Raw genomic sequence first — 115343 nt, forward strand, 5'->3', positions numbered from 1 at the left:
TGGAACTGGACCCCCAGCGCCGATTGAATCACCGGCATGCTGATAATACTCTTCTCTTCCTCGGAGCGAACAACCTGCTCCTCTTCACCGTCTGCATTAATACGGGTTTCGATACGGGATTTGTTCTCTACAAACAGAATCGCCATCGGCCACTTAACATTTTTGGACGTGGCCGCATGCATCTTGGCACCACCATCTGAATCCAGATTGATGTGCACTGCCGGCCTACCATTTTCATCGAAGCCGGCACGAGCTCCTGTTACTGACTGGCCACCAATAATGGCACGACGCTCCAGTTTGGCAGTACGTGCGGGATTGTCTTTAAAAGAGAAAACTTCACCAGTCTCATCTTTGGACTTGAGACGAAACTCGAGGGTAGCTGTTTTGTCGATAATACGCTTGGCTTCGGCGGTGTCCTGCACCCCTGGAAGCTGTACCACGATACGGTCTTTACCTTGACGCTGAACAATAGGCTCGGACACACCCAGTTCATTTACACGATTTTTCAGAGAAGTGAGGTTTTGTTTAACTGCACTATCGATCAGTTCTTCTTTGGCAGCTTCACTCAGTTGCACAATCAGAGAAAACTCATCATCGCTCTGCTGTGCCGGAGGCAATTGCACAATAGACAAATCGCGAAACTCGGAACGAACCTTGGCTTTGGCCAAGTCCAGGTTTTCCTGATCACGGAAACGAATGGAGGCCTGCAGGTTTTCGTCAAAATCCACTAACCCTACATAACGGATTTTGTCCTCGCGGAGCTTGGTGCGCAGCGAGTCCAGACGAGTCTCCATCTCCTGTTTGATACGAGTGCCTGTGTCCACCTGCATCAGGAAGTGAATACCACCACTCAGGTCGAGGCCAAGCTTCATCGGGTTACCGCCCAAATCCGCCAACCAATCAGGAGTAGTGGAAGCCAGGTTTAGTGCCACCACATAGTCGCGACCCAGAGCCTGCTGAATCAGTGCTTTGGCGCGAAGCTGCTGCTCACGATCTTTCAATCTCAGCAGCGCATTCTTTTCGGTTACCTCACCACCAAAGTTGGCGACATCACCTTCATCCAGGGCCTTGCGAGCACGATCCAACACCGACTCATCCAGTACCATCGCACTGCTCGAGCCAGAAATCTGAATTGCCGGATCAGGTGCGTACAAATTGGGTGCGGCATAGATAAAGCTGAACGCCACAAGGGCCACGATCAGCAGGTATTTCCATAAAGGGTAACGGTTCATATCAGTCCCGTAGGGCTTTTCCGCCCTGTTTTTCATTTATGTTGTATTTAAAGGGTGCCCGAGTATAGCGGGATTTAGCTTAAGGTGCGGGCTCGTAGCCGGTTTTCAAGTAGAACTCGTCAACAAACTCGTCCAATCGCTGTTCGGCAATGGCATCTCTCAGCCCCTGCATCAGGTTCTGGTAGTAACGAATATTGTGGATAGTCGCCAGCTGCGGACCGAGAATCTCACCACATTTATCCAGGTGGTGCATGTAACTGCGGCTGAAGTTTTTGCAGGTGTAGCAATCGCATTCCGGATCGATTGGGCCGGTATCGGTCTTGTTTTTGGCATTGCGAATCTTCAATACACCAGCACTGGTAAAGTAGTGGCCATTGCGAGCATTGCGGGTAGGCATCACGCAGTCAAACATATCCACACCACGGCGAACCGCCTCGACGATGTCCTGCGGCTTGCCAACGCCCATCAGGTAGCGCGGCTTATCTTCCGGCATATGCTCAGTCAGGCCATTGAGCACCTTGAGCATCTCCTCTTTTGGCTCACCGACCGACAGACCGCCAATGGCATAGCCGTCAAAACCGATTTCGGTCAGGCCATCCAGTGACTCCTTACGCAGATCGGTGTACATGCCACCCTGAATAATACCGAACAGTGCCGAAGGGCTGTCACCGTGAGCATCTTTACTGCGTTTGGCCCAGCGCATCGACAACTCCATGGAGCTGCGGGCTTCCTGCTCAGTGGCCGGGTACGGCGTACACTCATCAAATATCATCACGATGTCGGAACCGAGATCGCGCTGCACTTCGATAGACTTCTCGGGGTCGAGGAACACTTTGTCACCATTTACAGGTGACTGGAACGATACTCCCTCTTCGGTAATCTTGCGCAACTTGCCCAGGCTGAACACCTGAAAACCACCAGAGTCAGTCAGAATCGGACCCTTCCACTGCATGAAGTCGTGCAGATCGCCGTGCTGCTTGATGATCTCTGTGCCCGGACGCAGCATCAGGTGAAAGGTGTTACCCAAAATAATGTGTGCCCCGCTTTCCTCGATATCCCGCGGCAACATGCCTTTCACAGTGCCGTAGGTGCCTACTGGCATAAAGGCCGGTGTTTCCACCGTACCGCGAGGAAACTTCAATCGTCCTCGGCGAGCCTGGCCATCGGTACCATCCAGTTCAAAATTCATAAAACATTCGCGGGTCATGCCAGAGATTCCTTGGGTGCTTGCGGGTTACGGGTAATGAACATTGCGTCCCCGTAACTGAAAAAACGGTATTTATTCGCCACCGCTTCGCGGTAGGCGTTCATGGTGTTTTGGTAGCCGGCAAAAGCGCTGACCAGCATGATCAGTGTGGATTCCGGCAAATGGAAATTAGTCAACAGCGCATCCACCACCCGGTATTCGTAGCCGGGGAAGATAAAGATATCGGTATCCCCGCTGTAGGTTTGGATTTCGCCACTGCGCGCGGCCGATTCCAAACAGCGGACGCTGGTGGTACCCACCGCGATCACTCGATTACCTCGCGCCTTGGCGTCTTGCACCTGTTGGCAGACCTCCGCACTCACCTCAATCACTTCGGCGTGCATCTGGTGATCCCGAATATTGTCCGCGCGGACCGGCTGAAAAGTCCCGGCACCAACGTGCAAGGTAACGAAGGCAACCTCAACCCCCTTGGCTTTCAGCTGATCCAGCAGCTCGTCATCAAAATGAAGACCAGCAGTAGGAGCTGCAACCGCACCTGGTGTTTGCGCGTAAACAGTTTGGTAGCGCTCGCGGTCGCTCTCCACATCCTCTCTATCTATATAAGGAGGCAGTGGCATATGACCGATGGTTTCGAGAATTTCCAGTGCGCCGCGCTCGCCCTCAAACTCAAGCTCGAACAACTCGCCCTGACGAGCCAGCATCACTGCACTCACATCTCCCTCAAACAGCAGCCGGGTACCTGGCTTGGGAGACTTGCTGGCACGCACATGAGCCAAAAGACGCTTGCCACTGGCTTCATGGGTCAACAGGCGTTCCACCAGAACCTCAATCTTGCCACCGCTCTCCTTCTGGCCAAACAAACGTGCGGGGATAACCCGTGTATTGTTGAACACCATCAGGTCGCCTGGCTGAATGCGATCGAGAATGTCGGGAAACTGGCAATGGCTCAGCTCACCACTTGGGCCATCAAGACATAAAAGACGACTGCCTCGCCGTTCGGCAGCGGGCTGACGAGCAATCAGCTCATCGGGAAGTTCGTAGAAAAACTGGTCACGACGCATGACGGGAATAGGCACCAACGAGTTCATTCAAAGGGCTGGCAAGGGTAGCGGAAAAACGCAGATTTTTCCATTGACGCATTCCCCGCCACTGCTATAATGCGCCCCCTGTGCCAGAGTGGTGAAATTGGTAGACACAGGGGATTCAAAATCCCCCGCCCTTAAAAGCGTGCCGGTTCGAGTCCGGCCTCTGGTACCAGTAATATCAAGGGGTTGCAGCGATGCAGCCCTTTTTATTGCCCGGTCAATTCGCTCTCAACGCCCCCACTTTGACCACCGAGAATAGACGCCAGCGGATTCTTGCTAATCGCAGCAGGGCTGCATTGTTGAAAATTCAACGAACTAGTCGGTTTAGCATGTACTCGTGTATGTATTTTATCAATAGGCTAAATAGTTCGGATTTTGGGAACGCTTGTTGGGCATTCACTCATGTTGCGACCCGTCGAATTTGTGGCCAGCCCTGCAAACAAGGGGCGTGATTAATGTTGAATGGCCTCCCGCCCCAACCCGGCGTAGCAGGCTCGGGTAATGCGAGCCGGAATCAATGCTTCCCGATCAACGCCTCCAATACAGCCACAGACACCTGAATGTCCTGGATAGCGACACCGGTCAGATCTGCAATGGTCAACTGATGTTCAGAGGTTCTCCCTGGCGCTTTTCCAGTAATGACGTCACCCAGTTCAACCGCTTTCGAACTGTCGATGACGCCATGGGTAACGGCTTTGAAAATCTCCCCTCTTGATTGGCACTGATCCAAGCTGTCGCCGACCAAAACCTCGGCCATTGCAAGCGCGTCTAAATCCAGCTCCTGCCTGTCCGGCGTGTCCGATCCCATGGCGGTGATGTGAGTCCCCATTCGAATTGTCTGCCCTCAAAGCGGACATTTATGCAAACCGATGAGAAAATAAATGGACCGGACACGCAAGCCAAAGGGGGAGAGAGGCGAGGCGCATCCGGTCCAACCAACTACTAACAACGGGAAACATAGTGTCGATATAGTATTGAGGCCTTAGTGGTCGCGGGTCTTCATCAACTGGCGAATGAAATATGACGTTATCATTGCCGAATTGAACGCCCTCCCTTCATCATTCACCGCCATAGCATGCCCTCCTTCTTTCGCCTCGTAGAAGAGCGTCGGATGACCGGAGGCCATCATCCTGGCGGCCATCTTTCTCGCATGCCCAGGATGTACATGATCGTCTTGAGTGGATGTCATGAAGAAAATTTCTGGATATTTTGTATCCACATCAATGTTCTGATAGGGCGAATATCCCAACAGCGCCTCTCTATCTGCATCAACTTCTGGATTTCCATATTCATCTATCCAGCTCGCTCCGGCCAGGAGCTTATGGAACCGCATCATGTCAAGCAGTGGCACAAGAGAAACAGACGCACCAAACAGGTCTGGCCTCTGTGTTGCCACCACGCCTGCAGTAAGCCCACCGTTAGACCCGCCGACAAAGCCAACTTTCCCTTTGGCGGTAAATCCTCGCTGAATCAAATCCTCGGTGACGGCGTAAATATCATCGTACACCGTTTGTCGCGTTTGCCGTTTGGCAACGCTGTACCATTTGGGACCATATTCCCCGCCACCCCGAGGGTTCACCGAAACAAAAATGCCACCCTGCTTGAGCCAAATGTCATGAAATGGCCCGATGTAACGAGGCTCATACGATGCCGGTACGCTTAATCCAAAACCACCATATCCATACATAACTACAGGCGAGCTACCGTCAAGTTTCAGCCTCTTCTTATGGACAACAAAATACGGGATTTTTGTGCCGTCCTTTGCCAAGGCGAACATCTGCGTTGTTTCGAATTCTTCATGCCCATCAAAGGGCGCTTGCTGAGCTCTAACTGTCGGGGCCGCGTTTTGCTCAATTGCGAGCAACTGCGGCGCTGTCAGGAAACTCTCATATGTCCACAGACTGACCGGGGAATTAACATCCGTGCCCCCAACAGGATTTACTGTGCCTTGTCCAGGCAACTGCACATCCTGAGTAACCCAGCTCCCCTTGTCATCAAGGGAGATGCTTTTAAGGCAGGAAATTACATCACAAAGTGCATTGACCAGCAGTGTGTCTTTTGAGACGACGACGCCGTCAATCATGCGAATTGCCTGGTTTTCTGCGCTTGAGAAAACTGTTTCAACAGCACCTGCGCTTTTGCCACCCTGAGCGATGATTTTTCGAAGATTGACTCCGACGACATCGCCGGCACGAAAGACCTGCCCGCCGACTGCCCAATCTGCTTGAAGCGACAGAAAAATCGTCTGGTCAATGCCATGCAGGCCGTACCAAGCAAAGTCCATGACTTCTTGAGGAAACTCCAGCTTCACGAGCCCTTTTTGGCCGTCTACTGCGTACACACTTCCTTCAGAAAAGTTCTTTGCATCCAGGATCAACGGTTTGCTGTAGCTCGCGGAACTCGCAATGGTTGGTGCGATCAGGACATGACTTCTTGAACCCTCGTAGACTGACTGGGCACTTTTCAAGTCTGTGCCGCGCTGCCAACGTCTAACTATCCTGGGGTATCCAGACTCTGTTGCTTCGTCCGAGGCAAGAACAATAGCAATCTGCAGCGTGTTCTCGTTTTCCCAAACAGCAAATTGACGAGCCACTGGCGTACTAAAGCCTCCTTTCACAAATTCCCTTTTGTGCAGGTCAAATTCTCGATAAGAAATCGCTTCCGACCCACCATCTGACAACCCTAGAAGCACACGGCTGCCATCTGGGGAAAAGCTGAGTCTAAAGAGCGGTATGTACCAATTCTTACCCTCCTCGTCAGCGATGGCGTCAATATCTACCAAAACCTCCCATAGAGCACTCGAACGACCATAGCTCTCAACGGAAACTCTTCTCAAAACACCGCGGGGGTGCTCCGTTGACTGCTCCAGCGCGTAAACCATGCCACGGTGCTGCCGAAGTTCACCACGTCCAGGAAGACGATCATCAGACTGATAGAGCGACAGAAACCGCGCCCTGAGCTGATCAAAGCCTGGCTCCGCGGTCAGTTGTTCTACAGTTTTTTTGTTCTGACTTTCCACCCATTCGATCACATCTGCCGACCCGGTGTTCTCTAGCCACTGATACGGGTCGCTGTCATCCGAAGCATGTACATTCAGGGAGAACATGAAGATTGCTGAGGCTGCCATGTTCAGGGTTCTAAGAAAATTTCTTCGCGAGGAAGTTGTTGTCACTGCTGTTCTCCTGTGGTCAAGCTGGACGACAGTTGTATTTTAGGCGTCCACGATCGGGAATATTGGATGCCGCTGGCTCGGCATGACACCGAGCCAGCAAGCAATCCTGATGGCTAAAAACTCATTGTCAGTGACAAACCCACTGTACGCGGTCGAGAAACAATGGCAGTCGAGAAGAATGGCGATACAGAATCGATTCCTCGCTCGTCGGTCAGATTTTTGACATAGGCGCGCAACACAAACCGATCATTGCTCAAGCTCGCATGTAAGTTATAGGTATCGTAAGACTCGAGCACCAATCGCTCAGCAGCGCCGAGGTCACCGAGGCGATCATCCACGTGCCGCCACGAACCGCCGATGCCGATGTTGTAACCATTGAATTCCGGAAAGTCGTAACTGATGGTTCCACCGTGAGTGAGATCGGGCGCATTGGGCAGCTTATCGCCGGCAACGGCGCCAACACCGGGCGCATCCTCTTCGAGTTTGGCATCCAGGGTGCCGAGGTTAAAACTGATGGACAAATTATCGGTTGGACGCGCTGTGACAGCGAGTTCGATCCCTTCGCTGCTTGCCTTGCCGCCATTTCCGGTGTACGCAAAACCGCCACTGATCTGGCGAATCTGGATATCGTCCCAGTCGATGTAGAACGCAGCCAGATCAATTGATACGCGATTGTCGGCCAGCAAGGTCTTGACGCCAATTTCGTAGTTGGTCAGCGAGTCCGAGTCGTACACTACCCCAGCGCCTGCAGCTATGGCAGAGGGAGAAAGTGAATTGGGCCCGCCTGGGCGGAATCCCTGAGCCGCACGGGCGTACAACATGGTCGAGTCTGAAATATGCCAGCGCGGTGTGATCAGAAACGTCGTTGCATCGTCGTCTGACTTTACGTGGGGGAAGACATTCTCATTGTTGGCGTCACAGGTCGACGGTACGCCGGCATCAAAGGTACTGCACTGCCACAGGCCGCCCAGTGTCTGGTCAAACTCTGTCTCGTTGCTGCTCCACCGAACACCGCCGGTGATGTCAAACGTATAACTCAGATGATAAGTGATTTCGCCAAAAATTCCGGTATGTTTAAACTCAGACTGCCAGCTGGATGAAAACATATTTTCTGCCGTACCCGTGGTGAAGCCACCTCCGCCCCAAGTCGGTTCATCTGTGCTCGGCGTTCCGTCAGCCAGGAGCCCTTGCTCCAAACTACGTAAGTAAGAGTCCTCGCCGGTCAGGTAAGCACCTACCGACCACTCCAGCACGTCATTTGCAGCGGACGAAAGCTTGATCTCTTGTGACCACTTCTCTGTTTTGGTGTTAAGTTTGTCGGGAAATGATACAACGCCAGGGAAACCCGAAAACTCGCCACCCTCAATGCGGGTCCAATCGGTTACACTGGAAACATCTATGACGTTGTAGGCCGTTGTCGATGTCAGTACAGCACCGCCAAAGTCATAGCGCACTGTCAGCGAGTATAGTTCGAGATCCTGATTCAATGGCTCTGGTGCCCAGCGTTCCTGCTTATAATCACCGAAAACTGGTTCGAGCGAGGGAATATCAATGCGAACTTCTGGGTTGCCATCGATATCGGTACTCTGCAACATGGCGGTTGCCTGAAGGGTCAGGTTCTCACCAGGCTTGGTGAGCAACGAAATCCGCCCGCCGCTGCTCTTGAGGTCATTGACATCCTTTTTGCCAGTTACGAGGTTGTCAATGTAGCCCGCTTCCTCTCGGCTGAAAGCGCTGACCCGGATAGCCGTGGTATCGCTGAGCGGGAAGTTGCCTGCGGCTTCTACGCCGTAGCCATTGCCGCCATGCGAGACAGCGTTAGCGTCAAGTCGAACATCGAAGGAAGTTTGCTCTGTGTCTGGTGATTTGGTCACGTATTTGAGCAGCCCGCCAAGCGAATTCGCACCATATCGCGTACCCTGCGGCCCACGCAGAACCTCGACCCGCTCAATATCAAAGGTATTTACGTCCGGCTTAAACCTGGAGCCGACGGCCAGGGCTGTCGATGAACCAACGGTTACATCGTCGATGTAGGTTGCCACGGTCGCACTCTGCTCAAACGTCGAGGTACTGATTCCCCTCAGGATGAGCATTCGATTAGAGGCGCCTCCGCCAGTGAAATTGATATTGGGTATCTGGCCAACAAAGTCGTCGAGGCTTGAGGCACTTAACTCCTGTAGTTGCTGGCTGCCAACAGCGGTCACTGACGACGCAACATCGCGCAGTCTCTCGTCACGGCGCGAAGCGGTAACGATGACCTCCTCAATCTGTGTAACACCGGGTTGTTGGGCGGCTACGCCACCGCTGGTAGAAGCCCCGAAGATTGAAGCAATTACTCCCAATAATGTGGTTCTTTTATTCATTACTTTCTCCCCTGCAACCGGCGCTTCCGCCAGAGCAATGTTGATATAGCCATCATTGCTGAACGTCGGCTTGAGCCCGGTCCCATCGAGGAGCAATCGAATTGCCTCGCGCGGGGGGTATAAACCAACTAACCGATTGGTCGTCTTGTCACGCGCGAGCTCGAACGTGAAAATCAAGGTGATATCGGCTTGTTCAGCAAACGTGATGAGCGATACGTCCGCTCGTTGCTGAGGAATGTCGAAATGTTTCGCTTCTTGTTTGTTTGAACCAGCCGCAACCGCCGCCGGTGACCCAAGGGACAACAGGCATACAGTAGCGAACAAGAGAGCGATGCCTCGGCAACCCTCAACTTGGCGCATAAAAAGCACCTGTTGTTTAGACAAAATTGAACGCATTTTCCCCCATCTTGGTCTTTGCTCCCTGGGCGAATCGATGGACTTCTTTGAGCATAGCATCGACAACCTGTGCCCTACTTCTGTGCGCTAAGGAGGATTCGATTGTCGCCCTGCCACTCGTAGACAATATTGAAGTGATTGCGCAAAGTGGCGAGCAGCCCCTCAACGTCACCTGCTTTGAAGAGGCCTGCGACTTGAACAGCTTTTGCATCTTCGTCAAGAAATATAAACTCAACCGCTGTATATCGTCCGACCTCGGTAACGGCCTCCTCCAATGACTCGCCGCGGAAGATCAGATTTCCCCCACGCCAGGACAGTTTTACAGCGATCTCGTCACTTTCAATGCGTTCAGCTTCAATGGACTCTGTGTCTTGGTCGTTGGCCGCAATCAGCGCCCCTTCGCCGGCGCTGATGATCGCGGATGATTGCGTGAGACGCAGGGGCGCATCCTGTGACAGCACATCTATTGGAGTCTCTACAACGCCAACCAGCACAACACCTTCGGTCACCACAAGCTCTATACTCTGGTCCTGCGTGATTTCCACATTGAATTCGGTACCAACCGCCTGCACCATCTTGTTGCCTACCATGACGCTCAAAGGTCTGCCGGGATCGTGGGCGACCTTAACGTGCACCTCGCCGCGATCAAGCATTAACAAGCGATCGGTTTCTGTGTAGTTGACTCGAACGCGACTGTTCGTATTCAGGGTAATGATCGAGCCATCTGACAGTTCGTAGGTTGCCTGCTCACCAATCGCAGTATCGTACGAGCGGGTGTCAGCAACTGACACAAATTCCTGGGTCACGGAGTCGCCGATGTCCTGCATTTGAACAATGGCGAAGAGTGAAATCGCCGCCACCACGCTTGCCGCCATGGCGAATAACGCCCGACTCGAAAGGTAGCGCCGCTCCGGCTGTGGTTCAGGGAATAGATCCGCCAGGCGGCCAAGTGCATCCATGTTGTCCCAGAGCTGCGCTAGCTCCATGAATAGCTTGCAATTGGTTCTACTGCGTGACAGCCAACTGCCCAGTTCCTGCTCTTCCTCCTCCGTGAGACCCCGTTCAATCGCGGCGATCCAATCGCCAGCCTCTTCAAGTCGACGCTCATTGCTGGAAGGAAACTCTCTGATATTACTCATGCCTGACCTCCGTACTGGTCGTCCAGAGCTGACAAATAGCTGCGACAGCGTATAAGGCCTTTTGAAATATGCTTTTCCACAGTTTTTTCGCTGATCTGTAATTTTTGGGCGATCTCGCTATAGGAGTGCCCGTAAACTCTCTTCAGTACAAATGCGCGACGACACTGAAGCGGAAGGCTTCTCACGGCATCGCAGAACAAAGCAAATTCTTCAATATTGCAAACCCGCTCGAAGGTGTCTCCGCTCGGGTCGAACCATGCCTGGACGCTTCCATCGCCTGCTGCTTCAAGGCTCTCTGTCAGCCGAGTCTCCGCCTTGTTGGTGTAGTTCAGCGCAATATTACGTGCTGTGCGATACATAAATGATCGAGGTGATCGGATTTCGCCTGCCGTGTGTGACTGGCATACGCGGACGTAAGTTTCCTGCACAATGTCTTCTACCTCGCTCGGAGGCACGATCCCGCGGACTGCCCGCGCAAGGCCACTCCTGATCGAGAGAAATACGCTCGCTATCTTGTCATTGCTATTCACTAAAGCTGATATCCCCCACACTCAAAGAAAATGGTCTCAACCTGTTATAGACAAATCAGAACGAATTTTCCCCCATGCCACCTTTGGGAAAAGAATACGACGTTTATCCCGAGATATTGATTGGTGAAGTTGAATGTCGTCGGATCCTGTAGCGCCCAGGCATCTTGTGGTTTTTGGCTGTATATATAAAAGACCCTGGCTCAACGGCCGGTGGGTCGACGTTTAGCGTTTCAGCGGATCAATAAGTCTCGGCAAAATAAGCGGGTCTTTTTTAGCTACAAAAATCCCACTAAAGCTGGTCAACATTCAACGCAACTCTACATTCTGACAACCATAGTGATCACAAAGATTGCAAAAACACAAATGGTCACTATAATTACCATTATTTGTAACTTTGGTAACTGCTATGTCCATAGAAAAACCGGAAAAGACTCGATCTGCTGTTGTTTTTCCCAAGAATCGGCGCCTGTTGGAACAACTTGGCGAGAACATCAAGCTCGCATGTAAACGCAGAGGCTATACCCAGGTTTTGATCTCCGAACGCACCGGCCTCAGTCGCCTGACCATCCGCAAAATTGAGAAGGGTGACCCCAGCGTTTCCATCGGCCATTATCTTGCCGTACTCAGCGTCCTCGGCCTGGCAGGTGATTTTGCCAAGGTCGCACAGGACGATGAACTGGGTCACAAGCTGCAGGACATCAAACTGATCGGCAAAAAATCAGGAACACAGCCTTGAGCGAGGGAGCAGCCATGAGCCTGAGAGAACGACCATGAGTACGGAGGTCTTTGTCTTTGCAGACTGGGAGGAGTTCGAAGAGCCAACGCTTGTTGGAACACTTCGCTCATCCGCCGCTCGCCAAAAAGAGCATTTTAGCTTCAGCTATGACACTGACTGGCTGCGGTCCCCCTATGCTCAGCAAATTGACCCAGAACTCAACCTCTATTCCGGCGAACAGCATGGTGAAGACGACAAGAATTTCCGCGTATTTTTAGATTCATGCCCGGATCGCTGGGGGCGTTTGTTAATGAAACGGCGCGAGGCAATTCAGGCCCGACAGGAAGCGCGTCGTCCACGAGTCCTGAATGAAATTGATTATCTCCTGGGCGTACACGATCTTCACCGGGCTGGCGCACTGCGATTCAAACGCAAACTGGACGGGCCTTTTCTGGACAACGATGAGCGCCTTGCCGCCCCACCACTCTCATCCTTGAGAGAACTGGAGCACGCAGCCAGGCAAGTGGAAGAAAATGCCGATAGCGATGATCCTGAGTACATAAAATGGTTATACATGCTCATGTCACCAGGCTCTTCGTTGGGTGGAGCCCGTCCCAAAGCCAGTGTGACCGATGAGGATGGGCACCTATGGATCGCCAAGTTCCCCAGCCAGCACGATGATTATGATATTGCCGCCTGGGAATATGTTGCCTATATGCTCGCTCTGGATGCTGGTGTCATCATGCCGGAGTGCCGGATTGAGAAGTTTGGCAGCCACCACCATACTTTTCTGACCAAGCGTTTCGATCGCACTGCAGAAAGCCGCCTCCATTTCACATCGGCGATGACCCAGCTCGGCTATTACGATGGTGATTATGCAGCCAGTTATCTGGAGCTCGCGCAATTCCTGACAGAGCACGGCGCAAACACCAAAGAAGACCTTGCGCAGTTATGGCGTCGCATTGTCTTTTACATAGCGATATCGAACACTGACGACCATCTCCGTAACCACGGATTCATATACAACAAGGGGGGCTGGCTGCTGTCTCCTGCGTACGATATTAACCCGGTCACACCGGCCAATGGATTGCACCTCAATATCACCGACAGCGATAACAGTCTGGACTATGAGCTGGCTATGGAGGTCATCGATTTCTTTCAGCTCGACCGCGGGCAAGCAACGAAAATTAAAGATGAAGTACTCGCCAGTATTGGCAGTTGGAGGGCTAAAGCAAGTGCCATCGGGATTGGCAGAAGTGAGCAGAACTTAATGGAACCAGCGTTTAACCTCTAACTCGCTTTTTTGGCCAATTTGGCCCGTGAAACCTGAGTGACCCCACATCAAGCGGAACGATATATCCTATTGGAAATCAGTAACCGGGGTGCTGGTTTGATTGCAAGTTTTCGGAGAAATTAGCTGTAACTTTTACGCATCCACTACGCACGCCCTAATGAACAACCAGTAACTATAAGACTGTTCGAGTCCGGCCTCTGGTACCATCTTTTAAAAACTCGCCTTTGGGCGAGTTTTTTTATGCCTTAAATAAATCAAAAGCAACACAGCTCTTAACCAATACACTCCTCAATTCATTCTCCGGGAAGACGGATTTTATTTGCAGGAGCCTCTTATTTATTCCCTTTTCTATTTCGATTAATCCGCCAGAACAGATCAACCGACTTACGTCGCCCGCTGTATAACTCCAGAAACAACGCTTCAGTAAGGTTATAGCGAGCAGTGATGGCGCCAATTTTTTCAAACAGGCTGTAACCATATTTCAAATAAAGGTTGGGACCGATATAGCCGCTCATCTGTGCTTCCTGGCCATTTTCTCCCGCACTTGCCCCCATGCTAAAGTCCCGTATCCCTACCCCCGAAGCCAACTCCTGGGCAATGGCATTACCAGACTGTAACCCCAAAGCTACAGCGGCTTGAGTCAAGGCGTTGCCACTGGCGCCATCCTCGCTGTCGGAAGCTCGTCCGGTGAGTAGATAACTCAGGCGGTTACTTTCTGACATAGCAGGATTGGAAAACAGCGACAACTCCGGATGCTTTACCGGCCCCTGAACCAACACACCCACTTCAACATCATCTTCGGTATAGGTGCGAACGGCACGTACCAAAACATCAGGGTTACTCAATGAGCCGGCAAAAATCATCTTGCCCTCTTTTACCGACAGGTCCTGCCCGTAAGCCTTATAACGGGCATCGGATAAACTCACCACGCCGTCGGCTCGAATGGGTTGCTCACCCCGCTGTCGAATACGCAGCGAACCATTTAATTTGCTGAACAGACCAACGCCCTGAAATTGGACATCTTTGCCCAAAGCAACTTTCAAGTCAGTGGTGATATTCAGTGGCGATTCAACCTGCTGTTGCTGGCCAACAATCACAGTATCATCGGAGACTCCAATCGCGGTTGTCGGAATTTTACGAATGCTCAATCGCGCATGGGGGACATTCACTTCACCACTTAACGCAATCTGCTCAGGTTTAATATTCAACGTCAGGTCAGTGGACAGGGTCACTCGATTATTAAACGCTGGCTCAACGGTCAGCTGATTAGCCTTGATATTGATCTTTGATTGCCACTGCTCGACATCTCGCCAATCGGCTGTCCCTGTTAAATTCAGCCCACCGCTATCGGTTCCTACTTCGCCATTGACTGTCGCTTGACGACCGCTGAAATTGGTAGTCAGGCTTACCGTTTGCACTCTAACCGGGGAATCGGTGATTTCGAGGCTGCTTGTCTGCATGGATGCCCCGCCATAAATCATCAATTCCTTGTTGTTTTCCAAACTGAATTGAATGTCGGTATTAACCTCACCTTCCAGTGTTTTTAATTGCGGCACAAACCACTGTACCGGTTGCAGCTGAATACCTTCGCTGATTATTTTTCCACTTAGCAACGATTCCGTCCGAGTCAGCTCGCCGCGCATTGCACCCAGTTGTTTGGAAATCAATTTCCAGTCACTGCTCAGCTTGCCATTTTCCAATGCCACATTAGCCGTGAGGTTTTGCAGATCAAAAGTCATTTTCCGCTGTGGATTCACCGACCATAACCACTGGCTTTGCTCGCTGAGTAATCCGGCATGAAATGTAGGTTGGGCCTGAAAATCCCAAGGCGCCATTTCAAGATTTAACGACCAATGACCTCTGACATCTACCCGCTGAGCCAGCGCATAATTAACCCATTCCAGCGGCAACCTTTCACCACTAAGGGAAACGGCAGACAAATTATCTGCACTCCAGCTTATCGGCTCTTGAATACCGAGTTTCTCAACAGGATTATCAACATTGCTCAATGTCCAGGCACTGAGCTTACCGGTACTGTCAGCAAAATTAATGTTTGCGGTTAACGGTGAGGACAAACCCCAAGTGGCTTGCAGCCCCTCTGTGGTATCGGGGAAAGAAAGCTGCATCTCTTCACAATCCAGTGCCAGCTTCTGCTGATCATCGCTAAGATTGAATTTACAGCCCAGCTTGTAAAACAGATCCGGGTCAGCATTCAGTGCTAATTTCAGGCTATTGCCATTGGTATCAAGAGCGACTGTATTCAGGACCAGGCCACTACCAAGCGTTAAAGACTTAAGGTTGAGACTCACAGAGTCTGGCAGCTTTTTACCTGAGTGACGCAGCAAACCCAGCTGGCCATCGGAAAGCTGGTACTCGCCCCACCTCACCCCTTTGGTATTGACGCTTACCTGCAATGTCGGATTCTGAAGGTTCCCGGAAATATATCCCTTGGCTGAAACTGCACCCTCCACTTCTGGCAGGTAGGCTGACACATTGGGCAACTGCACCTGCCAGTTCAGTTTGGACGGCATCTGGCCATTGGCTTCTATCAATGCATTACCGTGGGTTAATTTCAGCTCATCCACTGTTAGTGCCGATGGCACCCATACAATCGAGCCTTTGCCTTTCACCGGCTTGCCTTGCAGGGTTCCATCGAGGTCGGAAATATGAACCGTTGCTTTGGGCGTTTTTTCAAGAGAGGAGTTTTCATTTCCCTGGTATAAAACCGTTAACTGCCCGGATACGGTTCCAGTCAGATGCGGAATAAATAATGACGGCCGCAGGTTTTGAACAGTCACTGCCAGGTTTGCCGACAAGTCATTGTCGTAATCTACTAACCCGTCTGCCTTCAATAAGCCATCTGGCAGTTGCAGTACCAATTCATAAAGTTCCGCCTGCTGCCGGGATACCAGAGCCTTGGCAGACACCACATGTTCACCCGGCCATTGGCTGTGGGTAAACCTGGACTCAAGGTCAACATCCAATCCGTCCAGATTGCCAGATATCGAAGCACCCACAGCGGCAAAGTAAAAGTCTGTACTCTGAAAAGGGTAATCAAACGGTTGTTGGGTTTTCAGTGTTGCCGTCAACGGCAGTAATGGATCAAGGACATTTACTTGTCCCTGTGTGGCAAGTTCAAATTTGCCCCAAGACTCTATTTGCCATTTAAGTGTAGACAAATCCCCATTCAGCGTAACGGAAACCGGAGGCAAATCCGACGGCAAGGAAGATTGCACCTGAATATCGAGGGGGTAGTTTTCAGTCAGGTTCAGCTCACCGTTTACTTCACCAGTAAGACCTTCCAATACATACTGCAATGACTCAAAGCGAAGCTGACTTCCGGAAAAGTGCCAGTTATCTCCGGTCAGTTTTGCATTTTGGACAAGCGGCTGTTGCCGAATAATCTTGATGTCATTAAGCGCAAAGCGATTAATTGAGATTGTCCACGGCAGCTTTACTTCCGGTACTGCAATGATAGTTGAAGGCTCAGATTGCTCATCAGTTTCGGCCAAAGTAACAGTCACGCTGCCAATCTGAAAAAGCTCAATGGTGATATCGCGATCCAACAAATTGGAAAAATCCCAGCGCATTTGCAGTTGCCTGGCGTCCAGGGAAATTTGCGAATCCTGCCATTGCAGTGTATCAATATTAAGTCCACGCCAGAGCGTGCCAGATGTATTGCCAACCTTAAGCTGCGGCTGAGCTTTTTGTGCCAAATCAAGACCGGTACGAGCACCGGCTTCTGTACCCAGCAACCAGAAAATTGCCGCTACAACAATTACCAACAGCCCCGCCAATACCCACGCAAGAATTGTCAGTGCTTTTTTGACCAGTCCTGCACGTATTACTTCTGTCACAGTGCTGGCCCCATGTAGAAGTGCACCTGCAGCCCACTGAATTCGTCATCCCCTACAGGCACCGCCAGATCCAAGCCGACAGCGCCAACTGGAAGCAACCAGCGCAAACCGATACCGGCGCCAATATGAAACTCTTCAGTACTGTTATTAAAGGCTTTACCGCCATCGACAAAACCGGCTAGCTCCCACTGCTCAGTAAAGCGCCAGCGATGTTCCAGGCTGGCAGTAATCAGTTTATTACCCCCTATCAAGTCGCCGTCTTCGTTACGTGGAGAAATAGTTTCAAAGCCAAAACCGCGAATACTCTGGTCACCACCAGCAAAGAAACGTTTTGAAGACGGTACTTCATCAAAATTACCGGAAAATACCTCACCCACTTCAGCGCGCATTGCCCAGGCATGTCGCTGATTCCAGTGCAACAGGTATTTAAGGCCCGTTTCAACCCTAATAAAGTCAGTCTCCGATCCCAGGGCTGTAGTACTTGCTTGTGTGCTGAACCAGGCTTTATAGGTATCACGGCTGTTAGCTACTTTGCGGCTCAAAGTCCAGGATGCGTTGGGCAGAATATAGGTAGTAGACTGCTCTGGCTCTTCACCTTGTTGGTACTGTTCATGTTCGAGGTTAATCCCCAATGTACGATTCCAACCACTGCGATCCAGTTGCCAGTTGAAGCCGGTGGTTATCAATCTACTGTCTGTGTCCTCAACAAATTTATCCTGCCAGCCTGTTACCCATTCATAATAATCGTTCAACGGGTGCTTTCTCGGTATTCGGTAAGTGCTGCTGAGGCTGGTTAACGGAGACGAAAATTCACTGTCTACACTCAGGCTGTGACCAAGGCGATTCACAATCGGCTTTTCCCAATTCAACTGCAGTCGGGCACCGGTGTCTGTACTGGCACCAACTCCCAATAGGTAGCGATCCTTGGGTTCATCCTCAAGGCGAATATCTACATTCACCACCTGGCTATCAGCAACCAACTCCGGGTACACCACCACACCTGAAAAATAACCGCTGTCCAGCAGCGACTTATACTGACGCGAGACCAGCTCTCGGGAATACCACTGATCTGAATGAGCCACCAGCAGCTGCTCAATCACTCGATCGTTGATAACTGTGCCATGGTAGTTGACTGCACCAACTTTAAAACGCGGACCGGTCTGCAGAAATAAATTGGCTTTTGCATTACCGCTTTGCAAATCAATCAGCAACTGACTCTCAGTGAATTTCGCCTGTTGATACCCATTGCGAAGGCAGGCATCCAGCAGCTCTTCTTTGAATTGCTCATAAAGACTGTGATTGATCACCTGACCAATCACAAAGGGATGTTTTTTTTGTGCTGCCAGTAACTCCGGTAGCGATTCGCCCGGTCCTGAGACCTGAATTTGAGGGGCCGCCCACACTACCGGTCTTCCCGGTATCACATCAATGATAAGGCGATTATTTTCCAGTCGCCATTGGTGTTTGGCCTGATAGTACCCAAGTGCTTGCAAGCTGGCATTTAACTGTTGACTTAACGTGCGTTCAAAATAGGCACTGGAAGCCTCTTCGACGGTCAAACCTTTCAGCGTGGCAATTACATTTTGTTTCAGTGGGCCATCAATACCGTTCACCACCAGCGTTATGTCCTGCGCCGAACAGTGAACATAGAACAGCAGACAAATAGCCCCCAAAATATTTTTGAAGGATTTATTCAGCAAGCCAGTTAGATGACCGCTTGAGACTGTTGGTTTGATGACTCGACTCCTTGCCAAATTGCCACCGTGGATACTCTGTCAGACAGATTGTAACCGCCTGTGGTTTCGCAGTGTCAGTGAATTTACATGTGACTGAAAAGACAACGACAAACACATAATGGTAGGCTAGGTGTCCAAATGAGCCATTATGAGGAGTAACTGTGCACGAACAGGACCTGGACAAACTGGTGGGACGCAAGGGCAAGGTCTTCAGGGCACGATGGGAACGTGCTTTTGATCGCATCATGACCCCCTTTGAGGAATTTATTCATCGCCAAACCACCAGTGGTGTGCTGCTGATGATCTGTGCGGTGGTCGCACTGATTATTGCCAACAGCAGCCTGGCCCCCTACTACGAAGCCCTGTTAAGCAAATACGCCGGCATCACCTTTGGAGATGGCGGCCTGAAAATGTCGGTGCTGCACTGGGTTAATGACGGCCTGATGGCGTTTTTCTTCTTTCACGTTGGCCTTGAGCTGAAACGCGAGTTTATGGTCGGCGAACTCTCCGATTTCAAGCACGCCTCTCTTCCCATCCTTGCTGCCATCGGAGGTATGGTAGTTCCGGCTCTTATCTACTTTGCCATCAACCCCAATGGCGATGCACAGCATGGCTGGGGAATCCCTATGGCTACCGATATTGCCTTTGCCGTGGGCACATGCGCCCTGCTCGGCAAACGGGTACCACACAGCCTGATCGCTTTTCTGGTGGCACTGGCCATCGTCGATGACCTGGGCGCCATTGCCATTATTGCCCTGTTCTACACCAATGAAATCCACCAGCTTTCCCTACTGTGGGCCACTGGTCTGACTCTGTTTTTGTGGATATTGAATTGGTGGGGTGTCCGCAACCCCATTCCTTATCTGTTGGTTGGTGCAGGAATCTGGGTGCAATTACACCACGCCGGTATTCACGCCACGCTGGCCGGCGTAATCACCGCTTTCGCAGTGCCCGCAAAACCCAAGTACAACCCGGAAGCCTTCAGTGCCCAGGTCAAGAATCTGGTTCGACGCTTCGACGGCAGTTACCGCCCAGGTGAGAATGTGCTTCGCAATGAGCGAATGCGCGCCTATGTGAGAGCACTGGGAGATGGAAGTCGACTGGCGGAGGCACCGCTGCAACGTATTGAATCGGGACTGCACCTGCCGGTTACCTATATTGTGATTCCTATCTTTGCCCTGGCCAATGCCGGTATTTCGTTTGAAGTGTTTACAGCTGGCGATGGCGTTTTCAACAACATCACCATTGGTGTGGCCTTAGGCCTGGTAGTCGGCAAATTGATCGGTATTTCCGGTGCGACCTGGCTGGGCTGGAAACTCGGACTGGGCAAACTCCCCCACGGCTGCAACTTTATTCACATTATCGGGGTGGGCTTTCTGGGCGGAATCGGCTTTACCATGTCCATTTTCATCTCAGAGCTGGCCTTTTCGGGAAGCCCGAATCTGGTGCTGGCTAAAGGGGGAGTCTTGATAGCCTCTTTGATTGCCGGTATTTCCGGTTACATCTGTTTGCGCAAAGCCGCCGCCAAATCCAAGGAGGCCAAAGCCAAGCCTGAGGAGAATGTCGCGGAGTAGCTACAAAATCAGTTAAAAGCACCAAATGTAAACATTAGTAAAGTTGCGTTAACATAGGTAACATATTGTTTTTAAATGACTTTTTTCAAGTTGAGAAAATTGCGCTCAATCCAATGTAACGATAAAGTTAATCCCGCATCAGTTACCAAATTACGTGGCTAGCGTAAAACTGACGCAAGTAGGAGGGAAAGTGCAGCTGCCAGCCATTGTGCAGCTGCTATTGCAGAAGCTGATGCCCCCAACACATCTCTTTTGCAAACATCTTGAAACCTCGCCTTCGGGCGAGGTTTTTTTTGATCGAAAACCTTACAAAACCACTGCACCTATAGATACTGGTCGAGAACACGGTTTATTTCACTTTCGACTGTGCCGGTAAAAGCACCCATCAACATCCCCAATTTGACATCAACAACCACCTCAGATGGATTCAAATCGACTTGGGCGTTTACTCCTGACTGCTGGTAGACAAATCTATTGCCCTGCCATTGGCACTGTCCCCCAAGGCGGGAAACCAGCTTTTCGGCAAGTTTTTCACCCAAAGATCGCAGTTCTTGCTCATTGAGTGAATGTGGGCGGGTAATTTGAATTCTGGACACTGTGACTCCTGGGTAGCTGTTGGTTCTCAAATAAACGCATGTTGCCCAAGGCCGTCAGAGTTAGCAATAGCCGGCGTATTTTGTGTACCAGGTGGCAAACGTGACCACAACTGGACCTTAAATTCGCAACTGCTTTCTTTTTCCACTTTCTCTACTTAATTTATCTGTTATAACGATAAGTACTGTTAGCGATAGGTTAATGGGCGCATCCCTTCTACCAATCGCCTACACTTAGGGTGAGGTAAATTCCAATGCAGTACAAAAAGAAGTGTATTTGTAGCATTAACAATCCCTTGAGCCGGTGGCTACTGGCGGTGGGGGTCTATCTTATCGCCAGCTTTGCACCTTACGCTTCAGCTGATGACTTCTTTCTGCCAAATACTCTCCCCTACTCCAGCAACACCTCCCAACTCGAACACATCCGCGGACTTAGCAACGAAGAGCTTTTATTACAGGCCGACATGTTGCGCTCGACCGAAATGAGCGCTGAACATCGAGCCCTCAACCACCAGTGGCTCTCGGATCAATGTGGTGAAAGTGACCCTGTTCTTGGTGGAAAAGTGTTCTCCTTTATCGCCAAGAAAGCCCTCCGTGAATACTGGCGTAATGAACGCCATAAAATGGGCAGTAATCGCTTGCTTCCCGATGAGAATGGCGAGTTAAAAACCGAATTCAATGACATCGACTACGATGTACGAATCTCCAGTGACAGCTTGACCTTTGGGTTTCAATTCGAATTTAACTAGGGTCTATCAGCAGGCCCTTAAACTTGCCCGCAGCAAATAAGTTTCCTTCGAACCACTTCCTTATCCCAAATCGGCTAGAATGGCGCTTTTTGGAACGCCGGAGCCGCTGCTTTGAACCAAACCACTGAAAACCAGATAGATTTTTCCGCTCTACCAGCAGCAGGGCTGGGCCGTCGAATCGCTTCCATTGTGTACGATCTGCTACTACTGGCTGCAATCTCGCTGGGATATGCCCTTGTGATTTTTGTAATTCGTATGGTTACCGAAGGAGCACCAGAACAGGGTCAGATGATGGCGTCCCCTAACCCTTCAGTACAGTTCGTGATCATGGTTGGCTGGTGGTTCACATTAGCAAGCTACTTTAACTGGTGCTGGAAAAAACGCGGCCAGACTCTGGCAATGAAAACCTGGCGCCTCCGCCTTCAGCAGTCGGATGGCTCGCTGGCTACCGCCAAACAACGTTGGAACCGCTGCCTGATTGCCCCGGTATCCATTGTTTCTGTTGTGGGTTTGTTGTGGTGTCTGTTCGACAAAGAGGGACTCAGTCTTCATGACCGCATCAATGGCACCCGAGTGGTGCTGCTTCCAAAGAAAATAAACTAGCACTGATTGGCAGGCGTTGGGGTTAGTTGCTGTGTCCGTGACTCAGCAACTAACCCAATGCCAGGCACCAAACCTTGCTACCTGGCATACCCTGATCAATTACTTCTTGGCTTTAACTTCCCGCTCAAAGAAATCAAACAACATCTTCCAAAGATGCGCCCTGGTCTGCTCACCACGAATGCCATGCTTTTTGCCCGGGTAAGTCATCAGTTCAAAATTCACCTGTTTGCTCTGAAGCTGACTCATTAACTTGATGCTGTTATCAAAGAACACATTGTCGTCTGCCATTCCGTGAACCAACAGCAACTTGCCGGGATCTTCACTGGCCAGATAGTTATCGATATAGGGGAATACAGCAGCCTTGTCATAATCTGAAGGCTGCTTGGGAATCCCCATATAGCGCTCAGTGTAGTGAGTGTCGTACAACAACCAGTCCGTTACCGGGGCAACAGAGGCACCGGCAGCAAAAGTATCTGGCGCCTTAAACAGGCTCATCAGGGTCATATATCCACCGTAAGACCACCCCCACACGCCTATACGTTGCTGATCCACAAAGGGGAGTGACCTAAGGTAATCCACACCGGCCAACTGGTCAGCCACTTCAGCTTCTCCCAGCTTGCCCTTGATTACCGCCTCGAACTCGATACCACGATGGAATGTGCCACGGTTATCGATTGTGAATACCACATACCCCTGTTGCACCAGATACTGATTAAACCACTGGGTATTCCAGGCATTTTTAACCAACTGGCTATGTGGGCCACCATACAGATGCACTATTGCCGGATATTTTTTACCGGCTTTTATCTTTTTAGGCTTCATCACCTGATAGTGCAGGGTTTTGCCATCGTCAGCTTTTAGCTGGCCAAACTCCAGGGCGACATGAGCATCCAGATATGGGAAATAGGGATGACTCTCATCAAGCGGGTTCTCCACCATCCAGGTGATCAGTGAGCCATCCTCAGCACGCAACGCAACTTTGGGCGGGGTATCCTGCGCGGAAAACTGATCGACAAACAGTGCCTCAGTGCATTCATGACCCTCTTTGACACAGCCGTAACTGATTGAGTGCCATCCCGCTTCTTTGGTTAAACGGCGCATTTTTTCGGGTGCACCATGGAGAGGCGCTGTATACAGGTGTTGCTCCAACACACCGTCTGCATTGGCGGTAAAGTAAACCGCGCCTTCGGCCTCATCGAAGCCCACCAATTGCTCAACCGCCCATTCACCGGCGGTGATCGGTGCAACCACATTGCCTTTAAAGTCCATCAGATACAGATGTTTATAGCCACTGCGCTCGGAGGCCCAGATAAACATATCTTCACGAGCAAGAAAGCGCAGGTCATCGTTCAGGTTAACCCAGGCAGGAGATTGCTCTGTGAGTACAGTGTGAGACCGCCCGTTAGCAGCGTTGGCAAAGAACAGTGACAGTTCTGTTTGCGCGCGGTTTTGGCGCTGATAGGCGACAGTTCGACTATCCGGCAGCCAGTTAACACGAGCGATATAAATATCCTTCTCGCTGCCAAGATCCATCCACACCGGTTTTTTATCGGCATCCGTTACTGACACAACTCCCAGTTGAATCTGCACATTGTCAGTACCGGCAAAAGGGTAGCGCTGTGGAATTACCGTCACGGCTCCGTCGGCTTTTACCTCATAGCGATCAACGAGTTTTACACCGGACTCATCAATACGGGTAAAGGCAATGCGCTTTTCGTTGGGCGCCCACCAATAGCCGGTCATGCGATCCATCTCTTCCTGGGCGACAAATTCTGCCATAGCATTAGAAATCGCCCCGCCGCCGTCGACAGTCAGAGCCTGCTCATTACCGCTCTGCAAATCAATGACATAAAGGTTCTGGTCGCGAACGAAGGAAACGTAATTACCCTTTGGTGAAAAACGGATATCAGTTTCAAAGGCCTCGGTATTCGTTAAACGACGCACTTTACCCGACAGCGGTAAATAGTAGAGGTCGCCACCCAGTGGAAACAGCAGTGCTTTGCTATCTGGCGACCAGTAATACTCGACAATGCCCTGGCCGGTAATTCGCATCCGCTCACGACGGGCTTTTTCAACCTCGGATAACTCCTGCTCATCCACAACCAGCTGCTTAGAGTCCACCAGCAGAAAGTGTCGATTTTCCGCAATATCGTAGGCCCACAGATCCTGTTGACGGTGGTTATCTGCTTTGCCTTTCAAGTAAGTAGCCCGGCGTCCATCCGGGGATAGCTTCAAGCCGGAGATTGAGGCACCAGACAGTGATGGGCTGGCAACAATACGCTCAATTGTTAACTCCTTCGCCTGTGCGGCTATAGACAGCATCAACATGCAGCCGAAGGTGATTAATCGCTTCACAACTCTCTCCTTATTGATTTAGAGCTTTATTTAAGGCCGGGTAGCATCGCTGATGCTGCCGATGACTGCAACTGTGGCAAACAGATGCCATCAAAGCGGCGACTGTTTACCGCTACCCAGCGGGGCTGACATGTCAAAAGATAAACGGAAAATCATGTGCCACAGCTTTTGAAAGAAAAACCGTCATAAAGTCGTCAAGCGGAATAGCCATGGCGCTAGATTCAAAACCTGAAAACCCATACACCCCTTAATTGGCAAGGTGCTTCACAGCAGTGGCACAGGAATTGCTTGAACCTGGTCACAATTCACACATAAAGCTACTGCTATGAATAAGAATGCCGAGGTAACCAGGATTACGTCCAGCCGACACCGTGGCAACCTGAAGATCGCCAAACTCTCGGCGCCGAAACCGCCAGCCCTGACCGAGCGCGATTTATTGGGAGTGCATCAGCTGTGGCAGCGTAGTCTTGATCCCCATGAGTTGCTGAGTCGCTTGCAGGAAGAGGTGGCCAGATTTGTACCATTTGATAGCTTTTCCTATCAAAACAGCGAAGCCAACCTGAGCGTAATCTGTGGGAATGACCAGACCCACAGATGCTCCTATCAGTTGAATTTGGAGAAACAACCTCTGGGAGAACTAGCCATCACTCGCAGCAAGCGTTTTTCTGAAGATGAGATGTACACTCTGGAACGCCTGGTTGGCACCTGGATATACAGTTTTCGTAACAGCATTAATTATCAGAGTGCAATCCGCCACGCATACACTGACACCTTAACCGGACTACTCAACCGAAATGCCCTGGAAAACCTCTTTCCAAAAGAGATTCAAAGTGCCACTCGCGACCGGAATGAGCTCTCCGTGCTGCTGATAGATGTCGACAGCTTCAAACAAATCAATGATCGCTTTGGTCACGCCATTGGTGATCAGGTACTTCGTCATGTGGCCAATGTGATTGTGACTACCATTCGTCGTTCAGATATGGTGTTTCGCCAGGGCGGTGAAGAGTTTGCAATCCTTCTTCCCGGCACGGATCTGGAAGGTGCCGAGTGTGTCGGCGACAAAATTCGCCGCGCAACAGAATCCACCATTTTTGATCTTCAGGGTCTTCACATACCTATCACCATTAGTGTCGGCGCGACTGGCATGCAATCCGGGGATACTACGGCTGACCTGATTGATAAGGCAGACCGGGCGATGTACAGCGCCAAAGCCGCAGGCCGCAATTGCCTGAGAACGGCCTGAGGACGTATCTCTAATATTGAAACAACCTGAGCTCCATCAACAAAAAAGCCGGCATTGACGCCGGCTTTTTAGGTTAGTGCACAAATGGACATTAATTAACGTCCTGAACACCATTGCGATTTGCCCGTTTAGCTGCGTACATGCCGCTGTCGGCACGGACAAAGGCCGTCTCAGGTGTGTCGTCGTCGCGCACCTGGGTAACACCACAACAAATCGTTACTTTCACGGGTGAGCCACCGTTGTGAAATCCACACTGCTCTACAGCCTGACGTAATTTTTCCGCAGCGATTTTAGCCCCATCCAAATCGCTGTCTACCAGCAAAACGACAAATTCATCTCCGCCATAGCGAGCGATACAATCCGTTTTTCTGAGGTTGACCCTCATCAACTCGACAACCTTTTGCAAAACAAGGTCCCCGGCCTTATGACCATAGGTGTCATTGACGATCTTAAAGTTATCGACGTCCACCACCATCATTGATAGTGGCCGCCCGATACGGCGACTGCGGGCGAACTCTTCCACTACCCTCTCTTCATAGCCAAAACGATTCAGCGCACCAGTCAGGGAATCCCTTGAAGCGGCCAATTGGCGATCCTGCACTTTGGCCCGCAACTCCTGGCTTTCTACTTCTATCTCACGCATCTTGCGTGTCAGATCTTTAATTTGGCGCTCTTGCTGTTCACAACGTTGTCGCTCGGCAACCAGGTAGCCCTGCAGCAATTGATTGATACTGGTAGCCTTTTGAGCCAGTTGCCCCCTGATATTCTCTTTTGAATCAGTTTGCTCAAAAATCTGCTGGATACTATCAACATGCTCCGATATTTCGTTGTTCAGACATTCAACTCTTTCCAGCTGATTGGGATCCAGCGTATTTACCAGCCCCTGTTCAACATGCTGCAACTGCTCTCGCAAAGCACCTAAAAAGCTCTCGGTCTCTTTGCGCTCATCGTTGAGGTCAGTCGCAATGTTGGCCAGCATATCCAACACCTGCTCCAGAACCCGTTGCATATCACGTGGTTCTTTCACATTGGGCAGCAACGCCTTGATGATGACAAGTTGTTTGGAGGACTCGCCAAGTACCTCTATCTTGTCCAGAAGTCGATCCAGAAGGGGGCGCAGGGAGTCAAAAATTTCTTCGGCACTTAATTCATCGTGACTAAGCCAACTTAAACGCCGCAACCAACTTTTTTCACGGCTTTTTTCCGCTTTGTTGTTTGGAGGGTCATTGGGTATTGCGGGCTTTAGTGGGCTATCCACAAACTGGTTAATCTCTTTGAGCAAAGCCACACCTTGCTTAAGCACCGATACAACTTCTTCGATACTTGTTGCCCTACCAGCCTCTTCAGTCAATTTTTGTGCGCGGTTATAGCTCTCGACAGGTACCTGCAGCTCTTCAAGAAGATCCTGAAGTGCTTCAGCAATCGGCTGAAAACGTTTGTGATCAGTTTTGGTGTCATTAAGCAGCAAATACTGAAAAAGATAATCAGCAACTCGGGAAAGCGCCTGATTATTTGCCCCTTCCTGCAGGGCGAGATAAAGCTGCTCGAGTATTTTATCGAGAATCGGATCTTTTCCCTGAGCAACTTTGCTCAGTTCACTCCCTATGCGTTGCAGCAAACGCTCCCTATGTACCGAATCCTGTCCACTCTTTGCAGAACCGCAGTCACTTTGGTCACCGGTTACAACACTGATAGATTCGCTCATTGAATTCCCTATGAGTTTATTATGTGTCTTACTCAAATTATTTTTACTTTATCTGTCTATTGAGTGAACGAATCACTCCCTCATGCCTCAAGCGATTTTCTTATTATTTTTATGACTGGCTATTATTATCTGATTAATTCTACCCCCGTAACCCGAAAAAAGGTAATACGCAGCCATTTCCCTCAACATTATTCAGCCTTTCTCCTGATAACCATCCGGTACCTTGCCCTTCAGGAAATAAACAAACGACAAAACCTCTGCCACAGCTATATATAACTGCCGGGGGATTTCTTCACCGACTGGTACTGCGCTGAGAGCAGCAGACAGCAATTGATCCTGCTGCACTGGAACATCGTGTTCACGGGCCAGTGTCTCAATACGATCAGCCCACTGCCCCTCCCCTTTGGCAACTACCCTCGGAGTATTTACTCCATCGTAATTTAATGCCGCTGCCAACTTAGGTGATTTTTTGTGAAGCTCTCTATTCACACCCTGCAATCCAATACATTTCGTTCATAAGCCTGAGCTGGATGCGGCTGACTTTTTCCCTGCCGACAGCTCAAAGCTCCCACTTCCAAACCTGCGTTGATTAACGAGGTTTCCAAAACTGATATTGCCTGCTGAGCAAGTTGCGCCGTGGATTCACGCTCTGCCCATAAAGCCGCTGATACTTTTTCACCCCGGATCAGCACCTTGGCCTGGACTGAACCAAGCTCCGGCAAATTGACTTCCAGCTCAACACGCCAACCCAATTGGGCTGGATCCTGATCTTCGCGATGTCCATCTCGTTCAATTACCAATTCGACAGGGCGAAACTCTTCACCATGCCAGACAGGTAATTCCACAACCCAGCGTTGTCCAGCCTGTTCAGACGAAGGCAGGCTTTGGGTCTGATTCAAAACCAACCTTGAAATGCCACCCTCTACTGCTCGCCGCAACTCCGACAGCAGATCTTCCGCCGACATGGTATCCAGCAACAATCTGGAAGCCTCATTCGAATTCGGCATACGACGCTGTTGAACAGCTTCCGGCTGCCGTAATACTTCCTGCCCTTCTAAAGTAGCTTTTTCAGCTTTCGCACCAGTATTGCCAGCAACTGACACCTGTTTCGAAGGCTCTCCTGACGGTCGGTTTGAAGCTTGCAAGCCCGCTGTTCCCTGATTATCCGGTGGAGAAACCGGTACTCTTTTTGCGTCAGGCGAAACGGGCAACCTGTTGGCTGCCTTGGCATCTTCCGGACTCACATTCGTGGCAGGCTTACCCTCTGGACCAGGTTTACCGGAAGGTTGCTGCGCCAATTGTCTCGACAACTGAATTAACGCCTGCTTCAGGTCAAAATACTCATTTCCCGGTCGACCAATCAATTGCCGTGACTCCCTGAAGAGTCCGGACTCAGCCACCAATTTGTAGAGCTCGGTATGACTTGCCAGCTGCTCTGCTCTCGGCAGACGACTCAACAAGGTTTCAATCAAGCCTCGTGTTTGAACAGGCAATCGCTCTACTGCCTGATCCGAACGCAATATATTCACCAGATTAGTCATCACCCTGTCAGTCGATAACTGCCTGGGTAGCAATTGCCGAATAGCATGGTTCACTACCTCCGCTGCATTGGCGGTAGCTGTTGGTGCAGGAACGACCTGTAAAGATAAATTGGGGCCCGCTCCCATCACTTTAAGTGTCACACGGTCACCCGGCTGGATAGGGACCTGGGTACGAGCCTCCAGCTCCATGCCACCAATTCTCAGCTGTAAGCGATCAGCAGCGGGGCGCGACAGAGCCACAGCCTGCAGTAGCTGCCCAACTTTCCAGGAGTGAACCTGACTGCTCAACTGACTTTGAGACGCCAGGCCCGTTAGTGAAATTTCGCCCAACATAGCGCAGTGACCACCTTGACTTCATGGTAGTATCGGCAAAAATCAGTAAAACTTTAGGCCCTTTTAAAAATTACGAGCTAAATGACCGGTATTGAGGGGAAGCCATGAGCATCTTTGACGACGACAACACCACTCCAGACAAATCATCAGAAAAGAGTCCATATGCCACCGATAGTCGCGACGAAATTCTGCGCGATGAGCTGTTCGGCGCACCGCTGTCTCCCAATGATCTCATGGAGCCGGAACTGGATGATTTTGAGCCCCTGGACGATCACAGAAATCGCAACCTCAGCCACTCCCTGAGCGGCGTTCAGGATGATGGGCCGGCCAGAACCCCGGCTCCAAAACCGGCACGTGATCCAGAAGTTGATGAAAGCCCCTTTATGAACGTGAACCCGGCTCCGAATAAGGTTGCAACCGAGTCCAGAGCCCCCAAACAACAACCAGTCCAGCCACAAGCCCCCTTTCATATTGACGAGCGCCTGGAACAACCTGCTGAACCCAAGCCTGCTCGAAAGCCGGCCCCTCAAGCGGAAAAGGCAACTGCAGAGCCCCGGCCTTCGCGAAAGGTTGCACCGCCTCCGCTAAAAACAAATCTGACCATGGCCACCATGCTCAACTGGGCACTGTTGGCGCTACTGTTGATTTTGGCGGTTTCACAAATGATTCAGATGTCTGAACTGGATAAGCAACAGACTGCTCTGAATGATTCATTGGACAAGCTGACTCAATCGAGTGCCTTGCAGGACAGGACCACAGAACAGAATGAGCAATTTACCGCTTTGCAAAATGAGCTGAACCAACTGAAAGGTCAGGTTTCCGCGCTGCAAAACACCCCGGCAGCAACCGAGCTACCCACAGACGCCCAGGAGCTGATCAAATCTCTGGCAGCGCGAATGGACGGTGTGGAAAACAACTTGCAGTTACTCGAGCTCCAACAGGTTAAAGCCACAAAACCTGCAGTGTCGAAAGAGCCGAAAGCAACTGCTACCAATTCTGCTGGCTGGTTTATCAATATCGCTGTGCTATCCGATTTGGCTAACGCCAATAACCTGCGCGATAAAGTTCGCAATCTTGGCGCCGACGCCAAAGTGGATGCCATTCAATCGAAAGGGCGTACCCTGCACCGTGTTAGGGCCTATGGCTACGCGAGCCAAAGCGCTGCCGAAAGAGACGCCCAGCGACTGCAAACGGCGTTGAATTTGGAAGGGTTGTGGGTAACCAAGTAAAAAGTGAAGTAACCGGAAGAATGAAATCAGCTTGGGTGCTGGGCATGGATAGGATACGGCTTGCTGTGACACGCGTACTCCCTATAGGTAAAGAGTCATCCCTGGGGACTCGTGGCCAGCATCCCTGCTGGCCACGGTCACATCAAGCCGTATCCTACCCATGCCCTTCGAATTCCTGACTCAATTTCATATACAAAGGGTCAATGGCTAACCCACTCACTGCAGGTCATACTGCTCCACTACATCCTCAAGAACTTTCAGCTCCACACCAGCTTTGGCAAACATTTCGCGTGTCTCCTGAGCCGCGTGGTAGCGGTTTTTGGCCACAACAGTTTGGATGCCGCAGCTGATAATCAGCATCGCACAGACTCTACAAGGCTCCATTTTGCAATAAAGCGTACTGCCTTCCAGTGGAATTCCATGCTTGGCAGCCTGACAGATAGCATTTTGCTCAGCGTGAATGGTGCGCATGCAGTGTTGGCGGGTAGTGCCGTCGTCATCAATCACCTGCTTCATCAGGTGACCCACATCATCGCAGTGATCCAGTCCAGAGGGTGACCCGACGTAGCCAGTGGCGATAATGCGACGGTCCCTTACGATAATGCAGCCTGAACGGCCTCGATCACAGGTGGCCCTTGTCGCCACTGTGTCCATCATATCGATAAAATATTTATCCCAATCCGGTCTCATTACTGCTATCCGCCTTTAATTTGCCTGGTCATTCCGGGTGCAGCGAAGAATCTCGCTGCAATCAGGATGAGCTACTCAATTTCAATTTCCGGCACCGCCGAATCGCCAGCCTGTAAACTATCAATCACTTTTCGTGCTATCTCACGATAAGTCAGGCTGATGGCATTATCCGGATCAGCAATGACGGTAGGATTGCCACCGTCCACCTGTTCGCGAATCGTGCGATCCAATGGCAGTGCGCCCAACAGTTCTGTCTGGTAGTCACGGGCAATGCGTTCACCGCCGCCCTCGCCAAAGATATGCTCACTGTGACCGCAGTTACTGCAGGTATGCATGGCCATATTTTCTACCACACCCAGCACCGGAATATTGACCTTACGGAACATTTCGATGCCTTTCTGGGCATCCAACAGGGCAATATCCTGAGGGGTTGTAACGATCACAGCCCCGGAAACCGGAACCTTCTGGGCAAGGGTCAACTGAATATCACCCGTGCCTGGCGGCATATCCACGACCAGACAGTCCAGCTCACCCCAGTGGGTTTGCGTGAGCATCTGCTGCAGGGCACCGGTCGCCATTGGTCCACGCCATACGGCTGGAGCCTTTTCTGCCAGCAAGTAGCCAAGGGACATGGTTTTCAAGCCGTGTGCTTCGACTGGTGCAAATGCATTACCGCCGATAACTTCAGGGCGAGTGCCTTCTTTAACACCCAGCATCAGGGGTTGGCTTGGTCCGTAAATATCTGCATCGAGGATACCGGTTTTAAACCCTTCCTGTTGCAGGGCCAACGCCAGGTTTACTGCAGTAGTGGATTTGCCAACGCCCCCTTTACCAGAAGCTACGGCCAGAATATATCGAACTTGAGATAGCCCGTTGGCATTATCAGTCATGCGACTTCTCTCTTTTACCAAAATAGAAAAACCCGCTAAAGCGGGTAGACTGGATCTTACACTGATTGAAACCTGGATGTCAGTGGTTGATTGATTCCATCAATATGGACTCAAACAGCTCAAAAGGTACAGCCGGAGAAAATAAATTCCCCTGTAAAACCGGGCATCCCATATCCTGCAGAATCTGCCACTGCCTCTGGTTTTCGACACCTTCGGCAACAATAGTCAGGCCGAGGTTCTTGCCAATCCCGATTACTGTCCAGCAAATCTCTGAATCAAAATTGTCATTTGGGATACCACTCACAAACGTTTTATCAATTTTTACTTCACTGATCGGAAGAAACTTGAGATAACTCAGGGAAGAGTAACCGGTACCAAAATCATCAATCGAGAATCGAACCCCCAGGCTGCACAGGCTCTTCAGCACAGGCATGGCCAGATCCAGTTCGTCAACAATGGCGCCTTCGGTGATCTCAAGAATCAGCTGGGAAGAGGACAGCCCCGTTCTGTTAAGAACGTCAGTGACAGAAGTTATAAAGTTGTGACTGTATAGCTGGGATGAGGAAACATTCACGGAAAGGTTAATTGAAAGGCTGTTTTTTCGACACAGATCCGCCACCTGCTGACAAGCCTTCTCTAAAACCCATAATCCGAGATCAATAATCAGGTGGCTATCTTCCGCACAGTAAATAAAATCCCCGGCAGTCAATAAACCATGATTCGGGTGTTGCCAACGAACCAGCGCTTCTACGCCCACAATATCCCGGGAATTTGCATCGACCTGCGGCTGATAGTAAACCGTCAATTGACTATCCATAAAGGCGTGGTGCAGCTCAGCCTCCAGACTTAGTCGCTCTTGAAGCTGTTGACTCATGGATGGCTCAAATAAACACACCTGATTACGCCCGCCCTGCTTGGCCTTATAGAGCGCTATATCAGCATTCTTCATCAACAGCGATGTCTCCATCCCGTGGATTGGCGCTATCGCTACCCCTACACTCACCCCCAGTTGAACCACTTTGTTCTGGCACTCAATTGGCACCGAAGCCAGTGAGATCAGCTCTCTTGCCAAAACGGCTGCTTCGGATGCGGTATCTGGGCCGCTGATAACAACGGTAAACTCATCACCTCCAATTCTTGCCAATACTCCTCGGCCGGCAACACACGAATTGAAACGGGTACTGATTTTTTTCAAAATCCGGTCACCCACCTCGTGCCCAAAAGTGTCATTCACTTTTTTGAACATATCCAAATCAAGAAACAACAACGCAACCCCTTCTTGGGATTGCATTTGCTCATGAAGGTGCTGCTTAAACGCCCTACGATTGAGTAACCCCGTCAAAGGATCAAAATGTGACAGTTGCGTCACCACATGATGTAACTGACGCTGTTCAATGGCGATAGCCAAGGTTTTGCCAACCGACTCCATGAATTTAAGCTGCTTTTGATCAGGAGGTTTCATCTGGTCGAAATAGCAGGCAAAGGTACCCAGGACAGATCCCGTAGAGCTGAAAATTGGCGTTGACCAACAGGCCTTGAGCCCGAAAGAAAGGGCGAACTCCTTGTAGTTGGCCCACAGCGGGTCGCTTTCTATATCCTCAACGATGACCAGCTCGCCTCGAAAGGCCGCTGTTCCACAGCTACCCGCAGAGTCGCCAATTGACTCACCATTGATAGCATCAATATATTGTTTGGGCAGGCTGGGAGCAGAGGCATGGTGCAAAGTGCCATGGGCAGGATCCAGGATCAGGATTGAACAGCGCATATCCCAAACCGATTCAGCGGCATCAATGACCGCCTTAAAGATATCCTGCAGGGCAGGACATTGAATTAATTCTGCCTGCAAACTACCTGGTTCGATACCCTGGCGGTTAGTATCAGCTAATCCCTGATCAAAATTCATATTTACATCCTGTCTGGTATCTCCATCGAACTGAGAGCTACTCTTCACTTCCTTCCTAGATTAAGACAACTTTATGACGATAATTGGTATCTCGCCAACACACGGCCTAACCCGGTGATGAATCTGACCTCGAAAAGCGCTATAGTTGCGCCCCTTATTGCGGTGTCCAAGGCTCATTAAGCCGCTAATTGACACCATCTCCAGGTAAATTCAACGTCGGAACATCCATTAATGTCAGAACGTCGCAAGATCCTCGTAACCAGTGCCCTTCCCTACGCCAACGGCTCCATTCACCTCGGCCATATGATGGAAGCAATCCAGACCGACATCTGGACCCGTTTCCAGCGCCTGCGCGGTCACGAGTGCTACTACGTTTGCGCCGACGATGCCCACGGCACGTCCATCATGCTGAAAGCCGAACAACTCGGCATCAGCTCGGAAGAGCACATCGCCAATATCAAGCAGGAGCACCTGAAAGATTTTGCCGACTTCCAAATCGCTTTTGACAACTACCACTCCACCCACTCGGAGGAGAACCGCGAGCTGTCGAACCTGATTTACACCCGTCTGCGTGACAACGGCCACATTGCCCAACGTGACATCAAGCAGGCTTTTGATCCGGAAAAGAATCTGTTCCTGGCGGACCGCTACATCAAGGGCACTTGTCCGAAGTGCAAAACCCCGGATCAGTACGGCGACAACTGTGAAGCCTGTGGCGCTACCTACTCGCCCACCGACCTGATCAACCCGGTGTCTGCCATCTCTGGTGCCACTCCAATTGAAAAAGAGTCCACCCACTACTTCTTCAAACTGCCGGAGTTCAGCGACTTCCTGAAAGAGTGGACCCGCGCCGGCCACCTGCAAGGCGAAGTAGCCAATAAACTTGGTGAATGGCTCGATTCCGGTCTGCAAGAGTGGGACATCAGCCGCGATGCACCCTACTTCGGTTTCGAAATCCCCGATGCACCAGGCAAATACTTCTACGTCTGGCTGGACGCGCCAATCGGTTACATGGCCAGTTTTAAAGTGTTGTGTGAGCGCGAAGGTTTGAACTTTGACGAGTTCTGGAAGGCTGACTCCGATGCCGAGCTTTACCACTTTATCGGCAAAGACATCATCAACTTCCACGCCCTGTTCTGGCCGTCAATGCTGTCCAGCGCCCAGTTCCGCACCCCGACCAAGGTGTGTGCCCATGGCTTTGTGACCGTCAATGGCAAGAAAATGTCCAAGTCCCGCGGCACCTTTATTAATGCCCGCACCTACCTCGACCACCTGCCGCCAGAGCCGCTGCGCTATTACTACGCTGCCAAGCTGACCAGCGGTGTCGACGACCTGGATCTCAACCTCGACGACTTTGTACTGCGAGTGAACTCAGACCTGGTCGGCAAAGTAGTCAATATCGCCAGCCGCTGCGCCGGCTTTGTGAAAAAACTCGGTGGCAAACTTGCCGATAACATCGTCGAGCCACAACTGTGGCAGAAATTCGTCGATGCCGAGCCAACCATTGCTGAACTCTACGAACAACGCGAGTTCGGCAAAGCCATGCGCGAAATCATGGCCCTGGCTGACGCCGCCAACGAATACATCGCCGCCAAAGAGCCGTGGAAACTGGCCAAAGAAGAAGGCAAAGAAACCGAAGTACTGGCCATTTGCTCGCTGGGCATCAACATGTTCCGCGCCCTGATGCTGTTCCTGAAACCGGTATTGCCGGCGATGGCCGAGCAGTCAGAAGAGTTCCTCAACGACTCTTTATCGTGGAGCAAAGGCTTGCAGCCACTGCTGGGCCACGAAATCAACAAATTCAAACCACTGATGCAACGCATCGAAAAAGAAAAGGTAGACGCCATCGTGGAAGCGGAAAAACAAGCTGCAGAAGCGGCTAACGCCGAAAATACCAAAGTAGCTGGCCCATTGGCCGACGAACCACTGGCAGCCGAAATCAGCTTTGACGACTTTATCAAAGTAGATTTACGCATCGCCAAAATCGTAAAAGCGGATCACGTTGAAGGCGCCGACAAGCTGCTGCAGCTGACCCTTGATATCGGCGAAGGCAAAACACGCAACGTCTTCTCAGGCATCAAATCCAGCTACCAGCCCGAAGACCTCGAAGGCCGCCTGACCGTAATGGTCGCCAACCTGGCACCAAGAAAAATGCGCTTTGGCCTCTCCGAAGGAATGGTCTTGGCATCTGGCGACAAGAAAGGCATTTACCTGCTCTCTCCGGACTCCGGTGCTGAACCGGGTCAGCGAGTGACCTGATCAAAGTTGATCAAAAAAACGGAGCCAATTGGCTCCGTTTTTTATTTGAAATTGTCACCATCCGCACACTGTCTGCTTTTGTTTTCTCTGCACCCAGAGTGACATAAGGCCAACCAAAGTAGCTCTTTCGGTAGCCTGACAGGTCACGACGATTTGTGGGTATATGAGGAGTGGCCTGTCAGGCTACGGAACGAGCGGAGTCGCTACTGGCAGTCGAATATATCCATAAGCCCAAGATCCTTCTCTTCGCTCAGGATGACAATTGCTATAGCCCCTGAATCGTACCAACGACTAACATCAGGTAATCAAACAGGCTTCCTTAAAAGCCGCCGCTGATGTCGCCACCCCTCAACCGTCAACACCACCAGTCCTGCCCAAATAAAACAAAAAGTCAGCAATTGCCCCGGATCAAACGCTTCGTTATACACCACAATCGCCAAAACAAAGGTCGTACTCGGCGTGATGTACTGGGTTAACCCCAAAATAGAAAGTGGCAACAAATTCGCAGCACTGGCATAACAAATCAAAGGCAAACTGGTCACCAACCCTGCCGCCACCAGCAACCAACTGATAGAAGCGCCGGTAAAATAAAACTGCATTTCACCGCTTGAATGTAACCACCACAAATAACCCGCCGCCAGAGGCAACATCAACAAGGTTTCAACACTCAAACCCAAAGTCGAATCGACACCCAAACGCTTTCTCACAAACCCGTAAATACTGAAACTGAAAGCAAGGGATAGCGTTACCCAAGGGAGATAGCCCAGGTGAATAACCTGATTCAGCACCCCCAAGGCGGCCAATCCTACGGCAATCCACTGTAAGCCTCGAAGGCGCTCCGCGAGAAACAGCGTCCCCAAAAACACACTGACCAGAGGGCCAATAAAATATCCCAGGCTGGTTTCCAGAATTCGATCATGTGATACCGCCCAGATGAACACCAGCCAGTTCAAACCAATCAACAATGCCGACAGAGACAACATTGCCAACGATTTGGGGGACAGCAGCAACCGGTAAAAGGCGGCTCCCCGGCCAGTAGCCCAAATCACACCACTCAGGAAAACAACCGACCAGATAACACGATGCGCCAGCACCTCAAGCGCCGTTACATCCGCCACCGCCTTAAAATAGATAGGAACAAGCCCCCACATGCCGAAGGCAGCAAATGCAAAATACAAACCCTGACGGCTCAGTGATCCACTAGAAACCATTGAAGGCATAACCATTCCTTACAACAAATAAAAAGAACACGGATTTTAGCCAAGATAGCCGAATTACGCCTGATATTTTCAGAAATGCATATAAACAGATACCGTTTATGCCTATTAATTCTAATAAAAATCGTCTCACACAGACTCCTTCCAGCATGGAGCCCTAACTGATAGCAGGCACTTACAACACAGCTACCTCACAAGTTATCCACAACTTGTACCCACAGCCGTGATTTGCAGAAAAACCTCTGCTGGATTAAGTTTGGCCGCTAATAAAGATAAGGGTATTCGGGGACGTCGAAATAACAGCCACACCCACAGATGAAAACCCTCAACAGTCAATGTCGCGGCCGGCTCTCTATGGCTCACTCTTGCTCGTTGCTTGAGTCCAAATTGCCTGGCAAGAGCCGGTTGTGGCACCAAATTCCATTACTTTCATAAAGAATGGACATAACAACAACCAGGCGAAGGACGCGCCACAACAATAAAAATAGGCGAACTTGGGGGACCGGGTTCGCCCTTGTTTTCACAAAACATCAAGATAAATGATAGTCTTGTCCATTCCCAAAACCCCAGCACCATCCAGTAATGCAAAGACTCTTTACCAGATTTATCGCTCTACTTGTTTCAGGGATCTGTGGCATCGCTACTGCCCAGACGGACCTAGTTGAAGGCAACAAGGGCAATTGCACATCCTTTGAATGGATAACCGACGTCGATGGCGCAGAAAAAGCTGCCATGGTCGTCACAGCAAATGTGGCTGGCAGAAAGACAAAGCTCCAATTCGATACCGGCTCTGATGTTAGCGGGTTATACCTTGGCGCTTTCAAAGATCTGACCACAAATCGAAATGAGTATGGTTATGACATCACAACCATTGACCTAAAGGTTGGTGAGCTTGACCTTGGCAGGCAGCCATTCCACCGCATGCCATGGCCTACCAGCCTTGTGAGCGGTCGCATTGGTTTACAGGCATTAATTGGAAAAATTATTCGAATTGATTACCCAAACCAGCAGATCTGCCAAATCTCGACGGAACAATTCGAACAGCACCGCCTGCAGATGCACTTGGTCCCGGCTGAAATTCGATCCAGAAAACTGTTCCTGATCTCAAAGCTGGCGGGAGATATTAATGACGACCTTTTTTTCGATACCGGCGCCAGCCTCTATGAACTACTGGTTGATAAAACAAATTGGCAACACCTGACCGGACGTCAGGGGAATGAGTCGGATAACCTGCAAATCAGTGGCTGGTCTCATGATCGAGTGGTAACAACCATCGGGGCACCATTGACCACACAGCTGGCATTTGGCTCATTTGTGGCTGAACAACCAATGGTTCACTTTATTGCAGAACAACCCAAGCGGTTTGAGCACAATGCGATAAAGACCGAAGGACTTATTGGCAATGCGCCCTTCTTTGATGAAGTTGTGGTGATGGACTTGCGGAAAGAAGAAGCCTGGTTTGGCATTCTTAAATGATTAACTCAAAAAACTGAAAAATCTCCCTGTATACACAGTAATGCTGTTCACTTAAGTTATCGGAAGTACTTGTCATCCCCGCGTAGGCGGGGATCCATTTCGAAAAGCACTCGAAATGGTGGATTATCGCCTCCGGCGCTCAATGCTTAGTCCCGCCTACGCGGGAATGACGATATTTCTTAAGTGAACTACATTGCCTGTATACACAGGGGGATTCACTAGCTGGTAACTCTTAGAGAGCAGCCATTACCGTTTCAGCACTGCTGCCACCAAACTCTTTAGTATCGATATTCAGCAGCTCAACCACACCGTCATTCACGATCATGGCAAAGCGCTTGCAGCGTGTACCCATACCAAAACCGGAGGCATCCAGCTCCAGCCCCATTGCCTTGGTCAGCTCGGCATTGCCATCGGCCAGCATCAGGATCTCTTCAGCATTCTGGGACTTGCCCCAGGCATTCATTACAAACACATCGTTTACTGACATACAGGCAATAGTGTCAACGCCCTTGGCCTTAATATCCGGCGCATTAACCACAAAGCCCGGCAGGTGAGCCACATCACAAGTTGGAGTAAAGGCACCGGGTACTGCAAACAGAACCACTTTTTTACCGGCAAAGATTTCGTCGGTGGTGATGTTAGCCGGACCTTCGGCTCCCATTGTTTTCAGGGTAGCGGAAGGAATTTTATCGCCTACTTGAATGCTCATATTGATCTCTCTTGGTTATAAAGGAATTAGTGTTAACAGGCCCTAGCAGGTTGTCGAAAAACGTTATCGAGGCAGCCAATGCAAGGCAAAAACAGGCGAAAGAGCGGAGTTTACATGTAGTAAATGAGCATCTTGAGCCTGTTTTTAACGCCGCAGTGGCAACGCAGGTAGTTTTTCAACAATCTGCTAGAGTTTATTGCCACAGAATTTACAGTGTACTGCATCCCGGTCGTGACCGGATTTTTTACAGCCAGTGCAGCTTCGACCAATACGATCGCGCTGCATCTCGGTCGCCAGTTCGGCGGTCAGAATCCCCGTCGGAATGGCAATAATCGAGTAGCCGGTCAACATTGCTGCGGTTGAGATTACCTGTCCCAGCACAGTGTGAGGAGTAATATCCCCGTAGCCCACGGTCGTGATAGTCACAATGGTCCAATAGATACTTTTGGGGATACTGGTAAAACCGTTATTGGGCCCCTCTACCAGAAACATCAAAGTGCCAAAAATCGTACTAAGTACCAAAACGCCAAAAAAGAAAATTAAAATCTTGCGACGTGATTGATACATGGATCGCAAGAGAATATTCCCTTCCGACATAAAGCGGATCAGACGCAATACCCTGAATATTCGCAACACCCGTAACAGGCGAATCACCAGGAAGGAATTCGCACCTGGATGGACCAACTCAAGGTAGGTAGGCAATATCGACACCAAATCCACAAAGCCGTAAAAACTGAAAATATATTTGAGTGGTCGTGGGGAGCAATAGATACGAGTGAGATATTCAATCGTGAACATCACCGTAAAGCCCCACTCCATGGCGTAGAAAAGGTCGCCATGCTGTTGATTGATTTCATCCACCGAATCCATCATCACCGCTACCACACTGATCAGGATGGCCCAGATCAGAATCATGTCAAAACGCTGGCCAGCGGGAGTATCGGTACCGAAAATAACGGTATTTAGTCGTTGGCGAAGATTGGTGTCAGGCATATCCTTTTCTACTTGGTTATTTTTTATGAATTGTACACTACCACCGTTAAATAGCAGTTAGCAGCCTAAATTTGCCCCCCCCTCTTCGCTCGGTCAAGCGATGACAGAATTACCCAAAGTAGCTCTTTCCGTAGCCTGACAGGTTGCGACGATTTGTGGGTATATGAGGAGCGGCCTGTCAGGATACGGAAAGAGCGGACTCCACTAATGGCAAGTCTGGCGTGTTGGCCCCGCTGACTTTGGGGACAAGAGCACTCCTCATAATACCCACAAATCGTCGCGCTCTTGTCCCCAAAGTCAGCTCATTATGTGCCAGATAAAATGTATAGCTTGATTGAATTGTACCGCTCGCTACTGGACAATTAACCTCCTGGCCCTGTCGACACTAAATCACTTATCTAGATAATCGTTATGAGCAAAAACTCCCGTCTGGTGTACTCCACCGATAAAGGCAGAATCCAAGAGGAAACCGCCTCCCAGCCACGCCCCAAAGGCGATGGCATTGTTCGCATTCATCGTGAAACCAAAGGCCGAAAAGGCAAGGGCGTAATGTTAATCACCGGTCTTGACCTTACCGACGCCGAACTGAAAACCCTGGCCAAACGACTAAAACAACTGTGCGGCACAGGCGGCTCCGTCAAAGATGGCGTAATCGAGATACAGGGTGATGCCCGAGACAAGATCAAGGCAGAGCTGGAAAAAATGGGTCACACTGTCAAAATCGCTGGCGGCTGATAACTGACATAGATAAACAGGCACGATATAACCATGAAACAGATCGCTCCCTACGGCTCCTGGAAGTCCCCCATTACCCCTGAGTTAATTACCCAGGCGGCACCCAGTCTGGATGCTCCACAAACAGATGGCGACTACCTCTACTGGCAGGAGTCCCGCCCCTGGGAGTCTGGCCGAAGCGTGGTTATGCGACGCAATAGCGATGGCATCATTGAGGACGTATTAGCTGCACCACTAAGCGCCCACAGCAAAGTGCACGAATATGGTGGCGGGGCCTGGTTGGTGGCAGAGGGTGTGCTCTACTTCTGTCACGCCGAAGACCAAAGGGTTTATCGGCTGGATTTAAATAGCGACAAATCGGCACCAGCGCCAATGACTCCGGCCAACAGCGCGCAACGGTTCGCCGATTTATGCCTCGATACCACTGGTAATAGCCTGATAGCCGTTTGCGAAGACCACAGCAAAAACGACCATGAGCCCACCAACTCTCTGGTCGCAATTCCGCTGGATGGCTCCCAGCAGATACAAACCCTGGTTTCAGGAGCCGACTTCTACTCCAATCCACGCATCAGCCCGGACGGTAAAAAGCTGAGCTGGCTCTGTTGGTACCACCCACAAATGCCCTGGGATGGCACCGAACTCTGGTTAGCCGACCTGAACAACTCCCTCAGTGAAGCTCGCTGTGTTGCCGGTGGTAAAAAAGAATCTATTTTCGAACCTCAGTGGTCCCCCAACGGCCAACTCTACTTTGTCTCCGATCGCAGCAACTGGTGGAATATCTACAGACTCGAAGCCAATGGAGAAACGACAGCGATCTGCCCCATGGATGCCGAATTCGCCACTCCCCAATGGGTATTTGGCATGTCCACTTACGGCTTTATGGACAGTGAAACTATCGCCTGCTGCTACACCCAGAATGGCCTCTGGCAACTTGCCACCATTGACCTTAACAGCGGGTCCCTGACTGATATACACAGCCCTTACAGCGATATATCCGCCATGCACTGTGCAAAAGGTGAAGCCTATTTTATTGGCGGCTCCTCTAAAACCGCACCCGCCGTCGCTCGCTTAACTAATGGCACCGTAGACGTATGTTATGGCTCAAAAGAGCTTCCATTCGCCAGTGAATACCTCACTACTCCAGAACCCATAAGCTTCCCGAGCGGTAATAACAGCACCGCCCACGCTGTGCTTTATCGCCCCGCCAATTCAGGTTACCAGGCGCCCGAAGGCGAATTGCCCCCCCTGATGGTAATGTGTCATGGCGGCCCAACTGCTGCCACCAGCACTGCACTCAACTTTAAAGCGCAATTCTGGGCCAGCCGCGGGTTTGCAGTGCTGGACGTGAACTACCGCGGCAGTACCGGCTATGGTCGCGAATATCGCGAGGCCCTGAATGGCAACTGGGGAATTGCAGATGTTGAAGATGTCGTAAACGGTGCACAGTTTTTAGCGGATCAGGGCATTGTCGACCGGGAACGCATGGCTATTCGCGGCGGCAGCGCTGGCGGATTTACCGTGCTGGCGGCACTCACCTTTCACGACACCTTTAAAGCCGGTGCCAGCCTGTACGGTATCGGCGATCTGGAACTGCTGGCAGAAGAGACCCACAAATTTGAGTCGCGCTACATTGACTCCATGGTTGGCCCCTACCCGGAAACCAAAGCCACCTACATTGAGCGCTCCCCGATAAACCATATTGACCAACTGGCCAGCCCGGTGATTTTCCTTCAGGGTCTGGACGACAAAGTAGTTCCGCCCTCACAGGCAGAGACCATGATCTCCGCGCTAAACGAAAAACAGATACCGGTGGCCTATGTACCGCTGACTGGAGAAGGCCACGGTTTCCGCAAGGCGGAAAACATTATTCGCGCTTACGATTCCGAGCTTTATTTTTACAGTCGCATTTTTGGGTTTGAACTGGCCGAGCCGGTTGAGCCCATCCACATTGAGAATTTTGCGGAGTAGATAATGGGCCGCTATCGTCCCCCACAACCCAGAAGCGCCCCGTACATCACTGCCGAAGGCGCTGCCCGACTGGAGGCTGAGTTAAAGCAGCTCTGGAAAGTCGAGCGCCCGGAAGTGACTGCCACCGTTCAGGAAGCGGCAAAAAATGGCGATCGCTCGGAGAACGGCGATTACATCTACGGCAAAAAACGCCTGCGTGAAATTGACCGCCGAGTGCGTTATCTGAGCAAGCGTCTTGAACAAGTCACCGTTGTTGATCGTATTCCGGAAAATCAGGACAAGGTATTTTTTGGTGCCTGGGTAACGATCGAGGACGAAGGCGGTATTGAGAAGACCTACCGTATCGTCGGCGCTGATGAACTGGACCCCAAACAAAATTACATCAGTGTAGATTCACCGATGGCAAAGGCACTATTGGGGAAAAATCTGGATGATGAGGTTATCGTACATACTCCCACGGGAGAACAGGAATTGATTATTACTGAAATTCGCTATCAGTAGGCCCACTAAATTTTTACCGACCACTGTCATCCTGAGCGCAGCGAAGGATGACAAATACCCATTATTTAACAGTATTAAAATCCAGCACCCTTTTAATATTGTGCTGCAACTCCGGCACCAGCTCCTCTAAAAACCAGGGATTGCGCTTGAGCCAAAGGCGATTTCGCGGAGAAGGATGCACCAGGGGAAGGAAACCTGACGTCAGATATTCCTGCCAGTGACTCACTCTATCCGTAAGGGTCTGGTGGCCATCTTCAGGCAGGTAATAGCGTTGCGCGTACTGCCCCACAAGAAGAGTCAGCTCTATATTTGGCAGTTGATCTCGCAAGCGTTGATGCCAATGTGGCGCGCACTCCGGGCGCGGTGGTAAATCACCGGAACGCCCTTTACCAGGGTAGCAAAAACCCATTGGCATGATTGCCACCTGTTGTTCATCGTAGAACTGCTCACGAGTAATCCCCATCCATTCACGCAAGTTATCACCGCTGGGATCATTCCAGGGGATACCCGTGTTATGCACCTTGGTTCCCGGAGCTTGCCCGACTATAAGCAGTTTGGCAGAGGAGGAAAGCTGAACCACCGGATTTGGCCCCAGTGGCAAATCAGCGCAATGCTGGCAGGCTCGCACCTCGTCGAGCAGTTGTCGCAGGGGAATGTTTGAACTGGTCACGATTACCTCCAACTCCACAACAGCGCTGCCAATACTACCTGATTGATCCAGATCAATCACTCACCCAGAAAAGCATATATTGTGTTAAAACAAAAATAAAACACAACATATAGTGTTTGTTATGAATTTCAATTACGCTCGATCAGACATCGTGTTCCAGGAAGTGCCAGACCATATCAGCCTGGCTTTCACCATCACCGGCTGCCAGCTTCGCTGCAAGGGCTGTCACAGTGCCGAGACATGGAATGCGAACATTGGCAGGCCACTGACACGAGACAGACTGCTCGAATACCTGAACCGTTATCAGGGGTTCATCAGCTGTGTGCTCTTCTTTGGCGGCGAATGGCAGCCGCAAATACTGAAAGAACACCTGCAACTTATCCGTGAACGCGGTCTGAAAACCTGCCTGTATACCGGCCAACCTAAGGTTGCTGAAGACCTCATTGAACACCTCGATTTTGTCAAAACCGGATCCTGGGACGCCCGTCTGGGAGGGCTTTCGTCGCCTACTACCAACCAGCTTTTTATCGATGTGAAATCTGGACAATCGCTCAACCATAAATTTCAGGAGAGAAATCATGTTAGCGCTCAGTAAACAACACATTCAGGAAAAACTCGACTTCATAACAAGCTATTTCAGTGCCGCCAACGCCGCCGATGGTGCAAAGATGGACGCCAATGCCAATGTGACCCAAAAAAACATTGCCACGCTGGAATCCGAGTTGATGAAGGACTATTTCATCCAGGTAAACCGGGCTTTGATCGCCAATAAAATTTCTTCGCTGTTTGGCGATGATCTGGCCAAAGAATATATCCGCCAGATTGAGGACCATGAAATCTACGTCCATGACGAAACCAGCCTGAAGCCCTACTGCGCCTCAATTACCATGTATCCATTTCTGTTGGATGGCCTCACCAAACTCGGTGGAGAATCCCAGGCACCACAACACCTGGAATCGTTTTGTGGCAGCTTTGTCAATCTGGTATTTGCCATCAGCTCACAGTTTGCCGGGGCGGTCGCAACCGTGGAATTCCTGACCTATTTCGATTATTTCGCGCGGAAAGACTATGGCGAGGAGTACCTTCTTACACACACCAAAGTTATCGAAAATCATCTCCAGCATGTGGTCTACGCTCTTAACCAGCCTGCGGCAGCGAGAGGCTATCAGAGTGTATTCTGGAATATCTCGCTGTACGATAAATATTACTTCGATGCCATGTTCGGTGAATTTGTTTTCCCCGATATGTCGAAGCCAAACTGGCAGACAATCAGTGCCCTGCAAAGTCACTTCCTCAACTGGTTTAATAAAGAGCGCAGTAAAGCTGTACTGACCTTTCCTGTAGTCACTGCAGCAATGCTGACAGAAGACGGAAAAGTAAAAGATCAAGAGTTCGCCACTGTTTGCGCCAAGTCCTTCAGCGAAGGAAGTTCATTTTTTGTCTACCAGTCGGACAAAGCCGATTCGCTGGCCTCCTGCTGTCGCCTGCGCAATGAAATCAGTGACAACACGTTCTCCTACACGCTGGGAGCTGGCGGTGTATCTACCGGTTCAGTCAATGTGATGACGATCAATATGAACCGGCTGATTCAGGATGGCCGAGATGTTTACAGTGAAGTGTGTAAGGTCAACAAATATCAGGTGGCCTACCGCAAGCTGATGGAAGAGTACCAGGCTTACAATGCTCTGACGGTGTACGACGCAGGGTTTATTAGCCTGGACAAGCAGTTTTTGACTGTCGGTGTGAATGGCCTGCCGGAGGCTGCAGAATCCCAGGGGATTACTGTTGGTAACAACACCCAATATAAAGACTTTGTTCAAAACAATCTTCACGAAATCTACAAGGCCAATCGGGATGCTGCTACTGAATTCGGTTACATGTTTAATACCGAATTTGTACCGGCTGAGAATCTGGGTGTCAAAAATGCCAAGTGGGATAAAAAAGACGGCTATAAAGTCAATCGGGACTGTTACAACTCCTACTTCTATCTGGTAGAAGATGACAATATCAACCACCTGGATAAATTTATCCTGCATGGCAAGGAGTTTACCGAGTACCTGGATGGTGGCTCTGCATTGCACTTGAATCTGGAGGAGTCACTGACGCAACAAAATGCACTCAATCTACTCAATGTAGCAGCCCGTGCCGGATGCAACTATTTCTGTATTAACGTCAAAATTACTATCTGTAATGATTGCGAGCATATCGACAAGAGGACATTGCCAGCTTGCTCCCACTGTGGATCTGACGATATAGATTACGGAACCCGGGTTATCGGCTATCTCAAACGTGTCTCAGCTTTCAGTGAAGGTCGCAGAAAAGAACACGCCTTACGCCATTATCACCGCCAGAGCTCAAGTGCTGAAACACCACGAGAAGTGGCCTGATTAAAAAGTCAGGCTGTCTCCAGAAGCCGGTTTCTGGAGACAGCCTCTCTGTTTTACTCAGATAGACCTGTTAATTAGTGTCTGTCCGGAAACATTGCTAAAAGTACAAAGCGTCATTCCCGCGAAAGCGGGAATCCAGGTTTTTCGAAGGAAATAGCTTAATGGATTCCCGCCTTCGCGGGAATGGCGTCAGTTTCCGAATGTGCACTAATTAGGGCCTGCCTGCCGAAAAATCACGGGAATTATTCCGTTCACAATATCGGGAGAACTGCGTCAATGGCCATTCGGCCCATACCGGCAAGCTGGTCAACTCAATGTCGTCAATCAGGTTTTTGATGGCAAGCCCCAGCTCGGTATCACCTCGTATTACCAGCCTTCTCCTGAAAAACAAGGTGTCCGGATCTATCAGCTTGCAGGCTAGTTGCGCTAAATCTGAAGATTCAGCAGAAAATTGAACATCGTAGTTTTTTTGGTTGCTGCACCGTATCTGGCTGTTATCTACAGTAAAAGCCACCTCTAATTCAGCATCCGTTACCTGCAGGGAAAACCATTTCCCTTCCAGAAAAGCCATCTCTCCACGATTAAGCGGCTGCTTCAAAACGTGATTTATTAACTCTTCGATACATTTTATCCGCACAGTGGTTGGCACTCTTGCAACAACTTTTGCAGTAAAACCCGGCAGATTTCGCAACGGTAGCTCCCACATAAATACCCCTTACTGATTTTCAAAGGAATATCTTCTCCCGATGACTTCCACAAAACCAGCAACTGCTCCAAATGTTTTTTGTCTCTATGACTTATGGAGTAAATCGCTAACTCTTAATGTGAATATTCCGGAAAGGTTCGCTGTGGCAGCATAAAAAGTATTGTCGTTACAACCTGGAAATACCGTTATGGAGTTACTGTGCCCCGCTGGAAATCTAGCATCATTAAAGGCAAGTGTTGATGCGGGAGCCGATGCAGTTTATCTGGGTATGAAGGACGACACTAATGCCCGTCATTTTTGCGGCCTTAACTTTACTCCTGAAAAATTGTGTGAAGGCATTCGTTACGTACATCAGCGAAACCGAAAAGTGTATTTAGCAATAAATACCTTTGCCACCACATCAGGCTGGGGAAAATGGCAAGCTGCTGCTGACCAGGCTGCCAACTCTGGCATTGATGCCGTAATCGCATCGGATATCGCTGTGCTGGATTATCTTCATCGGACACACCCTCAGTTACCCGTTCACCTTTCTGTCCAGGCATCCGCCACAAACGCTGGGGCAATTGCGTTCTACCATGAGCAGTTCAATATTCGGCGTGTGGTACTGCCTCGGGTATTGTCGCTGCATCAGGTCAAACAGTTGGCTAAAGTCAGCCCGGTTCCGGTCGAAGTTTTTGGTTTTGGTAGCCTTTGCATTATGGCGGAAGGACGCTGTTACCTTTCGTCTTATATGACCGGTGAATCCCCTAACAATGCCGGTGTCTGCTCGCCGGCTAAATTTGTCTCCTGGGAAGATGACCCTGAGGGAAACCTGAAATCCAGACTCAACGATGTATTGATTGATTCCTTCTCAAAAGATGAATCCGCCGGATATCCAACCCTGTGTAAAGGGCGTTTTGAAGTAGGAGAAGAGCTTTATCACGTGATGGAAGAACCTACCAGCCTGAATACTATGGATATTCTGCCTGAGCTACGCGAATGCGGTGTTGCATCCATTAAAATTGAAGGTCGCCAGCGCAGTCCGGCCTATGCAAAACAGGTAACACAAATCTGGCGTCAGGCGATCGACGCTTGCCTTAGGGACAAATCCCCGGAAATAGATCCTGCCATGCACCAGGCCCTGTCCAATCTATCTGAAGGTAGCCAGACCTCTTTGGGCGCACTTCATAAATCCTGGAAATAGGTATAACCATGAAAGTCTCTCTTGGCCCTTTACTCTACTTCTGGGCGAAAAAAGATGTTGATTCGCTTTACGAGCAGGTTGCCGACAGCAACATCGATATTGTCTATCTGGGTGAAACGGTGTGCAGTAAACGCCGTGAGCTACGCCTTAAGGATTGGGTTGCATTGGGACAGCGTCTGGCAGCAGCCGGTAAACAGGTTGTGCTCTCCAGCATGACACTGCTGGAGGCTCCCTCTGAACTCAATGAGCTTAATCGCATCTGCGACAATGGTGAATTTCTGGTTGAAGCCAATGATATGAGCGCTGTCCACTGGCTGACAAAACATCAACTGCCTTTTGTAATAGGGCCAGCCATCAACTGTTACAGCGCACGCGCCCTCAGTCTTTTACTGGATTTGGGGGCTATACGCTGGATTCCTCCGGTGGAGACCTCACAGCAATCCCTGCACGACATTCTCACTGATCCAGCCATTGCCAGTCGGCGAGATACATTTGAAGTTGAGGTTTTCAGCTACGGTTACCTGCCACTCTCCTATTCAGCACGTTGTTTTACCGCGCGCTCGCTGGATCGCCGTAAAAATGATTGCGGGCTCTGTTGTATGGACTACCCGGAGGGTCGGGAAGTAAACAGTCAGGAGGGGCAACCGCTATTTCGCCTGAATGGAATCCAGATGCAGTCGCAATATCAATACGACTTGCGTCAGGATATCGCATCGCTAAATTCACTGGCCGATATTGCCAGAATCAGTATCTCGAAACTGGAAGATTTAGCTGTTATCGAAAACTTCAGGGCTGCGCTAAACACCAATGATCACTTACCAATCTGGTCTGATCGCCGCTGCAATGGCTATTGGCACGCAACAGTTGGCATGGATCAGATTAATAAGTAATCGGGCTCTACAATACCTCCAAGTAAGTAGCCTCACTACCCAGTTATAACCGCCGAATGAATTACTGAGCTCCTATAATGGCAATCTGTATTTGCCAGAGGACTCACCATGATTTCAATGTTCCAGGATTTGCTAGACATGACTTCTGAACAGCCCGAGCCCCAGCGCCTGCTGTTTTTGTTTGCATCAACTGACATTACCCGCAAATCCCGAAAACAGGATGAAAAAAGCGGAACTATTACACCTACTATGGTGGTGGATAAGTTGCCTTCCGAAATCACCGGCTTTGACGAATTGGTTAAAGAAGCAGACAGCATTAATAAGGAATGGGACTTTGTTTTTATTGCCGCATTAAGTGGCGAAAATAACAAAGCTCCAAGCAGTGAGGATGCTGAGGTGTATCTGAATAGAATGACTAATGACGTAGCCTCTGGAAATAACATTCACCGCTACGTTGTGTTTGACCGCAACCAGAATCCGATTGAGATAATGCCGCACTAGTGCGGCATTCTTTTTTACCGATCTGTTTTCTTCCCGGTAATCATGTAGGGTGCGCCATTCGCACCACCTGTAGAACTTTTTAATACCAGGCAAACGCTCAAAAGTATTTAGCAAGCCCGCTCTTTCCCTGACCTGACAGGCCACTCCTCATATAACTGACAAATCGTCGTAACCTGTCAGGTCAGGGAAAGAGCTACTTTCGATATAAGTGTCATCCTGAACGCAGTGAAGGATCTCATACTCAATACTGCAAAAGAGATCCTTCGCTACGCTCAGGATGACAGTGGGGAAAGCGCTCAGGGTGACTGTCACATAACGAATCAAAAACTTTCGCTAGTTTCAGATTTAACCCGGTCCACCATCAGTACGTTGCTTACAAAGAATTGGTGTATATCGCAGCAGAAAAAGCCCAAATCCCACACTCCAGAAAATGACTGCCAGGGTGAGCACCAGGGTGTAGTCGTTAAGCAACGCCTGACCAAATACGCGTATCAACATCGCCAGAGTAATACTCAGGAAGGCCATGCCCATCAGCCAGTCGGTAACGATCATTCTGCCAGTATGGCCAAGTGACACACGGGATATCATCGCCAGGATCATTCCCCCCATGGCACCTACTGTAATGACATGAATAGCTTGCGAAGTGGTAATACCCACACCAAGCTTTGCCATACCAAGCGCAACCAATCCGAGTGCCAGGCTCCAGTAACTCAGGTGCAGCGACCAAACCAGAGGCACACGAAATGTTACCCATATGCGCCAGCGCAGTGCTCGAGCAGCATTGCTGAGCCCCGCAATAAAATAGATTGTGGCGGCCAGCTCTGATGACACCGCAGGCAGAACCAAAGTAATCAGTACACTTAAAACCACACTACCAATTGACAGTTTTTCCAGCCAGGGAATGGGATCAACTTTTGGAGTGCGAGTACCATTGGCGGTAAACATTGGGAACACCCGCCCCCCCATAACGCACATAACCAGTGTCATGACCATTACAACGGCATAATTTATGGTCGACAAATATTGATAATTGTTGGCTAAGACCATCCAGTGCATTGCCATATTCAACAGCGTCATCACCAACAGGATTGGACCAAAAAACAGGTTGCGCCACTGTTTGACACGAATAACCGGGCGCATCAACACTACTGCAGCAAGTGGCAAAAATATCAGGTCTGTCAAAACAACAAGCCAAATTGGTACGCTTGTCGAAAACACCATGAGTGCTCGAGGCAACAGCCAAGTGAGCACCAAACCTATTAACCACCAACCCTTAATTCCCGGCTGCTTTGTCCATGTCTGCACGGCTGTCAGCAAAAAACCGGTAACTATTGCGACACCAAACCCGAATAGCATTTCGTGGCTGTGCCACCACAAACCGCCACCGTAAAGGGCGATACTGGTATCGCCTCGCAATACCGCAATCCATATCCACAGACTGAGCACACTGAATGCGCTGCCAAGCAAAAACATTGGGCGGAATGCGAGCCGAAATAGCGGACATTTGAAGTCTGCAGACTGCTCCTTGGAAATATCACCAGTAGGTAAAATCAGCATAGAACTAGGCCAAAGTAAGTAACATGTTATCGATCTCATCCTGGGGAATCAGGCGGTCGCATTGAAAATAGAGAATCTTTTCTTCCTTCATATTGTGTTCACCAAGCAATTGCAACAGCGACTCAACAGGGGTGAGGCACTCCTCGCCTTCAGCAATAGCCATATCTATCTCTTCAAGCAGTGATTTGATTCGCACATGCTCGTGCACCATAACCTTTGTTGGCCCTGCATTGAACATACCTGTGGCTGACTCAAAGCGGGGAAATAACAGCTCCTCCTCCCATTCAATATGGCGAATAAGCCCTTCTTTGAATTTACGGAAATAGGCAATCGCTTTTGATGGATTTTCAGGAATAGTCTTTTGAAAAGCAGCAAATAAGCTATCAAGTCTATCGTGGTCTGCACTGAAAAAATTCGAAATTACACTTGGCATAACAAACTCTCAACTAGAGGAAAACAGAATCATTACGATGATTAACATCAAGATCCAAAACCCGAACATCACCTGCCAGAACAAAACTCCCCGACTTTGTTCGATTTTGGGATCGTCCCGCAAAAACTCGGGATTGGGGGCAGTTAGATCACCAACAAACTCTTTCAGGCTTTGGTAACGGTAGCCGAGGTCGAGGCTCGTACCTTTTTCCAGCGCACGGTCGAACCACACAGGTATGTGCGGATTAAATTCATAAGCATTTCGATATCGAAGCCGATCAAAATCCATTGGTGTACGGCACTGTTCAATCGCCTCGCCGAAGGGCAGCTTGCCAGTAAACAGCTCATAGGTGATGGCCGCCAATGCATAGATATCACCTTGAACACCACTGTTCTTCCCCATCAGGTAGTGCGGGTCCGAGTAACTGGCTGTACCCAAAGCCCCCTGATGTTCCAGAGGCACAAAAATCTCGGCCACACCGGCAACAAAAACAGAACCAAAATCGATAACTTTTACGTTCAGGTCTTCATCCACCAGTATATTGGCGGGCTTCAAATCCTGGTGAATCGTATCATTGGCGTGCAGCGCCTCCAGTGCCAGGGCAATTTTTTTCACTATTTCGATAGCTACTTTCGGCTTTGGCTGCGGATTTTTTGCCATCCACTTATCAAGGCCAATGCCCGGAATATACTCCATCAGATAGTAGAGGAAATTTCGCGGCCGTGTCTGCTCGATAATCCTGCCAACATAAGGGCTGTTTATTCGTTTTCCGATCCACTCTTCCTGTATGAACCGGTCAATATAACTGGCATCGTCCTGATAATTGATGGATGGTGTTTTCATCACCATCTGCTGTCCAGACTCTTCATCGGTCACTAAATAGAGCTGACTTCGACTACTGGCAAATATCTCTCTTTCAACTATAAAACCATCCAAATTCATACCTGCGTCAAGCGGCGGCGGAAACGGCAAACGAACCAGACGACTGTTGAAATCGTTGCGGGTTTCCTTAGGTAAGGTCACCACACGTATTACCACGCAGCTGATGTTGTCGTCGCTGCCACTTTCCAGGGCTGTATTTACCAGTTTATTGGCAACATCCTGTGCGGATAAGTCACAGCTGAGCATATTGACCATCTCGCCGCGAGACACAAAGTCGTGCAGGCCATCGGTCGTAAGCAGAAAGAGATCTCCCGGTAAAATTTCGCTTTGGCAGTAATCAATCTGCAGATTGTTATCCATGCCAACAGCCCGCGCCAGAATTGCCCTTCCTTTGCCAACGTTAACTGTGTGATCACGGGTTAACTGGCTCAGCTCTCCATCACGAAGTCGATAGATGCGGGAGTCTCCTGCATGAAAAACATGTGCTGTGCAGGATTTAATGACCAACCCGGAGAATGTGCATAAAAAGCCCTTTTCTTCCTGTTTGAAAGCGTGGCTTTTTTTGAACAGTTTAAGATTGATAGTGGTAAGCGTTTTTTGCCCAGCGTGACTGACTGACCAGGTGTCCGGGGTTTTATAGTATTCATCGACAAAGGTTTTAATGCAGTATTGACTGGCCTCACGACCAGCCTCGGCACTACTGACACCATCAGCAATTACTGCACAGGCACCTTTGCTGTTTAGCTTGTATGAGTGATCCGGGACAACGCAGTCAGCGTCATCCTCATTGATCTGCTTAATGCCTGCAGAACTTGTAACCCCGGTATCTAACCTCAGGGTATCGGATTGTTCAAAGATCACATCACTCATGACTCTGGACCTGTTTTCTGCTGATGATTCAAACGGCACTTCCATGTGCCGAGTCATCAATTGCAGTCCGTGTATTTTCCAGATATCAGGTTACATCAATCAGGAATACCTTGCCGTCGGCATCGACCTCTGCAATTTGGCCCTTGGGCTCTTCCAATAACCAGCAGGCAAAGAAGATAACCAGCGCGGATACCGCAATCACCATGAAGAAAGTACTGTAATCAACAAAGGATAGTACTGTCAGGTAGGTCACCGCACCAACGTTGCCGTAAGCACCGGCCATACCGGCTATCTGGCCTGTCATACGCCGTTTCACCAAAGGAACTACGGCAAATACAGCGCCCTCACCTGCTTGTACAAAGAAGGAGCAGGCCATGGTGGCGATAACCGCAGCAGGAATCCACCAGCTGCCGTCTATCTGGCTCAACATAAAGTAGCCAAGAGACAATCCACCGATCAGTGTCATCAAGCTGCGACGACGACCCATGTTGTCAGAAAACCAACCGCCTGTTGGTCTGGCAACCAGGTTCATGAAGGCGAAACCGGATGCCAGCAAGCCAGCTTTAACCGGGTCGAGACCATCAAAGGTTTCCAGGAAAAACAGCGGCAGCATGGATACAACAGCCAACTCGGAGCCGAAGGTCACAAAATAGGCCAGACTCAAAATCGCCACTTGCTTGAACTTGTATTTTTCCAGTTCAGGCACACCATGTTTGAGGTTTTCGTGGTTGACCTTATAAATCTGGTTGGTTTGAACGAAAAACAGTCCAACTAATACCACCCAGAGAATATACATCGTTTGCTCAGTGAACAGGTTTACGCCCGCAGGAGACAGTTTCCACGCCAGTACGCCGAGTGCCAGATACATTGGCACATTGGTAAGGATGTAGAGAACAAAGTCTTTTTTACTGGTAACTTCCAGCCCACCGGATTTTTTCGGTTTAAAGTAAGTTGACCCCTTGGGTGTATTGCGAGCCTGTGTGTAGTAAAACAGTCCGTATACCCCGGCTATTACACCAGTCAAACCCAGAGCGTAACGCCAGCCATCATCACCACCAAATAGCAGTGCCAGGGTAGGCAGTGACATAGCACCTGCAGCGGAGCCAAAGTTACCCCAACCACCATAGATTCCTTCGGCTATACCCACATTCTTGGCAGGGAACCATTCGCCAACCATTCGAATGCCAATCACAAAACCTGCACCGACAAATCCAAGCATGAATCGAAATAATGCCAGTGCCTCATAAGAGGTCGCCATGGCAAAACCGACACAGATAAACGCCGAAATGATCAGCAATCCACTGTAAACATGGCGAGGCCCGTATTTGTCTACCAGAATCCCTATCACGATACGTGCAGGGATAGTTAAAGCCACATTAAGAATCAATAATGCTTTGACCTGCTGGGATGACAGATCAAACGCTTCCTTGATAAATACCATAAGAGGCGCGTGGCTAAACCAGACTACAAACGTCAAGAAAAATGCTACCCATGTAATGTGCAGCGTCTTGATCTTTGGGTCGCTAATTTTAAACAGGTTGAGCTTACTGTCGTTAGACATGAGCTGGCTCCTCACAAGGTTAATTTTTTTCAGAAGCCATATTCGCACCTTTTCATATTCGGGTTTAGATGCCAAAAATTGTCAAAACCGACTATCTCTCACTTTATGGGTAGGTTCGAAAAACACCTGAAACTCGCCTGTTTTCTGGACCACCTACCTACTAAGAGGTATCTCCGGTTACAGCTCGGAATTTTTTCGAGTATTTGTAGATATGGCAGGTATATCCAGATATCGATATAGTCGTCTTATCCTATTGCCCTGCTAAAAGGTCTGTAACGATGAAACCCTCTGTGGAAAATCGAGCATTACTGATAGCAACCATTGCCTTTGCGGTGAACTTTTCAGTCTGGACGCTTTACGCGGTAATGGGCATTGAGCTGAAAAACAGCTTGAACCTCTCGGCAACTGAATTTGGACTGCTTTTAGCTGCCCCTATGTTCACAGGAGCCATCCTGCGACTTCCCCTGGGCATTTTGTGTGAGCGCTACTCCAGTCGATCGTTGTTTATCTGGCAGATGCTATTTCTGGTGCCACCGCTCTATTTTCTCGGCGAAGTAAGTACTTTTCAGGGCTATGTGCTGATGGGGCTACTCACCGGTGTAAGTGGTGTGTCATTCACCATAGGAATTCGCTACGTCACTGACTGGTTTACAAGCCGCGATCAAGGCACGGCCATGGGAGTATTTGGTGCCGGTAACGCGGGGGCAGCATTGAGCCTTATCTGTGTTCCCTACATTATTGATACCTGGGGTTGGGCTGCCATAGGGCCGGTCTATGCATTGGCTGTTTTAGCAACGTTGTTACTGTTTATCTGGATCGCCCCCAAATTACCTTCCACACAAAAAACCAATCAGCCAACGCCTTCCCTTCGAACTCAACTCCACTCTTTACTGGAAGCAAAAGTCTGGCGTTTTGGCCTGTACTACTACTTTGTATTCGGCAGCTTTCTGGCCCTGTTATTGTGGTTGCCACAGTATTTTGTGAATGCTTATGGATTAATGCTTAACCAGGCTATGGCTCTGACCCTGCTGTTTGTGATCAGCTCCAGCATGGCACGTGCAGCAGGTGGATGGTTTGCCGACCGCTACGGTGCCCGAGCGGTTAACTGGAGTGTATTCTGGGTTTGCCTGGTGTGTCTGTTTTTCCTGAGTTATCCCCCCACTACCATGACCATTCACGGCGTTAGCAAAGATGTCGAACTAAGCATCGAACTGAATATCTGGGTGTTTATGGCACTACTGCTGGTTGTGGGGCTGGCACAGGGATTTGGTCGAGCCAGCGTTTACAAGATCATCAATGATTATTACCCCAACCAGATGGGCAGCGTAGGCGGTATGGTCGCCATGCTGGGTGCACTTGGCGGTTGTACACTTCCCATTTTATTCGGTGCCGCCGTCGATTTAATCGGGGTTTACAGCGCCTGCTTTATGCTTTTATACGGCGTTCTTGCCTGTTGCATGATGTTAATGCATATCGCTATCAAGCGAGAGAAATACAAGCAGCGATTAAAATTTGCTGTAGAAAATAATTTTCTCAATGAAGGCTGATCAGATATCGTGCCAGACATGGATTGGGTATTGCTTACTGTGACACGCCGTCAACCCATCCATGGGGGCTCGAGGCCAGCATCTGACTGCCATGGAGGGTGGAAATGTCGGTTTTGCAGGAGCAAAAACCGACCGTGCTGGCCACGGTCACAGCAAGCAATACCCAATCCATGTTCATCAAGCTTGTGTGACAGCAATGATTCGCTGTATTCATTTTTACTATACCCTTGCCATATACCTCCAACATCCCCCAAAGAGTACCACCTCCACCTCCGATGGGAGAGCATCGATTCAATAGGAGTAGTTTCCTGTTTTTATAAAATAAAAGCGGTATTTTGGTGTCAGCAATCAAAACAAGGATCATCCTATGAAAAACGTACTGGCACTCTGTATTGGTTCAATCATAAGCGCTGGCCTGGCTGCTCCTGCAGTCGCAGATAATGGATTACAGGAAGATTTTAAAAAGGCTATAGACGGCAGTAAAACCGACCTGAATTTTCGATATCGCTACGAGTTTGTGGATCAGGATGGTATGGCTAAGGACGCAAATGCATCAACACTGCGTACCCGGCTCACTTACCAAAGCGGAGCATTTAAAGGCTTCAGTCTGAAACTGGAAGCCGATAATGTCAGTGAGGCTGGCAGCGATAACTACAACAGCACGGTAAATGGCAACGCTAGCTATCCGGTTGTCGCTGATCCTACTGGCACCGAATTAAACCAGGCATTTATCAGTTATAAGAACGACGGGCTAACACTATCCGCAGGTCGGCAGCGCATCAACCATAACGACCAGCGTTTTGTAGGTGGTGTAGGCTGGCGTCAGAATGAGCAAACGTTCGATGGTTATCGCTTTGAATATGCCAGCGGAGATTTTTCTGCGGATTACGCCTACGTCTACAACGTTAACCGTATCTTTGGCGAAGACAGCACCAGTGGCGACCTCCATGGCGACATTCACCTGCTGAACAGCAACTATAAGCTGGCCGATAACCAAAAGCTTACCGGCTATTTCTACGATATGGATTTTGACAGTGCAGCGGCGCTCTCCAATCACACCGTAGGTCTTGCATATGACGGTACTTTTGGAAATACAAAACTTCATGCGGCTTACGCCAGGCAGAATGAAACCGGCGAAAATCCGGTAGATTACAACGCTGTTTACTACGCAATCGAAGCCGCTAAGCAAGCAGGAAAAGTCAACATTGCTTTGGGATACGAGTCTCTGGGTAGCGATAACGGTGTGGGCTTTACAACACCTCTGGCAACTCTGCACAAGTTTCAGGGCTTTGTAGACAAATTCCTGAACACGCCAGCCAATGGTGTTGAAGACCTGTACCTGAAACTCTCCGGGAAACTTGGCAAGCTGGCCCTGTCAGCCACGTGGCATGATTTACAAGCAGAGACAGGCAATCAGGATTACGGCACCGAGCTGGATCTGGTAGCGACCTACCCGCTGGCCGAAAAAGTATCGCTGCAGTTCAAATACGCCGATTACAACGCCGATGGCCTGGCAACAGATACCAAAAAATTCTGGACCATGCTGACTATGGCTTTCTAAAGCTCGTCGACACCATAACTATAGGAATGACCTATCCCCTTCTTCGCCGGCCTGCTCAGGCCGGCTTTTTTGTACCTCCAATAGGGTATTCCTTCAGGCCAATAACAAAAACAACCGACAAGATTCACAATTGAACCTGAGCCAAGAAACTCCGAGCTCATTCGCCTGTAGCTCAAGGCTGCTAACAGCCCAAAGTATGGTGACAGAGCCGTGGCAACAGCCACCAGGGTCGACGCGAGAAATCTATCGGCCTCCCGTTTATGGAAAGGAATTATTTGTGATATTACAAGATACATTTGGCCGCCGATTCCACTACTTGCGCCTGTCGGTGACTGACCTGTGCAATTTCCGGTGCAATTACTGCCTGCCCGATGGTTTGGACTGCGATCAACCACGCGACTATCTCACCCTGCCAGAAATTGAAACCCTGGTTGCCGCGTTTGCCAGCATGGGAACCAAAAAGGTTCGTATCACCGGTGGTGAGCCCACATTGCGCAAAGACCTGTCGGATATTATCCGTATTTGTAAAAACACAGCTGGTATAGAGCAGGTTGCACTGACAACCAATGCGTACAACCTGAAAAGTAAAGTTCTTGAATACAGGGAAGCTGGACTGGATGCGGTGAACATCAGCGCTGACAGCCTGGACCCGATGATGTTTGCCGCAATCACCGGAAGGGATCTTCTCGACAAAGTCATGCAAGGTGTCGATGCTGCGTTACAAGCAGGTATTGGTGCAGTCAAACTGAACACCGTGCTTCTGCGCCAGTACAACCAGAAGCAGTTCAGCCATTTTCTCGACTACCTGAGAAACCACCCGGTAACCTGGCGATTTATCGAGCTGATGCAAACCGGTGATAACGCCCAATTTTATGACGACAACCACGTTGCCGGCGAAGCCGTTCGATTACAACTTGTTGCAGAAGGCTGGGAACGGATTATTCGCGACCAGCTTGCAGGGCCCGCCCTTGAATACCGGCACCCGGACTACCAGGGACGCATCGGTTTGATCATGCCTTACAGCAAGGATTTCTGCCAAAGCTGCAACCGCCTGCGGACCTCCTCCCAGGGCAAGATTCACCTGTGCCTGTTCTCTGATCAGGGATTTGATATCCGCCCCTATTTGCAATCCGGTGATGTTGCTGCCACCTGCGAAGTAATCAGTGATTTAGTACAAGGAAAACTGGCTGGCCATTCGCTTGCCGAAGGCTTTACCGGAGCAACCCGACATCTGGCAATGCTGGGTGGTTAAATAATCTGAGCGTATTTTTATGAGTCATTCAGCCAAACAATTTGTTCCGTTAAACATTGCGGTGATCACCGTCTCTGATACCCGTGACGCATCTAACGATACCTCCGGCGACTATTTGCGTGACAACGCCGGGCAGGCCGGGCACAACGTGTTGACCAAAGACATTATCAAAGACGATATTTACCAGATTCGAGCACTGGCATCGTCCCACATCGCCGACCCGAGAGTGCAGGCCATATTGATTACCGGTGGAACAGGTTTTACCGACCGGGATTCAACCCCGGAAGCCATGCTGCCACTTTTTGACAAACAGGTTGAAGGCTTCGGCGAACTGTTTCGCTATTTATCATTTAAAGAGATTGGCACATCCACAATTCAGTCACGCGCCATTGCCGGGCTAGCCAATGGTACCATTATTTTCTGCCTGCCGGGCAGTACCGGAGCGTGCAGGACAGCCTGGGATGGAATTATTCGAGCGCAACTGGATGGGGCACAAGGTCCCTGCAATTTTGTTCCGCATCTAAAAAACAGCAATGCAGAGCTGTGTAAAAGCAGACAAATAACCGATTAAAGGAGAGCAATGATGATTAATGTCAGTTTCTTCGCAATGATTCGGGAGCACCTCGGTTGCGAAAATATTCGCCTGGAATACGAAGGTCAGCACAATATCTCCGATATCAAGGAAACACTTGCCAGTCGAGGAGAAGAGTGGAGCATCCTGACGGGTACTACGGTGTTGGCCGCTGTAAACCAGACTTTATGCAATGACCAGCATCGCGTGCATGACGGAGATGAAATCGCTTTCTTTCCCCCGGTAACAGGTGGCTAAGTATGATCAGCATACAGTCAGACGACTTCGATGTAGGCAAGGAATATCAGGCTCTGAAAGAGAGTGCCGATGGCGATGGTGCCATAGTGACATTTACCGGTTTGGTGCGAGACATGTGCGAATCAGGTAGTGTCAGTGGCATCAGCCTCGAGCATTACCCGGGCATGGCGGAAAAGTCTTTAATGGAAATTTGCACAAAGGCACGCCAACGCTGGTCGCTGGGGAATATACGAATTATCCACCGCGTTGGTGAACTGGCTGCTAGCGAGCATATAGTTTTTGTCGGCGTTACCAGCAAGCACCGTCATGACGCTTTTGAAGCCTGTGAGTTTTTAATGGATTACCTGAAAACCCGTGCGCCATTGTGGAAAAAAGAGATCACCGCAGCCGGTGCAATCTGGGTAGAGGCCAAACAAACTGATCACGACGCTGCGGCGGTTTGGGGGTAATTCCCTGTCATTCTGAGCGCAGCGAAGACAAAAGTGCATTGGGCTTTGAGCGTTGGGCGTTGGGCGCCGAAGGCGACAATTCCGTTGTTGATTGAAGTTTGAGATCCTTCGCTGCACTCAGGATGACAAATCCCCACGTATCACTTGTAAAAAGAATGCTCAATACTTATGGATTTCCGCTTTCGCGGAAATGATGGCGAAATTTGTCATCCTGAGCGCAGCGAAGGATCTCAGCCTACGAAGCCACTGGATCGCCACGCTTCGCTCGCGATGACGATCCTCAACCTGAGACTAATTAGCCTTTAAATAGCTGTCAAAAGGCTCGATAGTTACCATCTCACCCGCTTCAACAGATCCTCGTTCTTGCTCCAGAACAATATAACAATTGGCCTGACTGATAGACGACAGGACGCCGGAACTTTGATTGGAAAGTGGCGACACCTGCAAACCGTTTTGATCATCCCTCTCCCAGATTCCACGCTGGAAATCTGTTCTTCCCGGGCGTTTTTTAAACGGTGCAGTAGCCCTTGCCTGAATCCTGAATCGCGGCGCAGGTTCATTGCCACCCAATCGGAGTAAATTCGGCAACGCGATCTGATGAAAGGTAACCATCGCAGAGACCGGATTACCCGGCAACCCAAAGAAATAGCTGTTCGGAAGGCGGCCAAAAGCCAGAGGCTTGCCTGGCTTCATCGCCAGTTTCCAAAAATCTATCTCCCCCAGCTCCTCCAGGATATCGCGTGTAAAGTCCGCTTCACCAACCGATACACCGCCGGAGGTAATCACCACATCCGCTTCCTTGTCGGCTCGCAGAAAAGCATCGCGAATACTGTCCGGATTATCTTCCACAACACCGAGATCCAGCACCTTTGCACCCATTTCATTTAGCAGGGCATAGAGTGCCGGCCGGTTTGAATCGTAAATACAACCATTTGGCAGCGTCTCTCCCGGTTGACGCAGTTCGTCACCGGTAGAAAAAAGCGCCACCGTGATTTGCCTGAAAACCCGAACTTCCGAAATACCAACAGAGGTAAGTAAACCGATATCCACCGGGCTGATTCTGCGCCCTTTAGACAACACTACCTGCCCTTTGCCAATATCCTCACCCCGACGCCGAATCGCTTCGCCGAGTTTAACGCTAGTTAAAAGCGAAATCTGGCCATTGTCGTCATGCACATTTTCCTGCATCACAACAGCATCTGCCCCTTCCGGGATCTGCGCTCCGGTCATTATGCGCACGCACTGGCCAGCTTCGACGCGGCCATCAAAAGGGCTGCCGGCAAAACTTTTTCCGATCTGGGTAAATACCGTTACCGACGCCAGGTCAGCGTGGCGCAAGGCATATCCATCCATGGCGGAGTTATCATATCCGGGAACATCGATTAGTGAAATGACGTCCTCCGCCATAATTCGCCCGGCCAGCATGTGGACGGGCACCATCTCGGTTTCGGTGACGGGAACCATAACCTGCTGAATTTTTTCCAAAGCCTGCTCAATCGGCATCAAACCCGGCGCGTCACAACAGGAGACCATCATTAACCCCCTTTCTGGTGGTTAACCATCCACACCGCCGCTTCAACGCGGCTGCGTAAATTGAGTTTCTTCAGGAAATGCTTAACGTGTACCTTGACCGTACCGTCAGATATATCCAGCTCACGGGCAATCAGCTTGTTACTCATACCCTTGGCAATCAGTTTCAGGATTTCGTATTCACGGCTGGTAAGGCTTGCCAGTGCCTGGTTGCCCGGCTTTTCCGGCCTTCTCAGCGCCGATGCCAGAATCTCGGTCAATTTGGCGCTCATCACCATCTTGCCCAATGTCGCTTCCTTGAGTTTCTCGACAATCTCTTCGGGGTCCATATCCTTCAGCAGGTACCCGTCTGCGCCACCGCGAATCGCCTCAACAACATCTTCATCGTTATCGGAAACCGTCAGCATGATAATGCGGGCATCAATACCTTTTTCCCGCATCAGGCGCAGTGTTTCCAGGCCATCCATCCCCTGCATATTCAGGTCCATGGTGATCAGGTCCGGCTCCAGCTCCATCGCCAGTTCAATCGCTTCTTTGCCAGAACTGGCTTCACCAACAACGGTAAGTTCATCTTCCAGATCCAGAAGCTGTCTCAAGCCCTTTCTCAGCAGCGGATGGTCGTCCACCATCATTATGGTGGCAGGTTGATCCTGATACATGTGGCTCTCCAGTCTGGTCGTTTACTTTAGGGCCTAGCATAACGCCTTCATTTCCAAAAAAAAATTTTAACTGCTGGGTAGGCTATATACCCACAAGTAGGTAGCAGTTGTTCGATACTCAAAATGGCTCTACAGCCATATATTTTCAGCATTCCCAACAGTCTCCCGAACAACACCCATACAGAAATTACCTCCAGATGCTCCCCATAATGATCACTATTTCTACCCATTGAAGGCGGTTGTTAGCTCTACCGTGCTGAACGATAGTGCATCGTGACCAATTTAATAACACTGGAGTTCGCACTATGGCAGATTTACATAAGTGGGACCCGGAAGATGAACACTTCTGGAAGTCCGAAGGAAAAAAAATTGCCAATAGAAATCTATGGATATCTATCCCCAGCTTGCTGTGTGGCTTTGCCGTATGGCTGTACTGGGGAATTATCACCGTACAGATGCTGAATCTGGGTTTTCCGTTCGCCAAAGCCGAATTGTTTACCCTGATGGCAATCGCTGGCTTAACCGGCGCTACCCTGCGTATCCCCAGCAGCTTCTTTATACGCTTGTGCGGTGGGCGGAATACCATCTTCTTCACCACAGCGTTGCTAATGATTCCGGCCATTGGAACTGGCTTTGCACTGCAAAGCCAGGACACCCCGCTCTGGCAATTCCAGCTGCTGGCCCTGCTCTCCGGTTTGGGTGGCGGTAACTTTGCCTCATCAATGTCCAATATCAGCTTCTTTTTCCCGAAAAAACAACAGGGCCTGGCTCTGGGCCTGAATGCCGGTCTTGGCAACTTCGGGGTAACCACCATGCAGATTCTGGTGCCGCTGTTTATGACATTTGCCGCATTTGGTGCACTGGGCGGTGATCCGCTCACCCTGATTAACACCTCAGGCACCCTTATCGGCAAAATACCCGCTGGCACCGATAGCTATATTGCTAATGCCGGTTTTGTCTGGCTGCTGTTTTTGATACCGCTGTTTTTCCTCACCTGGTTCGGCATGAATAACATCCGCACCGAAGATGTATCGCCCAATATCGGTTCACCGCTGACTGCCTTTGGCCTGATAACTCTCATGTTACTGCTGGGCATGGTAATCGCTGCCTCAGGCTTGTGGTTAATGCTGCCGGAATCCGCAAATGGCTCCGGTTTTGGTGTGGCAAAAGAGATTGTTCTGGTGCTGGTTGTAGCAGCCACCGTAGTGGCGCTGAAATTAATTCCCGGCCAGATCGGCCAGAGCCTGGCCCGCCAGTACAAAATATTTAACAACCGTCACACCTGGGTGATGAGTGTTATTTATACAATGACCTTCGGCTCTTTTATCGGCTTTTCCGCCTCATTCCCACTGGCGATCAAAGTGATCTTTGGTTACAGCCACGTAATGGTCGATGGCGTAATGACACACGACACCGTTAACCCGAACGGCCCAAGCGCCCTGATGTACGCCTGGATGGGACCATTTATCGGCGCGCTGATTCGCCCTGTGGGTGGCTGGATTTCCGATAAGTTCGGCGGCGCACTGGTTACCCAGATCTGCTCAGTCGTCATGGTAGGCAGCGCACTGGGGGTAGCCTACTACATGCACGCTGCCTATCATTCAGCAACACCGGAAACCTTCTTTGTGCCCTTCTTCCTGCTGTTCCTGTTACTTTTTGCGGCCACCGGCATTGGTAATGGCTCCACCTTCCGCACCATCGCCATGGTATTCCCGAAAGAGCAGGCAGGCCCGGTATTGGGTTGGACCTCTGCAATCGCCGCCTACGGTGCCTTCTACATTCCCAAAGTACTGGGTGAACAGATCAAAGCAGCGACACCGGAAGTGGCACTGATTGGCTTTGCAGTGTTCTATGCGGTTTGTATCTTGATTAACTACTGGTTCTATCTGCGCAAGGATGGGGAGTTTTACAATCCTTGATTTGCGAGGTTAACTGCTTAAAAAGGCGAGCCTCTTAAGGCTCGCCTTTTTATTTGGGACCCCCCCACCACGAATAACAGCATGCAAACCGACGAAAGTAGTTACTTCATTTTTTACGTCGGATTGTTTTTATTAGGTTTTAATTTCGGAAAGAGAATCCGACACATACTGATATTGATAGGTGGTTATTTCGTGCATATTGCCGTCTAAATCATTGAAGTACAGTGACCAGGATATTTGATGGTCAGCACACCTTAACAGAATACCCGCCTTCTCCAAATAAGACTTCCACTCCAAAAAAGCTTTACCATCAGCTTTAAAAGCAATGGCTGTAGATGGCGTATGGTTTTCAACATAAAAAAGCGCAAGATGAATATTACCGCCGGGATCTTCTATAGTTAGCGGCCCATGCTTGTCCTTGGCCCAAACTTCAAGCTCTTTATTTACAACGAAACCTAAAACATCTTTGTACCATGCAGCGGCTTTTTCTCTGTCCTTAACATAAACGTGTATATGGTCAATTCCGATTAATTCTGGAAACATTTCGATCTCCTTTATTAGCAACTCGCTCACTTAACAAATCAAGAAGGGACCAGCTTTACTGCGTCCCTCTTCTTTGATTTGTTAAAGCTTTATTGCACTTCACTTGGTTGGTATTCCTGGCTATAAGGTGTCGACAACATATCCACAATTCCTATTTCATTGCGGTATACATATACAACAGCGATTATCACGCAGATACAGCCGAAAGCCACAATGGCACTTACGCTCTTTGGTGGATTATCTGGAAGGGTTATATCAGTTCCTTTTCGATCAAGATGATCAGAGTACAAATCGCAAAGAGCCAGCACATAGATTGGTCTGAGGAACAGCATAATTATGGCAACTGCTATTAGTATTGGCACAGCTGCCCAAAAATAGAAGGTGTAGATATGGCCATAGATCTCATCACCTTTGGGTACGATATCTACAGTCATAAATAAGAAGATAGCTCCCACGTAGGCCCCAATACCAATTATCCAGCAAAGTGCCGAATAACCCGCCCGAAGCTTAGCTACTTCTATAAAGTTGTCTTTGACGAAAACCACAGAGTTTTTGCCTGATTTAATTAGGTTGCTACCTGTTACTATACTTGGCAGAACCCCGGATATTCCTAACTTCCATGCATAGTATAAAGCTTCATTTAGAGCTCGTTTGGCTGGCGTTGTCCTGTCATTCTTTTTGGGAAGACGCTTAAGTATTTGGTTTACCGTAATCCAGCCATCAATCCAGTGAAATGACCATAAAGACCAGCTTTGCGGAAGAACAACCTTTAAGCAAGTTGCCACGGTGGACTCACTACCTTGCTTATGCAAGAAATGGGTAGCCCCCATACACCCAGTTAATATTCCTACAGGGAAAGCGACCACACCTACACAAACAAACGACCAAGCAAACAGAATCAAATCAGCAATTGACCCTTTATCTGACTCTGCGGCACTACGCCATACCCCCTCTGGTATCCAGTCAAGCATTTGAACCCATATGAGATAACCAATTCCAATCGACACCCACTGTAGTAGACCAAAGAAGAAAATCTCTTTTTCTTTGAAGCCGAGTGATATTGCGTAACCAACTCTTGAGCTGAAACTAGCGATTCCACCAGAGGGCTTTTTCTCAATATCAGGGAGGTTTTTTATTTCATCCCTGACAAAGTCTATTTTATTCAAAACTCCCACGCTGACTCCTTATGTGAGATCGTTTGCATCTTTAATACCTGTCTGGGGCAGACTGAGCAACGCGAAGGCCGTCCCAGCCCCATAGAGGCGACTAACATACGCTGGCTATGGATTTTACTTTAATTGACTACTTAATTTAGCGCTGATTTTAAATTTGTAAAACACCCAAAACACCGAAATGTACAAAAATGAACCCCAAACTACATTAGCCAATTTCCATAAACTTCCATCAAGACAATAAAGTGCAACCGCAAAAATTAGTGTGCAAGAAAATACAAACCACAGTGAATACTGGTGGTATGTATGTTTATTGCAATAATTCATGATGCCAACAAATATAGATGGAATCATGATTATCAATGCTATTAGAGAAAAATAGAATGGCAGCAAAAATACACTTTGAAGATAGCGCTCTGAAAAATAACCAACCACCCTGAAGTCACCACTAAGCCAAAGACCCAAGTTTAAAGCGACCCAAGGAGCAAGGATTATTGCTGCAAAAAATCGTAGCTTACTCATATGCTATAACGCCGCAAACAGTGTTGAGGCGCACGCAGTGTGGCGCCCCCCTGCTTTGCTTTTTTATGAGGTTTAGCCAATTACTGGCACCCCCACAACATATGGTGCCAGCCCTTTTTCATGCCGCCTCATGAAATGCTCGTAATTCCTTTTATAATTTCCATTTTCATTCATCGTTAGAAGCCACTCTCTAACCGAAGAGACTATATCCGAGCAAAATTCTTTCAGATCCAAGTTCAGGGCATCGTTAAAGATATTCTTGTGCATATAGATATTTGGATTTGGCTCAAGGAATATAATTTTTGAATACCCAAGACTTTCATGCTTCGAGCGTCCTTGATGCAACACTCCACATCGATAGGCATAGCACTGATCCCCCGTGAGAATCCGCTCATATTTAGGGGCGACCCACTTATTAAACCAAGCTTTGTATCGATTTCCAGTCGCTCGACCATTATTTGACTCCAACGCGCCACAAATATCTGGCAAGGCTAAAGCAACGTAAAGCCCTAGCAAGTAGCTTCCTGTCTCGACCGAACTCTCAACTTGGTCCAATAGTGTGTTCATCCCTGTTCCTCATAACGACTCAAAAACCGGCAACCAGTGGCGTAGCCTCGTTTTTGGTTGTCCGGCGCCCTAGGCACGTAGTTCTTTGACTTATTAAGTTCCTCACGACCGATAGATCCTTATACTGCTAACCGTACCAGACTCATCAAGCACCAACTTCATAATATACGGGTCAAAATGAAAGTATCCTGGCCCTGCACCCAACTGATACATAAGCCACTTCGGCTTATCAGGATAAACGAAAGGCTCACCCAGCTTTGCAACCAATTTATCCTTTCGGAGACCATCCAGGCCACCAAATATTTTCACCCAAGCAGCCATACGCAAGCGCGTCCAATCCCCCGAAAGCGTGTCTATAGATGCGCTATCCCACCGCTCTCTATTGAACGGTTTTGGCCCATACATGTAGGCTCCCACCACAAATATCACGGCAAAAAATAACAGTAGCTTTCGCATCATTGTTGCTCCAGCGCTTAACACCCAAAGCATGCGCTCGTTTACGTTTCGCTTTGCCTTTGTTTGTTGGGGCCGGGGACTACCACTTTTGGTGGCTCCATCGAAAGTACGCTAATGCACTCATTTAGCCCAACGATTAAGTATTCCCGCACATCAGAGTGATTCTGAGATACGAACCCACTACGTGTTGATTCAAGATCATACCAGCCACCTGATGAGATCTGAAAAAGCCAACCATCGTTAAGATTGAGGTGATCCCAATACTCCAGAAGATTGCCCTCATCAAGAACCCGAAAGCCTACTGAAGAATCGAAAGTAACAACAATGGGATCAGCGCTGTAGGCTGGCTCAATATGAATCACAAGATTATGGAGATCATAGTCAAGCCGAATAATTTCAGGCTTTGTGTCCAATGGTCCTTCTATGACTTCAAAGTTCACTTCCATGCCACTTTCCCTCTGGTGCACCCTAACGCCCAGCTTAGGAGCGGACTTGTAGCTGCGAAGCAGCGGAAAGGCCGCCCCTGCCCCGAAGGGGCAATTACAGCCGCTTGTTAAATGCTTACTCTCCGTACCACATTTTTTTGATAACACCTGCTGTCACAGGGGAATCGCCAGACAGCAATTTCTCTACTATATTCACTAACCTCTCGCATCCACACTTGACTAAGTGCTCTCGCCACACTGGCGAAGCGACATCAAGCGGCTTTAAGTTACTGCCCACTCCCCCAAATCCTACTCCTTCAGCCACGGCTATAGGAGCCTCATCATTAGAGGTGTCGATCCATACCCAATATGGGTGTAAATACGTATCTCGCTTTTCTTCAAAATAGCCAATTTCAATTAGATTTGGATTCATAAAATCATTTAATGCCGTCGGCAGGGGCCAAAAGCAAGAGCGAAGCGGTGGTTTATGCCCCCCTCTGACTGACTTTGTTATGGGCTTACCGTCCAGTAGGTAGTGAATATAATATTCGCTACCACACCAGTAGCAACGCCTACTACTATTGATGCAATAAATGACACCCACTTATTGCTGTATTTTTTATCAGCTTTCTCTTTGTGCTGTTCTGATTTTTTTGTTAGAAGGATATAGCTAGGCCTCTTTGTGTCAGCACTGGTTTCCGCCCATACACCAAGGAATATAGCTAAAAACAAAGAAAAAATGGTGAACACAAAAACTGAAAAGAAAAACTTACCCCAAAACCCACTTGCCATAAGTTCTAATAGCATATTCAGCTTTTGATCAATTTTTGCTGGATCACTTATAAGTGGTTTTAACAGCTCTATCTGCTCTTGGCTTATTTTACCGGCTGAGTAAAAGCAAGCAATAATAGAGCAAACAAAGAAAGTTATTGCGAGCCCCATAGATATTTTGCCGGAGTGCTTCCGAGTAAATTCCCTCACCTTACTTTCAGGTAGAAGAATGTGCTTGCAGTGGCCGCTTAACAGTGATTCGATGTCAGCACCCCACGTTCTAGCTGTGTGGAAAACTCGGAATGATATATGCCCGCCACCCATAAGCCTAGATATCGGTATAATTGGGGAGTCTTCTGAGTCAAATATTGCTATACCACCAGCCCCTTTTGTCACGAAGGACATTTCAATTTCTTGCTTTTCGGGATGTTCTCTATCTTGGAATTTCACAAGAAATGACCAGCTTAAATGAGCTTGGGTAGCTATGAGAGGCCTTACTTCAGTGTAACTTTTGAAATCTTCTAAGCTGTTTAATAAGACTGTTGAGTTATCATCAAAAACAAGCCTGATAGTGAACTGAATAAGGCTGGCTTGATTTTGCTGTCTCACTCGCTGACAAACGAGGTTGTATACGCTCTCAATATCATTGTGGCCAATCTCGAAAGATCCAGTGTATGCTTTGGATATGGTTTGCGGCTTTCCTAAGAGTCCACTTATAAAGTCGCTAAAGTTTTCCGGCTCACAGGGTAATGCAATCGCAAATTGCGCCTTATCTCTTTCTCTTTCAATTACTTCCGTATCCAATTTTATACTCCTATCTTGATTGATCCATAACAGTTAATTATGAAGCCGTGGCTTTTTTTGACGGCTTCGTATATTTGTGCTCATAACTTTCTTTTTATGAGCTACTTTTTCTTTATATTCAATATGTTATCTGTACTTATGACCAATAACGACCAACGGGCTCAAGCAATGACCTTGTATAGTCGGCTTCATATTTCTGCTTGCTAGAATGAGGGCTTTGGAGTGCAACTGTTTTTATTACAGTTATATTGACGTGATATTCATGGACGACATACGCACTCCCTTGCCGGTCAAACCAGTTTGCTTTCTGAATCAGCTGAATCTGGCTATCTGTCCACAGAGCTTTAGCCTGCAAACAGAACAAACATACCTGTACCGAACCAAATACTATATTAACTTTCACTACAAGCGCTACCCCAAAAAGATGGGTGCGCTTGATGTTGAGCAATTTCCGGGTTTCCCCGGTTTGTTAAACCATCTTCACCTGCTGGGACCGGGTGTATTCCGGCACAAACCGGAAGTGTACTTGCGTACCCCCCTCTTCCCCTTTCTGGATGGTCACTTCCCCACCCAAACTGCGGCTGCGCTCCTGAATAATGGCAAGCCCGTAGTGGTTCAGTTTATTGGGGTCGTCAGGGATTCCGACTCCGTCATCACATACGGAGAGAGTAACCAGATCACCTTCCTGAGCCACCGACACTCGAATATTTTTCCCTTTGGAGTGGTAAAAGGCATTCTGCATTGATTCGCGAGCGATCTGCAGCATGTGAATTTCTTCCTGCGGGGAGAACGGGACATGTTCGAGCTGATAATCTAGGTGAAACTCAAATTCATCGGAGCGGCTTTTCAGCTGCTGTATAGTTTGTTCAAAAGCTGCTTTAAGGCTATCGCCATCCAGCTTGAGGCGGAATGTTGTAAGCAGTTCACGCAATTCCCGATACGCGGAGTTGAGGCCATTGCGCAACTCACCCATCACCTCGTCAACCTGCTCCTGAACATTTTCTTTCTGTTGCAATTTTTGCAGTCGTGATACCTGAATTTTCAGGTAGGAGAGCGCCTGAGCCAAAGAGTCATGAAGCTCCCTGGCAATAACGGTGCGCTCTGCCATCAGGGCAATACGGCGATCCTGCTCCTGCTGTTGCATCATGTGCAGGCCAGTTGCAATTTGCTCCGCAAGCGACTCAAACAATTGATGCTGCCACTCTTCCATTGGCCTGTCGGGTTGGCCACGAACAACCAACACTCCGTAGTTGGTGCCATATTTGTTTAATGGGTATTTAAGGTCACCAACATGTGGAGCCGGGGCATTCACATGACCGATACAACTGCCACAATCCCCTACAGCACATTTTTCCGGAAGCTCTTTTTCCACGGTATGCAGACGAGCAAAAGGCTTATTGCATGACGGTGTCATAATACACAGATCCAGATCCTCTACGCCGGTCACTTCTGCCAACTCGGTAATGATCGGATCAAAATTATAATTTCCCGGCTCCAGATGATTCAGCATGCTGGAAGTTTTAAACAACAGTTCCAGCGATGCATTGCTCTGACGTAATGCCTTCGTTTTATAGCGTACTTTTTCTTCCAGGTAAGACTGCGACCGGTGAATCGACTGGCTCATATTATTCATGGTTTTTGCCAGAACAGTCAGCTCGCCTTTACCCTCCACTTTGGCAACGGCGGTAAAATCCCCCTGGCCGATTCGCTTGGCAACATTCGTTAATGTTGTAAGGGGTTTTTCAATGTGGCGATTGATAATAAACATAGCAAACGCGGTCATCAGCAGAGTCACAAACAACGCCACACTTTGTATCAAGCGTATGCTGGCAATATTTCGCTCGGCTTGTCGCTGATAAGCCGTTACCAGGTTATCGATTTGAGCAACAAACCCCGAAATAAGCTCTAACACTGACTGATTTTCTGCAGTACTGACTCCCTGCTCAAAAGCAGGCTTAACGCGGTTTAACCATTCGCTTTTTACCTGCGCATGTAACTCTTTAAGCGATGAGGAATCGGCCAATATTAATTGCGACGTCAGTGCACCATCGTTCAGGTCCGACTCAAATTTTTCGATCAGGGACTCAATAGACGCACTTTCATTTTCCACACCGGCTTCTTTCTGCTGAACATGCGCCACCATCCTGTAGCTTTGCATACGCAGCGAGCCTGCCACGTTAACCGCAAGCGCATCTGACTGGGCATGGTCACTGATAAATACCGAGCTGAACATACTGATGACAGCCATAGAGCTGATACAGAACATCAGAGCGATGATTTTAAAAACGGTGGAGTGGAGGAAATCGTATTTCATGTCTCTGTGGAGATACCTCTAAAAACCTATGAGTATAGTCATCTGACTCTTATTCACAACAAATGCTTCCCTCCCCCCCACAGTACAAGGGGACATGACTTTATGCGACTACCTACAAAGTGGTATCCCCCCAAAATATGCCCATTTGGAGGTACTTGTGGGCGTAGTAGCCATCCTCTTTAATCGAGCCATCGCTATGTGCAGCGCGCTTTTTAAAGCGGTGCCATCCGAACATTCAGGAGGAGTCAGGCGTGAGTCACTTTTTAGACAAACTGCAGTTTTTTAAGAGAAATGAGACCTCGTTTTCCGACGGTCATGGTGTTACCACCGATGAGAACCGTGGCTGGGAAGACGGCTATCGCCGTCGCTGGCAGCACGATAAAACCGTACGCTCAACTCACGGGGTTAACTGTACGGGTTCGTGCAGCTGGAAAATCTACGTCAAGGACGGTCTGGTTACCTGGGAAACCCAGCAAACCGATTACCCGAGAACCCGTCCAGACCTGCCCAACCATGAGCCACGCGGTTGCCCTCGGGGCGCCAGCTACTCCTGGTATATATACAGTGCCAACCGCCTCAAGTACCCGAAAGTGCGCAAACGCCTGGTTAAACTGTGGCGCGCCGCCAAAGAGCTTCACAAAGATCCGGTAGATGCCTGGGCATCTATTGTCGAAGACCCGGCCAAAACCAAAGAGTACAAACAGCAGCGCGGCATGGGTGGCTTTGTTCGCTCCAACTGGAACGAAGTCAACGAAATTATTGCCGCCTCGAACGTCTATACCATTAAAACCTACGGCCCGGATCGGGTAACCGGTTTCTCGCCGATCCCCGCGATGTCGATGGTTTCCTACGCCGCCGGTGCACGCTATCTGTCACTGATCGGCGGCAACTGCCTGAGTTTCTACGACTGGTACTGCGACCTGCCACCGGCCTCACCGCAAATCTGGGGTGAGCAGACCGACGTTCCAGAATCCGCCGACTGGTACAACTCCAACTACATCCTGTGCTGGGGTTCCAACGTACCGCAGACCCGTACCCCCGATGCCCACTTCCTGACCGAGGTGCGCTACAAGGGCACCAAGGTAGTGGCGATCACTCCCGACTACTCCGAGGTCGCCAAACTGACCGATCACTGGCTGGCGCCCAAACAGGGTACTGACGCGGCTCTGGCGATGGCGTTCGGTCATGTCATCCTGAAAGAGTTCCACGTCGAGAACCCATCGGCCTACTTTACTGATTACGTACGCCGTTACACCGACTTCCCGATTCTGGTGATGCTGGAACAGGATGAGGATGGCAAGCTGCATCAGGGACGTTTCCTGCGTGCATCCGACCTCTCCGACAATCTGGGCCAGGAAAATAACCCGGAATGGAAAACCATCTGCATTAATGAGGACAGTGGTGAGTTAGCCTCCCCTACCGGCTCCATCGGTTATCGCTGGGGCGAGAAGGGCAAATGGAATATTCAGCAACTGGATGGTAAATCCGGAGCTGAAATCACCCCCAAACTGTCCCTGAAAGACGGTCACGACGAGTTGGTGAATGTCGCCTTCCCGTACTTTGGCGGTGCTGAGCACGAGTTTGGTTACTTCCAGAATACTGAGCACGACGAGGTTATCGAACGCCGCATTCCGGCCAAAAAACTCACCCTTGCCGACGGTTCCGAGGCGCTGGTTGCTACCGTATTCGACCTGACCCTGGCCAACTACGGGGTAGCCAACGGCTACGATGATCCCAATGTCGCCAGCAGCTACGACGACGACATTCCCTACACCCCGGCCTGGCAGGAACAGATTACCGGTGTGGGCCGCGAAGACGTTATCCAGATTGCCCGCGAGTTCGCCGACAGCGCCAACAAAACCCGTGGTCGCTCAATGATCATCGTCGGTGCCGGCATGAACCACTGGTACCACATGGACATGAACTACCGCGGCCTGATCAACATGCTGATGATGTGCGGCTGTATCGGCCAGAGCGGTGGCGGCTGGGCGCACTACGTGGGTCAGGAAAAACTGCGTCCGCAAACCGGCTGGCAACCGCTGGCGTTTGGCCTGGACTGGCAGCGCCCGCCTCGCCATATGAACGGCACCTCGTTCTTCTACAACCACTCCAGCCAATGGCGCTACGAAAAACTGCATATGACCGAAGTGGTGTCGCCGCTGGCCAATAAAGAAAAGTGGGCCGACTCCATTATCGACTACAACACCCGCGCCGAGCGCATGGGTTGGCTGCCGTCGGCACCGCAATTGGGTACGAACCCGCTGCAACTGTGCAAAGAAGCCGCCGAGAAAGGTGTATCACCGCAAGAGTATGCCGTGGAGCAACTGAAGTCCGGCGCCCTGAAGTTTGCCTGTGAAGATCCGGACAACCCGCAGAACTACCCGCGCAATATGTTTATCTGGCGCTCCAACCTGCTGGGTTCTTCCGGTAAAGGCCACGAGTACATGCTGCGTCACCTGCTCGGTACCAAACACGGCCTGATGGGCAAAGATTTGGGCGAAAGCGGCGACGAAAAACCGAAAGATGTGGTTTGGCACGATGACGCGCCGGAAGGCAAAGTGGATCTGCTGGTAACCCTGGACTTCCGTATGTCCACCACCTGTCTGTACTCGGACATCGTGTTGCCCACTGCTACCTGGTACGAAAAAGACGACCTCAACACCTCGGATATGCACCCGTTTATTCACCCGCTGAGTGCTGCGGTAGACCCGGTGTGGGAGTCCCGTTCCGACTGGGATATTTTCAAGGGCATCGCCAAACAGTTCTCCAAAACCGCAGAGGGACACCTTGGCGTAGAACAGGACCTGGTAACCCTGCCTATTCTCCACGACACCCCTGCCGAGCTGGCTCAACCGTTTGGTGTGAAAGCCTGGTGGAAAGGCGAATGCGACCTGATTCCGGGTAAAACCGCACCCAGTATGATTCCGGTGGAGCGCGACTACCCCAACACCTACGCCCGCTTTACCTCGGTAGGCCCGTTGCTGGAAAAACTCGGCAATGGCGGTAAAGGCATCAGCTGGAATACCGAAAAAGAGGTCGAATTCCTCGGTGAACTGAACCGGCGCCATATTGAGGAAGGTGCCAATAAAGGACGCCCCAAAATCGAAACCGCCATTGATGCCGCCGAAGTTATTCTGTCGCTGGCACCGGAAACCAATGGTCAGGTTGCAGTAAAAGCCTGGGCGGCGCTGAGCGAAATTACCGGGCTGGACCACACCCATCTGGCCAAGCCGAAAGAAGAGGAGAAGATCCGCTTCCGTGATGTTCAGGCACAACCGCGCAAAATCATCAGCTCCCCTACCTGGTCGGGGCTGGAGGACGAGCATGTCTCCTACAACGCCGGTTACACAAACGTCCACGAAATGATTCCCTGGCGCACCGTCACCGGTCGACAGCAGTTCTACCAGGATCACGAGTGGATGCGTGATTTCGGCGAGACCATGTGTCTGTACAAGCCACCGATCAACCTGAAAACCGTCAAGCCGATCATGAATCAGAAGCCCAACGGTAACACGGAGATCGCACTCAACTGGATTACCCCGCACCAGAAATGGGGTATCCACAGCACCTACTCCGACAACCTGTTGATGCTGACCTTGTCGCGTGGTGGCCCCATTGTGTGGCTCTCCGAACCGGATGCCGAGCGCGCCGGCATTGTCGATAACGACTGGATCGAGGTGTTCAACGTTAACGGTGCCATTGCTGCCCGGGCCGTGGTGTCCCAGCGTGTACCGGAAGGTATGAGCATGATGTATCACGCCCAGGAGCGGATCGTGAACGTGCCCGGTGCGGAAACCACCAAAACACGCGGTGGCATTCACAACTCGGTAACCCGCGCGGTGATGAAACCAACGCACATGATTGGTGGTTACGCCCAGCAATCCTACGGTTTCAACTACTACGGCACCGTGGGCTGTAACCGTGATGAGTTTGTGATTGTGCGCAAGATGAGCAAGGTCGACTGGCTGGATGAAGACAGTATCGATACCGATCTGAACATGGTGGAGAAATAATCATGAAAGTAAGAGCACAAATCGGCATGGTGCTGAATCTGGATAAGTGTATCGGCTGCCACACCTGTTCAGTTACCTGTAAAAACGTCTGGACCTCCCGCGAGGGGGTCGAGTACGCCTGGTTCAACAACGTGGAGACCAAACCCGGCGTTGGTTACCCCAAAGAGTGGGAAAACCAGGACAAGTGGAACGGCGGCTGGAAACGCCACAACGACGGTTCCCTGACCCCGCGCCAGGGTGGCAAGCTGCGAGTGTTGGCGAATATTTTCGCCAACCCGGACCTGCCGGAGATTGACGACTACTACGAACCGTTCGACTTCGACTACCAGCACCTGCACAAGGCTGGCGAGAGCAAGCATCAGCCTGTAGCTCGCCCACGCTCGTTGATCACTGGTCAGCGCATGGAGAAAATCGAGTGGGGCCCAAACTGGGAAGAAATTCTCGGTACCGAATTCGCCAAGCGCCGCAAGGACAAAAACTTCGACCAGATTCAGGCGGATATCTACGGCGAATTTGAAAAGACCTTCATGATGTATCTGCCGCGTCTCTGCGAGCACTGCATCAACCCTGCCTGTGTCGCCTCTTGCCCAAGTGGTGCGATCTACAAGCGTGAAGAAGATGGCATTGTGCTGATCGACCAGGACAAGTGCCGCGGCTGGCGGATGTGTGTCAGCGGCTGTCCGTACAAAAAGATCTACTACAACTGGAAAACCGGCAAGTCTGAAAAATGTATTTTCTGCTACCCGCGTATTGAAGCCGGTCAGCCCACGGTCTGCTCGGAAACCTGTGTTGGTCGCATTCGCTACCTCGGCGTAATGCTCTACGACGCGGACCGCATTAAAGAAGCGGCATCGGTTCCCAACGACAAGGATCTGTACCAGGCGCAGTGTGACATCTTCCTGGACCCATATGACCCAGAGGTTCAGGAAGCCGCCCGCAAAGAAGGCATTCCCCAAGCCTGGCTGGACGCGGCACAAGCATCACCGGTGTACAAAATGGCCATGGACTGGAAAGTCGCTCTGCCACTGCACCCGGAATACCGGACCCTGCCGATGGTGTGGTACGTACCGCCACTGAGCCCGATCCAGTCTGTAGTAGAGAGCGGCAAGGTGCCAATGAACGGGGTATTCCCCGATATCGACGCCCTGCGAATTCCGGTGAAATACCTCGCCAACATGCTCACTGCGGGTGACGAAGCCCCGGTGGTGAAAGCCCTGGAACGGATGATCGCGATGCGCGCTTTCAAACGCGCCCAACAGGTGGACGGCGTAGAAGCCCTCGACGTACTGGAAAAAGTATCGCTGAGTACTGCCCAGGTTGAAGAGATGTACCGCTACATGGCGCTGGCTAACTACGAAGACCGCTTTGTGATTCCAACCAGCCACCGCGCCTATGCAGAGGACGCCTACGACATGAAATCCGGTTGCGGCTTCAGCTTCGGCAACGGTTGCTCCAGCAGTGGCAGCGATATGTTTGGCTCCAAACAGCAGACCGTGCGCCACGTCATCCCAGTGGAAATCCAGGACTAGGAGTTAACGATGAAAATTCTCAAAGTTATTGCCCGGTTGCTGGATTACCCCACCGAGGAGCTGATCCAACACCGTCAGGAAATCACCGATTTTATTCTCGGTGATAACACGCTTGATGACAGCCAACGCTCTGCGCTAAGCGATTTTGTAGCCAGCTTCAGCGCAGAATACCTGCTCGACAAACAGGCCGATTACGACGGCCTGTTTGAGCGCGGGCGCTCGCTGTCACTGCTGATTTTTGAGCACCTGCACGGCGAGTCCCGCGATCGCGGCCAAGCCATGGTGGATCTGCTCAGTCAATACAAAACAGCAGGGCTGGATATCGGTGTGCGTGAGTTACCGGACTACATTCCCCTCTACCTTGAATTTGCATCCACCCAGGGCGAAATGGCCGTTGGCTGGTTGCAGGATATCGCACCGATTCTGGCACTGCTGGCGGTTCGACTTGAACAGCGCGACAGCACCTATGCAGTGCTGATGCACAGCCTGTTGCAATTGTCTGAAGCCGATATTGACCTGAGCGCCCTGCGCCAGCAAGTGTCGGAAGAGAAACGCGACGACACCCCCAAGGCACTCGACAAGGTATGGGAAGAAGAGGCCGTCACCTTTGGTGGCGATGCAGTGAATGGTGGTTGCCCAACCAGCCGCCAGCGCCCCAGCGAGACACAACGCCGCGACCAGGAATTTCCCCTGCAGTTTTTCGATGCCGCGCAACCCCAAACATCTGGCTCTGAGTTGAGGAATTAATCATGGCTTTCTTGGACAACTTTCTCTTTGGCATTTACCCGTACATAGCGGGCGCTGTGTTTCTGCTCGGCAGCCTGATCCGCTACGACCGCGAGCAGTACACCTGGAAAACCGGCTCCAGCCAGATGCTCCGCAGCAAGAACTTCCGTATTGCCAGCGGCTTCTTCCATATCGGTGTCATCACCATTCTGCTGGGCCATTTTGCCGGGCTGGTGATCCCCTACGAAATCTGGCACGCCTTTGGCGTTACCGTCGAAGCCAAGCAGATCATCGCTATGGGAGTTGGTGGACTGTTTGGTGTGATCTGCTTTATTGGCCTCACCCTGTTGGTTTACCGCCGCCTGTTTGACCCGCGTGTTCGCGCCACCAGCACCCGTATGGATATCGCGATTCTGCTGCTGCTCTATGCCCAGTTAATTCTGGGGCTGATCTCCATAACCGTATCTTCCGGTCATATGGACGGTGCGGAAATGCTCAAGCTGATGAACTGGACCCGCCATACCATTATCTTCCAGCCCACCGAAGCAGTTGAGTTTATCAGCGAAGTACACTGGATCTATAAAGCCCATGTGGCACTGGGTATGACGCTGTTCCTGCTGTTCCCGTTCAGCCGCCTGGTGCATATCTGGAGCGTTCCTGTGAAGTACATTCGCAGAAACTATCAGGTTGTTCGTCAAAGAGGTTAATCACACCGCCCGGGCTGCATAGCGGCTCGGGCTGTTTGTGACAGGAGTTTGTAATGAGCCTTACCGATACCCCGGAAATCCGCGTTAACGGCCAGTTGATCAGCCCCGCAATGATCGATGCCGAAGTTCAGTATCACCCCGCAGAAACCCGCCGCGAAGCAATGATCCAGGCAGCGGAAACCCTGATTATTGGCGAACTGTTTCGGCAGCGAGCCCAGGAAGTTGGACTTGCCTCTGCGTCCAGTTCGCCTTCCGAACTTGAAGAGCAGGCCACTTTTGATCAACTGGTAAATCAGGAAGCACAGATTCCCCAGGTGACCAAAGAGGAATGTGAACGCTTTTTTGAAGCCAACCCGGATCGATTCTGCTCGCCTCCCATTCTTGAAGTGCGACATATTTTACTGGCCGCCGACCCGCAGGATATCAACGAAAGGGCAAAAATCGAGCAGCAGGCAACAGCGTTAATCAACCAGCTTGAAAGTGGTGAAAGTACTTTTGCTGAACTGGTAACTGCTTACTCAGCGTGTCCTTCATCAGCCACTGGCGGCAGCCTCGGCCAGATTTCCAAATCCCAGACCGTGCCCGAATTCGAGCGGCAGGTTTTTGCTGCCAATGAAGGATTGATGCCCCGCCCTGTGGAAAGCCGCTATGGTTTTCACATTGTGGAAGTCGCTCGCAAAATTCCGGGAAAACCACTGCCGTTCGAAATGGTCGAGGCAAAAATCGCCAGCTACCTGCAAGAGAAGGTTAAGCGCAAAGCGACTTCCCAATACATTCAGCAACTGATTAACAATGCCCATATCGAAGGATTCTGGTTCGATGTGGAGTCATCACCACTGATGCAATAGGGATTGCCATGCCCCTGAAGGAGCTATTGGAAAACAACCAGCGCTGGGCGCAAGAGGCAAAGGAACAGGACCCGGCGTTTTTCACGCGCCTGTCGTCTATCCAGAAACCTGAATACTTGTGGATCGGTTGCTCCGACAGTCGGGTGCCTGCCAACCAGATTGTCGATCTCGCTCCCGGCGAACTGTTTGTGCACCGGAACATCGCCAATCAGGTAGTGCATACCGACTTCAACTGCCTGGCTGTGGTGCAGTACGCCATTGAGGTACTGCGTGTTCAGCACATTATCGTCTGTGGTCACTATGGCTGCGGAGGCATTAAAGCCTCCATGGGGCACGATGAATACGGTGTAGTCGACAACTGGCTGCGCCACATCAAAGACATCAGCTTTGCCCATCGACAGGAATTGGAAGCGATACCGGAAAGCCAGCGTGTTGATCGTTTGTGCGAGCTGAATGTTATCGCCCAGGTGCAAAATCTCTACCGCACCAAAGCTGTCCAGTACGCCTGGGATCGTGGTCAGGTACTGGGTATTCATGGCTGGATCTATCGAATTGACGATGGACTTATCAAGGATTTAAACGTCACTGCCACTTGCCGGGAAGATGTAGAAGACATCTACCAGCTTTATCCAACGGAAAGGGGAAACCGTCCCCATGCCAACCACTAGGGCCTGCTCACACTAATTGAATGCTTACTGTTGTGTCTAAAAAAGTGCCAATCAAGGCATGAGGAGAGTAGTTTGGTCATTCCAAATAAACGACGAATAACACAGAGTGGCGCTTTTTTAGACACAACCCGAAGGGCTGATGCCATTTTTTCGCCCAGCTGCGTTATCAGTCGCTTATGTAGAGCAACTACACAGCGCTCTTTCTGCCTTGCTGGCCAAAAAAATGGCCTTCAGCAGTAAACATTCAATTAGTGTGAACAGGCCCTCCAACCCCTTCCGTGCCAAATGGTCTGCTCAAGGGCATATGTTATGTCTCGGCCACTGGGAGATTTCATACCGCGGCATTCATCTCTGTCTGCCGGACGCAGTGGCAGAAGATCATATGAACACTCGAGGAATTTTCAGCTGGCTTTTTCCTGATGATGAAGAGTTTTTGGAAGGTGAACCACTGGATGTCTGGCTACTGAATAACGGTAACTGGCTGTACGATCTGTTCTCTGAGGAAGGTATTCCCTTTGACGAGCAGCATGCTCGCTGGTTTTACGAAGCGGTCAATGCCCAGGACTGGCGCTGTGGAAGCTGTGGTGGCTGCCTGTAATTGGCAGCCCTTTGGGTTGCATATCAGGCGCTAAACGCGGGATCCATCATGGGCAATATGGAATAAGACTCGATACCCAGATCCGTATTTACTCCACTTAGCAGTACTCTCTGTACCGCCAGACCTTGCTCATCCAGAGATTCAGGGCGGGAGAGCTTAACGCGACGAGGTTCAAACAAATCGCCCTCTTGGTCGTGAACGATATTGGCAACAGGCATTTCACCTGCCTTTTCTGGTGCTGAGACAACTGCGGCAACCGAACCATTCAGCAACTCCACCAGTGTACCCGGCGGGTAAGGGCCAATCATATTGACAAAGTTGACTGCCAGCGCCGCATCAAAGCGCTTGCCACGGGATTGGTAGATCTCCCGCAGTACCGCTTTTGGCGGGATAGCCTTGCCACCCATACTTCCACCAGCCAATATCTCATAGGTAGATACGATGGAAATCATGCGGGTAAAACGGTCGATCTCGGCACCTTTTAATCCTTTCGGATAACCTTTTCCATCAAGCCTTTCATGGTGATGCAAGGCGGTGCGCATTACAAAATCGCTCATCTCTTCGCATTCCTGAAGCAAGTCGTGCCCCGCCTCGGTATGCATACGATAGAACTCTTGTTCCGCCTCAGTCATTGTGTAGTTGGACTTCAACAGATGAGGCGGAAGCCTGCACTCACCAATATCGTGAAACAGCCCGCAGAGACCGATCAGCTCGATTTCCACATTGGACAGCTTCATATACTTGGCTAATGCAATCGCCAAAATAGCGGTATTGATTGCGTGCTTTGCGCGTTTGCCCGCTACTGGCTGCAGCCGGGTCATCCACAACATGGCATTGTGGTTGCGGTCCAGACTAGAGCCAATCTCACGAATGATATTTTTGGCCTGGGGCAGATCAATCACCCCGGAATCACGAGCACCGGTAAAGATAGTGCGCACGCCCTCTGAGGCATCAAGGTAAATTTGTCTGGCAACCGAATGCTCGAGATAAACGGAAACCTCACAAACCGGCAAGCCCAGATCGGGGATATTTTTGTCTGGGCCCGAATCGTTTTTCTGCGACTCTTTTTTGCTTTTTGCCGATTTTTTGGGGCCATCAGGCGAATCATGATCGCGATCGACCACTGCCGCATAGCCACCACGAACATGAACACTTCGAGCAGGGTCTATCCACACGTAGTTGCAGCATTCGGCCAGCTGCATGATTTCACGCATTTCAGTAAGTGCAAAGCCTTGAACAATAAAGGGGGTACCCAACCAGGGACGATCAAGTTCAGCAACGTACATCCCGAGCTTCAGCTCGTCTATCGCCACTCGCTTCAGGTCGGTGCGCCTTTGAAAGGAATGGGTCATCATACGTGTTGATCCTCAACTTATCCGGTCTCGTTCCGGACGCATTACCAGAACAACTGCCGAGCAGTTATTGTTCATGAATGCCCAGAAGTCATTGTTTTTATTGCTGATAGCACCGTTCGAAAGGCGCAAGCTTGATTATCATGCACCAGCTTTTCTGCAAAAATCTGGTATCTGTTCACGCTATCCAATGAAAGTAGTCTGCTACCCCCAAAAAAGGACGATTTTGGTATAAAATGCGCGCCTTTGTTATCCGTCCAACGACTGGACTTCTTTTAGAGGCTCTTGCACATGCAACACGATCACTTTGGCCGTCGCCATATTGGCCCGGACGCTGCTCAAACCGAAGCCATGCTGGCCGCCCTGGGCGTATCCTCTCTGGATCAACTGATTGCCCAGACCGTTCCTGCGAACATCCTGAAAAAGGATGCCCTGGAACTGGATACCGGACTGACCGAGCAGGAAGCACTGGCCGAGATCAAGGAAATTGCCAGCAAGAACCAGGTATTTACCAGCCTGATCGGTACCGGCTACTACGACACCATCGTTCCACCAGTGGTGCTGCGCAACGTTCTGGAAAATCCGGGTTGGTACACCGCTTACACCCCATACCAACCAGAAATCTCCCAAGGTCGTCTGGAAGCCCTGCTCAACTACCAGCAGATGGTGATGGACCTGACCGGCATGGAGATCGCCAACGCCTCCCTGTTGGACGAAGGTACTGCCGCTGCTGAAGCAATGGCCATGACCAAGCGTCACCTGCGCAAAAACAAGAGCAACACCTTCTTTATCGATGCAGACTGCCACCCGCAGACCATCGCCGTAGTAAAAACCCGCGCCGAGCACTTCGGCTGGGACATCGTTCTGGGCAACCCTGAGACTGACCTGGCCGATCTGGAGTTCTTCGGTGCCCTGCTGCAGTACCCAACCAGCACCGGTAAAGTGATCGACATCGCCCCGATTATCGAAACCATTCATGCCAAAGACGCCCTGGCCACTGTAGCCGGCGACCTGATGAGCATGGTTCTGATGAAGCCTGCTGGCGAAATGGGTGCCGACATCGTTGTTGGTTCCAACCAGCGCTTTGGTGTACCTATGGGCTTTGGTGGTCCACACGCCGGTTTCTTCGCCTTCCGCGACGAGTACAAGCGTTCTTCACCGGGCCGCATTATCGGCGTTTCCATCGACAGCCACGGCAAGCAGGCACTGCGTATGGCCATGCAAACTCGCGAACAGCACATCCGTCGCGAAAAGGCCAACTCCAACGTTTGTACCGCCCAGGCACTGCTGGCGATCATGTCCCAGTTCTACGCTGCGTATCACGGCCCGGAAGGCCTGAAAGCCATCGCTGGCCAGATTCACAGCCTGACCAATACTCTCGCCGCTGGCCTGCAAAGCCAGGGCTTCACCCTGCGTCACAAAACCTGGTTTGACACCATCACCGTTGAAGTGGGCGACAAGCAGGACAAAATCATTGAGCGCGCCGAAAGCCAGCGCATCAACCTGCGCCGCGTAGGTACTGACGCCATCGCCATGAGCCTGGATGAAACCAGCACCGAAGGCCTGGTAATGGACCTGCTGGTGGTGTTTGGCGCAGAAGAACCCGCTCTTGCAGACAATGCTGCATCCGGCATTCCTGCCGAATTGGTTCGCACCAGCAACTTCCTGACTCACGACGTATTCAACAGCTACCACAGCGAAACCGAAATGATGCGCTACATGCATCGCCTGGAAGCCAAGGACATCGCCCTGAACCTGTCGATGATTCCACTCGGCTCCTGCACCATGAAGCTGAATGCTGCCGCCGAGATGATTCCGGTAACCTGGCCCGAATTTGGTGACATGCACCCGTTCGCTCCAATCGAACAGGCTGCCGGTTACACCGAAATGTTCGAAAGCCTGCAAAAAATGCTGGAAATCTGCACAGGTTACGACGCCATCTCCCTGCAACCTAATGCTGGCTCTCAAGGCGAGTACGCCGGTCTTGTAGCGATCAAGAAATACCACGAGAGCCGCGGCGACGATCAGCGCAATGTTTGCCTGATTCCAAGCTCTGCTCACGGCACCAACCCGGCCTCTGCCCAGATGGTGAACTACAAGGTAGTGGTAGTGAAGTGCGACGAAAACGGCAACGTTGATATCGCTGACCTGCAAGACAAATGCGAGAAGCACAGCAACGAGCTGGCAGCGATCATGATCACCTACCCGTCTACCCACGGTGTGTTTGAAGAGAACGTTACCGAGATCTGCGATCTGGTGCACAAGCACGGTGGTCAGGTTTACGTGGACGGCGCCAACATGAACGCCCTGGTTGGCCTGGCCGGCCCAGGTGCATTTGGCGGCGATGTATCGCACCTCAACCTGCACAAAACCTTCTGTATCCCGCACGGCGGTGGTGGCCCAGGCATGGGCCCGATTGGCGTAGGTGCGCACCTCAAGCCATTCCTGGCCGCGCACCCGGTACAACCGGTTCCCGGTACCGATCTGGCCAACGGCACTATTTCTGCCGCGCCTTGGGGCTCGGCGTCCATCCTGCCGATCAGCTGGATGTACATTCGCATGATGGGCCGTGAAGGTATGCGCAGGGCCACCGAAATGGCGATCCTCAACGCCAACTACCTGGCCAAGAAACTGAGCGATCACTACCCGGTTCTGTACACCGGTAAAAACGGCTTTATCGCCCACGAGTGCATTATCGATATCCGTCCGCTGAAAGAAGCCACCGGCATCTCCGAGGAAGATATCGCCAAGCGCCTGATGGACTTCGGTTTCCACGCGCCGACCATGTCGTTCCCTGTAGCGGGCACCTTGATGATCGAGCCAACCGAATCCGAGTCCAAAGCCGAGCTGGACCGTTTCATTGAAGCGATGATCACCATCCGCAACGAAATGACCAAAGTACAAAACGGCGAATGGCCGCTGGATAACAACCCGCTGGTGAAAGCACCTCACACCATGGACGATGTACTGACCGCTGAATGGGATCGTCCATACAGCCGCGAAGTAGCGGTTCGTCCGGCAAGCTGGCTGAAAGGCCACAAGTACTGGCCAACCGTTAACCGTATCGACAACGTATACGGTGACCGCAACCTGATCTGCAGCTGCCCGACTATGGACAGTTACAGCGAAGATGCTTAATCGCTAACCACAAAAGCGATTATCTAAAAAAGCGGGGCCAATAATAGGCCCCGTTTTTTATTGGTGAAAAACCAAGCTTTCAGTTTCAACAAAAGGTCATTGCATTATCAATGCAACTATCCTTTATGTCACTTCACTGAGGAAGATTGTGCCTGGGCTTTCCCTGAGGTTTTCTGCTTCTCACGCCAGGCAGCAAATGCCGCTTTTTCTTCCGCCAGCTGCTTGTCTCTTTCACGAGCTGCCGTGGCGGCCACTTCACTGGATTTTTGCTGCTCTTTAAACTTCCGCCAACGCTTGTATTGCTCTGCCTTTGCCGGATTTGGATCCTCATAACCGGTCAGCCAAAAACTGAACCAATCCACATTCTGCTCCTGCATAGCCAGCCGTTCCCAGGGTTTGACCAGGTTATGTGGCGCAGCCATCAACATAACCATTTCAACCGGCTTTTCCTGGCGACGAAGCATGGCGTAGACATCAAACCAATGCATGACCTGGCCAGTGTTGTGCTGCTGCATGCGGATCGGTGTTTTCACTCGATCCAGGTGCATAGATGGATCCTGGGAAACCCAGCTCTCCAAACCTTCACCCCATGGTTGCGCATTATAAAATGGCTCAATATAGGCCATACCACCCAACTGCAGACCATAAAAACTACTGTACCCCCACAGTGTCATGTTAAACGCATCTACAATGTTTGCTGCAGCAAAATCATAATCCGAAAACGTGACGATATGCTGCACTTCGTGACCGGTCGCGCTAAAGCCTTGCAGCCCTACCTTATTGCGCAATATCAACCCATCCTCGTCCATCTGGTCAATGAGTGCCTCAATACCCGACTGGAGGACCATACGGGAAAAATATGGAGGGACAGGCTTGTCGGGAACCTGAACTACTATCAAATCTCGATTAACCAGTGCCTGGGCCGCATAACCGCCAATCATACCCGGACCTTCAATCAAAAATTGATGCTTATCAAAACCATGGGTCTGGATTACCAGAGGGTAGCGCTTGCCTGCCTTGTAATTCGGCGGATAGACAATACCCGCTTCCCATTCGATTTCATTCTTATCTTTCCAACGGTAAACTTCAGTTTCACCAAAACTCAGCTCACGAAATTGGGGGTTTAAATCGGTGACAATCCTTTCATTTCCAGTTACTGCATCGCGAGCCAGCAAGTTGGGCGGGACATTCAAATCTTCTGCCACTTCCACCATCAAACGCTGCTCCGGCATAACCTCATTAGAAAAAGCTTTCCACTGCCCCTCTATTTTCTGGTAGTGGTTTACCTTCCGTCCGGATTCAATGCTTACAATGCCCTCAGAAGAGACTCCGAGATAACTAAACCCTTTGGATAGATCACCGTCTAACCGATGCTCCATAACCGTCGTGATTTTTTTACTATCAAGGTGGTACTCAACAGTCGCAGGCACTTGACGTCGATTCTCCAAAACCTGTGGATCCTTTACATCAAGGGGCAAAAAAGTATTAGCGACAATCACTGTCTGGTCATCCAACCAGTGAACACCAAACTTATATCCACCCAACAAATATCCCGAAGGTACCGGAGAACCAAAGAGCGGACGCTCTTCACCACTATCCAGATCTACCACCACATATTGAAAAATGGATGTAAGCTCGTCACTACCTTTCCTTGAACTGTAAGTTACATTCCAATAATCGCCGAAATTGGGGTATTCCTCTGGCCAGCTTTCCTGTAATTCGTTACGAAGCAGTTCACGTGTGGCAATAATTTTGTTTCCACTTGGGGAAAAATACACATCGTCATACCAGAGGCGCTCCGCCACACTGAATTCAAGTGGCAAGGCTTTAGCCGGTTTGCCCGGTCGCTGAACGTAGTAATGATGCCTGTATGGAATCGGCCGCTTGGGTTTATGCAACTCGTTAAGATCTCTCGCACTGGTTATAGAAACGCCTTTTTTATCCACAATGAAATATTGAGCATTCAAATTTTCAGCATCTACACGATCAGCAGGTGTACTCTTGCGCTTGTCTGGCGCCGATTTAATTTTTTTATCATCTGATTCACTGGAATGTGAGGCCTTATTCAAAGGTTTTCTCGCCGTATACAACAGAGTACCATTTGAGTGAAGCTCAAAAGCCACTATCCTTTCGGGGTGCGAAGTCATTCGCTCCAGCTTCTTGCTTCGAATATCCAAGGTGTATACCTGAGGCCCCAATTCAGGGTCATCCTCACCAAGAAAGGCCAGGGTTCGATTGTCAGCCAACCAGCGTAAGTTGTTGACCGCTCCGCTATTTGACCCGGAGGAGAATGTAGCACTGAAAAATGGCTTCGGACGCCTTACCCCCACATCCTTAGCTTTCGAAGAGTGTGCCACATCTTCTACGGACTTCAGTGAAGAAGTGTTTTTATCACCATTTTCCGCCGCATTAACATAGCTCAAAACTTCAGACGTACTATAAACCTGCAAATCAAAGTCATTTTTCCCTGATTCAACATTCGGCTTCCTGACGACTATCACGAAATACTCGCCATCAACAGAAAACGTTGGTCGAGACATTGACCTTACAATGGCATCAGTAGATGCATCAGGGTGCGCCAGAGTTGCCATGGACACTGCATCCGCGGCAGTTAACCGGCGAACCGTATCCTTCGCCTCCGCATGTATGCTTAGTAATGTCAGGACTCCCAGAAGTAGCCATTTTGAAACAGAAAACACCATATTGATTCCTTGAGAATATTTATGGAAATATATTCGTCGAACTCCTTTTTTAAAGGTATTCGAAATATCTATTGTTGGAAACATGATTAAAACTCCTCCAATTAAGTTTCCGAATACTTTTTTAAATTAAAAAAGCATTCGATTTCAGGTTACATCATAAAAATTACTTATTTGAAAAATTACGGTAAAACTCACAGTTTGAGTTAACCCACACCTACACCTTCCAGAACAACCAAAAATCCCCTCTCAGCTTCAGGTAGCACAAAAAAACACATAAAAAACAAATCAGGAAGCCACTTTCGATGGAGGCGTTAGCTCGATAAGCTTGGCGCCACGCAACTCCAATACACGATCTGCTGATCGAACAGTTTCGTGCCGATGGGCAACGATAATCCGGGTTATATTCAGTGCCTTTATTGCAGAGTTCACCACTGACTCCGTCATTGAATCCAAGTGACTGGTAGCTTCATCCAAAATCAAAATCTTTGGCTGCCTATAGAGGGCACGCGCCAGTAGTACGCGCTGCTTTTGGCCGCCAGAAAGACTACTGCCCATATCGCCAATTAGGGTGTTGTACTGCATGGGCATTTGTTCAACGCTCCGATCAATCGCTGCCAACCTGGCACATTCGAAAATTCTGTCTCTGTCTGGATTTGGATCAAAAAAAGAAATATTGTCCGCAATCGAACCAGATAACAGTTGATCATCCTGGGTTACTGCGGCGATATTGCGTCGATAATTAGCCAGACCCACCGAAGAAATATTTTTTTCATCCACCAAAATCTCACCTTCCGTGGGCGTTAACAATCCGAGCAATAACTTCAGGAATGTTGTTTTTCCACAGCCGGAAGGCCCCACTATCGCAACTGACTCTCCAGCATGAATGGTAATATTCAGATCTTTAATTATGTGTGGCAGACCCTCACCATAGCGATACGATAAATTTCGGCTTTCTATTGCTCCATCAATCACACAGGTCGATAGCGGCTGATCATCCAGATTCGGTTCTTCTTCAGTAAGAGCGATATCTGACAAGCGACTAAGGTGTAATTCCAGCATTTTGAACTCAATACCTTTTTCAATAAGCCCAAATGCCTTGCCAATAAAATTATCTTTGTAAGCAACAAAGGCCATTAACATGCCGATTGACATAGCATTGTCAAAAATCTGCATTGAGCCAAGGTATAACACCGCGAGGGTTTCAACGCCTGCAAGAGTGGCATTAATTACACCAAAATGAATATTGAGTTTTTTCAGTCTTATTCCGACATTGATGGTATCGGCAAAGTAGTTCTGCCAAAGGCTCAATCGGTCATTTTCCCGTCCGAATATTTTAATACCCTGCACCGCTCGAACCGATTCCATAAAATTGGAATTCTGTTTTGCCGCCGCCACAATCGATTCTTCAGACAAAGACCTCATGGGTCGGTACATAGCAATTCGCACCAACGCATAGAACACAACCGCAGCCAGAACCACAAAGGTTAGCAACGGGCTGTACACAAACATCATGATTAGTGTCAACAGCATCATAATGCCGTCCACTAATGCGGCAATTAATCCGGTGGTTAATAATTTTTGTATTGTAGACAGTGAACCAAACCGGGATACGATATCCCCTATATGTCGCTTACCGAAATAATCCCCTGGCAATCGCAATAAATGCCTGAACATAGATACACCGAGCTGAAAACTCAGCATATTCCCCAAGTGCATTACGACGTATTCTCGAAGCGTGCTTGTGGTAATGCGCATAATCATTAGCATCGAAAAACCAATTGTTAGCACCTTCAATAATTCTAGGTCACGGCCGACAACCACATCATCTATCACCAATTGTGAATAATATGGCGCAGCAATGGTGAACAACTGCAATAACAGAGAGACAAGCAATATCTGAAGTAGCGCACGTTTCAAGCCAACTGTTTTACGAAAAAAACCGCTTAACTTAAGCTTCCTGCTATCTTCTTTTTCTTCAAAATCTGACGTTGGCGTCAGCTCCAGAGCCACTCCTGTAAAATGTCTGCTCACTTCGGACAAGGGTATATAGCGAACCCCCATGGCAGGATCGTGAATTGTAATTCCCTTTTTGTCTGCGGATTTTAATACTACAAAATGGTTTAAATCCCAATGCAAAACACAAGGCATCTTCAATTCAGGAATTTGCTCAAGCTCCAGCCGTAAAGCCCGGCAAGCGAATTGCAACTTGCTTGCCATTTGCACCAACAATTCGAGGGTCGTGCCCTGCAAAGAGGTGGCGTACCGGCCTCGCAAAGTACCTAAATCAACTTTATGTCCATAATAATTGCAAATCATGGCCAGACACGCATGACCACATTCTGCTGCCTCAGACTGCAAAACAACGGGAAGTTTATTACTGCTGAACAACAGGATTTTGCTTATATCCGCCGCCATGTCACACCCTTCCCTGCAGGCTGTACAGGGGATCAAGTAACCACTCCCATAACGTGCGCTTGTCCAGTACGATATCTGCCTCAAGTAAAATCCCAGATTCCAGCGGGTATTTTTCACCATAGGCAAACACAAATTGCTGATCCAGCTGAACCACTACCTTGTAAACAGGCTCCTGCACTCCCAGCGGATCGTGAGTTAATTCATTTGGCGCGTAAAGGGACTTGGCGATATCCAAAATCTCCCCCCCGTAAAGGCCAAATCTCTGAAAGGGGAAAGCCTCATACCGAAGCTTGACACTCTGCCCAGGCTTGATAAAACCAATGGCGCGGCTCGGTACATATATCACCGCTTGCATAGTCGACCCTTCGGGAATGATTGCTGCGAGGGGGGTCTTCAGCCCCGATGGAGCTCCCTCTGAAACCTGTATACCTGTTACCACACCACTTCTGGGTGCTTTAATCACCTGCCTTTTATCAGCTTGATTCCTTAGTATTCGTTGATCAATTTCGTGCAACTGATGCTGAACATCGGCAGTACGTTGATCTACCGAATTGTCAATTTGCGCCAATTCGGCCTGATAGTCTGACAACTGAGAACGCCCTTGCAGCAATTGCTGATCAATCTTCAAAAGCTGTTTTTTCTTTTCGAGATAGCTTTCGTGATAGCGTAAATATCTAGCTTGAGAAATCAGCTTTTTTTCCACAAGGACCTTATAGTCATTTTGTGTCTTCTCAGCCATATCCTGACTTTCCAGATAAAGTTTTCGTTGATCTTCCAAGTGCACCAGCTCATCCCTGGAAGAAGCAATCTTGTCTTCAAGACGTTTTTTTTCAGACTTTCGAAATTCTTCTAATTTCGCCACCTTTTTCTCAAGATTTAACCTTTCCTGTAGAAGGGTCGCTCCCAGCCCCTCCAAAACAAAACCACTTTCACCAATATAATTATCCGAATACACGGAAAATAGCGGTTCGTCCTTAACTACCCTGTCACCATTCCGAACATGAATCCTCTCAAATACCCCAGGGGTGAACGAAAATATTTTCGTAACCCCCTTATCCGGACAGACATACCCTTTCACCGATTCTTTTCGCTGATAATCGAACGAACATAAAAACACACAAACAACAACTACAAACGTTACAATCGCACCGGTAAAATATTTGAATCTCAGCGGTGGAATCAGGAGGCACTGCCCCAGCAAACCTTCTTTTTTAGCATCCAGAACTTCGTCCCGAAACAGAGTTTTCTCTTCCTTTCTCACAGCTCAATCCATTCAACGATCAAAACTCAAAAAAGGGAGGCAGTTAATGCCTCCCTCCCAGCACTAACAACTTACTGTGACATATACCACTGATAAACTTCTGAATGTGCGTAATAACTGGTTAATTGCATATTATTGCCGTAGTCATTTGCACTGTAGCTCTTGTAAAAGGATGCGCCAGTTACTTCATGCTGCGCAAAAACCTGCCATCCTTGATCACTACCCATATTCCAATAGACAAACCAGGCGTCATTATCACCATCGAGATCAATATCATCCCAATGGGTATCCGGATTCCACATATCCCCACCAGATACAACGGCCACTTCAGAAGATGATAACTCTCTCATTCCTGGCTGTTTTTTTTCTAACTGCATAGTAGTTTCCTTAACTATATTTTCTAACGTTAAACCGAATCGCAAAATCCATTTATTGATCCAGCGCTTTACTCCACTCAATATCCCTATCGATAAATCCCTGAAAACATCCATACACGGCAAACCAAATACGATGTCTGACTCAAATATAAGCTTTAAAATATTTTCAATTATTTAAGCTATTCAACTTACGGTTTACTTGCACTGAAAACTGAATCACCAATGACTTGGAAAGAGAAAAATGTTAGGAATGGCATATATCGATTTATCTGAAGTTCCGAAAACTGAAGAGTTATTGTTTTATTTTTCGTGCTAGCACCTGCTATTAATCCGCCTTCAGGAATCAGCTTCGTAAAATCCCAATACGCATCGTGGCCTTTTACCTTATTGTCCGCATCAATCACTTCCATCTCACCGATGGCGGAGTTCCACGATAATGCGCGAACAACAATCGATCCGTTGATGGTTGTATCGGAAATATTATTGAGGGTGGCATTTGCCGTAATTCGCTTACTCCCAAAATCAAATACCACGTCCTCCATCTGAACCTCTACAAGTGGCGTAACGTCCTTGAAATTTGCCAGTGACGGTGAACCGTACGGTGCAGCCTCTATCGGCACTGTAACTCGGGCAGTCCATACTTGGGGGATACCCGTTCGAGTATCTATCCATAGCGGGTGAAAGTTACCATCCGCATCAGCAGCCAAACCAGAGGTATGACCCAACCAGCTGGAAACAACCGATAGATTTAATTGTGAATCTGCGGGGTTGATGTTGTGTGATTTCCCCGCCCCATATCCTACGGGTGATCCCGATAGACTTTGAATTTTTCGACCGCCCGGCACATGGTCTACCCAAACAGCAGGTTGAAATGTGTCGCCACCATCCAGGGAAGCGGTAAATCTTACACGCGCCGTCAGCTGCTGATCACCTTCGCCTCCCTCGTACCACATGATGCCCACTACACCCTGAGGATTTACCACCACATTCGGCATATATGCCCGATCACCACCCGGAACAATGCGTGGCACTGACCATGTTTTACCTTTGTCATCTGAGTGAGAGATCACCAAATGACTGGTTGATGGCACCCCCTCTAGCGAAATAACAGGCCTCGACCAAACAAGATATAGGCGGTCTTTAAAATAGTTACTACCAGGATCCAGTGCTAATTTCACTTCCCCGGAAGTATCCAGTTTGACCACATGATTGATAGACTCTCCACCATCATCAGAAGACATAAATTTAGTGACACTTTTTCTGTCTTTATTTGTCAAGTTGTATAACCAGCCGACGGTACCATCCGACATGACTACCATTTCAGTCAGCGTCCCCGACAGTGCACTGCCTACGCTTTTTCGCACAGACTGAAACGATTTTCCATGATCCTCGGAGTGAAACAATATGGGAAGCATATCCCCGTGATTTCCCTGTTCATCTACCTCCTTCGTCAAATGTCCATTAATATAGACACGTCCATCGTACTCGCCTTTGGTGTTGTCAACGGCTGTATACATACGATCAATACCGTATGAGCCGGGTGCAATTACCGGCGGAAGCCAGGTACGGCCAAAGTCTTTTGAATGATAAATATGGAGTTCGGAAGCACCTTCATCATCTCCATCTGAGCGACTCTCTGCGGTAAAAACCATCCCGCTAATATAGATTGATCCATCACGTCCGTAGGCACATGACGGATCAGCCGCTTTCACATCGTTTGCTCGTGAATCGATAGAAAACTCCCAGCTTTTTCCACCATCATGGGATGCATATGCCACCAGCTGGAAAGGCTCTGTCACATCACCCTTTCGACTCTCCATCATCGAAACACCTAAAAGGTGATTTGGATTTGTGGGATGAGCACACATAATTACTTCTGCATGTGCGATATTCGGCAGTGCGGCACTAACCTGAACATTGGGTCCCACGCTGATATTTGACGTGTTGATATTTGACGAACTTATATCGGCATCAGGTTTTTTCATGGAAAGAATCACTGCCAATGCAGCGATACCCAGAATAAATACCAGTGTTCGTTTTCTGAAAAATGACTTTTTACTCATTTCATTCCCTCTTGTAAGAAATAAAAACAATAAAATACCCACCATATTCATGGTTCTGGAGAATCCATCAGGGATGTGTTAGCCCGCACTTCTTTGAGAAAGAAGTGCGGGCATATGGTTAAAAGCGTTTTGTGAAACTTACATAAAACATGCGGCCACGGGGATCGGCCAAATTGGCATTGAATTCTGGAATAAGATCCGGTTCACCAGTTTCAAGTATGGTAACCTTGTGTTCCGGATGATCATCCAGAAGATTAAGAACACGGAATGAAACGGTACTGTCTTTCAGCCAGTCTGCCACCTGAAACAGATCACCTTCTTCCATGTTATAGGAGGCAACCAGATCAAGGTTTAAAGGCGTTTTACTTGTTCTGATTTCCGTTTGGGTTAAAAAGACGCTCGGATTTCGACTCGTCGTATCACTGGCCTTACTTGCATCAATATTGATCGACAGCCCCCTGTTATACCAACCCAGATTGGCCGAATAGCGCAACTCCGGAATAACATAAAGGGTTCCAAAGCCAGCGTCCTTAACTACGCTCTCAACCTCTGCTCCCGGGCTGGAGACTTTATCCCATTTATCGGTATAGGCAACATTCGCATTTAAAAGGAACTCACCAATACTTGTATCGAATTTATAACGGAGTTTGTAATCAATACCGCTGACATCTAGAGACGCCAGGTTTACTGCGCGATAATCCAACACCAGATAACCAAATTCATCACGGCTAATATTATCCGGATAACGCTCTTCGTAATTAGGACCTAAGACACCTATTCTACCGTCAAAACCAGAAATCCTGTTTTCATACTCGGTTTGATGCCAGATGGCACTCAAAGACAACCCCGGGATAAAATCCGGCTCTATCTCAATACCCGCTGAAAGTGACGAGGCAGTCTCTGGTCGTAGATCTGGATTACCTCCGCTAATTAAGGTGGATGCAGCCTCAAACTGGCCAGTCGGAAAACCATTCACGTCAACTACCGGAATGGTAAAGGTAAAAAGCGGTAGACTTGAAAAAACATTAGGTGGAATCAGTGCCTCCTTGGGAGTGGGCACCACATAGGAGGTGGCGTGATTGACCTTAAATCTAATCTGGGAATCGGGGCTCCAAATCATTCCCAATGACCAGGTGGAATCACTGCCATATTGGTCATAAGAATCATAGCGACCTGATCCTGTTACCGTCAGTTTCTCAATCATGGGAACAGCATTATTTTCCCCAACTATAGGAACTAGAATTTCTGCAAATGCCGAATGTTGCGAACGACTCACTTCTGTTGCTGTATAAGCCCACTGTGGAAGGCTTGAAGAGCCTTGCCCCAACCCAGTCTGTGATACGATGACATCCGCCGCGCTAATGAGAGTCTCTTCGCGCCACTGGGCTCCAACAGCCAAGTGAACATCCCCCCCGGGTAATCTGAAGAGCGGACCATTCAGGCTTACCTCCGCTGTACTTTCCTTATTGGTAGACTGTACTGGCCGCGGGGGCCCCACTAACGCTGCCAGTTGTTCTGGTGTGTTGACAGCGTCGATATCGCCACCCAGCAAATTAAGCTCACCTTCTTCGATCAGGCTAAGAACATTAGCAGCTCCTGTACCAAAATAATCGAATAGCTGGATGGGCTCATTAAAATACAGAGAATCAATTTTGTCCCTCGACTGACCGATAGATAAATTCCAATTCCAATCATCAGCGAAAGAACCATCCAATCCCAGGTTCCAGCGAAAAACGCGACTTTCAGTCTGATAGTGTCTATCCGGCAGGCTCGGAATAGACCAGTAGATACCGATATCTGTTTCAAAAGGGTTGACCGGATGGGATGCGAGCAGGCTCATAGGTAATTCGAATCCGCCCGTGGCTGCATATGTATCTTGCGCTGAATAGTAAATATCGCCGGTCAAGGTGATATCACTATTCCATAGAGAAAGCTCCTGATCAAAACCGAGCCGTAATGTATTACGATCTTTCGCTGGTAATAAACTGTTGCCCGAATCCGCATTATAGTTAATCGGCGCATCCAGCGCTGTAAAGTCAGCTGCTGTCAGGTTGCTGCCATCCTGCCCAATAGGTAGTACTGTTTGCGTGACCGCAACTACACCCTGAGATGTTGGCGTCAAGCCCAGTGCTGCAAGTTCAGATGGAAGATAATTCTGCCCGCTATACTGGTAAAAAAGTGGTTGACTATTGAAAGTACCTAACGAACGTGCGATTTTTGCTGGCGCCAAAAATTGACTCCAAGCAACCCTTTCTGGCCGCTCCGCAAAATCTAGGTTACTACTGCTGAAGTGCTCAAAGTTGACGCGCGCCCTGCCGCTATCCCAAGAGAAGCCGCCGGACAAGGTGAGAATATGTTCTTCAAACCCGCCATCCTGAGGCTTACCGAAGTCATAGCCCAGCTCTAATCCTTCGTAATCTTTTTTGAGAATAATATTGACCACACCACCAACGGCATCTGACCCATAAACTGAAGAGGCGCCATCCAGCATGATTTCCACTCGATCGACTGAACTGAGGGGAATACCTGAGATATCCGATATACCGCCAAAAATGCCGGATTTTCCGATACGCCGACCATCGATCAACACCAATGTGGACTCACTGCCCAAGCCACGCAAGTTAATACTGGAGCCGCCGGTCAGGTTCTGTGCGCTGTTGAACGAACCGCGAACCGCTCCTCCAACTTCACTGGCGCCAAACATATTTTGTGGCAGCTGACGAAGTGCGCGCTCCAGAGTCACCTCACCGGTTGCACGAAGTTCATCGATATCCAGAGTGATAAGGTTAGATGCCAGTTGACTGGAAGCTTGTGCAATGCGACTACCGGTTACAACTATCTCTTCTACTTCTTGGGACTGCTTATCTGATTTTTTATTATCAACCTCATCTTCTTTTATGATCACTGAATCAGAAGACAGAAATTCATACACCAAGCCACTTCCTGCCAACAGGGCATCCAGGGCTGAGGCTAAAGTAAATTCACCTTTCAGAGCAGGAAGTTCTAAATCAACACCAACTCCATCTGGAAGAACAATATGAGTATGTGTTTGTGCGGCTAAATCCAGAATCGCCTTGCCAGCGTTCTGGCCTTTGAGGTCCAACATGATTTTTTCAGGTTCTGCGAGCAAATCTGCCGACAGTGTCAGCGCTATCGCCGATGCAATACCAATCATCAAGCGATTTTTTTTGAACCCTCTTCGTTGACTTTTCATTTACTACCACCCTTGTTCTAGTATAGTTGATTCACTTCACCCTTCTTGCATTCTTCCGAAAGGCTTATCTGTAAATACAACTAACCAGCCATCCACCCTACCTGAAAAAATAATTTATTTATAAATACCGCCTTCTCCCATATCAGCCATGCCAATAACTATCAAAAATGGCCGGAGCAACCCCGTCCATCCATCTATTTTTGTATATGTTCTTATTTGGAATTTTTAGGGGAAACTATATGAATACGATCAAACTGATGAACAACCTTAATAGGCAGGGCTTGTTCAAGAGCAGACAATCCACCACTGATATCATCAATATTTATGGACGCAAAAACATTTAAATCCATCAATGAAGAATCCTGTATCAGGATCTTCTTGGCGGAGTAGCGATTGAGCTCCATAATCACTTCATTAAAGGGAACATTCTCAAACCGCAAAACACCAGACTTCCAATCAATCAGGCGAGCCATATCAACAGGCCTGAACGCTGTCAGGGATTGATGCTCCACACTGAATCTGGCCGCCATACCCGCCTTAAAACGCCGCTGAGCCGATTCTTTAACAAGCACCTCTTGGCCAATTTCGGCAATTGCATCTAACGCCGATGCGGAAGCAGGTTCATTCTCTCTGTGAACGGTTACAACCCCCTCTACAACAGCCAATGTAAAACCATCTGCCTGTTTTGAAAGATTGAATTCGGTTCCCAATACAGTTACCACGCGGCCATCCAATTTCACGCTGAATGGCCGATCAGGGTCGGCAGCAACATCAAAATAAGCCTCTCCTCGTCCGAGGATCACAAGCCTTTCATTCCCCTCTTCCATATCGACCAGTAACTGTGTACCGGTATTCATTGTGACTACAGAGCCATCAGGCAATGTAACTACTTTTTGCTCACCTGTTCTGGTTACATACCGGGATATGCTCCCGTCATCAATTGATGTTCCCAATGGATACAGCACAAATGAAACCACGATAACCAGACAAGCAGCAGCCAAAAGCCAGGGCCACGCTCCCCAATGCGCAGACCCTGGCTGGCCGCTTCCAGCACCGACCGATAACTCACTCTTTTTATTATCCTTTTCTACCAATGAGAGTAAGAATGGGTCATCTGCCAATTCATCAATTGCGTCGTCTGCATAGAGTATTTCCAAAAAAAGAGCTTCATACTCCACAGACCGTGATCGATCCTTGAGAATACGCTCAACCTTGTTGTCGTCCAGCTCTCCGGAAAACATCCGTGCCACATCAGCTGACGCCAGTTGTTCAATATTTTTCCACTTTGAAATGTCCATTATCTTTCTACCTTCTGCGTCTCACTCACTGCCCTGCGAATAATTACCAACGCTTTCTGTATGTACTTTTCTACCTGCTTTACCGAAACTCCCATATCTTTGGCGATTTCTTTGTATGTTCTCTGTTTGAACCGATTGAGAATAAAAGCCTGCCGGGTATTGATGTTCATACCAGCGATTACATTGCGTATCTGGCTTAACTCCTCTCGAACCAGATTGATTCGCTCCGGCGTATGATCAAAGTGCACCTCCTCAGATTGCATACGCAATTTTTCTCCGTCCAGATAGCGATTACGGACGGTTTTGTGGCGTTCTATATTGATGGCCAGGTTATTGGCCGCCCGAAACAGGTACGACAAGCTACCTTCTTCTCCTATAGGCAAAAGCTCGGCAAGATTCTCGATCTTGGCCAACCGGGCAAACACCTCCTGAACAATATCATCCAGCTCCTGACTGATGCCCAGCCGGGCTCGCAGAAACTTGCGAAGCGCCACATGGTGCTCTTCGTAGAGCCTGTTCAGCGCCTGTTGCTGCGTTTCACGAGGATTGCCTCGGAATTCAACCACATTTGTTCTCTTTTCTAGCGTCAATTTAAGTGATCCGCTTTAAATATAGGGCCTCATATAGGTAAGTACACGCAACTCCACCTTTACCCTACCTGCTAGAATGTAAAACTCAGGAAAAACCTAACGCAGCAAGCCCGGGATGTGCCCATAGAACGGACGGTCAAGCCAATGAAAGATGACTTGCAAGATGATGTTTATAAGCTCAGGCAATATAGAAAGTGTTTTTTATCGCAAAGCGGTCCGTCAATCAGCGGCTGTTTGGTAGTAATTGATGTGGCGTGATAGAGAGAAGTTACTGGTAGTGGGAATGAATAGGGAAAAACTCGTATCGTCAGACTGTGAATCATCCCTGTCGACAGTCTGTCATTGCTCTTCGACCTCAGAATTTCATCTCCATTGCACAATAAATCGACGAAGCAACTACACTATCTTTACTCACAATCTGCGAGCCCCGTCATGAACAACCAAGCTTCCCAATTTATCGGCTCTATTCCAGAGAACTACGACAAGGGGCTGGTGCCCCACATTTTTGACGACTTTGCCAATGATCTTGTCAGCCTGATTGTCAGCCACAACCCAAGAGCGGTTCTGGAGCTGGCAGCCGGTACCGGTGTTGTTACCAGAAAACTACGTGACGCTCTAACTGAGCACTCCACAATAGTCGCAACCGATTTAAACCCTCCAATGCTGAATGTGGCCCAAGCCAAGTTCTCTCCCGATGAACAGGTCAGATTTGAAGAGGTAGATGCAACCTTATTACCTTACCAGGACGACAGTTTCGACTTGATTACCTGTCAATTTGGCGTAATGTTCTTTCCGGACAAGGAGGCTTCGTATATTGAAGCTCATAGAGTTTTAAAATCGGGTGGACGATACATATTCAACACTTGGGGTTCCTGGGAAAGAAATGCTTTTGCCGAATTGGCACACAACGCCGTCAGTGATTTTTTCCCCGAAGATCCACCACAGTTTTATAAAGTACCTTTCAGTTATCACGATATGGAAGCCATTCAACAGTCGCTACTCTGCTGTGGCTTTGATGATGTTCAATTCCACCCTACTCCTAAGACTGTTAGAATTTTATCTGCAGATCTATTAGCCAAAGGGCTTGTTTTTGGTAATCCGTTATATGACGAAATAGTCAATCGCAACGGTTCGCCTGAAGCTGTTTATCAGGCTCTGAAAACCATGATAGAAAATACACTGGGCGATCAGTTACGACTGTTTGCGACTACTATTGAGGCGTTAAAGAGATAGCATATTTGACGTTTGAATACTCAGAAGATATTCCAAACAATCTACCGCCCTCTGAAATAAATCAAGAGACCTTTATGACTACCAATTCCAGCACATATTCTGTTGGCACACCCGGCACTCCCTGGGGTGATAATGAAAAAGCACAATGGCTCGCCAACCAATCCGTCAAACGCTCTTATCAAGATGAAGTGTTAAGCAAACTGGAACCGCTGAGTCAACACTTTGTTGTTGAACAATATGGCGCGTTATCCTGTGATCCCGCCCGCTATCCACTACATATCGTAAAAACCCGAAACTGGAATAACAGCAAGCCCACTATATTGGTTACCGGTGGGGTGCATGGTTATGAAACCAGTGGCGTTCAGGGCGCAATTCGATTTTTGGAGACCGTCGCACGGGATTATGAACAGCACTTTAATGTGGTTGTAGCACCCTGCGTCAGCCCATGGGGATATGAGACGATTAACCGTTGGAATCCCAAAGCACTTGACCCTAATCGCTCTTTTTATTCGAATAGCCCTGCTGAAGAGGCTGCTTTTTTAATGGCCGGTATCAGCAAGCTTTCCGCCAATTTCGCTCTGCATATCGATCTGCATGAGACCACCGATACTGACAATAGCGAATTTAGGCCTGCCCTGGCGGCACGGGATGGCATTAAACAGAAAAACTGGAATATCCCCGACGGTTTCTACCTGGTGGGCGACACTGAAGATCCGCAACCTGAATTTCAAAAAGCTGTTATTGAGTCAGTGGAAAAGGTTACTCATATCGCACCACCGGATGACAACGGCCAATACATTGGTGCACCCCAGGAGCAATGGGGCGTGATTAATTATTCGGCAAAAAAACTGGGCCTGTGTTTTGGCATGACGAACGCCAGGTTCAGGACCACCACCGAGGTTTACCCTGACAGCCCGAACGTGGATGATGAGAACTGCATTCAGGCTCAGGTGGCTGCTGTGCGAGGTGCGCTGAAATTTTTGATTTAGCGCCTATTATCTATATTGGTTATCGTCAACGATGCGATAGTATAAATAAAGGTTATTGCACAAATGAGTAGACTCTGACCACTCTTTGATGATTTTATCCTTTCAATAGAACAAAAAAAGCCCCTCAATAAGACATGAGGGGCTGTTACCATTATTGTATTTTTTTGAAATCAGAAGGTAGTATTAATATTCAGAGAAAATGCTCGACCACGTGGCTCAATCGCATATCCATTGATCCTAAGAAACTGCTGATTTACCGCAGGTTCAAATTGCTTATCAATAAACTTTTGTGTCACTTCTTGCTCTTTACGCCACACATCATCAACGGTCAGAGACACTCGAGTACCTTCCATCCAACTCGGTACCTCAAACAGACTACCGGAAAAATCATAGCTGAACGTCATGTCTATTGAGCGAGTCGGCGAGGTAGTGACTTCACTGACATTTTCCAAAGGTGTATATTGCCCATCAATGATTGCCCATCCAGAGTCCCTGCGAATACGGGTAGTATCCGAGCGATAATCGGTTCTCAAACCAATACCAAGCCCTCGATATTCCCAATTCAAATCCAATGCAGTACTGTGTTTTGGCACTGGCTGAAAAATCTGACTAGTACCGATAAAGTCATCGTCATCCATAACCTCTACAATATCAACCCAACTATTAAAGTTGTCCGGTTTTGGACCCCTTTCCGCACCTACCCCACTGAAACAATCTCCTCTTTTACAAAAGTCCGACTGCAGATATTCCTGCTTGTGCAAATACTGATAACGCCAACCAACAAACCAATCACCCCAATTAGTACTGAGATTATAAGTCAACTGTAAATCAGCATGCTTTTGCCTCATTGATCCGACATTAAATAAGCGAGCATCCTTGATAAGAGTGCCTACATCTATTGTATCTCCAATATACTCACCAGCTAACGCTCTGGCCTGAAATTCTTCCACGATTTCAGGGGTTGCGTAATATAAGGCAGTAGTGGGATTATCGACCAGCTGTTCAAGCGCATCTGGCGTCGAATAATTAGCCACCCCAGGGGCACCTATTCGATCTTGGGCACCTGTTTCAATAAAACTTAGCTCTACTCTCAGACCTTCCAAAGAATCCGGAGTGAATATAAATCCAAGCTTATTGGTATCATAAATTTCAGGATCAAGTTGATTATTTCCCCCTGTCAAGTGGAGCACTTCCTGAAACCCATAAAATTGATCCTGAGTCTCGTCGGTATAAAGACGAAAACAACAGTAATCTCTCCCCTGCATTGGTGTAGCCGTTCGAACAGCATTAGCGACTTTCAAACCATAATCCCGATTGAATCGAACCGCGAACTGATTATTTATATGCCAGTTAAAACCCAAAGACCAGTTCTCACCACGCTGATCGGTATTTCCGTAATCTTCTATTCGAGCAGAAGCACTTATCAGGAAGTCCTGAATAAACGGTTTGGAATTTTCAACACCCACAAGAGGCGCAACAACCTCAAAGCCAACGGAATTCACTGTTTCACCGTAGCTTGCCTCATATTCCCTCAGGTATGGAATATCAGCATCCCCCGTATTACCCAGTACATCTGTAGCAGCAAGGAGGTATGTGGCATCGTTACTGGATACTTCATTGCGATTACGCCGATGTGAAATGGCAATATTGGTACGCACATCACCACCTGGAAGCTGCCCCAACACACCGCGAATGTTGAAATCCATATCACGACTGAACGACTTGTTTACGGTATGTGTTCTTGGGTTAACAGCCGCGGCTATTAACTCCTCCGATGAATTAAAGCCTAGGAAAGGATCATGAATTAGAACACCTTCAATTGGTACACGAGTAGAAAAGTTTTCAAAATAATATCCATGCAGATAGTCAAGTAGAGCTATCGTTCCAGCAGGTGCAAGGAATGTATCCCTATAAAGTTTATTATAGCTGTCAGATATTTGGTCAGTTTTTCCTAACCCCCAGCCTAAAACCACCTCCCAATCACCATTCACTTGCCAATCCAACTCACCAGATAGTGAATATGTATCAATCAACAATTCCTGGTATTGCTGCGGAAACTCATTCGCCCACGCATAACTTACACGGGTCATAAATGGATGTGTTGTAGCGCGACCAGCAATTGAAAACTCATCACCGTTACCACGAGTATTATTGCGTTTTTCAGTAGTAGAGTAATCCATTGACAAGGCCAATGTAAGACTCTCGGTTAAATCCTGATCCAGATCAATACCAATTGAATATGTCTTATCTTCTGGCGCTAATGACTGCCCCTTACGCGGCACATAGGCAGAATCTGCATAAACACCTTCCTGACCTAAGACACTTCCATCGTAATTAGTCAAATCAATATCGTAAAGGCCAAATGGTGTGCCATCCGACTCAGGCAACTGTAGAACCCTTACTGGAATATAACCATTATCTTGAGGCAAATTCGCTTGAAGATCTGGGAATATGGTTGGATCATCAAGAATTATTCTGGAACTCATTGTAGGGTTTTCTCTAATAAGCTCTACTGTTGTAGGTATTCTACGAGTACCGAATACAAATTCACCTTCAGCGACAACACCGCCAGTAATCCTCTCATCTAGTGATTGAGTATCGTAGCGTCCATCGCCATCAACATCTTTCACCCACATAGCAGCATTACGTTGATTTGTACCAAAAATAGGGTTTCCTCCAACAGTACCTGGACTCGATACCGGAAGCGAAAATCCTTGAGATGCAACCAATGCCAAATCGCGGGCAGAGCCATCTATATCTTCCTGAGTTTGATAACTAAAATTACCCGTTAATGATCCGGACTCCCAAGAAAAAGTATGGCCAACACTGAAATTGTAGCGTTTGCTACCTCCATCTGTAGTATCACTGTATGTCAAATTGACATTCGTACCTTCGTAGGCACGGTTGGTAACAATGTTAACTACCCCGCCAATCGCGTCTGCACCATATATGGCAGCTGCCCCATCAAACAAAATCTCGACACGATCGACACGATCAATCGGAATGTTACTAATATCTGTAATGCCGCCAAATTGCCCCCCGGATGCCGGACGCCTCCCATCAATCAAAATCAGACTATACTGAGAACCCAGACCGCGAAGGTTGACACTACTACCCGCAAATACATTAAGACCTAGCCCAAAATCACGAAGCCCATAACGATCATCGACAAAACCCCCGCCGACATTATTAGGCGCATTAACATTCTGGGGCAATCTCTTCAGGAGTTCATCAAGCCTTGTAACGCCCGAACGCTCAATTTCCTCTCGAGTTAAAATTGTCATCTGCTTAGTCATTTTCCCTGGATCCGAAATCAGTCGGCTACCAGTAACAACTATTTCTTCAATATTATCTTCTTTAGCAGAGCCTTCTTTACCGACCTCATCTTCGTCATCTTCTTTGATCAAAACTACATTTTCTGAAGTATAACGATAGATTAAACCAGTATTTGACAATAAGCTTTTCAACGCCTGCTCTAAAGTAAAAATCCCCTTGAGCGCATCCACCTGAACGCTATAACCAGCTTCTTCAGAGACTATTATTTGTACGCCAGACAAGCTTGCAAGCTCCATTAATGCTGAGCCTGCATCTTGCGGCTTAATATCCAAATTGAGCTTTTCAGCATCATCTTGGGATGCATTAACTAGACCAATGGAAAGCACTGCAGCTATGCTCAGCACTAGCTTTTTATGATAGAAAGAGTATTTTGATATTTTCATTTATTCCCACCTCTATGGACCAAACACATAAAACTCTTTGACTGTCCACTTATTAAAAACAATTAGACTGCCATTAAGTTAACGGAGCAGAAACTAAATACCCTGTAATTTTTTATATATCTCAACCCAAAACAGACAAAACAGACAAAACAGACAAAACAGACAAAACAGACAATATGGATCCACTCTAATGAAACACACAATCTAAATATTGAAACATTTAAATTTATAACTTTTATCCTTCAGACCCAACAATAACAATTCGATCAAAGTGACTTATAACCTTAATTGGCAGAATCTGCTCAAGAGCCTTTAAAGCTGCCCCCAAATCTTTGATATCAACTGCCACATATACACCAAGATCCATAATTTCTTTATCTTCAATTAGAATCTTTTTGCCACTATAACGATTAAGCTCCTGAATCACTTTATAGAGAGGTTCTTTATAAAAGCGAATCAAACCATTTCGCCACCCTCCATATTCATTTTGTGAAGCAGATTGATAAGCCTCCATCTCATTATTAGCGATATCAAATTCAGCAACCCAACCACCTTTTACTCGATACTGTTTCGATTGCGAATTTTGCGATATAGGATTTTCAATCAATGACGCTGAAGGTGAAACATCATCCCCCGGAAAATGAACAGCCACCTCCCCCTCAACGACTGCCAGCTGATAGTGGCCAGGTGATTTTCGAATATTAAATTCTGTCCCGAGTACAGTTACTGTTTTAACCCCCAAGTCCACTGTAAAGGTTTTTTCCGGATTAGGTGCCACATCAAAGTAAGCCTCACCGCGGTCCAGAATAATCCTACGTTGCCCTTCAGTGTAGTCAACCAGAAGCTGGGTAGCTGTATTCATATTGACTACACTGCCATCTGGCAGCTGAATTTCTTTCTGCTCACCGATTCTGGTCACATAACGCTGCATATCGGAACGTGAAAGTTCTTTTTCTGAAAGATTCAAATATCCGAACAAGCCAACACAAAAAGCTATTAGGATGCCAGCTGTCATTGATAAAGCTCTCTGGGCATTCAAACGGCCCTTACTCCAAGATGATCCATGCTGATTGGCTACTACCCGAACATCAGGATCATCTGACAGCCTTTCTAGATCAGCAAGAAATTCCAAGCTTCCTAGATAATCTTCCCGAAACTGAGGATCCATGGCTGCTTTTTGACGAATCGCCTTCACTTCTTCATCAGAGAGTCTTCCCGAATAAAGACGAGCCAATGCATAATCACTGCTTGAACCAACTATTTTGTCTGCTTGACTATTCATAATCGCTCTCCTTTTCTCTCAGCTTTCTCTCCGCCTTACGTATTTTAGCCATCGCTTGAGAAATGAAATGCTCGACTTGTTTTAAAGTCACATCCATGTATTCAGCGATATCTTGATAGCTCATATTATTAAAACGGCTGAGGATAAAGGCTTTCCTCCATGCTGGTCGCATCCTCAAAATTACCGATTTCATTGCTTCCAAATCACGCAATGCCGAAACGATCACTTCCGGCGTCTGCTCGTTGACCCTCTCCGCTTCAGAATTTTTTTCCCTGACTACATAATCTTTTCGAGTCATAGCCTTTCTCTGCAGATCAACAACCATGTTGTTCGCCATGGTCAGAAAAAAAGAGAGATTACTGCCAGTTTCCGGCGACATTTTCATTTCAAGCCCATCAAGGGCAATCAACCTTGAAAACAATTCCTGCACCAGATCATCAACTTCATCCTCTGGCATCAACCGTGCAAGATAGAACCTTCTTATCATAGGGGCATACTCATCAAACAATTGTTTGACAAGCTGTTGCCGCCCCTGCTTCTGGCGGGATGAAAGGTTTATAACGTTGTCCGATTTATGGACCATAGATTACCGACGTATAATCTTTACAGAGCCTTACTATCAGTAAACGGCTCAGCCCCAAAAAACCCCGAGAATTTAACCCCTTTTATTTCAATAACTTACAATCATTTTATAAAAAATTTGCCCTATCTCAGGAACCGATTTGATTACAATTTAATTTGACACCAAAAAACTGAGAGGTGGAAATATTGGTGTGTACCGGTCTCAACCGATCATATTCAGAATAGCACCTCCCCCTCACATCAGCAGATGCAGGGGGAAAGTGATTTTTGAGAGGGATTACCTGGCTGCCTCAATATTGAATAATGAAAATAGCCGTAACAAAATAAAATACTTAGAAGAAGAGAGTTACACCATCATGGCAGCGAGGTCTTCTCCCTTCTCAAGGATGACTTCCAGTCTGTGAAGAACACGATCTTTACCCAGCCCAAGCAATTGGGCCTGCTCTTCAGGGAAAAACTCCTCATCGTCTTCATCCATCTCTGCATCGGTAACTTTTACCAGATGGGATGAAATACTTAGAACCGCAGCGTAATTAGCTTTCTCTTCATAACTGGCCGGATCGAGCTGGCAGCGAATAGCTTCTTGAATGACCTCCGGGAAATCCCAGCGACTGGCCAGTTCGGCACCCACCTCAGCAAAATCGATGCCCAGTAATTTCTTTTGGGTTTCGGCCCGATCAGCGCCGATGTCTTCATAGCCATCAATATCAGCACTCAGTTCAGGTTCAGCCATGCGAATCAGCAGGTCGCCGATACGGTGCAGCATTCCGCAAACAAAGGCGACGTTGGGATCAAGCTTGGCCATTCTTCCCAGTTCACGCGAAAGGCTCGCAACCAGGAAACAGTTGCGCCAGAAAGCACGCTTGTCAAAGTTGGGCAGTGCAGGAAAGAGGCCAGTGGCACTGGAGGCGATCACCAGGGTTCGCAGGGCCGACAGTCCCAGCAGAACAACCGCCTGATCCAGAGTAGCGACATTACGGGCACCCCCAAAGTAGGCTGAGTTAGCCAGGCGAAGTACCTTGGCGGTAAGCACCTGATCCATTGCAACCTTGGCGGCGACTTCACCCAAATGGGCTCCGCTTTCCTCTTCTTTGTCAAAGGATTCAAGCAGTTCCTGGGCAATTTTGGGCATTCCGGGGGGGAGCTGGCGAACCCGGCCAAAGAGTTCATCGACTGTCATGGCAATACTCGCGTTTGTAATTGTCGTTATAACGCTGCGGCAGCGTGTTGTTTTTATTCAGATAAGCGGGCAATCATAAGCCAAAATTGAGCCGAGAGCGAGCCAACACCCTTTCAGCTGTCTTGTGAAAATACCGGCTATCAAATGGGACAAGTGACTTTACCCAGTCGCTCTGTCAGCAACCGGTTCTCTCTGTAATCGATGGGCACCACCACAAGACTTGGGCCCTGCTCGGCAAAGGCATCCTGAAGAATCGATTTGAGGTCAGAACTGTGGGTTACCAGGTGGCCATGCCACCCAAATGCTGAAGCCAACTGCAACCAATCGGGGTTGCCGAAATCCAGGTCAGTATGATGACCAAACTCGTTATCCTGCTTCCAGGCAATCAAGCCGTAACTGTTATCTTCCCAAACCATCACAACAATCTGGCTGTTGAGGCGCCTCGCTGTTTCCATCTCCTGAACGTTCATCAAAAATCCGGCATCACCGCAGATGGCCATGATTTTACGATCCGGGTAAACCAGTGACGCAGCAATGGATCCCGGCAACGCGAAACCCATTGAACAGAATCCATTTGGAATCAGGCAGGTGTTAGGTTCATGGCACTGATAATGGCGGGCAATCCACATTTTATGTGCCCCAACATCCGACAGAAGAATATCGTCTGGCCCCAAAATTTCGCGGCTATCCCACAATACCTTCTGGGGGCGAATTGGCGCGGGATTATCATCGTCTTTATGGGCGGAAATTTCTGCCCACATATCGTGGCGCACCATTCGCTGCTGATCCAACTCGAAGTTAAACGGACCATTGGCATCCACTCGTTCATTGATCATCCATAGCGCGTGAGCCAGATCCCCTACCACCTCAACCTGGGGATGATAGTTCTGGTCAATTTCGGCCGGCAGAAAGTCGATATGCACCACATCCTTATCTCTCTCCGGATTCCACAAGCTGGGGTGGTATTCAACCATGTCGTAGCCAATGGTAATAATCAGGTCTGCAGCATCCACCGCACAAGAGACAAAATCCCTTGACCCCAGCCCGATGGTATAGAGGCAGTAATCTGCATCCATGTCGACGCACCCTTTGGCCATAAAGGTACTAACAACACCGATGCCGGTTTTGTCGCAGAGAAGTCGCAACTGTTTGCTGGCACGGCGACGAATACAGCCATTGCCTGCGATGATGAGTGGCCGTCTCGCCTGCCGGATTTTGTCAAAAGCCCTGTCCACCGCTTTGTCATCAGGTACAGAACGACGAAATTTGCGCACGTTCATCGGTGGCCTGGTGGTCATATGCTTGGCAATATCCTCAGGCAGCTCTATGTGAACCGCGCCGGGCTTTTCAGTGCGAGCAAGGCGCACTGCTTTACGTACTATCTCGGGAATGCTGTCCGCATATATAACCTGGGTAGCCCATTTGGTTACCGGTTCAAACATTCCAACCACATCCATCACTTGATGAGACTCCTTGTGAAGCCGCGCCGACGCCCCCTGGCCGGTCAGCACAAGCATGGGAGCTCTATCCATGTTCGAATCGGCAACCCCGGTGATCAGGTTTGTTGCTCCTGGCCCCAGAGTACCCAGGCATCCGGCGGGGTTACCGGTCAGGCGACCGTAGATCTCGGCCATAAAGGCGGCACCCTGTTCATGCCGGGTAAGGATAAAACGGATCTTTGTGCTCCCTTCGAGAGACATCATAAAGTCGGCGTTCTCTTCTCCAGGAACCCCGAAAATGTACTCTATACCCTCTTCTTCAAGGCATTTCACAAACAGGTCTGACGCTTTCATGTGGAGCCCTTTTGTTTCCTGGATAGAGTCAGCACAGCAACTCTTTTGCTTTCCGCTAGCGATAGGTGATTTATACCTTGTAATGCCGGTATTATGCTCAGCTGTTCAATTACATAATTAAAAGGTAGCTCAGATGCAGACTGATAGGGGGCAATTCACTTCGCGGTTCGGCTTTATCATGGCAGCAGCAGGCTCTGCTGTCGGATTAGGTAATGTGTGGGGATTCCCTACCAATACAGCCAGTAATGGTGGCGGAGCCTTTCTTTTGATGTACCTGGTGTTGGCGTTCTGTCTCGCCTACCCCGCGCTGATGGCCGAGCTGGTTATTGGTCGCCACACTCAATCCAATATGGTGACAGCATTAAAGTCCGTTTCTCGCGGTCCATTCATGCGCCAATTTGGCCGTTTTACTGGCTTTTACGGCATTATTGTCGCCAGCCTGATTCTCAGCTTTTACAGCATTGTTGCTGGCTGGATGCTCTCCTTTACCCTGGAACCTGTCGCTGCGGCAGCCGGCATGAGCTCCCAGTCTGAATGGTTAACCACTTTTAGCGTCGAGCGTAACTTGGTATTTGCTGCCTTTTTCTCTCTTTTAACCATTTGGGTTATCAGCGCGGGGGTTGAAAAAGGAATTGAAAAGTGGTCCAGCCTTTTAATGCCTGCCTTGCTGGTGATTCTGGTCTTACTGATTGTTTACGTGCTGTTTCAGGATGGCGCTATGGAAGGCCTGAAACATTATCTGGTACCGGACTTCAGCCGGATCACTGAACCGAAATTGATGATCAGCGCTTTGGGACAAGCCTTTTTCTCGCTCTCGCTCGGGGTCGGTACCATGTTGATTTATGGTTCCTACGTCAAGAAATCGGAAAACCTGCCAAAACTCGGGGCCATCGTAACCGCCGTTGATATAAGCATCGCCTTTTTGGCCGGGTTACTCATTTTGCCGGCCATGTTTGTGGCGCAAAAGAATGGTGTATCAATCTACAATGAAACCGGTGCACTTCTGTCTGAAGACACGCTTATATTCCAAACCCTGCCAGCGTTGTTTGAAACCATGGGCGGAGCCGGATTGGTTGTTGCCTTTGCATTCTTTACATTGATGTCCATCGCATCACTGACCTCTTCTATCTCCATGCTGGAAGTTCCGGTTGCCTATGCGGTTGAAACCCACAATCTGAAGCGCCGCACTGCCACATGGGCAATCGGTCTGGCTATCCTTGGCATCAGTGCCATTATTGTGCTGAATTTCGAATCACTGTTTTTGTTTGTTGTCCATTTAACCACTCGGTACAGCCAGCCTCTGCTGGGCATCGCGATCTGTATTTTTGCCGGTTGGGTGATGCACCGCCACAAACTTCTGGAAGAAGTAAAACAGGGATTGCCAGAGGTAGAAAAAACCCTGTTCTGGAAAGTTTGGCCAGTGTATGTGAAGTTCTTCTGTCCGACCCTGATTCTGCTTACCTTCATTCAAAGTTTGAGAGGATAAGCTATGTTTGCCGTAATCTTCAGCGCTGTACTTAACCCTGAAGCCAACGAGGAAGATTACGGCAATACCATTCAGCGTATGCGCCATCTGGCAGAGCAACTGGATGGCTTTATTTCCATGCAAAGTGTTTGTGAAGGAGAGTCGGAAATTACTATTTCCTACTGGAAATCACTTGACGCGATCAGGGAGTGGAAAGCCAATCCGGAGCATCAGATTGCGCAGGCAAAGGGAAGAAAGAGATGGTACAAAAACTATAAGGTAGAGGTCGTTGAGGTAACTCGCAGTTATTCTTTTACTGCAACAAATCACGCAACCTGATTCATTTAAACCTGCTTCCAACCCTGCTGCTTATCCCACCATTACAGCCAGCGGGAATTTTTTGAAAATTGTCCTCTTAAAAACTCCATCTGGTCACCCAGAATACGGCGACTGTTGATCAACGCCAGGTACTCTGCATTATTTGGCCGATAAGGTAGTGCCACCAACTGCATATCAATCTCTTCCAGCAGTGAATCGGCTTTTCTCTGATTACAACGACGGCAAGCAGCCACCACATTCATCCAACGGTCTTTGCCCCCCTTTGAGGTTGGAACAATATGGTCTCTGGTCAGCTCCTGCGCCGAAAATTCTCGCGCACAATACATGCACATATGAGCATCGCGAACAAACAATGCAGGGTTACTGAGAGGAAAATTTTTACGTGGCCTGGCAAGGCGTTCCCCTCCGCAAGCAATAATACTGGGTAAGTCAACGACCGTTTGCAGCCCCGTCAACCTGGAGTGACCACCGTGAATGCGCTGCACCACTTTGCCCATACTCCAGACCACCAACTCTCGCGAATACATGCACACAGCATCCTGCCACCCCAGCCATTCAATTGGCTGCCCAGCGAGATTCAAACGCAAAATCATTGGTTGCATGACTCTCTCCCCCTAACCGGTCGACTACAAACACCTTTTCCAAGCCCCATAAAAGCAAAAACTCCAGCGGGAGGTCCCGATGGAGTTTGGAAATCAGATAGAAGAGTCACCTGGCCACGGATGACTGACATCCGGTGCAATAGCGAGTAAATAAGATTCAGGCTATCTCTATTGAAGGCAATGTCCTTCCCAGTTACTGTACACCCAATAACCACAGCATACCCTTTGCAGGTACAGTGTCAACTGCTTATGAAGCGCAATCCCAGGGCAAATTTGTGAGGATTTTGTGACAGAAAGCTGAACCTTCCCAGCCCCAAAAAGAAAAACCCTCTGGCAGAACCAGAGGGTAAAAAGCAGTATAGCCATTCCAACCATGGACCCCTCGACTCATATCCATATCATCCGTGGGGGTACACATCCGTGTGACAGAGCATCCATGCGGGGCTAATAGTGGCTCTTTTCCGTTTAGGTGAACATCAGGAAATATCTGCTTTTCCTGTAGGATATTTCCTACCCTTGAATTGGTTTACCACTCAATAGAGCCATTGACCGGACAGCAAGGCTCGGCTACGGTTGCGCCCTGTCTGCAATCACCACAGGTTAATAGAAAGTGGCTACCCGAAAAAAATCCCCGGACTTTGAAAAGCGTCTTGAACAGCTGGAATCCCTGGTTAAAGAGATGGAACAGGGCGGAATGAGTCTTGAAGATTCCCTGAAGGCTTTTGAAGAGGGCATCAAGATTACTCGTGAGTGTCAGCAGGCCCTGAAAGAAGCTGAACAGAAAGTAGAAATCCTGACTCAAAATCCGGCAACCGGTGAGTTGTCCAGCGAGTCCTTTGAGTCCGATTCATGAGCAATACTCTCAAAGAATTTCAGGACGCGTCTCTTTCCAGAGTTAACCACCAGCTGGAACTTGCAGTCAGCTCCAGTCCTGCCGAACAATTGCTGAAAGCAATGCAATACAGCCTGCTCAATGGCGGAAAGCGGATTCGCCCTTTATTGGCATACGCTGCCGCGCAGGCTGTAGGCACAGTCAGTTCGGATACCGACCGGGTAGCTAGTGCCGTAGAAATGATTCATGCCTACTCGTTGATCCACGACGATTTACCAGCGATGGACAATGATGACCTGCGTCGCGGCCAGCCGACCTGCCATATTGCTTTTGATGAGGCGACTGCAATTCTGGCAGGCGATGCCCTGCAGGCATTGGCCTTTGAGCAACTTTCGCAGCTCGAACATTGTTCACCTGAAACTGCACTTAAAATGATCTCGGAACTGGCTAAAGCCTCTGGCGTCGCCGGAATGGTGGCTGGTCAGGCAATTGATCTGCAGTCGGTCAATCACGCCTTGTCGCTTGAGCAACTTGAACAGATGCACCAGTTGAAAACCGGCGCGATGATCGCTGTCAGTGTGCGATTGGGTGCCATGAGTGCTGGAGCTGGTGAGCAACAGTTAGCCGCACTTGATCAATACAGCCGCTGTATCGGACTGGCATTTCAGGTTCAGGACGACATTCTGGATGTAGAAAGCTCAACTGAAACATTGGGAAAAAGGCAGGGTGCCGACCAATCGTTAAACAAGCCGACCTATACCTCTATTCTGGGGTTGGATCAGGCCAAGGCCAAAGCCGCCGAGCTGCACCAATCCGCTATTGAGGCACTGGCCGATTTTGATGACGGCGCCGAACCGTTGCGCGCCATCGCCAACT

Annotated in this window: 89 protein-coding genes, 1 tRNA gene and 1 riboswitch (2 of these 91 cut by a window edge); of the genes, 39 read left to right on the forward strand and 51 right to left on the reverse strand. The window is 49.2% G+C overall.

What is annotated here, in order from left to right; translation table 11 throughout:
- From secD to queA, 3 genes are all read right to left on the reverse strand, one after another.
- Positions 1-1232, reverse strand: partial view of a protein translocase subunit SecD gene (gene secD, locus QP938_09600; protein ID WIO73549.1) — the 5' portion only. It extends 628 nt beyond the left edge of the window; only the first 1232 of its 1860 coding nucleotides appear in the window; its start codon is at positions 1230-1232; its stop codon lies off the left edge, out of view.
- 79 nt (positions 1233-1311) lie between these two features.
- Entirely contained in the window at positions 1312-2439 is a 1128-nt protein-coding gene (tgt, locus tag QP938_09605; protein WIO73550.1) for a tRNA guanosine(34) transglycosylase Tgt, read from the reverse strand.
- On the reverse strand, positions 2436-3500 hold the full coding sequence (gene queA, locus QP938_09610) for a tRNA preQ1(34) S-adenosylmethionine ribosyltransferase-isomerase QueA (GenBank protein ID WIO75650.1): 1065 nt from the start codon (positions 3498-3500) through the stop codon (positions 2436-2438). The genes tgt and queA overlap by 4 nt, the downstream gene beginning before the upstream one ends.
- Before the next feature lie 109 nt (positions 3501-3609).
- Between queA and QP938_09615 the strand changes: the two genes are divergently transcribed.
- Positions 3610-3696: transfer RNA gene (locus QP938_09615), tRNA-Leu, on the forward strand.
- Between the two features lie 342 nt (positions 3697-4038).
- Here the strand turns inward: QP938_09615 and QP938_09620 are convergent.
- The 5 genes from QP938_09620 to QP938_09640 form a co-directional block, all read right to left on the reverse strand.
- Complete coding sequence (locus QP938_09620; GenBank protein ID WIO73551.1) at positions 4039-4353, reverse strand: hypothetical protein; 315 nt, start codon at positions 4351-4353, stop codon at positions 4039-4041.
- A 153-nt stretch (positions 4354-4506) separates the two neighbouring features.
- Entirely contained in the window at positions 4507-6651 is a 2145-nt protein-coding gene (locus QP938_09625; protein ID WIO73552.1) for a prolyl oligopeptidase family serine peptidase, read from the reverse strand.
- A gap of 158 nt (positions 6652-6809) precedes the next feature.
- Positions 6810-9059, reverse strand: a complete 2250-nt coding sequence (locus tag QP938_09630) for a TonB-dependent receptor (protein WIO73553.1) — start codon at positions 9057-9059, stop codon at positions 6810-6812.
- A gap of 470 nt (positions 9060-9529) precedes the next feature.
- Complete coding sequence (locus tag QP938_09635) at positions 9530-10594, reverse strand: FecR domain-containing protein (protein ID WIO73554.1); 1065 nt, start codon at positions 10592-10594, stop codon at positions 9530-9532.
- On the reverse strand, positions 10591-11022 hold the full coding sequence (locus tag QP938_09640) for a sigma-70 family RNA polymerase sigma factor (GenBank protein WIO75651.1): 432 nt from the start codon (positions 11020-11022) through the stop codon (positions 10591-10593). The genes QP938_09635 and QP938_09640 overlap by 4 nt, the downstream gene beginning before the upstream one ends.
- Before the next feature lie 508 nt (positions 11023-11530).
- Between QP938_09640 and QP938_09645 the strand changes: the two genes are divergently transcribed.
- Positions 11531-11860 carry a helix-turn-helix domain-containing protein gene (locus tag QP938_09645; protein ID WIO73555.1) on the forward strand — a complete coding sequence of 110 codons (330 nt, stop codon included), beginning with the start codon at positions 11531-11533 and terminating at the stop codon, positions 11858-11860.
- A gap of 34 nt (positions 11861-11894) precedes the next feature.
- Positions 11895-13133, forward strand: a complete 1239-nt coding sequence (locus QP938_09650; protein WIO73556.1) for a type II toxin-antitoxin system HipA family toxin — start codon at positions 11895-11897, stop codon at positions 13131-13133.
- 332 nt (positions 13134-13465) lie between these two features.
- On the opposite strand, the gene QP938_09655 is transcribed toward QP938_09650, so the two are convergent.
- Both QP938_09655 and QP938_09660 read right to left on the reverse strand, forming a co-directional pair.
- Positions 13466-16990: a translocation/assembly module TamB domain-containing protein gene (locus QP938_09655; GenBank protein ID WIO73557.1), complete on the reverse strand. Its 3525-nt coding sequence runs from the start codon at positions 16988-16990 to the stop codon at positions 13466-13468.
- Positions 16987-18744 (reverse strand): autotransporter assembly complex family protein, encoded by a 1758-nt coding sequence (locus tag QP938_09660; GenBank protein WIO73558.1) that lies wholly within the window; start codon positions 18742-18744, stop codon positions 16987-16989. Before QP938_09660 ends, QP938_09655 begins: the two co-directional genes overlap by 4 nt.
- A 143-nt stretch (positions 18745-18887) precedes the next feature.
- On the opposite strand from QP938_09660, the gene nhaA reads away from it, so the two are divergent.
- Positions 18888-20300, forward strand: coding sequence for a Na+/H+ antiporter NhaA (nhaA, locus tag QP938_09665; GenBank protein WIO73559.1), 1413 nt, complete (start codon positions 18888-18890; stop codon positions 20298-20300).
- Positions 20301-20623: 323 nt separating this feature from the next.
- Here the strand turns inward: nhaA and QP938_09670 are convergent, their stop codons facing one another.
- Positions 20624-20896 carry a polyhydroxyalkanoic acid system family protein gene (locus QP938_09670; GenBank protein WIO73560.1) on the reverse strand — a complete coding sequence of 91 codons (273 nt, stop codon included), beginning with the start codon at positions 20894-20896 and terminating at the stop codon, positions 20624-20626.
- A 251-nt stretch (positions 20897-21147) separates the two neighbouring features.
- On the opposite strand from QP938_09670, the gene QP938_09675 reads away from it, so the two are divergent.
- Positions 21148-21642 (forward strand): hypothetical protein, encoded by a 495-nt coding sequence (locus QP938_09675; protein WIO73561.1) that lies wholly within the window; start codon positions 21148-21150, stop codon positions 21640-21642.
- Positions 21643-21753: 111 nt separating this feature from the next.
- Entirely contained in the window at positions 21754-22245 is a 492-nt protein-coding gene (locus tag QP938_09680) for an RDD family protein (GenBank protein WIO73562.1), read from the forward strand.
- Positions 22246-22344: 99 nt separating this feature from the next.
- Here the strand turns inward: QP938_09680 and QP938_09685 are convergent, their stop codons facing one another.
- Positions 22345-24600, reverse strand: a complete 2256-nt coding sequence (locus tag QP938_09685) for a S9 family peptidase (protein WIO73563.1) — start codon at positions 24598-24600, stop codon at positions 22345-22347.
- 325 nt (positions 24601-24925) lie between these two features.
- Between QP938_09685 and QP938_09690 the strand changes: the two genes are divergently transcribed.
- Positions 24926-25843: a GGDEF domain-containing protein gene (locus QP938_09690; protein WIO73564.1), complete on the forward strand. Its 918-nt coding sequence runs from the start codon at positions 24926-24928 to the stop codon at positions 25841-25843.
- Positions 25844-25934: 91 nt separating this feature from the next.
- Here the strand turns inward: QP938_09690 and QP938_09695 are convergent, their stop codons facing one another.
- The 3 genes from QP938_09695 to QP938_09705 all read right to left on the reverse strand — a co-directional run bounded on the left by QP938_09695 (position 25935) and on the right by QP938_09705 (position 29422).
- Positions 25935-27548, reverse strand: coding sequence for a diguanylate cyclase (locus QP938_09695; GenBank protein WIO73565.1), 1614 nt, complete (start codon positions 27546-27548; stop codon positions 25935-25937).
- 192 nt (positions 27549-27740) lie between these two features.
- Positions 27741-28037 (reverse strand): EscU/YscU/HrcU family type III secretion system export apparatus switch protein, encoded by a 297-nt coding sequence (locus tag QP938_09700; GenBank protein WIO73566.1) that lies wholly within the window; start codon positions 28035-28037, stop codon positions 27741-27743.
- Positions 28034-29422 (reverse strand): flagellar hook-length control protein FliK, encoded by a 1389-nt coding sequence (locus QP938_09705; GenBank protein WIO73567.1) that lies wholly within the window; start codon positions 29420-29422, stop codon positions 28034-28036. The genes QP938_09700 and QP938_09705 overlap by 4 nt, the downstream gene beginning before the upstream one ends.
- A 104-nt stretch (positions 29423-29526) precedes the next feature.
- Here QP938_09705 and QP938_09710 point away from each other — a divergent pair, with 104 nt between their 5' ends.
- Positions 29527-30651, forward strand: coding sequence for an SPOR domain-containing protein (locus tag QP938_09710; GenBank protein ID WIO73568.1), 1125 nt, complete (start codon positions 29527-29529; stop codon positions 30649-30651).
- A 216-nt stretch (positions 30652-30867) separates the two neighbouring features.
- On the opposite strand, the gene QP938_09715 is transcribed toward QP938_09710, so the two are convergent.
- The 3 genes from QP938_09715 to QP938_09725 form a co-directional block, all read right to left on the reverse strand.
- Complete coding sequence (locus tag QP938_09715; protein WIO73569.1) at positions 30868-31341, reverse strand: cytidine/deoxycytidylate deaminase family protein; 474 nt, start codon at positions 31339-31341, stop codon at positions 30868-30870.
- A gap of 71 nt (positions 31342-31412) precedes the next feature.
- Positions 31413-32231 carry an iron-sulfur cluster carrier protein ApbC gene (apbC, locus tag QP938_09720; protein ID WIO73570.1) on the reverse strand — a complete coding sequence of 273 codons (819 nt, stop codon included), beginning with the start codon at positions 32229-32231 and terminating at the stop codon, positions 31413-31415.
- A 79-nt stretch (positions 32232-32310) separates the two neighbouring features.
- A complete protein-coding gene (locus tag QP938_09725) occupies positions 32311-34134 on the reverse strand; it encodes an EAL domain-containing protein (protein WIO73571.1) in 1824 nt (607 codons plus the stop codon).
- Positions 34135-34365: 231 nt separating this feature from the next.
- Here QP938_09725 and metG point away from each other — a divergent pair, with 231 nt between their 5' ends.
- Positions 34366-36393: a methionine--tRNA ligase gene (gene metG, locus QP938_09730; GenBank protein WIO73572.1), complete on the forward strand. Its 2028-nt coding sequence runs from the start codon at positions 34366-34368 to the stop codon at positions 36391-36393.
- Between the two features lie 305 nt (positions 36394-36698).
- Here metG and rarD read toward each other — a convergent pair whose 3' ends face one another.
- The gene (rarD, locus tag QP938_09735) at positions 36699-37613 is read right to left on the reverse strand and encodes an EamA family transporter RarD (protein WIO73573.1); all 915 of its coding nucleotides are present in this window, start codon (positions 37611-37613) and stop codon (positions 36699-36701) included.
- Positions 37614-38192: 579 nt separating this feature from the next.
- Here rarD and QP938_09740 point away from each other — a divergent pair.
- Positions 38193-39086 carry a hypothetical protein gene (locus QP938_09740; protein ID WIO73574.1) on the forward strand — a complete coding sequence of 298 codons (894 nt, stop codon included), beginning with the start codon at positions 38193-38195 and terminating at the stop codon, positions 39084-39086.
- 232 nt (positions 39087-39318) lie between these two features.
- Here the strand turns inward: QP938_09740 and QP938_09745 are convergent, their stop codons facing one another.
- Positions 39319-39795: a peroxiredoxin gene (locus QP938_09745; protein WIO73575.1), complete on the reverse strand. Its 477-nt coding sequence runs from the start codon at positions 39793-39795 to the stop codon at positions 39319-39321.
- A gap of 186 nt (positions 39796-39981) precedes the next feature.
- On the reverse strand, positions 39982-40788 hold the full coding sequence (locus QP938_09750) for an ion transporter (GenBank protein WIO73576.1): 807 nt from the start codon (positions 40786-40788) through the stop codon (positions 39982-39984).
- Positions 40789-41199: 411 nt separating this feature from the next.
- On the opposite strand from QP938_09750, the gene yciH reads away from it, so the two are divergent.
- From yciH to greB, 3 genes are read left to right on the forward strand one after another with little or no spacing between them, the layout of a single operon-like run.
- The gene (yciH, locus tag QP938_09755) at positions 41200-41523 is read left to right on the forward strand and encodes a stress response translation initiation inhibitor YciH (GenBank protein ID WIO73577.1); all 324 of its coding nucleotides are present in this window, start codon (positions 41200-41202) and stop codon (positions 41521-41523) included.
- A gap of 33 nt (positions 41524-41556) precedes the next feature.
- Complete coding sequence (locus tag QP938_09760) at positions 41557-43491, forward strand: S9 family peptidase (protein ID WIO73578.1); 1935 nt, start codon at positions 41557-41559, stop codon at positions 43489-43491.
- Positions 43492-43494: 3 nt separating this feature from the next.
- The gene (gene greB / locus QP938_09765; GenBank protein WIO73579.1) at positions 43495-43992 is read left to right on the forward strand and encodes a transcription elongation factor GreB; all 498 of its coding nucleotides are present in this window, start codon (positions 43495-43497) and stop codon (positions 43990-43992) included.
- A gap of 61 nt (positions 43993-44053) precedes the next feature.
- Here greB and QP938_09770 read toward each other — a convergent pair whose 3' ends face one another.
- Positions 44054-44662: a uracil-DNA glycosylase family protein gene (locus tag QP938_09770; GenBank protein WIO73580.1), complete on the reverse strand. Its 609-nt coding sequence runs from the start codon at positions 44660-44662 to the stop codon at positions 44054-44056.
- Between the two features lie 121 nt (positions 44663-44783).
- Between QP938_09770 and nrdG the strand changes: the two genes are divergently transcribed.
- Both nrdG and nrdD read left to right on the forward strand, forming a co-directional pair.
- The gene (gene nrdG, locus QP938_09775; GenBank protein ID WIO73581.1) at positions 44784-45257 is read left to right on the forward strand and encodes an anaerobic ribonucleoside-triphosphate reductase activating protein; all 474 of its coding nucleotides are present in this window, start codon (positions 44784-44786) and stop codon (positions 45255-45257) included.
- Positions 45241-47049 (forward strand): anaerobic ribonucleoside-triphosphate reductase, encoded by a 1809-nt coding sequence (nrdD, locus tag QP938_09780; protein ID WIO73582.1) that lies wholly within the window; start codon positions 45241-45243, stop codon positions 47047-47049. The genes nrdG and nrdD overlap by 17 nt, the downstream gene beginning before the upstream one ends.
- Before the next feature lie 211 nt (positions 47050-47260).
- Here nrdD and QP938_09785 read toward each other — a convergent pair whose 3' ends face one another.
- The gene (locus QP938_09785; protein ID WIO75652.1) at positions 47261-47620 is read right to left on the reverse strand and encodes an SCP2 sterol-binding domain-containing protein; all 360 of its coding nucleotides are present in this window, start codon (positions 47618-47620) and stop codon (positions 47261-47263) included.
- 322 nt (positions 47621-47942) lie between these two features.
- Between QP938_09785 and QP938_09790 the strand changes: the two genes are divergently transcribed.
- The 3 genes from QP938_09790 (at position 47943) to QP938_09800 (ending at position 50329) form a co-directional block, all read left to right on the forward strand.
- A complete protein-coding gene (locus QP938_09790) occupies positions 47943-48938 on the forward strand; it encodes a peptidase U32 family protein (protein ID WIO73583.1) in 996 nt (331 codons plus the stop codon).
- Between the two features lie 8 nt (positions 48939-48946).
- Positions 48947-49828, forward strand: a complete 882-nt coding sequence (locus tag QP938_09795; protein ID WIO73584.1) for a U32 family peptidase — start codon at positions 48947-48949, stop codon at positions 49826-49828.
- 108 nt (positions 49829-49936) lie between these two features.
- On the forward strand, positions 49937-50329 hold the full coding sequence (locus QP938_09800) for a ribonucleotide reductase subunit alpha (protein ID WIO73585.1): 393 nt from the start codon (positions 49937-49939) through the stop codon (positions 50327-50329).
- A gap of 345 nt (positions 50330-50674) precedes the next feature.
- Here QP938_09800 and QP938_09805 read toward each other — a convergent pair whose 3' ends face one another.
- Genes QP938_09805 through QP938_09820 form a run of 4 tightly spaced genes read right to left on the reverse strand, consistent with a single transcriptional unit; the run spans position 50675 to position 55632 of the window.
- Positions 50675-51886: an NnrS family protein gene (locus QP938_09805; GenBank protein ID WIO73586.1), complete on the reverse strand. Its 1212-nt coding sequence runs from the start codon at positions 51884-51886 to the stop codon at positions 50675-50677.
- 4 nt (positions 51887-51890) lie between these two features.
- Positions 51891-52319 carry a hemerythrin domain-containing protein gene (locus tag QP938_09810; protein ID WIO73587.1) on the reverse strand — a complete coding sequence of 143 codons (429 nt, stop codon included), beginning with the start codon at positions 52317-52319 and terminating at the stop codon, positions 51891-51893.
- Positions 52320-52328: 9 nt separating this feature from the next.
- Positions 52329-54128, reverse strand: a complete 1800-nt coding sequence (locus tag QP938_09815; protein ID WIO73588.1) for a protein kinase — start codon at positions 54126-54128, stop codon at positions 52329-52331.
- Between the two features lie 28 nt (positions 54129-54156).
- A complete protein-coding gene (locus QP938_09820) occupies positions 54157-55632 on the reverse strand; it encodes a NarK family nitrate/nitrite MFS transporter (protein ID WIO73589.1) in 1476 nt (491 codons plus the stop codon).
- 278 nt (positions 55633-55910) lie between these two features.
- Here QP938_09820 and QP938_09825 point away from each other — a divergent pair, with 278 nt between their 5' ends.
- The 6 genes from QP938_09825 (at position 55911) to moaE (ending at position 61270) form a co-directional block, all read left to right on the forward strand.
- Positions 55911-57179 (forward strand): nitrate/nitrite transporter, encoded by a 1269-nt coding sequence (locus QP938_09825; GenBank protein WIO73590.1) that lies wholly within the window; start codon positions 55911-55913, stop codon positions 57177-57179.
- A gap of 367 nt (positions 57180-57546) precedes the next feature.
- On the forward strand, positions 57547-58740 hold the full coding sequence (locus QP938_09830; GenBank protein WIO73591.1) for an alginate export family protein: 1194 nt from the start codon (positions 57547-57549) through the stop codon (positions 58738-58740).
- Between the two features lie 137 nt (positions 58741-58877).
- Positions 58878-59027, forward strand: a riboswitch (molybdenum cofactor riboswitch).
- Positions 59018-59992: a GTP 3',8-cyclase MoaA gene (gene moaA / locus QP938_09835; GenBank protein WIO73592.1), complete on the forward strand. Its 975-nt coding sequence runs from the start codon at positions 59018-59020 to the stop codon at positions 59990-59992. Its footprint overlaps the riboswitch before it by 10 nt.
- Before the next feature lie 19 nt (positions 59993-60011).
- Positions 60012-60563: a molybdenum cofactor biosynthesis protein B gene (moaB, locus tag QP938_09840; GenBank protein ID WIO73593.1), complete on the forward strand. Its 552-nt coding sequence runs from the start codon at positions 60012-60014 to the stop codon at positions 60561-60563.
- 9 nt (positions 60564-60572) lie between these two features.
- On the forward strand, positions 60573-60821 hold the full coding sequence (locus QP938_09845) for a MoaD/ThiS family protein (protein WIO73594.1): 249 nt from the start codon (positions 60573-60575) through the stop codon (positions 60819-60821).
- A gap of 2 nt (positions 60822-60823) precedes the next feature.
- A complete protein-coding gene (gene moaE, locus QP938_09850; protein WIO73595.1) occupies positions 60824-61270 on the forward strand; it encodes a molybdopterin synthase catalytic subunit MoaE in 447 nt (148 codons plus the stop codon).
- Between the two features lie 291 nt (positions 61271-61561).
- Here the strand turns inward: moaE and moeA are convergent, their stop codons facing one another.
- Together moeA and narL are read right to left on the reverse strand one after the other, a co-directional pair.
- Complete coding sequence (moeA, locus tag QP938_09855) at positions 61562-62806, reverse strand: molybdopterin molybdotransferase MoeA (protein WIO73596.1); 1245 nt, start codon at positions 62804-62806, stop codon at positions 61562-61564.
- Positions 62806-63459: a two-component system response regulator NarL gene (gene narL, locus QP938_09860; protein ID WIO73597.1), complete on the reverse strand. Its 654-nt coding sequence runs from the start codon at positions 63457-63459 to the stop codon at positions 62806-62808. Before narL ends, moeA begins: the two co-directional genes overlap by 1 nt.
- Before the next feature lie 305 nt (positions 63460-63764).
- Between narL and QP938_09865 the strand changes: the two genes are divergently transcribed.
- Positions 63765-65378: an MFS transporter gene (locus QP938_09865; protein WIO73598.1), complete on the forward strand. Its 1614-nt coding sequence runs from the start codon at positions 63765-63767 to the stop codon at positions 65376-65378.
- A 132-nt stretch (positions 65379-65510) separates the two neighbouring features.
- Here the strand turns inward: QP938_09865 and QP938_09870 are convergent, their stop codons facing one another.
- The 7 genes from QP938_09870 to QP938_09900 form a co-directional block, all read right to left on the reverse strand.
- Positions 65511-65921 carry a VOC family protein gene (locus QP938_09870; GenBank protein ID WIO73599.1) on the reverse strand — a complete coding sequence of 137 codons (411 nt, stop codon included), beginning with the start codon at positions 65919-65921 and terminating at the stop codon, positions 65511-65513.
- An 89-nt stretch (positions 65922-66010) separates the two neighbouring features.
- Complete coding sequence (locus QP938_09875) at positions 66011-67096, reverse strand: hypothetical protein (GenBank protein WIO73600.1); 1086 nt, start codon at positions 67094-67096, stop codon at positions 66011-66013.
- A 591-nt stretch (positions 67097-67687) separates the two neighbouring features.
- Positions 67688-68182: a hypothetical protein gene (locus QP938_09880; protein WIO73601.1), complete on the reverse strand. Its 495-nt coding sequence runs from the start codon at positions 68180-68182 to the stop codon at positions 67688-67690.
- Between the two features lie 102 nt (positions 68183-68284).
- Positions 68285-68641 carry a hypothetical protein gene (locus QP938_09885; protein WIO73602.1) on the reverse strand — a complete coding sequence of 119 codons (357 nt, stop codon included), beginning with the start codon at positions 68639-68641 and terminating at the stop codon, positions 68285-68287.
- Between the two features lie 38 nt (positions 68642-68679).
- Positions 68680-69084 carry a hypothetical protein gene (locus tag QP938_09890; protein ID WIO73603.1) on the reverse strand — a complete coding sequence of 135 codons (405 nt, stop codon included), beginning with the start codon at positions 69082-69084 and terminating at the stop codon, positions 68680-68682.
- Between the two features lie 489 nt (positions 69085-69573).
- A complete protein-coding gene (locus QP938_09895) occupies positions 69574-70638 on the reverse strand; it encodes a hypothetical protein (protein WIO73604.1) in 1065 nt (354 codons plus the stop codon).
- Positions 70639-71107: 469 nt separating this feature from the next.
- Positions 71108-72952 (reverse strand): histidine kinase, encoded by a 1845-nt coding sequence (locus tag QP938_09900; protein WIO73605.1) that lies wholly within the window; start codon positions 72950-72952, stop codon positions 71108-71110.
- 251 nt (positions 72953-73203) lie between these two features.
- Between QP938_09900 and QP938_09905 the strand changes: the two genes are divergently transcribed.
- The 7 genes from QP938_09905 to QP938_09935 all read left to right on the forward strand — a co-directional run bounded on the left by QP938_09905 (position 73204) and on the right by QP938_09935 (position 82041).
- Entirely contained in the window at positions 73204-76965 is a 3762-nt protein-coding gene (locus QP938_09905; GenBank protein WIO73606.1) for a nitrate reductase subunit alpha, read from the forward strand.
- A 2-nt stretch (positions 76966-76967) separates the two neighbouring features.
- Positions 76968-78494: a nitrate reductase subunit beta gene (narH, locus tag QP938_09910; GenBank protein WIO73607.1), complete on the forward strand. Its 1527-nt coding sequence runs from the start codon at positions 76968-76970 to the stop codon at positions 78492-78494.
- A gap of 9 nt (positions 78495-78503) precedes the next feature.
- The gene (gene narJ / locus QP938_09915) at positions 78504-79241 is read left to right on the forward strand and encodes a nitrate reductase molybdenum cofactor assembly chaperone (GenBank protein ID WIO73608.1); all 738 of its coding nucleotides are present in this window, start codon (positions 78504-78506) and stop codon (positions 79239-79241) included.
- A gap of 2 nt (positions 79242-79243) precedes the next feature.
- Positions 79244-79927 carry a respiratory nitrate reductase subunit gamma gene (gene narI, locus QP938_09920; GenBank protein WIO73609.1) on the forward strand — a complete coding sequence of 228 codons (684 nt, stop codon included), beginning with the start codon at positions 79244-79246 and terminating at the stop codon, positions 79925-79927.
- A gap of 53 nt (positions 79928-79980) precedes the next feature.
- Positions 79981-80775, forward strand: a complete 795-nt coding sequence (locus tag QP938_09925) for a peptidylprolyl isomerase (protein ID WIO73610.1) — start codon at positions 79981-79983, stop codon at positions 80773-80775.
- 8 nt (positions 80776-80783) lie between these two features.
- Positions 80784-81443 (forward strand): carbonate dehydratase, encoded by a 660-nt coding sequence (can, locus tag QP938_09930; protein ID WIO73611.1) that lies wholly within the window; start codon positions 80784-80786, stop codon positions 81441-81443.
- Between the two features lie 382 nt (positions 81444-81825).
- Positions 81826-82041: a hypothetical protein gene (locus QP938_09935; GenBank protein ID WIO73612.1), complete on the forward strand. Its 216-nt coding sequence runs from the start codon at positions 81826-81828 to the stop codon at positions 82039-82041.
- Positions 82042-82064: 23 nt separating this feature from the next.
- Here QP938_09935 and QP938_09940 read toward each other — a convergent pair whose 3' ends face one another.
- Positions 82065-83396 carry a DUF3391 domain-containing protein gene (locus tag QP938_09940; protein ID WIO73613.1) on the reverse strand — a complete coding sequence of 444 codons (1332 nt, stop codon included), beginning with the start codon at positions 83394-83396 and terminating at the stop codon, positions 82065-82067.
- A gap of 288 nt (positions 83397-83684) precedes the next feature.
- Here QP938_09940 and gcvP point away from each other — a divergent pair, with 288 nt between their 5' ends.
- Positions 83685-86531 (forward strand): aminomethyl-transferring glycine dehydrogenase, encoded by a 2847-nt coding sequence (gene gcvP, locus QP938_09945; GenBank protein WIO73614.1) that lies wholly within the window; start codon positions 83685-83687, stop codon positions 86529-86531.
- A gap of 128 nt (positions 86532-86659) precedes the next feature.
- Here gcvP and QP938_09950 read toward each other — a convergent pair whose 3' ends face one another.
- The 8 genes from QP938_09950 to QP938_09985 form a co-directional block, all read right to left on the reverse strand.
- Positions 86660-89122, reverse strand: a complete 2463-nt coding sequence (locus QP938_09950) for a hypothetical protein (protein ID WIO73615.1) — start codon at positions 89120-89122, stop codon at positions 86660-86662.
- A gap of 396 nt (positions 89123-89518) precedes the next feature.
- Positions 89519-91648 (reverse strand): peptidase domain-containing ABC transporter, encoded by a 2130-nt coding sequence (locus tag QP938_09955; GenBank protein WIO73616.1) that lies wholly within the window; start codon positions 91646-91648, stop codon positions 89519-89521.
- A 1-nt stretch (position 91649) separates the two neighbouring features.
- Complete coding sequence (locus QP938_09960) at positions 91650-92909, reverse strand: HlyD family efflux transporter periplasmic adaptor subunit (GenBank protein WIO73617.1); 1260 nt, start codon at positions 92907-92909, stop codon at positions 91650-91652.
- A gap of 71 nt (positions 92910-92980) precedes the next feature.
- On the reverse strand, positions 92981-93286 hold the full coding sequence (locus QP938_09965; protein WIO73618.1) for a hypothetical protein: 306 nt from the start codon (positions 93284-93286) through the stop codon (positions 92981-92983).
- A gap of 188 nt (positions 93287-93474) precedes the next feature.
- Positions 93475-95349, reverse strand: coding sequence for a sialidase family protein (locus QP938_09970; GenBank protein ID WIO73619.1), 1875 nt, complete (start codon positions 95347-95349; stop codon positions 93475-93477).
- 118 nt (positions 95350-95467) lie between these two features.
- Positions 95468-98563: a TonB-dependent receptor gene (locus tag QP938_09975; protein WIO73620.1), complete on the reverse strand. Its 3096-nt coding sequence runs from the start codon at positions 98561-98563 to the stop codon at positions 95468-95470.
- 212 nt (positions 98564-98775) lie between these two features.
- A complete protein-coding gene (locus QP938_09980) occupies positions 98776-99861 on the reverse strand; it encodes a FecR domain-containing protein (GenBank protein WIO73621.1) in 1086 nt (361 codons plus the stop codon).
- On the reverse strand, positions 99861-100427 hold the full coding sequence (locus QP938_09985; GenBank protein WIO73622.1) for a sigma-70 family RNA polymerase sigma factor: 567 nt from the start codon (positions 100425-100427) through the stop codon (positions 99861-99863). The genes QP938_09980 and QP938_09985 overlap by 1 nt, the downstream gene beginning before the upstream one ends.
- A gap of 456 nt (positions 100428-100883) precedes the next feature.
- Here QP938_09985 and QP938_09990 point away from each other — a divergent pair, with 456 nt between their 5' ends.
- The gene (locus QP938_09990) at positions 100884-101684 is read left to right on the forward strand and encodes a class I SAM-dependent methyltransferase (protein ID WIO73623.1); all 801 of its coding nucleotides are present in this window, start codon (positions 100884-100886) and stop codon (positions 101682-101684) included.
- A gap of 74 nt (positions 101685-101758) precedes the next feature.
- Positions 101759-102673: a M14 family metallocarboxypeptidase gene (locus QP938_09995; protein WIO73624.1), complete on the forward strand. Its 915-nt coding sequence runs from the start codon at positions 101759-101761 to the stop codon at positions 102671-102673.
- A gap of 170 nt (positions 102674-102843) precedes the next feature.
- Here QP938_09995 and QP938_10000 read toward each other — a convergent pair whose 3' ends face one another.
- The 5 genes from QP938_10000 to QP938_10020 form a co-directional block, all read right to left on the reverse strand.
- A complete protein-coding gene (locus tag QP938_10000) occupies positions 102844-106392 on the reverse strand; it encodes a TonB-dependent receptor plug domain-containing protein (protein ID WIO73625.1) in 3549 nt (1182 codons plus the stop codon).
- A gap of 235 nt (positions 106393-106627) precedes the next feature.
- Entirely contained in the window at positions 106628-107674 is a 1047-nt protein-coding gene (locus tag QP938_10005; GenBank protein ID WIO73626.1) for a FecR domain-containing protein, read from the reverse strand.
- Entirely contained in the window at positions 107667-108257 is a 591-nt protein-coding gene (locus QP938_10010; GenBank protein WIO73627.1) for an RNA polymerase sigma factor, read from the reverse strand. The genes QP938_10005 and QP938_10010 overlap by 8 nt, the downstream gene beginning before the upstream one ends.
- A 345-nt stretch (positions 108258-108602) precedes the next feature.
- The gene (locus tag QP938_10015; GenBank protein ID WIO73628.1) at positions 108603-109436 is read right to left on the reverse strand and encodes an HDOD domain-containing protein; all 834 of its coding nucleotides are present in this window, start codon (positions 109434-109436) and stop codon (positions 108603-108605) included.
- Between the two features lie 140 nt (positions 109437-109576).
- Complete coding sequence (locus QP938_10020; GenBank protein ID WIO73629.1) at positions 109577-111229, reverse strand: acetolactate synthase large subunit; 1653 nt, start codon at positions 111227-111229, stop codon at positions 109577-109579.
- A 133-nt stretch (positions 111230-111362) separates the two neighbouring features.
- Between QP938_10020 and QP938_10025 the strand changes: the two genes are divergently transcribed.
- Together QP938_10025 and QP938_10030 are read left to right on the forward strand one after the other, a co-directional pair.
- On the forward strand, positions 111363-112715 hold the full coding sequence (locus QP938_10025; GenBank protein WIO73630.1) for a sodium-dependent transporter: 1353 nt from the start codon (positions 111363-111365) through the stop codon (positions 112713-112715).
- 3 nt (positions 112716-112718) lie between these two features.
- The gene (locus tag QP938_10030; protein WIO73631.1) at positions 112719-113033 is read left to right on the forward strand and encodes an antibiotic biosynthesis monooxygenase; all 315 of its coding nucleotides are present in this window, start codon (positions 112719-112721) and stop codon (positions 113031-113033) included.
- A gap of 41 nt (positions 113034-113074) precedes the next feature.
- Here the strand turns inward: QP938_10030 and QP938_10035 are convergent, their stop codons facing one another.
- Positions 113075-113635: an HNH endonuclease gene (locus QP938_10035; protein ID WIO73632.1), complete on the reverse strand. Its 561-nt coding sequence runs from the start codon at positions 113633-113635 to the stop codon at positions 113075-113077.
- A gap of 610 nt (positions 113636-114245) precedes the next feature.
- Between QP938_10035 and QP938_10040 the strand changes: the two genes are divergently transcribed.
- Complete coding sequence (locus tag QP938_10040) at positions 114246-114488, forward strand: exodeoxyribonuclease VII small subunit (GenBank protein ID WIO73633.1); 243 nt, start codon at positions 114246-114248, stop codon at positions 114486-114488.
- Positions 114485-115343, forward strand: partial view of a (2E,6E)-farnesyl diphosphate synthase gene (ispA, locus tag QP938_10045; protein ID WIO73634.1) — the 5' portion only. Its footprint extends 23 nt past the window's final position; the window shows 859 of its 882 coding nt (coding positions 1-859); its start codon is at positions 114485-114487; the stop codon falls past the right edge of the window. The genes QP938_10040 and ispA overlap by 4 nt, the downstream gene beginning before the upstream one ends.

It is taken from the genome of Porticoccaceae bacterium LTM1, from assembly GCA_030252795.1.
In the GTDB taxonomy this organism is placed as follows: Bacteria; Pseudomonadota; Gammaproteobacteria; order Pseudomonadales; family Porticoccaceae; genus SCSIO-12696.

What these genes read in the sequence shown, in the direction of transcription:
- tgt (WIO73550.1), bottom strand. Translation starts at nt 2,439, where the DNA reads ATGACCCGCGAATGTTTTATGAATTTTGAACTGGATGGTACCGATGGC.
- queA (WIO75650.1), bottom strand. Translation starts at nt 3,500, where the DNA reads ATGCGTCGTGACCAGTTTTTCTACGAACTTCCCGATGAGCTGATTGCT.
- QP938_09620 (WIO73551.1), bottom strand. Translation starts at nt 4,353, where the DNA reads ATGGGGACTCACATCACCGCCATGGGATCGGACACGCCGGACAGGCAG.
- QP938_09625 (WIO73552.1), bottom strand. Translation starts at nt 6,651, where the DNA reads ATGGCAGCCTCAGCAATCTTCATGTTCTCCCTGAATGTACATGCTTCG.
- QP938_09630 (WIO73553.1), bottom strand. Translation starts at nt 9,059, where the DNA reads ATGAATAAAAGAACCACATTATTGGGAGTAATTGCTTCAATCTTCGGG.
- QP938_09635 (WIO73554.1), bottom strand. Translation starts at nt 10,594, where the DNA reads ATGAGTAATATCAGAGAGTTTCCTTCCAGCAATGAGCGTCGACTTGAA.
- QP938_09645 (WIO73555.1), top strand. Translation starts at nt 11,531, where the DNA reads ATGTCCATAGAAAAACCGGAAAAGACTCGATCTGCTGTTGTTTTTCCC.
- QP938_09650 (WIO73556.1), top strand. Translation starts at nt 11,895, where the DNA reads ATGAGTACGGAGGTCTTTGTCTTTGCAGACTGGGAGGAGTTCGAAGAG.
- QP938_09675 (WIO73561.1), top strand. Translation starts at nt 21,148, where the DNA reads ATGCAGTACAAAAAGAAGTGTATTTGTAGCATTAACAATCCCTTGAGC.
- QP938_09690 (WIO73564.1), top strand. Translation starts at nt 24,926, where the DNA reads ATGAATAAGAATGCCGAGGTAACCAGGATTACGTCCAGCCGACACCGT.
- QP938_09695 (WIO73565.1), bottom strand. Translation starts at nt 27,548, where the DNA reads ATGAGCGAATCTATCAGTGTTGTAACCGGTGACCAAAGTGACTGCGGT.
- QP938_09705 (WIO73567.1), bottom strand. Translation starts at nt 29,422, where the DNA reads ATGTTGGGCGAAATTTCACTAACGGGCCTGGCGTCTCAAAGTCAGTTG.
- QP938_09710 (WIO73568.1), top strand. Translation starts at nt 29,527, where the DNA reads ATGAGCATCTTTGACGACGACAACACCACTCCAGACAAATCATCAGAA.
- QP938_09715 (WIO73569.1), bottom strand. Translation starts at nt 31,341, where the DNA reads ATGAGACCGGATTGGGATAAATATTTTATCGATATGATGGACACAGTG.
- apbC (WIO73570.1), bottom strand. Translation starts at nt 32,231, where the DNA reads ATGACTGATAATGCCAACGGGCTATCTCAAGTTCGATATATTCTGGCC.
- QP938_09725 (WIO73571.1), bottom strand. Translation starts at nt 34,134, where the DNA reads ATGAATTTTGATCAGGGATTAGCTGATACTAACCGCCAGGGTATCGAA.
- metG (WIO73572.1), top strand. Translation starts at nt 34,366, where the DNA reads ATGTCAGAACGTCGCAAGATCCTCGTAACCAGTGCCCTTCCCTACGCC.
- rarD (WIO73573.1), bottom strand. Translation starts at nt 37,613, where the DNA reads ATGCCTTCAATGGTTTCTAGTGGATCACTGAGCCGTCAGGGTTTGTAT.
- QP938_09740 (WIO73574.1), top strand. Translation starts at nt 38,193, where the DNA reads ATGCAAAGACTCTTTACCAGATTTATCGCTCTACTTGTTTCAGGGATC.
- QP938_09745 (WIO73575.1), bottom strand. Translation starts at nt 39,795, where the DNA reads ATGAGCATTCAAGTAGGCGATAAAATTCCTTCCGCTACCCTGAAAACA.
- QP938_09750 (WIO73576.1), bottom strand. Translation starts at nt 40,788, where the DNA reads ATGCCTGACACCAATCTTCGCCAACGACTAAATACCGTTATTTTCGGT.
- yciH (WIO73577.1), top strand. Translation starts at nt 41,200, where the DNA reads ATGAGCAAAAACTCCCGTCTGGTGTACTCCACCGATAAAGGCAGAATC.
- QP938_09760 (WIO73578.1), top strand. Translation starts at nt 41,557, where the DNA reads ATGAAACAGATCGCTCCCTACGGCTCCTGGAAGTCCCCCATTACCCCT.
- greB (WIO73579.1), top strand. Translation starts at nt 43,495, where the DNA reads ATGGGCCGCTATCGTCCCCCACAACCCAGAAGCGCCCCGTACATCACT.
- nrdG (WIO73581.1), top strand. Translation starts at nt 44,784, where the DNA reads ATGAATTTCAATTACGCTCGATCAGACATCGTGTTCCAGGAAGTGCCA.
- nrdD (WIO73582.1), top strand. Translation starts at nt 45,241, where the DNA reads ATGTTAGCGCTCAGTAAACAACACATTCAGGAAAAACTCGACTTCATA.
- QP938_09785 (WIO75652.1), bottom strand. Translation starts at nt 47,620, where the DNA reads ATGGCTTTTCTGGAAGGGAAATGGTTTTCCCTGCAGGTAACGGATGCT.
- QP938_09790 (WIO73583.1), top strand. Translation starts at nt 47,943, where the DNA reads ATGGAGTTACTGTGCCCCGCTGGAAATCTAGCATCATTAAAGGCAAGT.
- QP938_09795 (WIO73584.1), top strand. Translation starts at nt 48,947, where the DNA reads ATGAAAGTCTCTCTTGGCCCTTTACTCTACTTCTGGGCGAAAAAAGAT.
- QP938_09800 (WIO73585.1), top strand. Translation starts at nt 49,937, where the DNA reads ATGATTTCAATGTTCCAGGATTTGCTAGACATGACTTCTGAACAGCCC.
- QP938_09805 (WIO73586.1), bottom strand. Translation starts at nt 51,886, where the DNA reads ATGCTGATTTTACCTACTGGTGATATTTCCAAGGAGCAGTCTGCAGAC.
- QP938_09810 (WIO73587.1), bottom strand. Translation starts at nt 52,319, where the DNA reads ATGCCAAGTGTAATTTCGAATTTTTTCAGTGCAGACCACGATAGACTT.
- QP938_09815 (WIO73588.1), bottom strand. Translation starts at nt 54,128, where the DNA reads ATGACTCGGCACATGGAAGTGCCGTTTGAATCATCAGCAGAAAACAGG.
- QP938_09820 (WIO73589.1), bottom strand. Translation starts at nt 55,632, where the DNA reads ATGTCTAACGACAGTAAGCTCAACCTGTTTAAAATTAGCGACCCAAAG.
- QP938_09825 (WIO73590.1), top strand. Translation starts at nt 55,911, where the DNA reads ATGAAACCCTCTGTGGAAAATCGAGCATTACTGATAGCAACCATTGCC.
- QP938_09830 (WIO73591.1), top strand. Translation starts at nt 57,547, where the DNA reads ATGAAAAACGTACTGGCACTCTGTATTGGTTCAATCATAAGCGCTGGC.
- moaB (WIO73593.1), top strand. Translation starts at nt 60,012, where the DNA reads ATGAGTCATTCAGCCAAACAATTTGTTCCGTTAAACATTGCGGTGATC.
- QP938_09845 (WIO73594.1), top strand. Translation starts at nt 60,573, where the DNA reads ATGATGATTAATGTCAGTTTCTTCGCAATGATTCGGGAGCACCTCGGT.
- moaE (WIO73595.1), top strand. Translation starts at nt 60,824, where the DNA reads ATGATCAGCATACAGTCAGACGACTTCGATGTAGGCAAGGAATATCAG.
- moeA (WIO73596.1), bottom strand. Translation starts at nt 62,806, where the DNA reads ATGATGGTCTCCTGTTGTGACGCGCCGGGTTTGATGCCGATTGAGCAG.
- narL (WIO73597.1), bottom strand. Translation starts at nt 63,459, where the DNA reads ATGTATCAGGATCAACCTGCCACCATAATGATGGTGGACGACCATCCG.
- QP938_09865 (WIO73598.1), top strand. Translation starts at nt 63,765, where the DNA reads ATGGCAGATTTACATAAGTGGGACCCGGAAGATGAACACTTCTGGAAG.
- QP938_09870 (WIO73599.1), bottom strand. Translation starts at nt 65,921, where the DNA reads ATGTTTCCAGAATTAATCGGAATTGACCATATACACGTTTATGTTAAG.
- QP938_09880 (WIO73601.1), bottom strand. Translation starts at nt 68,182, where the DNA reads ATGAACACACTATTGGACCAAGTTGAGAGTTCGGTCGAGACAGGAAGC.
- QP938_09885 (WIO73602.1), bottom strand. Translation starts at nt 68,641, where the DNA reads ATGATGCGAAAGCTACTGTTATTTTTTGCCGTGATATTTGTGGTGGGA.
- QP938_09890 (WIO73603.1), bottom strand. Translation starts at nt 69,084, where the DNA reads ATGGAAGTGAACTTTGAAGTCATAGAAGGACCATTGGACACAAAGCCT.
- QP938_09900 (WIO73605.1), bottom strand. Translation starts at nt 72,952, where the DNA reads ATGAAATACGATTTCCTCCACTCCACCGTTTTTAAAATCATCGCTCTG.
- narH (WIO73607.1), top strand. Translation starts at nt 76,968, where the DNA reads ATGAAAGTAAGAGCACAAATCGGCATGGTGCTGAATCTGGATAAGTGT.
- narJ (WIO73608.1), top strand. Translation starts at nt 78,504, where the DNA reads ATGAAAATTCTCAAAGTTATTGCCCGGTTGCTGGATTACCCCACCGAG.
- narI (WIO73609.1), top strand. Translation starts at nt 79,244, where the DNA reads ATGGCTTTCTTGGACAACTTTCTCTTTGGCATTTACCCGTACATAGCG.
- QP938_09925 (WIO73610.1), top strand. Translation starts at nt 79,981, where the DNA reads ATGAGCCTTACCGATACCCCGGAAATCCGCGTTAACGGCCAGTTGATC.
- can (WIO73611.1), top strand. Translation starts at nt 80,784, where the DNA reads ATGCCCCTGAAGGAGCTATTGGAAAACAACCAGCGCTGGGCGCAAGAG.
- QP938_09935 (WIO73612.1), top strand. Translation starts at nt 81,826, where the DNA reads ATGAACACTCGAGGAATTTTCAGCTGGCTTTTTCCTGATGATGAAGAG.
- QP938_09940 (WIO73613.1), bottom strand. Translation starts at nt 83,396, where the DNA reads ATGATGACCCATTCCTTTCAAAGGCGCACCGACCTGAAGCGAGTGGCG.
- gcvP (WIO73614.1), top strand. Translation starts at nt 83,685, where the DNA reads ATGCAACACGATCACTTTGGCCGTCGCCATATTGGCCCGGACGCTGCT.
- QP938_09950 (WIO73615.1), bottom strand. Translation starts at nt 89,122, where the DNA reads ATGGCAACTCTGGCGCACCCTGATGCATCTACTGATGCCATTGTAAGG.
- QP938_09955 (WIO73616.1), bottom strand. Translation starts at nt 91,648, where the DNA reads ATGGCGGCGGATATAAGCAAAATCCTGTTGTTCAGCAGTAATAAACTT.
- QP938_09965 (WIO73618.1), bottom strand. Translation starts at nt 93,286, where the DNA reads ATGCAGTTAGAAAAAAAACAGCCAGGAATGAGAGAGTTATCATCTTCT.
- QP938_09970 (WIO73619.1), bottom strand. Translation starts at nt 95,349, where the DNA reads ATGAGTAAAAAGTCATTTTTCAGAAAACGAACACTGGTATTTATTCTG.
- QP938_09975 (WIO73620.1), bottom strand. Translation starts at nt 98,563, where the DNA reads ATGAAAAGTCAACGAAGAGGGTTCAAAAAAAATCGCTTGATGATTGGT.
- QP938_09980 (WIO73621.1), bottom strand. Translation starts at nt 99,861, where the DNA reads ATGGACATTTCAAAGTGGAAAAATATTGAACAACTGGCGTCAGCTGAT.
- QP938_09990 (WIO73623.1), top strand. Translation starts at nt 100,884, where the DNA reads ATGAACAACCAAGCTTCCCAATTTATCGGCTCTATTCCAGAGAACTAC.
- QP938_09995 (WIO73624.1), top strand. Translation starts at nt 101,759, where the DNA reads ATGACTACCAATTCCAGCACATATTCTGTTGGCACACCCGGCACTCCC.
- QP938_10000 (WIO73625.1), bottom strand. Translation starts at nt 106,392, where the DNA reads ATGAAAATATCAAAATACTCTTTCTATCATAAAAAGCTAGTGCTGAGC.
- QP938_10005 (WIO73626.1), bottom strand. Translation starts at nt 107,674, where the DNA reads ATGAATAGTCAAGCAGACAAAATAGTTGGTTCAAGCAGTGATTATGCA.
- QP938_10010 (WIO73627.1), bottom strand. Translation starts at nt 108,257, where the DNA reads ATGGTCCATAAATCGGACAACGTTATAAACCTTTCATCCCGCCAGAAG.
- QP938_10015 (WIO73628.1), bottom strand. Translation starts at nt 109,436, where the DNA reads ATGACAGTCGATGAACTCTTTGGCCGGGTTCGCCAGCTCCCCCCCGGA.
- QP938_10020 (WIO73629.1), bottom strand. Translation starts at nt 111,229, where the DNA reads ATGAAAGCGTCAGACCTGTTTGTGAAATGCCTTGAAGAAGAGGGTATA.
- QP938_10025 (WIO73630.1), top strand. Translation starts at nt 111,363, where the DNA reads ATGCAGACTGATAGGGGGCAATTCACTTCGCGGTTCGGCTTTATCATG.
- QP938_10030 (WIO73631.1), top strand. Translation starts at nt 112,719, where the DNA reads ATGTTTGCCGTAATCTTCAGCGCTGTACTTAACCCTGAAGCCAACGAG.
- QP938_10035 (WIO73632.1), bottom strand. Translation starts at nt 113,635, where the DNA reads ATGCAACCAATGATTTTGCGTTTGAATCTCGCTGGGCAGCCAATTGAA.